This is a genomic window from Paracidovorax cattleyae, from assembly GCF_900104515.1.
GTDB lineage: Bacteria > Pseudomonadota > Gammaproteobacteria > Burkholderiales > Burkholderiaceae_C > Paracidovorax > Paracidovorax cattleyae.
The window spans coordinates 1-113181 of sequence record NZ_FNJL01000001.1 but is presented as its reverse complement, the minus strand read 5'-3'; the positions used below and the strand labels follow the sequence as shown (position 1 = coordinate 113181).

Here is a 113181-nt window from a genome sequence, read left to right as displayed (position 1 = left end):
CGGCCGGCGGCATGTCGTCGATGCCGTCCCACAGCGCCTTGAAGTACAGCATCGTGCCTCCCACCAGCAGCGGCAGGGCGCCGCGCGCCCGGATTTCGCGCACGAGGCGCTGCGCGTCGGCCACGAATTCGGCCGCGCTGTAGGGCTGCAGCGGATCGCGGATGTCGATCAGGTGGTGCGGCACGGCCGCCTGCTCGGCGGCCGTCGGCTTGGCTGTGCCGATGTCCATGCCGCGGTACACCAGCGCCGAATCCACGCTCACGATTTCCACGGGACGATGGGGCGCGAGCGCACGGGCCAGGGCGAGAGCCCCGGCAGTCTTGCCCGACGCGGTGGGGCCCGCCAGCGCGAGGCAGGCAGGAAGCGCGGGTGCGGCCGCTTCGCGGGGCAGGTGGAGTGCCGGCGCACCGGCGGCCGGCAGGGAAGGGGGAGTGGACATGATCCCCCGGAGCGTACCAGCGCGCAGTGCCTGCCCGCGCCGGCAGGTCAGCCCGGCATGGCGGCGCGGACGGCCTCGTCCGCCTGGCCCTGCCAGGGCGTTGTCGGCCGGCCGATGAGCCGTGCCAGCTGGCCGCCGCCGTCGAAAAGCGCTCCCTGCGCCGCCGCGGCATCGGACTGCGCCAGGATGGCTGCGAACGGTGCGGGCAGGCCGGCGCCTTCCAGGATGCTGGCGTACTCCGCTTCGGGCAGGTTGCGGTAGGGAATGGACCGGCCCGACGCGCGGGAGATTTCCGCAGCCAGCTCCGCCAGCGTGTAGGCGCTGTCACCCGCCAGTTCATGCACCTTGCCGGCCTGGTCCGGTGCCTGCAGCACCGCGGCCGCCGCTTCGGCATAGTCCACCCGCGCTGCCGATGCGATGCGGCCATCGCCCGCGCTGCCCAGCAGCACGCCGTGCTGCAGCGCGGTGCCCACCCCGGCCAGGTAGTTCTCGGTGTACCAGCCGTTGCGCAGCAGCACGTGGGGCACGCGGGATTCCCGCAGCAGCGCTTCGGTGTCCCGGTGCTCGCGCGCCAGTTCCAGGGCCGAGGTGTCTGCGCGCAGCACGCTGGTGTAGGCCAGCAGTTCCACGCCCGCGCGCCGCGCGGCATCGACGACGGTGCGGTGCTGCGCCGTCCGTTGCCCCACTTCGCTGCTGGAGACCAGCAGCAGCCGGCGCACGCCCTGCAGGGCCGCATCCCAGCCGGCGGGGGCGGCGTAGTCCGCCTGCCGCACCACGACCCCGCGTTCTGCGAGGTCCTGCACCTTGGCCGGGGTGCGCACCAGCGCCACGATGTTCCGGGCGGGAACCGTGCGCAGCAGGGCGTCGATGACGAGGCGGCCGAGTTGGCCGGAGGCTCCGGTGATGGCGATCATGTCCTGTTCCTTGTGACGGTTGAACGAAGACGCGACAATAACCATCAAGCAAACTTTTCGTAAGTACCTACAAAAAGGTAAGTGATGGACCAGCGCCCCAGCATCCCCGTCCCCGTATCTGCCGACGCAGCTCCGGAGCCGTCGCGCCCGCCGCCTCCGGCCTCCGGTGTCGGGGCGTCCCTCCCCCTGGCCGAACTGATGCGCCGGGGCGATGTGCTGTCGCCGGACTGCCCGGCGCGGGGAATCCTGCAGCATGTCACGAGCCGCTGGGGCGTGCTGGTGCTGGTGGCGCTCGACCGCCGCACGCTGCGGTTCAGCGAACTGCGGCGCAAGGTGGGTGGCGTGAGCGAACGCATGCTGGCGCAGACGCTGCAGGTGCTGGAGCGGGACGGTTTCGTGGATCGCCGGGCCTATCCCGTCGTGCCGCCGCATGTCGAGTATCGCCTGACGCCCCTGGGGTGCGAGGTCGGCCGGCACGTGCAGGCCCTGGCCGACTGGATCGGTGGGCACCTGCCGGAGATCCTGGCGGCACGGGGCGCCGCCGCGGCCTCCGCAGGGGGCTGAATCTACGGGCCCTGGCCCGGTCAGGCCGCGGAACTGGCGGCCGAGGCCCGTTGCACCGGCGCACGCGCAGGCACCGGTCCGGCGGGGATCCGGAACAGGTCCGCCAGCGCCTCGCGGTACTGCGCTTCGCCCACGCTGTTGGTGCTGTGGTGGGTGCCGCCCTCCACCAGGACGAAACGCTTCGGCCCCTGGGCCGCTTCGTACAGCCGCTTGCCCAGGGACGGCGGAATCAGGCTGTCGTCACTGCCATGCACCACGAGCAGCGGCGAGCCGATGTGCGCCACCTTGCGAATCGACTCGAAACGTTGCGTGATGAGGCCCGAGATGGGCAGCCACCCCCACTTGAACGTGGCCACCACCTCGGGAATGTTGGTGAACGTTCCCTCCACGATGGTGCCCTGTTCGTCCGGCACCATGGCGGCCAGGTCGATGGCGATCGCCCCGCCCAGCGAATGGCCGAAGATGTAGCGCGGCGCCCGGGGCTCCCGCGCGGCCAGCCAGTCCCAGGCCGCCCGGGCGTCTTCCAGCGCCGTCGCCTCGGAGGGCAGGGTGGGGCTGCTGCGCCCGAAGCCGCGGTAGTCCACCGCGAGCACCGAGAAGCCCATGTCGTTCATGCGCCGGATGCGGCCGGCGGAGCCGGAGACGTTCCAGCGCGCACCGTGCAGGTACAGCAGCACGGGCGCATTGGCCCGGTCCGAGGGCATCCAGAGCCCGTGCAGTTTCTCCGCCTTGCCCGTGGCACGCGAATCGAACGCGATCCACACGTCCTGCATGTCGTCCGTGGATTGCGCGCCGCCCCAGGCCCGGTCGCTGGGCTGGAAGATCCATTCGCGCTGTTTCGCGTCGAGGGTGGCGCAGCCCGCCGTCACTGCGATGGCGAGCGCGATGGAGGAGAAGAGGGGCCAGCGTTTCATCGAAAGGAACAGAGTCCGGTCGGTAGGGAAAGTTCGTCGGGCCCGTGCGGGCCGCAGGGCTTCCTGCAAGAAACGCACCATGGTTCCCCGGGTTGACGGGCCGAACCCTGGAATTACCCTGTGCGGATGCCGCTGATCCGGGCTTTGCCGCGCGTCCGGCGGGGTGCGCGGCGGTGTCACGGGGCTGTCATGCGTCACCGACAGAGTGCGCGCGGGCGCATACCGTCCATTCACAAGGGAGAAGAGACCCATGACGACGCAACGAATCGCGCGCGGCCCGGCCGCCGCCCTGGTGTTCACCGGCCGGCTGGCCCTGGCTGCCGCCGCATGCGCGGCCCTGTCCGCCTGCGGCGGCAACGGCGGCAGCATCCATTCCACCCTCGACGGCTCCAGGGCCCTGGTGATCGGCCACCGCGGCGCCGCCGGCTACCTGCCCGACCATACGCTCGAAGGCTACCGCCGCGGCATCGAGCTGGGTGCCGACTTCATCGAGCCGGACCTGGTGGCGACCAGGGACGGCGTGCTCATCGTCCGCCATGAGCCCAACATCACCGGCACGACCGACGTGTCGCAGCGCCCCGAGTTCGCCAGCCGCAAGACCCGCAGGATGGTGGACGGTGTGCAGGAAGAGGGCTGGTTCGCCTCCGATTTCACGCTGGCCGAGATCAAGACCCTGCGCGCCATCCAGCCGCTGGCCGATCGCGACCAGTCCTTCAACGGCCGCTTCCAGATCCCGACCCTCACCGAGGTGCTGGACCTCGCCCGCACGGAAGGAGCGAAGGCGGGCCGCACCGTGGGCGTCTATATCGAGACCAAGCATCCCACCTACCACGCCAACCTGAACCTGAAGCTCGAAGACCGGCTGCTCGACACGCTCGCGCAGTACGGCTACACCAGGGCAGCCTCGCCGGTCATGGTGCAGTCCTTCGAGGTGTCCAACCTCAAGTACCTGCGCACGAAGACCCAGGTGCGCCTCGTGCAGCTCGTGGACGGCAACGACGTGAAACCCGACGGCAGCATCGACCTGACCGCACCCTACGACAAGCTCTACGATTTCGCGGTGGCGGGCGACCGCCGCACCTTCGCCAGCCTGCTCACGCCCGAGGGGCTGCGCGAGGTGAAGACCTATGCGGACGGCATCGGCCCCTGGAAGCCCTACCTGATACCGACCCGCATCCAGGACGCCAACAACGACGGCAAGCCTGACGACCTCAACGGCGACGGCGTCATCGACGAGCGCGACCGCATCGTGATGTCGCCCACCCGCGTGGTGGCCGATGCCCATGCGGCCGGCCTGTTCGTGCATCCCTATACGTTCCGCAGCGAGGCCAAGCGGCTCGCCTCCGACTACCAGGGCGATCCCGCGGCCGAATACCGCCAGTTCTTCCGACTCGGCGTGGACGGCGTGTTCTCGGACTTCCCCGACCAGGCCAGGGCCGCCCGCGACAACTGATCCAGGCGCGGGCGGATCAGCGTCCGCGCAGGAACAGCGCGTCGAGCTCGCGCATCGACAGCTGCCGCCACGTGGGCCGGCCGTGGTTGCACTGGTCGGAACGCTCGGTCACTTCCATCTGGCGCAGCAGTGCATTCATCTCGTCCTGCGTCAGCCGCCGGTGCGCGCGCACCGCGCCGTGGCAGGCCATGGTGCCCAGGATCTCGTTGCGGGCCCGCTGCACCACGGTGGTGGCGTCGTGCGCCGCCAGTTCCGCGAGCACGCTGCGCGCCAGTTCCACCGCATCGCCCTGCGCGAGCGAGGTGGGCACCGCGCGCACCGCCAGCGTACGGGGCGAGAAGGGCGACACCTCGAGTCCCAGCATGGCGAGCGTATCGGCGTGGACATCCGCCGTGGCCACCTCTTCGGGCGTGGCGGCGAAGGTGGCGGGAATCAGCAGCGGCTGGCTCGCGATGCGCTCGCTGGCATCCACCTGGGCCTTGAGGCGCTCATACACGATGCGCTCGTGCGCGGCGTGCATGTCCACGATCACCATGCCCTGGGCGTTCTCGGCCAGGATGTAGACGCCGTGGATCTGGGCCACCGCGCGCCCCAGCGGCCAGACCTCCGGGTCGGCGCCGGTGGGTGCCTCGGCCTGCGCAGAGGCGTCGGGTGTTGCCGCGAAAGTGCCTGCGCCGTCCGGGGCGATGCCTGCCTGCGGGACTGCGGGCATGTTCGTAGCCGGGAGCGCACCGGTGGTCTTGGCATAGGCTGTGGGAGCCTCCTGCACGGTGGCAGGTGCCCCCGGAGCCGGGGCAAAAGGCAGCGGCGCATGCGGCCCGGGGGGCTGCGCGAAGGCCGCCGCAGCACCGTCCGACCGTGCGGAAGGCATCGTGTCCTTGCGGCCCCAGAGCGCTTCCAGGTCGGTGACCCGGTGCCCGGGGCGGGCATCGAAATGCATCGCGGCCTGCCGGGGCAGCATGGCGGGCGGCTGCATGCGCACAGCAGGTGCCGTTGGTGAATCTGCGGCGGGTGCGCCCGCTTCGGCGGCACCTTGCGCAGCGGCCGCCAGCGCCTGCGCGCGCGGGGCCGCCAGGGCGTTTTCCACCGCATGCCGCACGGCCTGGTGGACTTCGCGGCTGTCGCGGAAACGCACCTCGATCTTGGTGGGATGCACGTTCACGTCCACCCGCATCGGATCGATCTGCACATAGAGCGCATACACCGGCTGTTTCTGCCCGTGCAGCACATCCTCGTACGCACTGCGGGCCGCATGCGTGAGCACCTTGTCGCGCACGAACCGGCCGTTGACGTAGCAGAACTGCTGGTCGGCGCGCGAGCGCGCGGCGTCGGGCAGCCCGGCCCTGCCGGTGACGGTCACCGGCCCGGAGCGGTGGCGCACGGCGATCGACTCGGCCAGGAAGTCCTCGCCCAGCACGTCGGACAGCCGGCGCGCCAGCGCATCCTCCAGCGCCGCATCGTCCACGGCGCCATCCGCCGAGGCCGCAGGGGCGGCCAGCGTCGCGCGCCATTGCTCGACCAGCTTGCCTTCGTGCCAGATCGCGAATCCGACATCCGGCCGGGCCAGCGCATGGCGGCGCACGGCCTCGATGCAATGCGCCAGTTCCGTGGCGTCGGTCTTCAGGAACTTGCGTCTCGCGGGCGTGGAGAAGAACAATTCCTTCACTTCCACGGTGGTACCGCGGCTGCGCGCCGCAGGGCGCAGTTCGCCGCTGCGCGCATCGAGCAGGAACGCCGTGGACTGCTCCTCCGTCCGCGAGAGCAGGGCCATTTCCGAGACCGATGCGATGGCGGCCAGCGCCTCGCCCCGGAAGCCCATGGTCGCCACCGACTCCAGGTCGTGCAGGTTGGTGATCTTGCTTGTTGCGTGGCGGCGCAGTGCCACCGGCAGTTCCTCCGGCGGGATGCCGCAGCCATCGTCTTCCACTGCGATCAGGCGAACGCCGCCCGCCAGCAGACGCACCGTGACCTGCCGGGCGCCGGCATCCAGCGCGTTGTCCACGAGCTCGCGGACGGCCGACGCGGGCCTTTCCACCACCTCGCCCGCGGCGATCTGGCTGATCAGTTCGTCCGGAAGGTCGCGGATCGGGCGGCGCGGGGAGGCAGGCTCTGGGGTCATCGGGCGGCATTGTAGGCAGTGCGGTTAGAGTTACGCGCCGCGCCGCCGGGGTGTCCGCTCTGCCCGCAGGGACGAAAGACCCGCCCGCGCGCACCACCCATTTTTTCGCTCCGCCGCTCCTGAAGGACCCGCCTTGGAAGCCATCCAGTTCCTCATCGATTTCATCCTGCACGTGGACAAGCACATCGCGACCTTCGTGGCCGCATACGGCCCCTGGGTCTATGCACTGCTGTTCGCCATCGTGTTCGTGGAAACGGGCGTCGTCGTCATGCCCTTCCTGCCAGGGGATTCCCTGCTCTTCATCGTGGGCGCGCTGTGCGGCGCCGGCCTGATGAGCTTTCCCATCGCCTGCGCCGTGCTGCTGGTGGCGGCCGTGCTCGGGGACCAATGCAACTACACCATAGGCCGGTACTTCGGGCCCAAGGTGTTCCAGTGGCCGGACTCGCGGTGGTTCAACCGCAGGGCCTTCGAGCAGGCCCACGCGTTCTACGGGCGCTATGGCGGCATCACCATCGTGCTGGCGCGCTTCATGCCGTTCATCCGCACTTTCGCCCCGTTCGTGGCGGGCGTGGCAGAAATGCACCGCGGCAAATTCACCGCCTACAACGTGGGCGGCGCCCTGCTGTGGGTGCTGGGCATCTGCACGGCGGGCTACTTCTTCGGCAACTTCCCCTGGGTGCAGGCGAACCTGGACAAGATCATCTGGGCGCTGATCCTGGTGCCAGGGCTGATCGCGATCTTCGGCGCCTGGCGCGCCGGCCGCCGGCAGGCCGCCTGATACGAAAGGGCCCGGGGCTGCCACGGCCCCGCCCGGCTGTCAGCGCAGCGTGCGCTCCAGCCACCGCAGCAGGTGGTGGTTGACGGCCTCGGGGTTGTCCAGGTTCGAAAGGTGGCCTGCGGCCGGCACCAGCACGGCATCGCAGCCGAGCGATGCCGCAAGATCCTGCATGCCGCGGGGCGGGCATGCGGTATCGCTGTCGCCGCACATCATCAGCGTGGTGGCCGGATCCAGCGCCGCCAGCCGGCCCGGCGCCCCGCCCCGCGCCAGCAGGAGCCTTCCCAGGGGGATGACCGAATCGCGCAGCCGGTCGGCGGGCATCGACGCCAGGCCGTGGGCAAATGCTGCCGGATGCGGTGCATCCAGATCGGTGCCAACCCGGAAGAAGAGCGGGACGATGGCCTGCACCAGGGATGGGGTGATGCGTCCTGCGGCCTCGATCGCGTCGAGCAGGTCCGAGTAGTGGCGGTGCGTCGCTTCAGGTTCCGCGCCGAGGTGGGCGCCCATGAGCGCCAGGCTGCGGACGCGCCCGGGAGCCAGCCGAGCCAGCTCGGCTCCCCACAGGCCCCCGGCCGACAGGCCGATAACCGCGAACTCGTCGATCTGCAGTGCATCGAGCACGGACAACATGTGCCCTGCGAGCGCCTGGAGATCATGCGTGCCGCGCGGCAGGGGGCCCGACGCCCCATGGCCCCAGAGATCTGGCGCGATCACGCGGTAGCAGCGCGAGAGTGCCCGGATCTGGGGCTCCCACATCGTGGAGTTCCCGAGATGGCTGTGGCCGAGCAGCACGGCGGGCCCCCTGCCGCGGTCCTGGTAGCAGAGATGGCCGCCTTCTGCCGTGGGCATGCGCAGGATCTGCTCCTCGGCGAATGCGCTGAAGTCGTCACCGGCCGGCGGAAAGGCCTCTGCCATCGCCGGGCCCGGCCCCAGCAGCCGCAGGGCCGACCTGCGGGGCTGTCCGCCCTCGGCACAGGGCGGCATTCCGGTGCGCGGCGGATGGGGAAAAGGAGCCATGGACAGCGACCTTCCTCTGCAAAAATGGAAGATGAATGCTAGCCGCTGCTAGCTTTATCGGTTATTCGTTAATTCATGGGTGAGGATAAATATTTTTTATCCATTACGGGGTTGGGCAACCTGCTCGCCCCGGGCACAGGGCCCACGTAAAAGCCGCTCGCGTGGCAACTGCCATGCGAGCGGCTCGTGGTGCGAAGCTGCGCAAGCCGCTTCGCAAAAGGGTCGGAACGAGGCGCGGAGGATCAGCGGCGGCGCTGGTCGCGGTCTTCGCCGAGTTCGTGGCCGATGAGTGCACCAGCTGCGGCGCCACCCACCGTGGCGGCAGTTCCACCGACGGCGCTGCCCAGCACGCCACCAGCCACGGCGCCGACACCGGTGCCAATCTGTGCGTTGGACGGATTGGAAGAGCATCCTGCCAGGCCCAGTGCGGCGACGCAGGCGGCGGCGGAGAGGAGGTGGCGGTAGTTCATGGTGTGCTCCTTGTGTGGAATTGCAGGCTCAGGGAATGTCCTTCTACCCATGTGCCCACTATCGCCTTACTCGCTCCAGGCGTGTGTAAGCAGCTCCAACCGCCGGTTGTAGGACGTTACTGTCCCGCTCGCCGCCTCATTCGGGAACGAGGCAGAGCGTCAGCAGCAGCGAGGCATCGGTCAATCCGCGCAGCGAATGGACCGCATGTGCCTGCAGGTGGACGAGGTCGCCTGTGCGCAACAGGCTGGCGCCCGACGCGGTGTGCAGCTCCGCCTCCCCTTCGATGCACTGGATCGTGAGTTCCCCGGGCGTCTCGTGCTGGCGAAGCTCCCTGCCTGCAGGCAAGACGGCCCGTATCACTTCGAGCTGCGCGGCCTTGATGATGGCCGAGGTGGCGGTGCCCGCCAGCGCGGCACCCAGGGGCCGGACGCTGACGACTTCGGCGGAATGGGCATGCTGCAAAGCCATGGAAAACTCCTCGGGCCCCGCGGGGCGTTTCGTCGTGGGATGTGTGGAACTGTGGCCCGGCCGGCGCCGCAAGGCAATGCCTGCGCGTGCACCGGCGGCCCGCCGGCATCGGCCGGGCGATGCCACGGATTTCAGACGGACCGGCTGCGCGCGAGCGGCGGATTCTTGGCGAAATAGCGGGTGATGCCACGCATCAGTGCATCCGCCAGTTGCTGCTGGTAGGCCGCCGTGCGGAGCTTGGCCTCTTCCTCCGGGTTGCTGATGAAGGCCGTTTCCACCAGCACGCTGGGGATGTCCGGTGCCTTCAGCACGGCGAACCCGGCCTGTTCCACCCGCGGCTTGTGGAGCCTGGCCATGTTGCCGATCTCGCCCAGCAGCACACTGCCGAGCTTGAGGCTGTCGTTGATCTGCGCCGTGGTGCTCATGTCGAGCAGGGCGCTCTGCACGTGTCTGTCCTGGCTGCGCACGTTCAGCCCGCCGACAAGGTCGGACTGGTTTTCCTTGTTGGCCAGCCACCGCGCGGCAGTGCTGGACGCCCCGCTCTGGCTGAGCGCAAAGACGCTCGCGCCGCGCGCGGCCGGCGTCGTGAAGGCGTCTGCGTGGATGCTGACGAACAGGTCCGCCTGCACGCGCCGGGCCTTTTCCACACGCACTCCCAGCGGCACGAAGAAATCCGCGTCGCGGGTCATGAAGGCGCGCATCGGGTTGCCCCCGACGGTGGTGGCATTGATCCGGTCGCGCAGCAGGAAAGCGACCTTGAGGACCACGTCCTTCTCGCGCGTTCCTCCCGGACCGGTGGCGCCCGGGTCCTCTCCACCATGGCCCGGATCGAGGGCGACGATGATGAGCCGGTCGGTCGCCCGGGCAATGGCCGGGGCGGCTGGCGCCGCGCCGCTGCCCGCATGCGGCGGCGCGGGCACGGCAGCCACTGCCGGGGGCGCGGCCGCCGGTGCACCGGACGGTGTGGCCACCGGCGCCGTGGGACCGGGCGATGCCGCGGGCAGGCCGCCCGGCGCCGGGGGAGCGCCTTTTCCCGGTGGCGCGTTGTGCTGGGCGATCAGGTCGCCGAGCGGGTCGCCGGCCGTGCCCGGCCTGGCCGCGGCGATGTTGGGCAATGGGGCCGGCGCGGCGGCGGTGCCCGCGGAGGCAGTGCCCGGTCCCGCATCCCGCAGGCGGTCGGCGATCAGCGTCTCCAGCGGATCCTCGGGTTCGGCGGGGTAGAGGTCGAAGACCAGCCGGTGCCGGTAGGCGGCGATCGGCGGCAGGGTGAAGACCTGGGGCAGCGCGGCGCGCTTGAGGTCCACCACCAGCCGCACGACGCCCGGGGCGTTCTGGCCCACGCGGATGCCGGCGATGTTGGGGTCGTCCGGTTTCACCTTCGCGACCAGTTCGCGCAGCTCGGGATTCAGGTCGATGCCCTCGATGTCCACCGCCAGCCGCGGCGGCGTCGCCACGAAGAACTGCTTGGCGGAGAGCTGCTGGTCCGATTCGATGGTCACGCGGGAATAGTCCTGCGCCGGCCATACGCGCACCGCGACGATGCCCGCGCCGCGCGCGATCTGCGCGCCCCCGAGCAGGAGCACCAGGGATCCGGCGCGCAGTAGCCTGCGCCGCGACGGGCCATGCGCCGGAGGCGAGGGGGCGGCGGGAGGAGGGGAAAGGGGGGGGGCGTCTTCGCTCATGCTGCGGGAAGTGCTTGCACCAGGGTGCGGCCGAGGGGCGTGCCGGCGCGCAGCAGGACCAGCCGGGCCATGCCGTGCCCATCGTACGCGCCATTGGCGGGAGGGGATGCTTCGATCTGTAGGACGAGGTCGGCGGTGGGGAGCAATCCCGCGGCCTTATCGGGCCATTCGGCGAGCTTCAGCCCGGGGCCCGCGAAGATGTCGCGAAAGCCTGCGTCCTCCCACTCGCGGGGATCTCCGAAGCGGTAGAAGTCGAAATGCCACGCCGGCCCGGTGGAGGTGTCGTGCGGTTCGACCACTGCATAGGTGGGGCTCTTGATCCGGCCCTGCACGCCCAGGGCACGCAGCAGGTGCCGCACGAAGGTGGTCTTGCCCGCACCCAGGTCGCCGTGCAGCGTGATGAAGGCATTCGCCAGCGCAGGCTGCGCAGCGAGCGCGCGCGCGAAGGCCGCAGTGTCGTCCTCGCTCCGCCATACCCTTTGCAGGGTGTCGGTTCCGGAGGGGCTTTCTACAATCCCGGGGTGATGTCGTGCAGCAGTCAACTCGTTCCTCAAATGCAAGGCTGGGCCCGCGAACTGGGATTTTCCCAAATCGGCGTCGCCGGCGTGGATTTGTCATCGGCGGAGCCGGGGTTGATGCAATGGCTGGCCCAAGGGTTCCATGGAGAAATGCACTACATGCAATCCCACGGGCTCAGGCGCGCCCGGCCGGCGGAGCTGGTTCCCGGCACCGTGAGCGTGATCACCGTGCGCATGGACTACCTGCCGCGGCAGACCCTGGAGCGCACCGCGGAGCGCGAGGGCTCGCCGACGGGCTGGCAGGCGGCGGAGCTGTCGCGCCTGGACAGGCCCCGCGAAGGCATCGTGTCCGTCTATGCCCGGGGGCGGGATTACCACAAGGTGCTGCGCGCCCGGCTGCAGAAGCTCGCGGACCGCATCGCGGGCGCCGTGGGGCCGTTCGGGCACCGCGTGTTCACCGACTCCGCGCCGGTGCTGGAGGCCGAGCTCGCCCGCCGCAGCGGGCAGGGCTGGCGCGGCAAGCACACGCTGGTGCTGCACCGCGAAGCCGGCTCCATGTTCTTCCTGGGCGAGATCTACGTCGATCTGCCCCTGGCGCCCAGCGAGCCCGTGAGCGCGCATTGCGGCTCCTGCCAGGCCTGCATCGACGTCTGCCCGACCCGCGCCATCGTCGCACCGCAGCGCGTGGATGCGCGGCGCTGCATCTCCTACCTCACCATCGAGCATTCCGGGCCGATTCCGGAAGCGCTCCGGCCGCTCGTGGGCAACCGCGTCTATGGCTGCGACGACTGCCAGCTCGCCTGCCCGTGGAACAAGTTCGCGCAGCCTGCGCAGGTGCCCGATTTCGACGAGCGCCCCGGGCTCTCCGGTCGCCCGCTGGCCGAATGGTTCGCCTGGGACGAGCCCACGTTCCTGCGCATGACCGAAGGCGGGCCGATCCGCCGCATCGGGCACGAGCGCTGGCTGCGCAACGTGGCCGTGGCGCTGGGCAATGCGCTGCGTGCCACGGGCGACCCGGCCCTGCGGGCCGCACTGGCGTCGCGCCTGGACGATCCGAGCCCCCTGGTGCGCGAACACGTGGCGTGGGGCCTGGCGCAGGCAGGCGCCGGGATGCCGGAGCCGCCGGCCGCATGAGCGGGCCGCGCGCGGCGCTCAGGGCGCGAGCCAGCCCAGCGCCAGCGGCAGGCTGAGCACGCCCAGCACGGTGGACAGCGTCACCAGGCCCGCCACATAGGGCCCGTTGTAGCCCATGCGTGCGGCCAGCACGTAGCAGGTGGACGCGGTGGGCAGCGCCGAGAAGGCCATCAGCACCGTGGTCTGCACGGCGTCGAGCCGGAACCAGCGCGCCAGCAGGCAGGCGGCCACCGGCTGCACGAGGTGCCGTATGGCGAGCACCGAGGCCGACAGCAGCTTGCTGCGCGTCAGGAGCCCGAGCTGCATGCCCGCGCCCGCCGACATCAGCCCCAGCGCGATCGACGCGGCGCCGACACGGTTCACGGAGGGCTCCATCCATCCGGGAATGCGCAGGCCCAGCAGGTTCGCGGCCAGACCGGAAGCCGTCGCCAGGATCAGCGGGTTGCGCACCAGTTCCTTCAGGAAGCCCTGGCTGCCTGCGCGCGCCATGGGCCACACGGCCGCCACATTGAAGATCGGCACGCAGACCCCGATGAGCACCGAGATGAGCTGCAGGCCCTGCGCGCCCGCCAGCCGCTCGGCCAGCGCCAGCCCGATGAACGAATTGAAACGGAACGCCACCTGCGCGCTGGCGGCATGGTCGCGTGCATCGATGCGGCCCGACAGCCCCGGAATGTTCGGCAGCGCGTAGGCCAGGCCGATGCCGCAGAGTCCCGTGAGCACGCCCGCGCCGATCAGGCCCGAGGTCTCGCCCACGTGGATCGGGGTCCGCACGATCGACTGGAAAAGCAGCACCGGAAAGAGCAGGTAATACACCAGGCTTTCGACGGGCTGCCAGACAGACCGGTTGAGCGCCGTATGGCGGCAGATCAGGTATCCGAAGAGGATGAGGGAGAAATCCGGAAAGAGGAGCTGCGCATAATTCACCGCCCGCAGGATACCCGGCGCCCGCGCCGGCGGGTGCCGTAGCGTGGAAATGCCGGCACGCCGGTGCCCCGCCCCGGGATGGGCGCGTCTCAGTCCTTGGACTTGAACACGCGGGCGCCGTCCGCGATGGCTTCCAGCACCTTTTTGAGGCCCCGGTTCACCGGCTTGTCCTGGCGCAGGATGAAGGCGAGCGTGCGCCGCAGCTTCGGTTCGAGCGGGCGCATCTCCAGGTCCTTGTGCCGGCCCGGGCCGGTCACCGCCATGCGGGGCAGCACGGCGCAGCCCAGGCCCGCCGCGACCATGGCCTTGATGGCCTCGACGCTGTCGAACTCCATCGCCGGCGGGCGCAGCGGCCCGGTGCCCTGGCGCAGCCATTCGTCCACGAGCGTGCGCGTCGTGGTTCCGGTGCCGAGCTTCACCATCGGCTGTTCGCTCAGCATTCCCGCGGTCACGGCATCGGGCCACTGGCAGGTGCCGCGGCGGCAGATGGCCACGAAATCGTCCTCCAGCACCGGCGTCGCGGCGATCGCGCGGGAGTTGACGGGCAGGGTGACGAGGGCGACATCGACGATGTTGCCTTCGACCTGGCGCACGTAATCTTCCGTATTGCCGGTGCTCACGACGATCTGCAGCGACGGATAGCGCTTGCGCAGATCGCGCAGCACCGCCGGCAGGAAGTAGAGGCACGGCGTGAGGCCCGTCCCCAGGCGCACGGTGCCTGACACCCCGACGGCATGGAAGGTCGCCGCGCTCACCGCGTTGGCCACCGCGGTCGCGACGTGCGGGACCTGGGCGAGCAGATCGCTGCCGGCAGGCGTGGCGCTCACGCGCCGTCCCACGCGTTCGACCAGCCGCACGGACAGTGCACGCTCCAATTTCTTGACCTGGACACTGACGGCGGGCTGGGTGAGACCCAGGCGTTCCGCCGCCGCAGAAAAACTCCCCAGCTCGAGCACCAGGGCGAAGGTGCGGAGCTGCTCTAGATCGATGGTTGTTTCCAAAATGATTTTTATGTTTCGTATAAGAAAGAAAAACTTCTCTTATGGAAGCCCCGGAAAGAAGATTGAAGCAGAAAGTCAGCTCATCCGCACAACAAGATTGTTTCCAGTGTCGCAGTGCCCCCGTCCTCTGCCCGCCGATGGGCATCCACGTACCCCTGGCCCCAGGGCCGCGCGCCAGAACCTCGTATCGATCGACGACTGGTCGCGCGGCGACATCGAGAACCTGCTGGACGTGACGGAGGACATCCGCCGCCATCCGGGCGAGTTCGCATACAGCCTCGCGGGCTCGCTGGTCTGCACCGCGTTCTTCGAGCCCAGCACCCGCACCCGCCTGAGCTTCGAGGCGGCCGCGCACCGGCTGGGCGCTAAGGTGCTGAGCATGGGCGACATGCAGAACACCCGCATGGGCCTGGGGGAGAGCGCGTCCGACACCCTGCGCATGGCGGGCTACTACGCAGACCTGGTCGTGGCACGGCATGCGCAGGACGGCATGGTGGAGCGCATGGCGCAGGAGCTCGACGTGCCCGTGGTGAACGCAGGTGAAGGCCTGCACCGCCATCCGACACAGACCCTGATCGATCTCTTCACCCTGCGCAAGCACTTCGGCACCCTGGATGGCCTGCGCGTGGGCATCTGCGGAGGGCTGCGGTATTCCCGGGCGGCCAAGTCGCTGCTGGCCGGACTGCGCGCCTTCCGCGACGTGCGGGTGCATGTGGTGGATGCGGTGGGCGACGCCGACGCGGTGCAGGCGCAGCACGTGCCGCTGGCGCAGGTCGCCGGCGCGGGCGTCCAGGAGCACGCCTGCGCTGCCGACCTGCTGGGCCAGGTGGACGTGGTCTATGTCGTGCGCGTGCAGCGCGAGCAGTACCGCGACGCGGCCTCCCATGGCGTGCAACTGGAGCGCTGCCGCGTCGACCGCCGGCTGTTGCAGGGCCTGCGGGGCGGCATGGTGGTGATGCACTGCCTGCCCCGCGGCGCGGAGCTTCCGGAGGACGTGGACGACACGCCCTTCAACCACTATTTCCGGCAGGCGGCCAATGGCGTGGCCGTGCGCATGGCAGTGCTCCAGCGCTACCTGGGCCGGTTCCGCCTGACGACGGCCGCCCTGATGGGCGACCGGCTGCACCTGGACATCGCTCCCCCGTCTTCCCCCAACCGGTCCGTCGCATGGTGATGCTCTGGAGCGCCGCCCTCGCGGGCGTGGGAGGCATCGTGGGCATCGTCGCCGTCACGGTGGGCGGGGGCGTCACGCTCGGCGTGCCGCTGCTGCTGCTGCTCGGGCATCCGGCCGCCACCGCCATCGCCACCGTCAAGTTCGCGCTGATCGGCTCCTTCGCCACGGGAGCGCTGGTGCACCGCCAGGACCAGCGCTCCGAGGTGGCCGTGCCCTGGCTGCTCTGGCCGCTGTGCGTGGCGGGCTCCGTGGCGGGCTCCCTGCTGGCCACCGGAATGGACGAGCGCCTGCTCAAGATCCTCGTCGTCGTGCTCATGGCGTGCGTGCTGTGGATCACCTACCGCACCGACCTCTCGGCCAAAGGCGTCGCACCGGGGGCAGGGGGGGGGCGCATGTCGGCCGGGGGCGTGGCTACGGTGTTCGCGCTGTGCGTGTATTCCGGGTTCTTCGGCGCGGGCTTCGGTACCTTCCTCATCTTCGCGCTCATGCATTTCTTCGGGCTCAGCTTCGTGCAGAGCGCCTCGGTCATGACACGCATCAACCTGCTGGTCGTGGGGGCCTCGGTGAGCACCTTCGCCAGCAAGGGTGTGATCGACTTCCAGCTGGGCATTCCGCTGCTGCTGGGATGTGCCGTGGGCGGAATGATGGGCGCCTGGACCGCCAAGACCCTGTCGCCGCACCGCATGAAGGCGATGTTCCTCGTCTTCTCCATGCTGCTGGGCTCCAAACTTCTCTGGGACGCCATGGTTCCTGCCTGAAACCGGGCAACGCCCGAGACTGTCGCGTTCCGCTTCTCGGGGGAGCGCGCCATCCACCACCGATGCGGCAAAGATCACGATGGTGAGGGTAATTCCTCACCAGGGGTGATGCTGCGTGCAACGATGCTCATGCCTTCCCCATGCGGGGCTGTACATCGTTTTCATGCAGTTACAAAAGGGATTGCCATGCATCGTCGAAACTGGTTCGGATTCGTCCTTCTTGCTGTCGCGGGCGGTGCCTGGGCCCAGGCCTATCCTTCCAAGCCCATCCGCCTGGTCGTGCCTTTCGCGCCCGGAGGCACCACCGACATCATCGCGCGCGTGATAGCGGATCCGTTGTCGCGTGCGCTGGGCCAGCCGGTGGTGGTGGAAAACAAGGCTGGCGGTGGCGGCATCGTCGGCGCGTCCGACACGGCCAAGGCGGTGCCGGACGGCTATGCGCTGGGCATCGCCACCGTGTCCACGACAGCCGCCAACCCCGCGATCAATCCGCGCACGCCGTACAACCCGCTGACGGATTTCACGCCGATCATCAACATCGCCGCCACGCCCAACATCATCGCGGTGAACCCCAACTTCCCCGCCAAGGACTACCAGGGCTTCGTCGCGGAGGTCAAGAAGGTGCCGGGCAGGTACTCGTACTCCTCCTCCGGCACCGGCGGCATCGGCCATCTGCAGATGGAGCTCTACAAGAGCCTGACGCAGATCTTCGTCACGCACATTCCCTACCGCGGCGCCGGACCGGCGCTGAACGATACCGTGGCCGGCCAAGTGCCCATCATCTTCGACAACCTGCCGTCCACGCTGCCCTTCATCAAGGAGAACCGCCTGGTGCCCATCGTCGTGGCCGCGCCGCAGCGCGTCGCCGCGCTGCCGAATGTCCCGACCTTCAAGGAGATCGGCCTGGAGCCGGTGAACCGCATGGCGTACTACGGCATCCTCGGCCCGAAGGGACTGCCGCGGGATGTGGTGGACAAGGTCAACGCGGGCGTGCGCAAGGCGCTGGAAGATCCGGCCGTGCGCAAGCGCATCGAGGACACCGGTTCGCTGATCGTCGGCAACACGCCCGAGCAGTTCGCCGAGCAGATCAAGGCCGAGTTCGAGGTGTACAAGACGGTGGTGCAGAAGCAGAAGCTCTCGCTCGAGTGACCTGCGGGCCGTCCGCCCGGCCGGGCGGCATCGGGGCCCGGGGCGCGTGTTAACTTCGCGCCCCATGACCCTTTCGCCCGGCAGCCAGGCTGCCATCGACGCGTTCATCGACGCCCTCTGGCTCGAGGACGGCCTCTCGCGCAACACGCTGGCGGCCTACCGCCGCGACCTCGCCCTGTATGCGCAGTGGCTCGGGCAGCACATGCCCGATACCGCGGGCGTGCTGGATGCCACGGCCGAGCACCATCTGAAGGCTTATTTCGCGGCGCGCCACGCCCAGACGCGCGCCACTTCCGCCAACCGCCGGCTGACCGTGCTGCGGCGGTATTTCCAGTGGGCGCTGCGCGAGCGCCGCATCGCCACCGACCCCACCGTGCGCCTGCAGGCGGCGCGCCAGCCGCTGCGGGTGCCCAAGACCCTGTCGGCCGCGCAGGTGGAGGCTCTCCTGCAGGCGCCCGATACGTCCACCTCCCTGGGGCTGCGCGATCGCGCGATGCTGGAGCTCATGTATGCCAGCGGCCTGCGCGTGACCGAACTCGTCACCTTGAAGACCTACCACGCCGGCCTGGCCGAGGGGGTGCTGCGGGTGATGGGCAAGGGCAGCAAGGAGCGCCTCGTGCCCTTCGGGGAAGTCGCGGCGCAATGGATGCAGCAGTACCTGGACCAGGCCCGCCGGGACATCCTGGCAGGGCAGCAGACCGATGACCTGTTCGTGACCCGGCGCGGCGCCGGCATGACGCGCGCCATGTTCTGGGTGGTCGTGAAAAAGCATGCCCAGGCGGCCGGGATCACCGTGCCGCTGTCGCCGCACACGCTGCGCCATGCCTTCGCAACGCACCTGCTCAACCACGGCGCGGACCTGCGGGTGGTCCAGCTGCTGCTGGGGCATGCGGACATCTCGACCACCACCATCTACACCCACGTGGCACGGGAGCGGCTCAAGGCGCTGCATGCCGAGCACCATCCCAGGGGCTGAAGCGCGGGGCTGCCCCGGCGGGCACAATCGCCGCTTTATCCCCTTTCGCTGGTTTGTTTTTTCCGTGTTTCCTGAAACGGTGGTCCCGATGATCGATTCGTTGTCGCGCAGGCGCGCGCTCCTTCTCTCTGCCTCGGCCTCGCTGGCCGCGGCTGCCATCGCCCCGGCCCATGTGGTGGCGCAGGGCGCCGCGGCCCACTGGCCGGGCTCCCGCCCCCTCCGCATCGTCGTGGCCTATCCGGCCGGCGGCGTGAGCGACGTCATGGCGCGGGCGCTCGGAGACCGGCTCTCGGTGCAGCTGGGTACGCCCGTCATCGTGGAAAACAAGGCGGGTGCGGGCGGTGCCATCGCCATGGATGCGGTGGCCAAGGCGCCCGCGGACGGCTATACGCTGGGCTTTTCGTCGATCAGTCCGCTGGTGCTGAGTCCGCACCTGGGCCGGCTGCCGTTCGACCCCGTGCGCGACATCGCCCCCGTGGCCAGCGTCATGGTGTCCCCGGTGCTGCTGCTGGCGACGCCCGCCTGCACGGCCCGGGATTTCCCCGCCCTGGTGGCGCAGGCCAAGGCCCGGCCCGGGGAGGTGCGCTGGGCGACCTCGGGGCTGGCTTCCCTCGGGCACATCATGCTCGAACAGATCATGCAGGCGTCGGGCGCGAAGATCACGCACGTGCCCTACAAGGGCGGCGGCCAGCAGCTCAACGATGCGCTGAGCGGGCAGTTCGAGATCCTCTCCACCAATGCAGGCCCGGCGGTCGCCCAGCACATCCAGGGCGGCAGGCTGCGCGCCCTCGCCGTGGGCGCGCCGCAGCGCGTGGACGGCCTGCCGGGCACCCCCACGCTGGCCGAGCTGGGGATGCCGGCGGCCAACCTGAGTTCGCAATTCGGCATCTTCGCGCCGGGCAAGACCCCGGCCGGGATCCTGGAACGGCTCAATGCCGAGATCAACAAGGCCCTGGCATGGCCGGAACTGCGTGCCAAGCTGCTGGCGACAGGCAATGTGCCGACGGGCGGTGCGTCCGCGGATTTCGCGCGCGAGATCGCCCGGGAATCCCAGGGCAATGCCGCCATCATCCGCGCGGCCCATATCCAACTGGATTGAGAGCGGCCAACACGACCCTTCTGGCTTCGTTGCCGCATCTTGTCGTGCCGTGTGTACTGCCTGCGATGCGGCGCCTCGCCAGAACCGCTTCGCTGGGTCGTGTCAGCCGTTCCAGGACCGCGCCGGGTCAGTCTTCGCCCAGGCTTTCGGCCCAGGTGAGGGCCTGCAGGTGGGCCCAGTTGACCTGGCGGTTCGAGAGGTGCAGTGCCTCGGCGGCGTTGGCGAACGCCACTTCGTCGCCGCTTTCGCAGGCCTTGGTGAGTTCGAGGAACGGCGCGAACACGCCGGTGTTGTGCAGCAGGGCATCGATCACCGGCTGCGGCAGGGCCACCGACGCGAGGGCCTTGTCCAGCGGCACCCCGAGCATGGTGTCCAGCAGGGAGAACACGCCCACCACGAAGGCGTTGTCGCATTCCTCGGGGGGCAGCAGTTCGGCCGCCAGCAGTTCCATCAGGCGTCCGCGCACGACAGCCGTCTGGCCCACCGCCGGGGGGGAGCCTCCCGCGCGCGACGTGGTCATCAGCAGCGCCGCCCAGCGGAAGAGCTTCTTGAGGCCGAGGATCATCACCGCGTGGCGGAACGACGTGACTTCGCAGGACAGCCCGAAGCCCGAGGAGTTGATGAAGCGCAGCAGGTTGAAGGACAGCGTGGGATCCTTCTTGAGCAGGTCTTCGATCTCCGCGGTGCTGGCCTGCTTGCGCACCAGGTTGATGAGCTGGATGATCGTGGCCTGCGAGGGCCGGATGGTCTGGGCCTTCACGAGCGCGGGCTTGGCGAACCAGAACCCCTGGAACAGCTTCACGCCCAGTGCCGCCATGCGCTCGTGCTGCTCGGCGGTCTCCACCTTTTCCGCGACCAGCGTGGCCTGGCTGTTGGCGCGCGCGAATTTCACGAGCGGCTCGGCCAGTTCGGGCCGGAAGGCCTGCATGTCGAGCTTCACGAACGAGGCCATCCGCAGCCAGCTGCCGTAGTTGCGGCGCAGCACGTTCTGGCTGAAGGCGAGGCGGAAGCCCCGGGTCCGCAGGCCTTCGAGGGTGGACAGGCGGCCCTCGATCTCCTCCACGCTGGCCGTGTCCGCCAGGGTGGGAACTTCCAGCACGACCTTCTCGGGATGGATGAGCTCCAGATGGCCGCCCGCGAGGCTCTCGTGCGTGCAGTTGATGAACACCGTCTTCTTGCCCACCAGGGCCTCGGTGCCCGCGTACGACAGGGCATTGAAGAGCAGGGCCGCGTCGCTGGCGGCCGTATGCGCGTCGGAGGCGGTGGAGCGGTCGAAGAGCTCGTAGCCGAAGACGGCGCGGTGCTCGTCCACGATGGCCTGGCGGGCGATGATGGCCAGGTTGCCATCGTCCGTCGCCGCGCCTTCCTGGGGCTGGGTGGGCTCGAAAGCGGGTGCGTTTTCGTTATTGCTCGACATGGGCGTGAAGAGTATGGATGACCGGGCGGGCGGACCCTCGGCAGGCTGCCACCTTAACACCAAGCGGGGGCCTGCAAGCCTGTTTCCCTGCCGTCCGGCATGTGGGCATCGGCTCAGGCCGTCATCTGGTCGGCCCAGGCCAGGGCCTGCAGGTGGGCCCAGTTGATCTGCTGGCTGGTGAGGTGCAGCGTGGTGGCCGCCTGGTCGAAGAGGACGTCGTCGTTCGCTTCGCAGGCTTCGGCGAGGCGCAGCAGCTCTCCGAGGACGCCTTCGCGGCGCAGCAGGGCGCCGGCCACGGCATCGGGAACGTGCAGCAGCCCGACCGCAGACTCCATGGACATGCTGAGCATGGCATCCAGCATCGAGAAGATGCCCACCACGAAGGCCTGGTCGGCCTCTTCCTGCGACAGCGTTTCCAGGGCGACCAGTTCCATCAGCCGCCCGCGGACCACGGCGGTCTGGCCCACGGCCGCGGGAATGCCGCCGATCCGCGATGCGGTCAGCAGCAGCGCCGCCCAGCGGAAGAGCTTCTTCAGGCCCATCAGCATGACCGCCTGGCGGAACGAGGTGATTTCGCGGGCCAGTCCGAAGCCGGACGAATTGATGAGCCGCATCAGGTTGAAGGCCAGGCCCGCGTCCTTCTTGAGTACTTCCTCGATCTCGTCGGTGCTGGCCTGCTGGCGCACGAGGTTGATGAGGTGGAGGATGTTGGTCTGCGACGGCGTCAGCAGCTTGGCCTCGACCACCGAGGGGCGCGAGAACCAGAAGCCCTGGAAAAGCTGCACGCCCATGCTGGACGCCATGTCGTACTGCTGCGCGGTCTCCACCTTTTCCGCGATGAGCTCGGCGCGCGAATGCCGGCCGGCGTACTTGACGAGCACGGCCAGCTGGTCGGGCGCCAGCAGCGAGAGATCGAGCTTGATGTAGTCGGCCAGCGGCAGCCAGGGGGCGTAGGCGGACTCCAGCACCGTGTGGTTGAAAGCCAGGTGGAAGCCGCGTTCGCGCAGCGCCTGCAGGATCGGCAGCCGCGTGCCCACCTCGGCGGCGGCTGCGTGGCCCAGAGGGGGAATCTCCAGCACCACCTTGTCCGGGTCCACCAGTTCGAGGTGGCCGCCCGCCAGGCTTTCGTGCGTGCAATTGACGAAGATGAGCTTCTTGCCCACCAGCTCTTCGGTGCCTGCGTGCGACAGGGCCGTGAAAACCAGGAAGACGTCGGTCGCCGCGGTGTGCTCCACCCCCGCGCGCGAACGGTTGAACAGCTCGTAGCCGATCACGGAGTGCTGGCCATTGACGATCGCCTGCCGGGCGATCATGGCGCCCGGCGCGGTGCCGGCCGGTCCCTGGGGGGTCATGGTGGGTGGGTTGGGGTGCATGCCGGATGCGTGGACGAAGAGCCGCCCCGCGGCGTGCGGTGCGGGCTGGGTCATTGTAGAAAATTCCCCTTGTCCCCGGTTGTTACCCGTCATTCGGACTGCAGCCAGAGCAGTTCGGCTTCGCTGAAGCCTGCCTGGCGGCGCGCTGCCTCGTTGAACGGGGGCTTCAGGCGCGGCGCCTCGTAGCGCCGCACGAGTTCGCCGTAGTGGCTTTCCGGGTCGAGCCCGTCGCGCGCGCACAGCCATCGGTACCAGTGGTTGCCGATGGCCACGTGGCCGACTTCCTCGCGCAGGATGACGTCCAGGATGGCGACGGCAGCCAGCGCGTCGGGCGTGCCCACCTGCGTGAGCTTGCGCTGGATCAGCGGCGTGGCGTCCAGCCCCCGGGCTTCCAGCGTGCGGGGCACCAGTGCCATCCGCGCCACGATGTCGTGCGCGGTCTTCTCGCACATGGTCCACAGCCCCTGGTGGGCGGGAAAGTCGCCGTAGTCGTGGCCCATGTCCCGCAGGTGGGCGTGCAGCATCCGGAAGTGGGACGCTTCCTCCGCGGCCACGCGCAGCCAGTCCCGGTAATAGTCCGGCGGCATGCCGCCGAAGCGCCAGACCGCGTCCAGCGCCAGGTTGATGGCGTTGAACTCGATGTGGGCGATGGCGTGCAGCAGCACCGCGCGGCCGAGCGGCGTGGCGGGGGAGCGCCTGGCGACCTCCGTGTGGTGCCGCAGCTCCGGGCGGGCGGGGCGGCCGGGCAGGCCCTCCGGCGCCGGCGGCGCGGAGGCGTGCGCGTCCACGGGGTGGTCCGCGGCCGAGGCGTGCAGTTCCAGCGCCCGGGCCGCCTTGTCCTCGGGATCGGTCAGGCACAGGACCTGCAGTGCGCGGTGGCGAAGCTCCATACCTACAATTCTAGGTTTCCGCCCCCACATGGAGGACCTGGGCGGTACAGAACGACACACAGGAGACGAAACGATGGCACTCTATGAACTCGACGGCATGACTCCCCGCGTGGCCGAATCGGCCTGGGTGGCCGGCAGCGCGGAGGTGATGGGCAACGTGGTGCTCGGCGAGGACGCCAGCATCTGGTTCGGCGCGGTGCTGCGCGGCGACAACGAGACCCTTGCCATCGGCGCGGGCAGCAACGTGCAGGACGGCAGCGTGCTGCACTCCGACCCGGGCCAGCCGCTGACGCTGGGGGAACGCGTGACGGTGGGCCACAAGGTCGTGCTGCACGGCTGCACCGTGGGAGACGAATCGCTCATCGGCATCGGCGCCGTGGTGCTCAATGGTGCGAAGATTGGCCGCAACTGCCTCGTCGGCGCGGGCGCGCTGGTCACGGAAGGCAAGGAATTCCCGGACGGCTCGATGATACTGGGCAGTCCGGCCAAGGCCGTGAGGCAGCTCACGCCGGAACAGATCGAAGGCCTGCGCAGGAGCGCGCAGGTCTATATCGCCAATGCCCGGCGTTTCCGGGCGGGCCTGCACCGCACGGGTTGAACCCCGGCATCCGCAGCCCATTTGACAGCAGATGCAGAAAGACTCCAGGGTGTCAGAACTCCACAAGTTTCTCTTCGATGGCCTGCCGGTGCGCGGCATGATCGTCCGGCTCACGGACGCCTGGACCGAGATCCTCGCGCGCCGCTCCGGCAACAGCGCCACGGGCGCCTACCCGCCTGAAGTGCGCGAACTGCTGGGCGAGATGGCGGCGGCCGGCGTGCTCATGCAGTCCAACATCAAGTTCAACGGTGCGCTGGTCCTGCAGGTCTTCGGCGACGGCCCGGTCAAGCTGGCCGTGGCCGAGGTGCAATCCGATCTCGGGCTGCGTGCCACCGCGTCCATCCAGGGCGAGGTGCCCGTGGGCGCCAGGCTGTCCGACATGGTGAATGCCGGGGGCGGCGGGCGCTGCGCGATCACGCTCGATCCGAAGGACCGGCTGCCGGGCCAGCAGCCCTACCAGGGCGTGGTACCGCTGCATGGCGACCGGCACGAAAAGCTGGAAAAGCTCAGCGACGTGCTGCAGCACTACATGCTGCAGTCCGAGCAGCTCGACACCACGCTGGTGCTCGCGGCGGACGACAAGGTGGCGGCCGGCCTGCTGATCCAGCGCATGCCCATCAAGGGCGAAGGCAACCTCGCCGGTACGGAGCTGAGCCACAGCGAGAACGAGGACCAGATCGGCCGCAACGAGGACTACAACCGCATCGCCACGCTGGCGGCGAGCCTCACGCGCGAGGAATTGCTGTCGCTGGACGTGGACACCGTGCTGCGCCGCCTCTTCTGGGAGGAAAAGCTGCTGCGCTTCGTGCCGAAGGAAGGCGTGGACGGACCGCGCTTCGCCTGCACCTGCAGCCGGGACCGCGTCAGTTCCATGCTGCGCAGCCTGGGCCCGGAGGAGGCCGAGAGCATCCTGGCCGAGCGCGGGGAGATCGAGGTGGCCTGCGAATACTGCGGCCAGCAGTACCGGTTCGACGCGGTGGATGCCGCGCAGATCTTCACCAGTGCCGCGGAACTGGCCCCGGGAACGAAGGCGGTGCAGTAGTCGTGACGGCGGGCCCTCCGCCCGCCGCCTGCGGGGCGAGCAGGCGCTGGAACAGCCTGTGCTCGCATTCCGGGTCGCTGCATTTCTCGCAGGACCCGACGAGAACGGCCCGCGTGGCGCCCTGAGACCGGGGGCGCTGTGGCATGTCCGCGCCTCCCAGCAGGAGGGCATGCCGCAGCCGCGCATCCGCATCGCCGTAGAAGACATGGTGGCCCCAGCCCAGGGCCTGCAGCAGGCCCCGCAGGGCCGCGTCATGGCCTTCCTGACGAAGGGCTTCGCCGGGAGGCAGCGCATCCAGCCCCATGAGCCAAGCCTGCGTGCAGCCAGTCTCGCGCAGTGCCTTCAAGGCTCCGGGTGCGTCGTCGGTATCCGGCCCCACCGGCACGAGGTGCAGGTGCGCGGCAGGCCATGCCGCATGCCGGTGCACCGCAGCCACCAATGCCGCGGCGCCCGTGCCGGGCGCACCCAGCACGGCGATGCGCGTGGCGGGCTCCGCCGCAGTCGTGGGGGCAGGGGCAGGCATGGGGCGGCGGGAATGGCTTCAAGGGGCCGAGCCCGGAGGCCGGGCGCGGGATCCAGGGGAGCGAGCGGCGTTCAGCGCGGCGCCACGTGCACATAGACCTCGTTGGGCTTGACCATGCCCAGCTCGCTGCGCGCCTTTTCCTCGACCATGTCGAGTCCGTCGCGCAGGTCGCTCACTTCCGAGGACAGCCGCTCGTTTTCCAGGCGGGCGCGTTCGTTGGCCTGTTTCTGGGCAGCGATCCGTTCCTTCATTTCATGCACATGCCCGATGCTGCCGCGGCCCGTCCAGAGCTGCGTCTGGACGGCCACGAGCAGGAGCAGCAGCACCAGGGGAACGATACGGGGATTCATGGTGCGCAGGCGCTGCGGGAACGTGGATCGGAAGGGGGCGGGGCCGGTACGGAACCGGGTTCAGCCCGGGTCAGCGCAGGTTGTAGAACGCGGCGCGGCCGGGGTATTGGGCGATGTCACCCAGATCTTCCTCGATGCGCAGCAGCTGGTTGTACTTGGCGATGCGGTCGGAACGGCTCAGCGAACCGGTCTTGATCTGGCCCGCGTTGGTGCCCACGGCGATGTCGGCGATGGTGGAGTCTTCCGTCTCGCCCGAGCGGTGCGAGATCACGGCCGTGTAGCCGGCGCGCTTGGCCATCTCGATGGCGGCGAAGGTTTCGGTCAGCGTGCCGATCTGGTTGATCTTGATGAGGATCGAGTTGCCGATGCCCTTGTCGATGCCTTCCTTCAGGATTTTGGTGTTGGTGACGAACAGGTCGTCGCCCACCAGCTGCACGTTCTTGCCCAGGCGCACGGTCAGGTGCTTCCAGCCGTCCCAGTCGCCCTCGGCCATGCCGTCCTCGATGGAAATGATCGGGTACTTATCCACCCAGGTGGCCAGCATGTCGGTCCATTGCTGGGCCGTCAGGCGGATGCCGCCTTCGCCTTCCAGCACATAGTGGCCGTCCTTGTAGAACTCGCTGGCGGCGCAGTCCAGGCCCAGGGCGATCTGTTCGCCGGCCGTGTAGCCTGCGGCGTCGATGGCCTGCAGGATCAGCTGGATGGCGGCCTCGTGGTTCTCGACGCTGGGGGCGAAACCGCCCTCGTCGCCCACGGCGGTGCTCATGCCCTTGTCGTTGATGATCTTCTTCAGGGCGTGGAACACCTCCGCGCCCCAGCGCACGGCCTCGCGGAAGCTCGGCGCGCCCACGGGGATGATCATGAATTCCTGCAGGTCCAGGCTGTTGTTGGCATGTGCACCGCCGTTGATGACGTTCATCATCGGCACGGGCAGCTGCACGCCACCCATGCCGCCCAGGTAGCGGTACAGCGGCAGGCCGGACTCCTCGGCGGCGGCGCGGGCCACGGCCATGGAGACGGCCAGCATGGCGTTCGCGCCCAGGCGGCTCTTGTTGTCGGTGCCGTCCAGGTCGATCAGCGTCTTGTCCAGGAAGGCCTGCTCGGAGGCATCCAGGCCCAGCACGGCCTCGGAGATCTCGGTGTTGATGTGCTCGACGGCCTTCAGCACGCCCTTGCCCAGGTAGCGGCTCTTGTCGCCGTCGCGCAGCTCGATGGCTTCGCGGCTGCCGGTGGAGGCGCCGGAGGGCACGGCCGCGCGGCCCATCACGCCCGATTCCAGCAGCACGTCGCACTCGACGGTGGGGTTGCCGCGGCTGTCCAGCACTTCGCGGCCGACGATATCAACGATGGCACTCATGGGTTTCCTTTGAGGAGTTTGATGACTGGGGAGGCGCAGGCACGGGCAGGGCGCCGAAGGCCGGCGCGCCGCGCGTGCGGCTGCAACATCGGGATGGCAGGCGGGCAATGGCGCGGGGCCGGGGCGGAAGGCCTCACACCCCTTCGACGCACACCATGCGCATGACGGCCGCGCCCAGGCGCGCGGATTTCGCCTGCTGGTACTCGGCGGATTCGTAGAAGGCGCGGGCGGCCTCCATGGTGGGAAACTTCAGGACCACGGTGCGGCCCGGGTTCCAGTCACCCTCCAGCACTTCCACACGGCCGCCGCGCACGCACACTTCGGCGCCATGCACCTGCATGGCCTGCGTGCTGAGGCGGCGGTACTCGTCGTACTGCTCGGGGTTGGTGACGGTGACGGACGCGATGATGTAGGCGCTGCTCATGGGTTGTCTCAAGCTCCGAAATCGTTTTCGAGAAAGCCGTTCCGCTTGGTGACGGAATCCAGGGCGACCAGGGTTTCCAGCAGCGCCTTCATGTGCTTGAGCGGCACCGCGTTGGGGCCATCGGACAGGGCGTTGCTGGGATCGGGGTGCGTTTCCATGAAGAGGCCGGCCACGCCCACGGCCACGGCCGCGCGCGCCAGCACCGGCACCATCTCGCGCTGGCCGCCGCTGCTCGTGCCCTGGCCGCCCGGCAATTGCACGCTGTGCGTGGCGTCGAACACCACGGGGGCGCCCGTCTCGCGCATGATGGCCAGGCCGCGCATGTCGGAGACGAGGTTGTTGTAGCCGAAGCTCGCGCCGCGCTCGCAGGCCATGAAGCTGTCTTCCGGCAGGCCTTTCTCGCGCGCAGCGGCACGGGCCTTGTCGATGACGTTCTTCATGTCGTGGGGCGCGAGAAACTGCCCCTTCTTGATGTTCACCGGCTTGCCCGACTGCGCCACGGCGCGGATGAAATCGGTCTGGCGGCAGAGGAACGCGGGCGTCTGCAGCACGTCCACCACCTTGGCGGCCTCGGTGATGTCGTCCTCGGTGTGGACATCGGTCAGCACGGGCACCTCCAGTTCGCGGCGGATCCTGGCCAGGATCTCCAGGCCCTTCTCGCGGCCGGGGCCGCGGAAGCTCGTGCCCGAGGACCGGTTGGCCTTGTCGAAGCTGCTCTTGAAGATGAACGGAATGCCCAGCGCTGCCGTGGTTTCCTTCAGGCGGCCGGCCACGTCCATCTGCAACTGCTCGGACTCGATGACGCAGGGACCTGCGATGAGGAAGAAAGGCCGGTCGAGGCCGGCGTCGAAGCCGCAGAGTTTCATGGAAGGTGCCTTGTGGGGATGTGCCGGCGCTTCAGGAGGCGGCGGTGGATGCAGCCGGCAGTGCGGGCTGGCGGCTCTTCTGGTGCTCGACCGCCGCCTTGATGAAGGCGTTGAAGAGCGGATGGCCGTCCCACGGGGTGGACTTGAACTCGGGGTGGAACTGCACGCCGATGAACCACGGATGCACGTCGCGCGGCAGCTCGACGATCTCGGTGAGCTGCTCGCGCTGGGTCAGCGCGGAGATCACCAGGCCTGCCTTGCGGAGCTGGTCGAGGTAGTTCACGTTCGCCTCGTACCGGTGGCGGTGGCGCTCGGTGACGATGTTGCCGTAGATCTCGTGCGCCAGCGTGCCGGCGGCGACGTCGGAGCTCTGCGCGCCCAGGCGCATGGTGCCGCCCAGGTCGGAGCTTTCGCTGCGCGTCTGGATGGTGCCGTCGGCGTCCTTCCACTCGGTGATGAGGGCGATGACGGGGTGCGGCGTGGCGGCGTCGAACTCGGTGCTGTTGGCGTTCGCGAGGCCCGCCACGTGGCGCGCGTATTCGATGGTGGCCACCTGCATGCCCAGGCAGATGCCGAGGTAGGGCACTTGTTGCTCGCGGGCATAGCGCGCCGTGCAGATCTTGCCCTCCACGCCGCGCGCGCCAAAGCCGCCGGGCACCAGGATGGCGTCGTACCTGGCGAGCTTCTCCGTGGCGTCACCCGGGGCGATGGTCTCGGAATCGACGTGCTCGATCTTCACGCGCACGTGGTTCTTCATGCCGGCGTGGCGCAGCGCTTCGTTCACCGACTTGTAGCTGTCGGACAGATCGACGTACTTGCCCACCATGGCGATGGTGACCTCGCCCTGCGGATGCTCGGTCTCATACACGAGCTGGTCCCAGCGCTTCAGGCTGGTGGGGGGCGTGTTCAGGCGCAGCTTGTCGCAGATCAGGCCGTCCAGACCCTGTTCGTGCAGCATGCGGGGCACCTTGTAGATGGTGTCCACGTCCCACATGCTGATCACGCCCCATTCGGCCACGTTGGTGAACAGCGAAATCTTGCCGCGCTCCTCTTCCGGGATGCGGCGGTCGGCGCGGCAGAGCAGGGCGTCGGGCTGGATGCCGATCTCGCGCAGCTTCTGCACCGTGTGCTGGGTGGGCTTGGTCTTGAGCTCGCCGGCCGCCGCGATGTAGGGCAGGTAGGTGAGGTGCACGAAGGCGGAATTGTTCGGTCCCATGCGCAGGCTCATCTGGCGCACGGCTTCGAGGAAGGGCAGGGATTCGATGTCGCCCACCGTGCCGCCGATCTCGACGATGGCCACGTCCACCGCGTCGTCGGTGCCGATGCCCGCGCCGCGCTTGACGTATTCCTGGATCTCGTTGGTGACGTGCGGGATCACCTGCACCGTCTTGCCGAGGTAGTCGCCGCGGCGCTCCTTCTCCAGCACGGACTGGTAGATCCGGCCCGTGGTGAAGTTGTTGGTCTTCTTCATGCGCGTTTCGATGAAACGCTCGTAGTGGCCGAGGTCGAGGTCGGTCTCGGCGCCGTCATCGGTGACGAACACTTCGCCGTGCTGGAACGGGGACATGGTGCCCGGATCCACGTTGATGTACGGGTCGAGCTTGATGAGGGTGACTTTGAGGCCGCGCGATTCGAGGATCGCAGCAAGGGAGGCTGAGGCGATTCCCTTGCCCAGGGAAGACACCACACCGCCGGTGACGAAGACAAATTTGGTCATGTCTTTTATGGTGGTGGGAAATCGGGATTATAGAGGCCGGCCCATCCGCGCCCGGCCGTGCGGGCGCCTTCCCCCTGCGCTACGGCGGGGCGTCTGCTAAATTGCTCGCCCATGAACGAACTGGCGGGCAAACACATTCTCCTGGGTCTTTCGGGCGGCGTCGCCTGCTACAAATCGGCCGAGCTGGCGCGCCTGCTCGCCAAGGCCGGCGCCACCGTGCAGGTGGTGATGACCGAGGCGGCGGAGCGGTTCATCACGCCCGTCACGATGCAGGCGCTCACCGGCCGCGCGGTCTATACCTCGCAGTGGGACGCGCGCGAGCCCAACAACATGCCGCACATCAACCTGGGCCGCGAGGCGGATGCGATCCTGGTCGCCCCCTGCAGCGCCGATTTCGTCGCCCGGCTGGCGCAGGGCCGGTCCGACGAGCTGCTCAGCCTGCTGTGCCTGGCGCGGCCCGCGCAGCGCGTGCCGCTGCTGCTGGCGCCCGCGATGAACCGCGAGATGTGGGCCCATCCCGCCACGCAGCGCAACCTGGCCCAGGTGGCCGCCGACGGCGCCGTGGTGCTGGGCGTGGGCTCGGGCGAGCAGGCCTGCGGCGAAACGGGCGACGGCCGCATGCTGGAGCCCGCGGAACTGCTGGAGGAACTGACGGCCTGCTTCGCACCCAAACTGCTGGCGGGCCAGCGTGTGCTGGTCACCGCCGGCCCGACCTTCGAGGCGATCGATCCGGTGCGCGGCATCACCAACCTCTCGAGCGGCAAGATGGGATTCGCCATCGCGCGTGCGGCCCGCGAGGCGGGAGCGGAAGTCCATCTGGTGGCCGGGCCCGTGCACCTTCCCACGCCGCGTGGCGTGCGCCGCATGGACGTGCGCTCCGCCCAGGACATGCTGCAGGCCTGCACCGCACTCGCCCCGGAGGCATCCATCTTCGTGGCGACCGCGGCCGTCGCAGACTGGCGTCCCGCGGAAACCGCCACGCGCAAGATCAAGAAAGACGGCTCGGGAGCCGTCCCGGCGCTCGCCTTCGTGGAAAACCCCGACATCCTGGCGACCATCGCGGCCTCCGGGCGCGCGCGCGATGGCGCACTCTACTGCGTGGGCTTCGCGGCCGAGAGCGACCGCCTGCTGGAGCACGCCACGGCCAAGCGCGCGCGCAAGGGCGTGCCCCTGCTGGTCGGCAACATCGGACCGGAGACCTTCGGACAGGACGACAATGCCTTGTTGCTGGTGGACGCCGAAGGCCACCGCACGCTGCCCCGCGCCACCAAGCGCGAACTGGCGCAGCAGCTCGTGGCGGACATCGCCCGCCGGCTGTCCGCCGCCTGAGGGCCCACCGCAGGCGCACTCCGGAGCTTTCGCTCCCTGCGTGTTGCGCCAGTGCATCATCCATTGAAAGCAATTGTGAAAATCGACGTCAAGATCCTCGACGCGCGCATGGCGGAGCAGTTGCCCGCCTACGCCACGCCCGGCAGCGCCGGCCTCGACCTGCGGGCCTGCCTCGATGCGCCCCTGACCCTGGAGCCCAACGCCTGGCAGCTCGTGCCCACGGGCATCGCCATCTACCTGAAGGACCCGGGCTACGCGGCGCTGATCCTGCCGCGCTCGGGCCTGGGCCACAAGCACGGCATCGTGCTGGGCAACCTGGTCGGCCTCATCGACAGCGACTACCAGGGGCAGCTGATGGTCAGCGCCTGGAACCGCAGCGATACCGCCTTCACCCTGCAGCCGATGGAGCGGCTGGCGCAGCTCGTGATCGTGCCGGTGGTGCAGGCGCAGTTCAACGTCGTGCAGGAATTTCCGGCCACGGAACGCGGCGAGAACGGTTACGGATCCACCGGCAAGGTGTAGGTATCGTCCTATCCGTCCGGGGCGATGGTGCCTACGGCGGCCGCGGCCATCGCCCGTCGCGTGCCGCGGCCGGCCCCATGCTCCAATGGGTTGACCGGCGGGGCCAGAGCCTTGTCCATTTCCGCAAGAAGGAGTCGAACATGCTGAAGTTTTCCCGCACCACCGCAGCGATTGCCACCGTGGCCCTCGCCGGCGCCCTGGGCGCCTGCGCCGAGCAGCCACGCTACGGCTCGCAGCACCCCGGCCAGCCCACGTATTCGAGCTACCCGTCTTCCGCGCCGGCCGGCATGGAATACGGCACGGTGACGAACATCGAGATGCTGCAGGGCCGCAGCGGCAGCAGCGGCGTGGGTGTCGGCACCGTGGCTGGCGCCGTGATCGGCGGCGTGCTGGGCAACCAGGTGGGCAAGGGCACCGGCCGTGCGGCGGCCACCGTGCTCGGCGCCGTCGGCGGCGGCGTGGTGGGCAACCAGATCGAGAACCGCAATGGCAACAACGACGGGCGTGCCGAGGGCTACCGCATCACGGTGCAGCTCGACCAGGGCGGCCAGCGCGCCTACGACGTGGGCTCTCCTGGCGACCTGCGTCCCGGCGACCGCGTGCGCCTGAACGGCGGGCAGATTTCCCGCATGTGATCCATCAGCACCGTCAGGCCTGGCGCCCTGGTACCCGGCCATCCATCGAAAAAAGGACCCCCGGGTCCTTTTTTCATGGGCGCGCGCCTGCGGTTCAGTGCAGCAGCGGTGCGTCCGTGTCGGGCGGCTGGATGCGGAAGAACCCGGTGCCGGCAGTGCCGCGCCCGATCTCTTCCTCCGTCGCCTCCCGCACGCCCTGCACCGTGAGGTGAAGGCGCAGCGCGATACCGGCCAGGGGGTGGTTGCCGTCGAGCACCACGTGCTCCGGGTAGAGCTGGGCCACGGTGTAGAGGGCGTCGCGCGGGGCCGCCGGGTTGGAGCCCTCGGGCAGGGCGCTGCCCTCGATGGTCATGCCTTCCTCGATGTCCTCGGGGAACAGGGTGCGGGGTTCGAGGAACAGCAGCTTGTCCTGGTAGTCGCCGAAGGCCTCCTCGGGTTCCAGGTGCAGTGCCAGGGTGTCGCCCGCGGAGTGGCCTTGCAGCGCTTCCTCGATGCGGGCGAGCAGGTCGTCGCCGCCGACGAGGAATTCCACCGGGTCGTCGAGCACGTCCAGCTCCTCGCCCAATGTGTCTTTCAGGATCCAGGTCAAGGCGACCACGCATTGTTGGTTGATTTCCATAGGAGAATTGTCGCAGTTCGTCCACCGGCCGCGCCACCGGCGCGTGCGCCTTCCGCTTTCCCCCATGGATACCCATACCCCCCTCGCCCTGCTGGGTGGAATCACCCCCGCGCAATTCATGCGCCGCCACTGGCAGAAAAAGCCCCTGCTGGTGCGCCAGGCCATCGCGCCGTTCACCCCGCCCTTGGGCCGCGCGGAACTGTTCGCGCTGGCCGCTGACGAGACCGTGGAGTCGCGCCTCGTGCAGCAGAAGAAGGACGCCTGGAGCCTGCGCCACGGCCCCTTTCTGCGCCGCGCGCTGCCCCCCCTGGCCACGCCGGACTGGACGCTGCTGGTGCAGGGCGTGGACCTGCACGACGATGCCGTGCACGCGCTCCTGCAGCAGTTCCGCTTCGTGCCGCAGGCCCGGCTCGACGACCTGATGATCAGCTACGCCACCGACGGCGGCGGCGTGGGGCCGCACTTCGACAGCTACGACGTGTTCCTGCTGCAGGCCCATGGCCGGCGGCGCTGGCGCATCGGGCGGCAGAAAGACCTGGCGCTCAAGGACGGCATCCCGCTCAAGATATTGGAGAACTTCGAGCCCGAGCAGGAGTTCGTGCTCGAGCCCGGCGACATGCTCTACCTGCCGCCGCGCTGGGCCCACGACGGCATCGCCGAGGGCGAGTGCATGACCTACTCCATCGGCTTCCGTTCGCCATCGCGCACGGGACTGGCGCAGGACCTGCTCACCCGCCTGTCGGACGGCCCGGACGAGGAGGGGGCTCTATCCCCGCACCTGTACCGCGATCCCGCGCAGGGTGCGGCGGACCGTCCCGGGGAGATTCCCGCCGCGCTGCTGGACTTCGCGCGCGATGCCCTGGCGCGGGCCCTGGCCGAGCCGCTGGCGGTGGAGCGCGCGCTGGGCGAGAGCCTGACCGAGCCCAAGCCCAACGTGTGGTTCGAGCCCGGGGATCCGGAGGCGGACGTGGCGCAGGGCGTGCGCCTGGACCGCCGCACGCGCATGATGTACGACGCGCACCACGTCTTCATCAACGGCGAGAGCTATCTGGCCGGCGGCCGGGACGCCACGCTCATGCGGCGCCTGGCCGACCAGCGCGAACTCACCGCGCGCGATCTGGCGCGGGCCGGCGAGGACGCGCTCGAGCTGCTGGCCTCGTGGTGCGACGCCGGCTGGGTGCACACGGCAGAGGGCGTGTAGTCCGCGGAGCCTTTCGCGCGGACTTCTGCGCGGTTCGGACAAGGAGGTCGTCCATGGATTTTTCCCGAGCACTGGCCGGCGAAGCGCCGCTGCCGTCCGGCCGCTTCGAGGGGCGGCGCGACTTCGATGCGGGGGTGCGCGCCGCCCTGGCGTGCGCGGTCCGCGAGGGCTGGCAGGAACTGGTGCTGTGCGATTTCGATTTCCATGACTGGCCCCTGGGGGACCGCGAGGTCGAGGTGCTGCTGCATGCCTGGGCGGGCCGGGGGCGCCGGCTGACGCTGCTGGCCGCGGGCTACGACGAGGTGGTGCGGCGCCATGCGCGCTTCGTGCGCTGGCGGTCCACCTGGGACCACATCGTGGAGTGCCGCAAGGCGCCCGCCAGGCAGCACCAGGAACTGCCCGGCGTGCTGTGGTCGGGGCACTGGGTGCTGCAGCGCCTGGATCCGGAGCGCTGCACCGGCGTGGCCGGCGGCGAGCCCGAGCGCCGCGTGCAGGTACGGCAGGTGCTCGACGAATGGCTGCGGCGCAGCACCCCTGCCTTTCCCGCCACAACGCTCGGACTGTGACATCGCTCAGCCCGCGCCGTCGGTGTTATTCGGGATTGACGCAATCTCCCTATAATTTGCGGTTGATGTCTGGGAGTGCATAGCGCACTTCAAGCGCCACGGGGTGCACTGCGCCCGGCCAAAGCGCATCGCTGAAAGAGGGCGGCGTGGCGGCAAATTCCAAGATCCGTCTGTCCCATAGGAAAAAACCGAAATGAAGAACTCTCTCGTTCTGGCTGCCCTGGTCGCGTCCGTCGCTCTCGCCGCCTGCGGCAAGAAGGAAGAAGCCCCGGCTCCGGCCCCGGCCCCCGTCGAAGCTCCCGCCCCGGCTCCCGCTCCCGTGCCCGCACCGGCAGAAGCCCCCGCTTCCGACGCTTCGGCTCCTGCCGCATCTGCTGCCGCCGAAGCCTCCGCTCCCGCCAGCGACGCCGCCAAGGCCGCTGCAGACGCCGCAGCAGCAGCTGCAGCAGGTGGTGCTTCCGCCGCCAAGTAAGCTGCCATCGCCGTCTTTCGCCGCAGGGCCACCAGCCTGCGGCGAAGGCACCCGGCACAAGAGCCCCGTACCGCAAGGTCGGGGCTTTTTTTGCGCCCACGCATCCCGCGCACGCGGCGCAGCCGCTCAGGGCGTTGAATTCAGTCACCTATCCAGCCGGTGCCGCAGCGCTGGTCCGCCACCTCGATCTGCGCCGGCTCCCAGCCGATGGCCCCGGCCAGTGCGGCGCGGGCGAGGTCCGGGCGGTTGTTCTGGGCGCTGAGGTGGGCCGCAGCCACGCTGCGCAGGCCTTCGTGCCGCACCGCGCGCAGGATCTCCGCCGCCACGTGGTTGCCCAGGTGTCCGTAGGCGCCGCCGATGCGCCGCTTCAGGAAGGCGGGATAGCTGGAGACGGACAGCATCTCGCGGTCGTGGTTGCTCTCCAGCAGCAGCGCATGGCAGCCGCGCAGGTGGGCCAGCACGTGCTCGGTCGCATGGCCCAGGTCCGTGAGCAGCCCGATGTGGGTGGCGCCGTCGCTGCAGCGCAGGTGCAGCGGTTCGCGTGCATCGTGCGGCACGGTGAACGGCCGTGCCTCGAAGGCGCCCAGGTCGATGGATTCGCCGTCCGCGGTGAGGCGCAGCAGCCCGTCCATGTCCGGCGCGCCGATGGCCTCGTGGGTGCCGTGGCTCATCCAGGCCGGAATGCGGTGGCGCAGGGCGATCTTCTGCAGGCCGCCCACATGGTCGGAATGCTCGTGGGTGATGAAGATCGCGTCGATGTCGTCGATCGCGAGGCCGGCCTCGCCGAGGCGGCTGGCCAGCTGGCGCGGCCCCAGCCCGCAATCGACGAGCAGGCGTCGTACCTGCGTGCCGCAGCGCCCTTCGACGAGGGTGGCGTTGCCCGAGCTGCCGCTGCCCAGGTTCTTGAAGCGCAGCACGCGGTCCGTGGCTCCTCAGCGGGCGGCAGCGCCGGTCACTTCAGGTCGTCGGCGAGCACGCGGACGATGCGGTCCGCATTGGCCGAACTCTCGGGTGCGCCCGCGGCATTGAGCACCGCGACCGTGCTCTTGCCGCCTTCGGTGCGCACCTGGATGCGGTACTTGACGGGCGGAGCGGCATCGGCCGAGCGGCCCAGCAGCTTGGCGAAGAAGCCGGGGTCCTTCTTCTCGGTGGGCTCGACGTAGCGCACCGAGTACACGCCCTGGGCGCGGTCGCGCTCCTCGACGGTGAAGCCCGTGCGGTCGAGCGCCAGCCCGACGCGGCGCCATGCGCGGTCGAAGCTTTCGTCGAGTTCCACCACGGGGGCGTTGCCGATGCGGCCGATGCGCGCGGTCGGCGGCGGCTGGATGGGGGCGGCCGCCACGGCGCGGGATTCCTCCTGGCTCACGCCGAGCTTGACCATCAGGCGGCGCAGGAATTCGGTCTCCAGTTCCGGATCGACCGGGCGGGGCTGCCAGATGGTGCTGTCCTTCTGGGAGGTGGTGTAGACCTCGACCATGCCGCGGTGGCTGATGTAGATCTCGGTGGAGCCGTCGGCACCGCGCTCCAGGCGGGTGCGGAACTTGTCGCGCTCGCCGGTGGAATAGACGGAATCGAAGATCTTGCCGATGGTGGAGCGGATGATGTCCTGCGGCAGCTTGGCGCGGTTCTCGGCCCAGTCGGTTTCCATGATGCCGATGTTGGGCTGGTCGATCGTGAGCACGAAACCGTTTTCGTTCCAGAAGTCGCGCACGGGCTCCCAGAGCGCGTCGGCGGGGCGCTTGACCACCAGCCAGCGCTGGTTGCCGTCGCGCTCGATGCGCACGTCGCCCAGCGACTTGGCGGCGGCGTTCACCGTGCCGGGCTGCCTCTGCGCCTGGCCCGCCTCGAAGGCTGCGGCCGATACCGTGCCGCCAGGAACCGTGTAGCGCGAATCGCGCGACAGCTGTGTCAGGTCGGGCGGCACTTCGAGCGTCGAGCCCTTGGTGGCGCTCTTGTAGTCGATCTTGTCGTTGTCCAGGATGGACGTGGAGCAGGCGGACAAGGCCATGGCAAGGCCCAGGAGGCCCAGGCGGTTGATAGCGTTCACGCAAAAATCCTTTGAGGGAGTCTCAGAGCAGGCCGGCGGAGCGCAGCGCGGTTTCCACCACGGATTCGCTGCCTTGGGAAAGGGGTGTCATGGGCAGGCGCATGGTGCCGCCGCACAGGCCCATGCGCTGCATGGCCCACTTCACGGGGATGGGGTTGGCCTCGACGAAGAGCTGCTTGTGGACCGGCAGCAGCCGGAACTGGATCTCCATGGCCCGGCGCACGTCGCCGGCCAGGGCGGCCACGCAGAGTTCGTGCATCAGGCGGGGCGCCACGTTGGCGGTGACGCTGATGTTGCCCTGGCCGCCGCAGAGCATGAGGGCCACGGCGGTGGGGTCGTCGCCCGAATAGACGGCGAAGCCTTCGGGCACCTCGCGGATCAGCCACTGCGCGCGCTCGATGTTGCCGGTGGCCTCCTTGATGCCGATGATGCCCGGCACCTCGGTCAGGCGCAGCACCGTGTCGTGCTGCATATCGGCGACGGAGCGGCCGGGAACGTTGTAGAGGACGGTGGGCAGGTCGCCCACGGCTTCGGCGATGGCCCGGAAGTGCCGGTACTGGCCCTCTTGCGTGGGCTTGTTGTAGTAGGGAACGACCTGCAACTGCGTGTCGGCACCCACCTTCTTGGCGAAGCGGGCGAGTTCGATGGCCTCGGCCGTGGAGTTGGCGCCGCAGCCGGCCATGATGGGCACGCGCCCGGCAGCCTGCTCGACGGCCACGCGGATGATCTCGCAGTGCTCCTCGACGTTGACGGTGGGCGATTCGCCAGTGGTGCCCACCACGCCGATGCAGTCGGTGCCTTCTGCGACATGCCAGTCGATCAGCTTGCGCAGGGTGGGATAGTCCACGCTCCCGTCCTCGTGCATGGGGGTGACGAGGGCGACGATGCTGCCGGTGAGGGTGGCGCTGGAAGAGGTCATGTCCACGAAGGAAAACGGTAAAAGAGCATTCTAACGAGTGTGTAACCGGCCCGGCCGGGGGGTTAACCGGAGGCGGGAGGCACGAGGGGGTGGCGGGGTGGCCCGCCGCCGGGCGCTTCCCGGACGGCCGCGAGGCGCTGCACGAACCGCTCCGGAGACGGCAGGAATCCGTCCTCGTAGGCGATCACCCTCAGACCGGGGAAGGCCCCCAGCAGTTCCCCGGGCTCGAGCAGGAATTCCGGCCGCGACGGCCGGCCCACGGTCCCGTTGCCGTGCGCGAAGGTTTCGTACAGCAGCACTCCGCCGGGCGCGACGCTGGCCGCGATGGCGGGCAGCAGGGGACGCCAGAGGTAGTTGGTCACCACCACGGCATCGAAGCGGCGCCCGGCGAAGGGCCAGCGGCCCTGTTCGATGTCTGCATGGACCATTTCTCCCAGCGGTGCCAGGGGAGCGATCGCCTCGGCGGAACGGTCCACGCCGGTCACGGCATGGCCGCGTGCATGGAGCCAGCGCAGGTGCCGGCCGCTGCCGCAGGCCACGTCCAGTACGTGGCCGCGCGGCGGCAGCAGGTGGGCCCAGCGCACCACCCACGCGGAGGGCGCGGCGTGGCCGGGCGTGCCGGTGTGCGGGAGCGGGCTGGAGGGCTGCATGGCGTGGAGGCTGCCGGGCTGCATGCCCGGGACGGGCGCGCGGTGGCCGGTCAGAAGCAGGACCAGACCTGGTCCGCCATCATGACCACGAAGCCGGGCTCCGCGTAGAGCGCGAAGGCGGCGGACAGGGCCGCGGCGGCCGCGATGGTCCAGGGCAGCCAGCGCCTCCAGCCGGGGCGCCGGGGAGGGGGGACGGCAAGGGGAGCGGAGGCCACGTGCATGCCCTGTCTCAGGCGGCGGCGCCCGTCCGGACCGGCGCGCGCGCGATGGGCGATTCGCGCACCGGCAGGTTGATGAGGCCGGCCGCGATGCCCAGGCCGATGGCGAGGTACCAGACCACGTCGTAGCTGCCGGTGCGGTCGTAGAGGTAGCCGCCCAGCCAGACGCCCAGGAAACTGCCGATCTGGTGGCTGAAGAACACGAACCCGCCCAGCATCGAGAGGTGCTGCACACCGAAGATCTGCGCCACCGTGGCGTTGGTGGGCGGCACGGTGGACAGCCACAGGAACCCGATCACCGCGGAGAACACGTACACCGAGACGGGCGTGAGCGGTGCGAGCAGGAACACGGTGATGGCCACCGCGCGGGCGAAATAGATGAAGGCCAGGATGTGCCGGCGCGCCATGCGCTGGCCCAGGGTGCCCGCGATGTAGGTGCCGAAGACGTTGAAGAGGCCGATCAGGGCCAGCGCGTAGCTCGCCACCTGGGGCGAGAGGCCGTGGTCCTTGAGGTAGCTGGGCATGTGCACGCCGATGAACACCACCTGGAAGCCGCACACGAAATACCCTGCCGTGAGCAGCAGGAAGCTCGGGTAGCGCAGCGCCTCGGACAGGGCCTCGCCCACGGTCTGCCCGCGCGGCGCGGCGGGAGCGCCTGGCGCCCGGCGGCCGAAGCCCGGCTCGCGCAGGCCGAAGGCCAGCGGCACGATGAGCAGCACCATGGCCGAGAGGGCGAGCAGCGATTCCTGCCAGCCCAGGCGGGCGATCAACTGGCCCTCCACGGGCACCATCAGGAACTGTCCGAACGAACCGGCGGCCGCGGCCACGCCCATGGCCCAGGAGCGCTTCTCCGGCGCGATCTGGCGTCCCAGCACGCCGTAGATCACGGCATAGGTGGTGCCCGCCTGGGCCGCGCCGATCAGCACGCCTGCCGTGAGGGCGAACAGCAGGGGCGTGGGCGATAGCGCCATGCCGGCCAGCCCGAAGGCGTAGAGCACCGCTCCCGCGATGAGCACGCGGAAGGCCCCGAAGCGGTCGGCCGCCATGCCCGCGAAGATGCCGAATACGCCCCAGGCGATGTTCTGCACGGCGATCGCCAGAGCGAACGTCTGGCGGGTCCAGCCCATGTCCTGCGTGATGGGCTGCAGCCACAGGCCGAAGCCGTGCCGGATGCCCATGGAGAGCGTGACGACGGCCGCGCCGCAGGCCAGGACCTGCGCCATGGAGAGCTTGGGGTTTTCGGAGGACATCCGGCGAATGTAGCCAAAAGTGCCCGCCGGCGCTGGTGCAGGAATGCGGGTTAACCCGCGCGGCAGATGGGTGGCTGTCTTTTCATCCAGTGCCGCCGGGCACGCCGCACTACAATCCGCGCCCATGGCAGCCAAACCCTCTTCCGTTTCGCCCAGCGACTATTCCGAAGGTTCGATCCGCGTGCTCAAGGGCCTGGAGCCCGTGAAGCAGCGGCCGGGCATGTACACGCGCACGGACAACCCGCTGCACATCATCCAGGAAGTGCTCGACAACGCGGCCGACGAGGCCCTGGCCGGGCACGGCAAGCGCATCAAGGTCACCCTGCACTCCGACGGCTCCGTGGGCATCGAGGACGACGGGCGCGGCATTCCGTTCGGCCTGCACCCCGAGGAGAAGGCCCCCGTGATCGAGCTGGTCTTCACGCGGCTGCACGCGGGCGGCAAGTTCGACAAGGGCAAGGGCGGTGCCTACAGTTTCTCGGGCGGCCTGCACGGCGTGGGCGTCTCGGTCACCAACGCCCTGGCGCTGCGGCTGGAGGCCACGACGCACCGCGACGGGCAGATCGCGCGCCTCGTGTTCGAGGGCGGCGATGTCACCGAGCCGCTCACGGCCCGGCCGCTGGCCGCGGGCGAGCGCCGCCAGGGCACCACGGTGCGCGTCTGGCCGGACGGGAGGTATTTCGAATCGACCGTGCTGCCGATGCACGAACTGGTGCACCTGCTGCGCAGCAAGGCCGTGCTGATGCCGGGCGTGACGGTGTCGCTGGTCAACGAGAAGACGAAGGAAACGCAGACCTGGCAATACAAGGGCGGCCTGCGCGACTACCTGGGCCAGAGCCTGTCGGCCGACCCGGTGATCCCGCTCTTCGAGGGCGAGGGCTATGCCGACCGCCACAACGAGAGCTTCGCCGAAGGCGAGGGCGCCGCATGGTGCGTGGGCTTCACCGATGAAGGCGCGCCGGTGCGCGAGAGTTATGTCAACCTGATTCCCACCAGCGCGGGCGGCACGCACGACGCGGGCCTGCGCGACGGCCTGTTCCAGGCCGTGAAGAGCTTCATCGAGCTGCATTCCCTGCTGCCCAAGGGCGTGAAGCTGCTGCCCGAGGACGTGTTCGCGCGCGCCTCGTACGTGCTGTCGGCCAAGGTGCTGGACCCGCAGTTCCAGGGCCAGGTGAAGGAGAAGCTGAACTCCCGCGACGCGGTGCGGCTGGTGTCCAACTTCGTGCGGCCCGCCCTCGAGCTGTGGCTGCACCAGCATGTGGACTACGGCCGCAAGCTCGCCGAGCTCGCCATCAAGGCCGCTCAGACCCGCCAGAAGGCTGGCCAGAAGGTCGAGAAGAAAAAGGGCTCCGGCGTGGCCGTGCTGCCCGGCAAGCTCACCGACTGTGAAAGCCGCGACCTGTCGCACAACGAGGTGTTTCTGGTGGAGGGCGACTCCGCCGGCGGCAGCGCCAAGATGGGCCGCGACAAGGAGTGCCAGGCCGTGCTGCCGCTGCGCGGCAAGGTGCTCAACACCTGGGAGGTGGACCGCGACCGGCTGTTCGCCAACACCGAAATCCACGACATTTCCGTGGCGCTGGGCGTGGACCCGCACGGCCCCAACGACACGCCGGACCTCTCCGGCCTGCGCTACGGCAAGGTCTGCATCCTGTCGGATGCCGACGTGGACGGCTCGCACATCCAGGTGCTCCTGCTCACGCTGTTCTTCCGCCATTTCCCCAAGCTGATCGAGACCGGCCACATCTACGTGGCGCGCCCGCCGCTCTACCGCGTGGACGTGCCGGCGCGCGGCAAGAAGCCGGCCTCCAAGGTGTATGCGCTGGACGACGGCGAACTGGAGGCCATTCTGGACAAGTGCGCCAAGGATGGCGTGGCGCGCGAGAAGTGCCAGATCAGCCGCTTCAAGGGCCTGGGCGAAATGAACGCCGAGCAGCTCTGGGAAACCACGCTCAACCCCGACACCCGCCGCCTGCTGCCCGTGCAGCTGGGCGACCTGGGCTTCGCCGAGACCGAGGGCCTCATCACCAAGCTCATGGGCAAGGGCGAGGCGGCCGCGCGGCGCGAGCTCATGGAACTGCACGGCGACGCCGTGGAAGTGGACATCTGAGCCATGGCCGCGCGGCGCTCCATGGGTGGCATGGCGGCAGGTCTGCGGCGGCAGCTGGCCGCGTGCGCGCGGACGACCGCGCTGGGGCTGGCGCTGTGGCTGCCGGTGCAGTCCGCCCATGCGGACCTGTGGGCCTACGTGGACGAGCGCGGCGTGACGCATTTCGCGGCCGAGCGCATCGACGAGCGCTACAGCCTGTTCTTCCGTGGCGACGTGTTCGATTCCACCAGGGACGGGCGCTCGACGGGCATAGGCCTCGTGCCGCCCGGCGTGGCGCCGGGGGCCACGCCGGAGAGTGCGCGGCGCCTGGCCTATTTCGACATCGCGCCCGAGGTCAAGCGCGTGAAGCATTTCCTGCGTGCCTCGGCGAACCAGCACGGGCTCGACTACGAACTGCTGCAGGCCGTGATCGCCACCGAATCGGGATTCGATCCGCAGGCGGTGTCGCCGCGCGGCGCGGTAGGACTCATGCAGGTGATGCCGGCCACGGCAGAACGCTTCGGCGTCTCGCGCGAGGCGAAGCGTTCGGTGGAGCAGAAGCTCACCGACCCGGGCACGAACATCGCGGCCGGCGCGCGCTACCTGCGCCACCTGATCGACCTCTTCGAGGGCCGGCTGGACCTGGCGCTGGCCGCCTACAACGCGGGCGAGGGCGCCGTGCAGCGCGCCGGCCGCCGCATTCCCGCCTACCGGGAAACGCAGAACTACGTGAAGAGCGTGCTGGGGCTCTACGCCCTGCTCAAGCCCGCGGCGGCGGCTCCGGCGCCCGTGGCAGAGGGGCGCGGTGCCGCGGCCGGCCGGGTGCGCATGGAGCTCGCGGCGCCCGTGGCCCGGGGCACGCCCTGATCTTCCGAACGACACCGCGGCGCACCGTCCGCCGCGTTCCTCTTTCCATCCTTCACGACGCATGAGCGACAACGACCAACCCACCCTCGACTTCTCCCAGCCCGAGTCCGGCGACCACCTGGGCCTGGCCGGCTACGCGCAGCGCGCCTACCTGGAGTACGCGCTCTCCGTGGTGAAGGGCCGCGCGCTGCCGGACGTGTGCGACGGCATGAAGCCGGTGCAGCGCCGCATCCTCTTCGCGATGGAGCGCATGGGCCTGGCCTACGGCGGACCCACCCGCAACGTGCCGGCCAAGCCGGTGAAGAGCGCCCGCGTGGTGGGCGACGTGCTGGGCCGCTTCCATCCGCACGGCGACCAGTCGGCCTACGACGCGCTGGTGCGGCTGGCGCAGGATTTCAGCCAGCGCTATCCGCTCATCGACGGCCAGGGCAACTTCGGCAGCCGCGATGGCGACGGCGCCGCGGCCATGCGCTACACCGAGGCGCGGCTCACGCGCATCGCCAGCCTGCTGCTCGACGAGATCGACCAGGGGACGGTCGATTTCGTGCCCAACTACGACGGCTCCACCGAAGAGCCGCGGCAGTTGCCCGCGCGCCTGCCGTTCGCGCTGCTCAACGGTGCGAGCGGCATCGCCGTGGGCCTGGCCACCGAGATCCCCAGCCACAACCTGCGCGAGGTCGCCGATGCGTGCGTGGCGCTGGTGAAGAACCCGAAGCTCGCCGACGAGGAGCTCGCCGCGATGGTGCCGGGCCCGGACTATCCGGGCGGCGGCCAGATCATCAGCAGCCCCGGCGACATCCAGGACGCCTACCGCACGGGGCGCGGCAGCCTCAAGGTGCGGGCGCGCTGGAAGATCGAGGACCTGGCCCGCGGCCAGTGGCAGATGGTGGTCACCGAGTTGCCGCCCGGCGTTTCCGCGCAGAAGGTGCTGGAGGAGATCGAGGAGCTCACCAATCCCAAGGTCAAGGCCGGCAAGAAGGCGCTCTCGCAGGAGCAGACGCAGCTCAAGGCCACGGTGCTGGGCGTGCTGGACGTGGTGCGCGACGAATCGAGCAAGGATGCACCCGTGCGCATCGTGTTCGAGCCCAAGACGGGCAAGGTGCCGCAGCAGGAACTGATCACCACGCTGCTGGCGCACACCAGCCTGGAAACCTCCGCGCCCATCAACCTGACCATGGTGGGCCTGGACGGCAAGCCCGTGCAGAAGTCGCTGCGGCGCATGCTGGAGGAGTGGATCGCCTTCCGCCAGCAGACCATCGCGCGGCGCAGCCAGCACCGCCTCGCCAAGGTGCTGGACCGCATCCACATCCTCGAGGGGCGGCAGACCGTGCTGCTCAACATCGACGAGGTGATCGCCATCATCCGCGCCAGCGACGAGCCCAAGGCCGCGCTGATGGCGCGCTTCCACCTGTCGGACCGGCAGGCCGAGGACATCCTGGAAATCCGCCTGCGCCAGCTCGCGCGGCTCGAAGCCATCAAGATCGAGCAGGAGCTCAAGGAACTGCGCGAGGAGCAGGGCAAGCTCGAGGACATCCTCGCCAACCTCGCGTCGCTGCGCCGCCTGATGGTCAAGGAGATCGAGGCGGACGCGAAGCAGTTCGCCGACGCGCGCCGCACGCTCATCCAGGCCGACAAGCGCGCCACGGCCGAAGTGAAAGTGGTCGACGAGCCCGTGACGGTGGTCGTCTCGCAGAAGGGCTGGGTGCGCGCGCGCCAGGGCCACGGCCATGATGCAGGCACCTTCGCCTTCAAGTCCGGCGACGCGCTCTACGGCACCTTCGAGTGCCGCACCGTCGATACGCTCATCGCCTTCGGCAGCAACGGCCGCGTGTATTCCGTGGCCGTCTCCCAACTGCCCGGCGCGCGCGGCGACGGCCAGCCCATCACCACGCTGATCGACCTGGAGGCCGGCACGCAGCCGGTGCACTATTTCGCGGGCCCCGCGAACGCGGCCCTGCTGCTGGCGGGCTCGGGCGGCTACGGCTTCATCGCCGCCGTGGAGCACATGACGGCGCGCAACCGCGGCGGCAAGGCCTTCGTCTCGCTGGGCGAGGGCGAGCAACTGTGCCGGCCGTCGCACGCGGCTTTCACCAGCGGCAGCCAGGCGCTCGCCCCTGCGACGCATGTGTGCTGCGCCTCGACGGGCGGGCGCATCCTGACTTTCGAGATCACCGAACTCAAGCAGATGGCCAACGGCGGCCGCGGCCTGATGCTCATCGACCTCGAGCCCAAGGACACGCTGGCGGGCGCTGCGGCCTACACGCGCAGCGTGCGCATCGCGGGCGTGGGCCGCGGAGGCAAGGAGCGCGACGAGACGCTGGAGATCCGCAGCCTCAACAATGCGCGCTTCCCCCGCGGGCGCAAGGGCAAGGCGGCGGACCTGGGATTCAAGCCCAACGCCGTGCAGCGCGTCGAGTAAAGCCTCGCGAACATAGCTTTCGGAGGGCCGCCAGGTATTGGCGGCCCTTTTTGTTGCGCCGCCGCATCGCGACAGGAGCACGGTGTTAATGCGGAGTGGTGTTTCTGCTTGTATCAATGCACTATCTGTTCGCACGGCCACCGGAGGCGGCGGCTGCCGGGCCGTGCATCGTCAAAATGCGCGCCAGGAGCAGCCTCACCGTGAAAGATCTGAAAATCGCCACCCGCCTCGCGCTGGGATTCGCTCTCATCCTGCTCGTCATGTTCGTGATGAACATGCTGGGTCTGACCAATATGGGGGCGATGGTCCATGCCGTGAAGGGCGTCGCTTCGGAGTCGCTCGTCAAGGAACGGCTGATCAGTGACTGGGCCCGCAACATCCACACGAGCGTCCAGCGGACCAAAGCCGTGGCCCGAAGCAGCGATACCTCCCTGAACGACGCGTTCGCGGAGGAGGCCGCTGTCTCTTCGCGGCAGTCTGCGGACATGCTCAAGCGCCTCGAGGCGCTCCTGACAGCCGAGGAGGAGAAGGCCCTGATGGCTGACATCCAGAAGGCGCGCACGAACTTCCTGGCAAGTCGCGACGAGATCTACAAGGCCAAGCGCGAAGGGCGGATGGAAGACGCGCAGCGCATGTTCGCACAGGAGTTTCAGTCCATCACGGCGCAGTTCCTCGAAACGGTTCAGAAGCTGTTGAACAAGCAGAGGGAGAACATTGATGCCGCCCTGGGGCAGGTGGAATCCGGCTACGCGGAGACCCGCATTGGCGTGGCGGTCGCCACCGTGCTGGCCCTGATCCTGGGCTCGGGCCTGGGCTGGTGGATCACGCGCGGCATCACGCGCCCGCTTGGCGAGGCGGTGCGTGTCGCGCGCGCCGTGGCGGACAACGACCTCACGAGTTCCGTCGCCCCCGGCGGACGCGACGAGACCGGGCAGGTGCTGGATGCCCTGCGGCAGATGAACGACAACCTGGCCCAGGTCACGGGCCGCGTGCGCCAGGGCGCCGACAGCATCGCCATCGCCGCGCGGGAAATCGATGCGGGCAACCAGGACCTGTCCGCGCGCACCGAGCGGCAGGCGAGCGCCCTGCAGCAGACGGCCGCCTCCATCGAACAGCTCACCAGCGCCGTGCGGCAGAACGCCGACAGCGCCCGGCACGCCAACCAGCTGGCGGCCCACGCTTCGCAGGTGGCCGGCGAGGGCGGGCAGGTAGTGGCCGGCGTGGTGCAGACCATGGGCGCCATCGATGCCTCCTCCCGCCGCATCGCGGACATCATCGGGGTGATCGACGGCATCGCGTTCCAGACCAACATCCTGGCGCTGAATGCGGCCGTGGAGGCGGCGCGGGCCGGCGAGCAGGGCCGCGGCTTCGCGGTCGTGGCCAGCGAAGTGCGCGCGCTCGCGGGACGCAGCGCCGAGGCCGCCAAGGACATCAAGGCGCTGATTGGCGATTCCGTGGCCAGGGTGGACGAGGGCTCCCAGCAGGTCGCGCAGGCCGGGCGCACCATGGAAACCGTGGTGGACAGCATCCGGCGCGTGGCGGACATCATGGGCGAGATCAGCGCCGCGAGCGCCGAGCAGAGCACGGGCATCGAACAGGTGAGCCAGGCCATCGGCCAGATGGACCAGGTGACGCAGCAGAACGCAGCCCTGGTCGAGGAGGCCGCGGCCGCGGCCGGCTCGCTCAAGACGCAGGCGGCCATGCTGGCCGATGTGGTGTCCGCATTCCGGCTGCGCGACGGCGGCATGGCAGGCATTCCCCCCGCTTCCGCGCCCGTCCCGCCGCCTGCCGCCAAGGCCATGTCTGCGCCCGTGTTCCCTCCGGCATCCACGCGCCCTGCCGTCGCCGCCCCCGCCCGGCCGCGCACGCCGGCCGTCGCCAGGCCGGCTGCCGGCAAGGCGCCCGCGCTGCCCGCCCGCCCGGCACCGGCGGCATCCGTGGCCCAGGCGCCCGCGCCGCAGCCCCCTGCGGCGCCGCGCAAGGCCAGCCAGAGCGACGACGACTGGGAAACCTTCTGAACCTGGCGGGCGGTTCCGCCTGGCTCTGGTGTAAACACCGAGCGCTCCGGACGCCGCTTCATGCACGATGGCTTCAGCCGACGGGGCGGGTGGCCGGCCCGGTATGAAGAAAAGGAGTCCGCCATGCAACGATCACTGCGGGTCATCCACAAGCTCTGGATCGCCGTCGCCCTGCTGGTGGCCATGCTGTCCACGGTGCTCGGCGTTGCCGCCGTGCGCTACCAGCGCGAGCAGGCCCTGGCCGAAGCTGCGCGCGACGAGATGGAAAAGCGCTCCCAGGCGGCCCTGCGCTGGGCCGGTCTCACGGAGACCAACGCGGCCCGCACCCTGGCTGTCGCGCTCACCGCCGACCCCCTGCTGGAGGCGCAGTTCAAGGAAACGGTCGCCGCCACGTCCGCGCGCATTTCCGAAACCCAGAAGATGCTGTCCGGCATGGATCTCTCCGCGCGGGACCGGGAGCAGATGGCGAGGATCGCGGCGGCGCGCCAGGCCACGCTGGACCTGCGCGGCGAGGCCGGCAGGCTGGCTGCCGCCGGGCAGCGGGACGAAGCCCGTGCCCTGGTGCTGCAGCGCTACCAGCCCACCGTGGCCACCTACCTGCAGCTCCTGCGGGATTTCGCGCAGTCGCAGGCCGAAGCCGCCGATGCGCTGCGTGACCGGACGATCGCATCGCTACAGCGCATCCTGCTGGGCGCGGTCGCGGGACTGGTGCTCCTGCTGGCGGGCATCGTGGCGGGCAGCGTGGTGCTGATCCGCAGCATCCAGAGGCCGCTGGCCGAGGCCAATGCCGTGGCGGCGCGCATTGCCAGCGGCGACCTGGCCTCGCCCGTGCCGCAGGGCGGCGGCGACGAGTTCGGCGAGCTGCTGCAATCGCTCGGTGCGATGGGCGAAGCGCTCTCGGGCGTGGTGCGGCAGGTGCGCCAGAGCACCGACAGCATCGCCATCGCCAGTGCCGAGATCGCCACCGGCAACCATGACCTGTCCGTGCGCACCGAGCAGGCCTCCAGCAGCCTGCAGGAGACGGCTGCGGCCATGGAGCAGCTCACCAGCACCCTGCAGCAGAGCGCGGGCAGCGCGCAGCAGGCCAGCGGACTCGCGGCCAACGCCCGCAGCGTGGCGCAGCGCGGCGGCGACGTGGTCACGCAGGTGGTCTCCACCATGGAGGACATCCACCAGAGCAGCCGCCGGATCGCCGACATCATCGGCGTGATCGACGGCATCGCCTTCCAGACCAACATCCTGGCCCTGAACGCCGCCGTGGAGGCGGCGCGCGCGGGGGAGCAGGGCCGCGGCTTCGCCGTGGTGGCGGCGGAGGTGCGCGCCTTGGCGCAGCGCAGCGCCACCGCCGCACGGGAGATCAAGCAGCTGATCGGGACTTCGGTGGAGCGCGTGGAGGCCGGGAGCCGGCTGGTGCAGGATGCCGGCGCCACCATGCAGGACGTCGTGCGCTCGGTGCAGCACGTCAGCGACATGATCGGCGAGATCACTGCCGCGGCGACCGAGCAGAGCGCCGGCATCGGGCAGGTGAACGAATCCGTGGGAGGGCTGGACCAGACGACGCAGCAGAACGCCGCGCTGGTGGAGGAAAGCGCTGCCGCCGCCCAGAGCCTGCGCGAGCAGGCCGAGCAACTGGCGCGCACGGTGTCGGTGTTCAAGCTGCGCGCCCTGCCGGGCGCTGCCGGCGCGGCACTGCCGCAGCCTGTGCGGAGCGGGCCGCGCAGGCTGGCGGCCTGATCCGGCGCGGGGCCGGGGCCTCGCCTCAGGACTGCGCCGGGGTGCCCACCGCCTCGGCGGCGAAACGCTCCGACGGCTGCGCGATCTGATCGCGGAAGGTCACCAGGGGCAGGTCGCGCTGGCCCGGCGCGGTGCGCGACACCAGCGCATACAGACTGCTGACCGCGCCGGACACCGCATCCGGCGTGGACGCGCCGCGCAGCAGGTGGCCCAGCAGCACGGCCGAGAACACATCGCCCATGCCGTTGGGCAGAGGCTGCAGGTCGATGAACGGCGTGCGCACCAGCCAGGCGGCTTCCGCCGTCACGGCCAGCGTGGCCAGCCGGTCGTCCGGCAGGTCGGGCGTGCGCAGGCTGGTCACGGCGATGAGCGAAGGGCCCGTGCCGGCCGCGTCGCCCAGCAGCGCGCGCGCGGCGGCCACCGCCTCGTCCACCGAAGACAGCGGCGCGCCGTGCAGCAGTTCGAATTCGTACTGGTTGGGCGTGATGATGCTGGCCTGCGCCAGCGCGCGGCGGCGCAGGAATTCCGGGATGCCCGGCCGCACGAACACGCCCCGGCCCACGTCGCCCATCACCGGGTCGCACAGGTAGCGCAGGCCCGGGCGCACGGCCCGGATCTCCTGCACCGCGGCCAGGATGGCCTCGCCCACGCCGGCATCGCCCAGGTAGCCCGAGAGCACTGCCGTGCAGCGCGCGAGCACGCCACGCGCGCGCAGGCCGTCGAGCACGTCGGCGATGTGCGCGGGCGGGAACACCTGCCCCTTGAACTCGCCGTAGCCCGTGTGGTTGGAGAACTGCACCGTGTGCACCGCCACCGGCTGGATGCCCAGCAGTTGCAGCGGCAGCATGGCCGCGTCGTTGCCCACGTGCCCGAAGGCCACATGCGACTGGATGGAGAGCACCAGGGGCGCTTCCCCGGCCGGGGCCGGCCCGGCGGGCGTGATGGTGGGCGGGGCGGTGGGGGCGCTCACGGCAACACCGCGCTCAGACCAGCTCGGCGATCAGCTCGATCTCCACGCAGGCGCCCATGGGGATCTGCGCCACGCCGAAGGCGCTGCGTGCGTGCTTGCCCTTGTCGCCGAACACTTCGCCCAGCAGTTCGCTGGCGCCGTTGGTCACCAGGTGCTGCTCGGTGAAGTCGCCCGTGGAATTCACCAGGCTCATCACCTTCACGATGCGCTGCACGCGGTTCAGGTCGCCGCCCGTGGCCGCATGCAGCGTGCCCAGCAGGTCGATCGCCACGGCCCGTGCCGCGGCCTTGCCGTCTTCCGTCGCGATGTCGCGGCCGAATTGCCCCACCCATGGTTTGCCGTCCTTGCGTGCGATGTGGCCGCTCAGGAAGACGAGGTTGCCCGTCTGCACGTAGGGCACATAGGCCGCGGCCGGCGTGGCGACGGGGGGCAGGGTGATGTTCAGGGCGGCGAGTTTGTCGTAGATGCTCATGGTGTCGGGGAGGAAGGTGGCTGGATGGAAAAATGGGCGCAGGCCTGCGTCGGACGGGATGGTACAGCGCCGCGGCGGCGCGTCTCAGGGCTGCCCGTCGAAGCTCTCCGCCCCGTCGGGAGACTTTACCCATGCAAGGCGGCGGCGGGTCCAGATCTGTCTTTTCGGGGTGCCCAGCTCGTGCCGCTGGCGGATCGCGCCGATGCGCAGCGAATAGGCCGTCGGGGCTTCCTCCGCGCAGGCGTACAGCGGCGTGCCGCATTGTTCGCAGAACGCGAGCAGCCGCCTCGCACCGCTGGCGGCGGTTTTCACGTAGGTGCGCGGCGCGCCCCGGGTCAGCCGGAAGCCGGATGCCGGCGCGGGAATGTTGGCGCGGAACGCGGAGCCCGAGTGGGTCTGGCAGTCGTTGCAGTGGCAGACCGTGATGCTGCCCGGCTGGACCTCGGCTTCGTAGGCCACCGCGCCGCAGTGGCATTGGCCTTCAATCTTCACGTGAATTCTCCTGGATGATGCGAGAGGGCGGGGTGCCCTCCCGTGGTCCATTCTGCGCCGGGCGGCCGGCCGGAACATGGGTTTCCAGGCCACCCTGATAGACTTGCAGCGGCGCGTTTTGCCGTACTTTCCCATGTCATCCCACACCCAGCGAACCATTCCGACCGAACGGGGAATGCAGATCGCCGAGCGACGCATTCCCGAGATGGCCGCCAAGGCGGGCCACGAGGCCTACCGGGCCGCGCTCAGGTCGACGGGGGCGGCCACCGTGAAGACCGCCTCGGGCCAGGTCGTCGAGCGCCGCAGCGACGGCAGCGTCACCGTCATCAAAGACCTTCCGGTGGGCAAGCGCGTCAAGCCCGGCACCGTGCTGAAGCGTGTCGCGCGGGGCAGCTGACGCCGGGCAGGCGTCGCGGCCTGCGCCATCGTTCCCCGCCCGGCCGGCCCAGCCGCGCCTGCGCGTCCTCGCGGGGCCGAACGGATCGGGCAAGAGCACCCTCCAGTCCGAACTCAAGCCCCAGTGGATCGGCGCCTTCGTGAATGCCGACGAGATCGAGAAGGCCCTCCGCGCTACCGGCGGATGCCTGGGGCTCCGGGAACTCGGCGTGAAGGGCGAGCCCCCGGCGGTGCTGGAACGGATCCGCGGCAGCTTCCAGACGTTCGGCCTGGGGCGCCGCCTGGACATGCCGGCCCTGCTGGCCGGGATCACGCTGGACAGTGAGCTGACCCTCCATGTGCCGGGGCCCTGGAACTCCTACCTGGCCGCCACGCTGGCCGAAGCCGTGCGCCGGGAGCTGCGGGACGAAGGCCGCACCTTCACGTTCGAGACCGTGATGTCGCACCGCTCGAAGATCGACTTCATGCGGGAAACCCGCGCGCGGGGCTACCGGGTCTATCTGTACTTCGTGGCCACCGACGACCCCGCCATCAACATCGACCGGGTGCGGCGGCGCGTGCTGCAGGGCGGCCATCCGGTACCCGAGGACAAGGTGATCGACCGGTACCACAAGTCCATCGCGCTGATGGCCGAGGCCTGCGAGGCGGCGCACCGTGCCTACATCTTCGACAACTCGGGCGCCAGGCACAGGCTGCTCGCGGAGGTGACGGATTTCGATACCCTCCGGCTGGAGTCCAGCGTGCTCAATCCGTGGTTTCTGGGGACCGGGCTGTGGAGGGCGTTTTCCTGAGGCAGGGCAGTGGCGCGCGGTGAAACAGTTTGTGTCGCCGACTTGCCAGGCAAAGTGTTCCTACATGAAATCCTCAGCGTTATCAACGATGGGGAGATGGAGCAGTCGATTCGCAATGAAATCCTGGAGGTGCAGCGCTTGCGCTCCAGCGACATAGGTCGGGCGAAGGCGATCCAGTTGAAGAAGGTCGGTTTGAGTCTTGAAGCTCTCACCGAAAAATATGCGAAAGACAAGTTCGGCAAGCCCTTTGCGCGACTGGCGATCAATGAGCGCAATCTTGTCTATCTGGAAATCATTGATAGTTCCGGTCGTCCCAGGCCCTCGGTCAATGCGGCGGCACGGCACTATACCACTCTGGGCCGCGGCCTGGTTTTCGTATCCTTGGGGGCAGCGGTCTATAACGTTGCCATGGCGGACGACAAGGCCCGTGCGGTGGCAAGGGAGGGAGTCGTGATCGGAGGCGGTTTTGCCGGTGCTGCTGCTGGTGGCGCTCTTGCCGGGCTGGCCTGCGGCCCTGGTGCACCTGTCTGCGTCACGCTCGGTGTGTTTGTGGGAGGCGCTCTAGGCGCATTGGGAGCAGATGTGTCTTTTGATTGGGTGTTCTGATGCAGGCACTTCAGCCATCGTCTGCGTTCTCCGTGGAATGCAATGCCAGCAGCGATGCAGTTCCTCCCCGGCTCCGCCTGCGGCATCGCGACGGCGAAGGAGTTGTCCTCGAACTGCCGGGCGCCGTGCTGGAAGCCCAATTCGAGGCTGCTGACGGCTATCTCGTCTTCACCACGGAAAATACGCCTCATGAAGAGGCGCTGCATGTCCATTGGATCGCGCGGGACTGGCGGGTGCTGGACGCTGTCGAACTGTCCGCGCCCTACACGCCGGCCATCTTTGCGAACGCCGTGCTGGCGGCTTCCCGGACGGTGCGTTTCACCTTCTTCGATGACGGACGTCTGTGGAGCGTCGAGGTGGCCCTGGCGCCCCGGATGCAATGGCGTGGGCCTCCGTATCCTGCGCGGCGCAGGGCGCGGTGGTGGCGGTCGGGGTGGCTGCTGATCGCAGTGCAATAACGGTAACGGGCCCGCAGGTCGGCGCACTCGCCTCACGGATCGGCATGCCTTGCATGCCTTTTTCTTGCGGTGTCCGACACGTTGCCGGCCCTAGCATCAGGGCCCCATGAGCCGGCCCGCTTCCTCCGCCACGCCGCCAGTCCCTCCATCTCTTCCCGCCCCGCCATCCAGTCCTGTAGCCCAGCCCAGTGGCTGGCTCTGGCCCGCCCTGCTGCTGGGCAGCATTGCCGGTGCGTTGCTTCAGCTCATGCAGCCCGCGCTCTGGCCGGCGCGCGTGTATGCGGCACTGCTGCTGGCGGGCCTGGCCGTGTGGGTGCCGGCCCGGCGCCTGGGCCGGCGGCGGCGCGGCCCGGCGGCTGGTGCCCTGCGGGTTGCTGCACCGCAATGGCTGGCCTTCTGTGCCACGGCGCTGGCGGCGTTCGCGGTCTGCGGCCTGCGCGCGGGGGCCTGTCTGTCGGATGCGCTGGACCCGGCACTGGAGGGGCGCGACCTGCGCATCGTCGCCGTAGTAGCGGCGATGCCGCAGCCCACCGACGCGGGCATGCGGCTGCGGCTGGAGGTGGAGTCGGCCTGGTTCGCGGAGCAGGGCGGCGGGCGGTCGCGTTCCAGCGGGTTGCGCCCGCAGCGCAGCGGCCGGAAGGACCGCCCCGAGGCGGAGGGCGGTGCCGGCGCGCGCAATGCGCCCGGCCGGCCCGTGCGGTTGCCGCCGCGGGTCGATGTGTCGTGGTCTTCAGGGGCACCCTGGTTCGCACGCCAGTCCGGAGGTGCGCGAGGAAAGGCCGGGACTGCACTCCCGTCCGGGGACACACGGGGTGCCGTACCAGTCCCGCCTTCCTCGCCGGCACCTGCTTCCGCTCCCGTGCCCAACATCCGCGTGGGTGAGCGGTGGGAGATGACGGTGCGCCTCAACGCCCCGCACGGCCTGCGCAATCCGGGCGGCTTCGATGCCGAGCTGTGGCTGTGGGAGCAGGGCGTGCAGGCCACGGGCTCCGTGCAGGCGGGCGCCCGCGCAGAGCGGCCGGTGCGACTGGAGGCCGCGCCCTGGTGGCGGCACCCGGTGGAGCAGGCGCGGCAGCGGGTGCGCGATGCCATCCTGGCCCGGCTGGCACCGCAGCCCGCAGGCAGGGCGGACACCGATCCGCAGGACCTGGCCCGGGGGCGTGCCGCGGGCGTGGTGGCGGCCCTGGTGACGGGCGACCAGCGTGCGATCGACCGGGCCGACTGGGATGTGTTCCGCGCTACGGGCGTAGCGCATCTGGTGAGCATTTCCGGGCTGCACATCACGTTGTTCGCCTGGGTGGCCGCGGCGGTGGTGGGCTGGCTGTGGCGGCGCTCGGCGCTGCTGTGCCTGGCCGTGCCGGCGCCCTGGGCAGGGCTGGCGGGAGGGGTGCTGCTGGCGGCGGCGTATGCGCTGTTCAGCGGCTGGGCGGTGCCTGCGCAGCGCACGGTGTGCATGCTGGCGGTGGTCGGCGCGCTGCGGCTCTCGGGGCGGCGCTGGCCCTGGCCGCAGGTCTGGCTGCTGGCCTGCGCGGCGGTGGTGGCCGCCGATCCGTGGGCGCTGCTGCAGGCGGGCTTCTGGCTCAGCTTCGTGGCGGTGGGCGTGCTGTTCGCGTCCGACGCGGCCACGCCGCCCGAGGCGGTACCGGCCGCCCGCGCGGTCGGGCGCCTGCGCGCACGCGTGCTGGCCCTGCTGCGCGAGCAGTGGGTGGTGACGCTGGCGCTGACGCCGCTTACGGTGCTGCTGTTCGGGCAGGTATCGCTGGTGGGCTTCGTGGCAAACCTGGCGGCGATCCCTTGGATGACGCTGGTCGTCACGCCGCTGGCGCTGCTGGGCGTGCTGTGGGCGCCGCTGTGGTCGGCGGCGGCGGCCTGCGTGCGGCCGTTCGCGGAAGGATTGCAGTGGCTGGCGGCCTGGCCCTGGGCCACGGTTTCGCTGCCGGCGGCGCCGCTGTGGGCGGGCGTGGCCGGCATGGCGGGCGGCGTGCTGCTGGTGATGCGCCTGCCCTGGGCGCTGCGCCTGATGGGCCTGCCGCTGCTGCTGCCCGTGCTGTGGTGGCATCCGGCGCGGCCCGCGGCCGGGCAGTTCGAGCTGCTGGCCCCGGATGTGGGCCAGGGCAGCGCGGTGCTGGTGCGCACGGCCGGCCACGCGCTGCTCTACGACGCGGGGCCGCGCTACGGTCCGCAGAGCGATGCCGGGGAGAGGGTGCTGGTGCCGATGCTGCGCGCGGGCGGCGTCCGCCTGGACCGGGTGATGCTCAGCCACCGAGATACCGACCACACGGGCGGTGCCGCGGCGGTGCTGGCTGCACACCCCGGCACGGACCTGTGGGGATCGCTGGAGCCGGGCCATGCGCTGGAGGCGCAAGGGGCGCGCGCCGTCACCCGCTGCGAGGCCGGCCAGCAGTGGACGTGGGACGGGGTGCGCTTCGAGGTGCTGCACCCGCCGCCAGGCGCGCTGGATGGCGGCGGGGCGGGAACGGGCATATCGGGCGCATCGGCCGACCGCGCGGGCCGGACCAATGCGGTGAGCTGCGTGCTGCGCATCTCGGCGCCCGGCGCGTCGGCGCTGCTGGCGGGCGACATCGGCCGGGTGGAAGAGGCCGCCCTGGCCGCCAGTGGCGGGCTGGCGCCGGCCGACGTGCTGCTGGTGCCCCACCACGGCAGCCGCTCGTCTTCCAGCCCGGCGCTGCTGGATGCCGTGCGGCCGCGCACTGCCGTGGTGCAGGCGGGCCACCGCAACCGCTACGGGCACCCGGCGCCCGACGTGCTGGCACGCTATGCGGAGCGTGGGGCGCTGCTGGTGGATTCGCCGTCCTGCGGGGCGTGGTCCTGGCTGTCCGCGCGGCCGTTGCGCTGGCGCTGCGAGCGCGACGGCGCGCGGCGCTACTGGCACCATGCGCCGCCATCCGCGGCCTCTGCCGCTGCCGCCGTGGAGGAGGCCGAGCCGTTCTGACCTCGGAATACGGTGGTGCCCGGCATGCCGCGGGCGCGTCCAGCGGCCGAGCAGGCTTGCAACTTGCTATGCTGGCTGCAGGAGGCACCACTGATGCAGAAGTTCGACGAGATGTACGAGATGCTGCCCTTCGATGGCAGCGATGTGCGCCCCCATTACCAGCGCTACGGCCAGTGGCTGTCGCGCCAGCCGGCCGAGGCGATGCAGGCGCGCCGCGCCGAGGCCGAGATGATCTTCCGCCGCGTGGGCATCACCTTCGCGGTCTATGGCGCCAAGGACGAAGACGGGGCCGGCACCGAGCGGCTCATCCCCTTCGACCTGATCCCCCGCATCATTCCCGCCCACGAGTGGGCGCGCATGCAGCAGGGGCTCGTGCAGCGGGTGACGGCGCTCAACCGCTTCATCCACGACATCTACCATGGGCAGGACATCCTGCGCGCCGGCATCGTGCCGTCCGACCTGATCGTGGGCAATGCGCAGTTCCGCCCCGAAATGGCGGGCGTGGACGTGCCGCGCGACGTGTACGCCCACATCGCCGGCATCGACATCGTGCGCGCGCCGGACGGGCAGGGCAACGGCATCTACTATGTGCTGGAGGACAACCTGCGCGTGCCCTCGGGCGTGTCGTACATGCTGGAGAACCGCAAGATGATGATGCGGCTCTTCCCCGAGCTGTTCCGCAGCCACCGCGTGGCGCCCGTGGCCCACTACCCCGACCTGCTGCTGGACACGCTGCGCGCCAGCGCACCGGCCGGCGCGGCCGAGCCCACGGTGGTGGTGCTCACCCCGGGCATGTACAACAGCGCGTACTTCGAGCACGCCTTCCTCGCGCAGCAGATGGGCGTGGAGCTGGTCGAGGGGCAGGACCTGGTTGTGAAAGACAACTTCGTCTACATGCGCACCACGCGCGGGCTGCAGCGCGTGGACGTCATCTACCGCCGCGTGGACGACGACTTCCTCGATTCGCAGGTCTTCCGCCCCACGTCCACGCTGGGCTGCGCCGGCCTCATGGCGGCGTACCGCGCGGGCAACGTGGCGATCTGCAACGCCGTGGGCACGGGCATCGCGGACGACAAGTCCGTCTATCCGTACGTGCCGGAGATGATCCGCTTCTACCTGGACGAGGAGCCCATCCTGGCGAACGTGCCCACCTGGATGTGCCGCAAGCAGGACGACCTGAAGTACGTGCTGGACCACCTGCACGAACTGGTGGTGAAGGAAGTGCACGGCGCAGGAGGCTACGGCATGCTGATCGGCCCCGCCGCGACCAAGGCGGAAATCGAGGAGTTCCGCGGCGCGCTGCTGGCCAACCCGGCGGGCTACATCGCGCAGCCCACGCTCTCGCTCTCCAGCTGCCCCACCTATGTGGAATCGGGCATCGCCCCTCGCCACATCGACCTGCGGCCGTTCGTGCTTTCCGGCCAGAAGGTGCAGATGGTGGCCGGCGGCCTCACGCGCGTGGCGCTGAAGGAGGGCTCGCTGGTCGTCAATTCATCGCAGGGAGGGGGCACCAAGGACACCTGGGTGCTGGGCGACGGCGATGCCAACGGTACACCCGCCACGGGCCAGTCGCAGTCCATGGGCGCCATGGCCATGTCGCAGTCGATGGGAGGGAACTGACATGCTGAGCCGTACTGCAGATCATCTGTTCTGGATGTCCCGCTACACCGAGCGGGCTGAGAACACCGCACGCATGCTGAACGTCAGCTATGAGACCTCGCTGCTGCCGCAATCGGCCGACGTGGCGCAGGAGAGCTGGCTGGGGCTGCTGTCGATCAGCGAGCTGATCCCGGCCTATACCGCGCGCCATGGCGAGGTCACGCGCGAAGGGGTGCTGGAGTTCATGGTGCGCGATGGGAACAACCCGTCGTCCATCCTCTCGTGCCTGCGCGCGGCCCGCGAGAATGCGCGTGCCGTGCGCGGCGCGCTGACCACCGAGATCTGGGAAACGCAGAACCAGACCTGGCTGGAGCTGCACCGGCAGCTGCAGGGCCGGGATTTCGAGCGCGATCCGGGGGCGTTCTTCGAATGGGTGAAGTACCGCTCGCACCTCTCGCGCGGCGTGACGCTGGGCACCATGCTGCAGGACGAAGCCTTCCACTTCCTGCGCCTGGGCACCTTCCTGGAGCGGTCCGACAACACGGCGCGGCTGCTGGACGTGAAGTTCCATGCCGTGCAGAGCGACTTCCACGGCTCGGCGATGCGCGAGCGCGGCAGGGCGTCACCGCAGGAGTTCGATTTCTACCACTGGAGCGCGATCCTGCGCAGCGTGTCGGCGTTCGAGGTGTACCGCAAGGTGTACCGCGACGTGATCACGCCCGAGCGCGTGGCCGACCTGCTCATGCTGCGGGCCGACATGCCCCGTTCGCTGCACGCCAGCCTGCGCGAGGTGGTGGACAACCTCGCCGTGGTCTCCAACGACCAGTCCGCGGAAACGCAGCGCAAGGCCGGTCGCCTGCTGGCCGACCTGCGCTACGGCCGCATCGACGAGATCCTGGCCACCGGCCTGCATGCCTATCTCACGCAGTTCCTGGACCGCGTGAACGACCTGGGCGCGGGCATCAGCCGGGATTTCCTGGTGCCGGTGCCGGCCTGAAGCAGCCCGCCGGCCCGGCCTGCACGCGACGCTCCGCTGGGCGGGTCAGCGGGTGGGGGCGGGTCAGCGGGGCAGCGCCGTATCTCCCGAGGCGAGCACGCGCTGCTGCGCGCATTCGGGAACGCTGCGGTCGATGGGCCGGCTCTCGACGCCATAGCCCTGCAACGCCATGGCATCCAGTTCGCCCGAAGCCCGGGCGCAGGCCAGTTCCGCGACCACTTCGGCACGCGTGCGGCCGTGCTGCCCGCCCGAAGAGTCCATGCCCGCCTGTGCCGGGTTCCCCGCGCCGTAGGACACCGGGGTGGCCGTCTGAGCGGTGGCGAGCGTGGCGGCCAGCAGGGTGCCGGCGCAGAAGGTGAGGGCGCGCGACAGCGTGCGCGCAGTGGGGGAAAGGGGATGTGCCATGGTTCCGTGCTCCTGCGGAGAATGCGACGTGCTCTCCATGCCTCCAATGTGCGCGGCCCCCTTCGCACGGGCCAGCAGAACGCGACGGAATGCCTCCGCCGCGGAGTGAATGGCCCGGATGGCGGAGCCGGAAGCCGGGACGCGGCATGCCCTGGCGCCCTCCCTGCACGCATTGCCGCCGCCGGATGGGGGCATTTTCATAAATTTTGTTTACCGGGGATATGAATGGCTGCCGGCTGCCCCGGCGCTGCAGCCTGCTAAATTGCAGGGCTGCTCGAATGCTTATTATTATTCGTGCATCGGTTCACCAGGCCGATGCATTTTCTTTCAATGAAAAATGGTCTGCCAATGAACGAGAGGCTGGAAAACGATCGTCGCCATGGCGTGCCTTCGGATCTGGGATATATCGTCGATGAATATCTGCGGGAATATCCATCGGAATCCGGTGCGCTGGCTCCGCTGACGGAGCAATTGGGCAGGGGTGGGGACATCACCCGGCGCAGCGCATCGCCCGGCCACGTGACCGCCAGCGGCATCGTCCTCTCGCGCGACGCCGTGCTGCTCGTGTTCCATCCCTACCTGAAGCGGTGGCTTCAGCCCGGTGGCCATGTCGAATCCACGGAGGCGCCCCTCGACGCCGCCATCCGGGAGGTGCAGGAAGAAACCGGCATCTCCACCTTTCCCCATCCATGGCATCTCCAGGCGGGAATTCCACTGGATATCGACGTACATGCCATTCCCGAAAATCCTGCCAGGGAAGAGCCGGCGCACATGCATTACGACTTCAGGTACCTGCTGGTGAGGGACGGAGCAAAGCCCATTCTCCGCAGCGCGGAAAATCACCAATGCCAGTGGACGGATATTTCCGCCATATCCGGCGGAGGCTTGTCCCGCATCGGGCAGAAGATTTTCCGGCAGGGCCTTGGCGCCTGAGCGACATGGATTCAAAAGCGTTCTTCCAGGCGATCCTGGACCGCAGCATTCCCCTGCGGGCAGGCAGGCTGGTTATCGTGACGCACATCGTTCCCGGAAGCGAGAATTTCGTTCTCGGTATCCACGAACGCCTGCCCCTGGCAGCGGTGATTCCCAAGCCCAGTTCGCTGCACGGGCCCACCTGCCGCGTGATCCAGGAGCAGGTACCGGTGATCCACTACACGCGGGACAGGATCCGGCAGAACGCGCCCGGCTTCATTGCCCACCTGCGCAGCCTGATCGGGGAGGAGTCTTTCGCGGCGATCGATACCGGGGGCTATTTCTCGAGCATCCTGGCCGCGCTGAAGAAGGCGTTTCCTTCACAGCTGGTGGGCATCATCGAGGACACCGAGAACGGACACCAGAAGTACGATGCCGCATTGCGCAGCATTCGGGCGGGCGGGGGAGAGACGTTTCCCTGTCCCGTCATGTCCGTGGCCAGGAGCAAGCTCAAGGAGCCGGAGGATTTCCTCGTGGGCCAGGCCATCACGTTTTCCGCCGAGGCCCTGCTGCGGGAGCTCGGCAACATCCTGACCGGCCGCAGGGCCCTGGTACTGGGCTACGGGAAGATCGGATCGAGCATTGCCCGGCACCTGCATGCCAAAGGCGTCCGCGTCGACGTGTACGACACGAACCCGATCCGCCAGGTGCTGGCGCTGGCACACGGTTACCACACCGGGCAGAAGCACGAACTTTTGAGGTCGTCGGAACTCATTTTCTGCGCGACCGGCAACCGGTCCATCGGAGTGTCCGACCTGGGCGCCATCCGGCGCAATGCCTACATCTTCACCGCCACTTCGGCCGACGACGAGATCGAGAACCACCAGGACATGATCGCCAGCGCGAGTCCCGGCAGGCACAGGCACGTGCTGCAGGTGAATGCACAGGGCAACCGGTTCTTCCTCTGCAACGAGGGCAAGTCGGCCAATTTCATGCACGGAGGCGTGGTCGGGCCGTTCATCGATCTCGTGCAGGCCGAGCTGCTCTTCGCACTCTCCAGGATCGGTGATGCGCCGCGGGACCGGGTGGTGGAACTGGGCGACGACGCGAAACAATTCATTTCCGCCCTGTGGATCACGCGCTTCTCGCGCCAGGGCATGGCCCATTGAACGCGTTGTCCGCGCAGGAGGTCATGGTGGTGGCGTGGGCCTCTGCCCTGTGCCGGGCCGGCCTGAATCTGATAGACCGCCAGCAGATCGGACGCAAGGGCCTGTCGATCGTCCGGGTCAATTTCCTCAACAACGCGATACCCGCGCTCCTGCTGCTGTGCGCGGCGTCGATGTACCTGCGTTCCTGGGGGGAGCCGCTCGGCTGGTTGCTGGACTGGAAGGCGGTCGTCTTCAGCGGCCTGGTCCAGCTCGTCGCGTATGCCTATTCCCATGCGTTCCGTTCACTGACGGTGAACCAGGTCACCGTGTCCGGCAAGCTGTCCGATCTCTTCATCCCCCTGGGCATCCTGTGCATCACCGGGGAATGGAACGCCGAGACCTATGCGTTCGCCGTGGCGACCACCGTGGCCTGCGTGCCCCTGCTGTGGCGGCACGGCGCCGTGGAGCGGCGGCACGGGTTCATCGCGAGAGCGGCGATCGTCTGCGCGGCGTTGACGCTGCAGGCGACCGTGTCCCCGTGGCTGTTCTCGCCAGGGCAGGGCCCGTCGGCCCGGTCGTCCGGCAACCTGCTGGCATTCGCGGTGGCCGTGATGGCGTGGCGTGCGCTGTGGTCTTCCATGCCGCTGCTCGTGCTGGCGCACGCACGGGCTCCTTCGGGGCCCTCGCAACCGATGGGCCTGCTGTTCGGCGTGCGGGCCCTCCTCACGGTGGCCACCCAGGTGACTTTCATCTACGCCATCACCAGTGCCGCATCCGCAGTGGCGTGGCCCATCCTGAACACGACGGGGTTGATGGCCATGGCGCTGTCCGCCCTGCTGCTGCGGGAAAAGCCCAGCCGCCTGGAAGCCTTCGTCATCGTCACGATCACGCTGCTGGCGCTGGCCCGGTACCTGACCTTGCCGTAGGCCTTCAGCGGCCTTTCCCGGGCGCGTTGCCACGCCTGCGGTCCCGCAGCATGAAGAGGTAGAGGCTTTCCACTTTCTCGCGCGCCCAGGGCGTCTTGCGCAGGAATTTCAGGCTGGACGCCACGCTGGGCTCGCTCTGGAAGCAGCGCACGGGAACGCGCTCTGCCAGGCCCTTCCAGCCGTATTCCTGCTGCAGGGCGACCACGATGGCCTCCAGCGTGAGTCCGTGCAGCGGATTGCGGGGCTGCGCCGGTGCGGATGGGGCATGCGCGTGGTCCGCCGCCGGGGGGGTGGGCGGCGGGACAGGGGAGTCCGGGAGGTCGGGGGAGTCTGCGGTCATGGCGCCGAGCATATCGGGCCTGTCTGCGATCGGGGGGGCTCAGCCCTGCAGGTGGCGTTCCCGCGCGAACAGTTCCGCGGCCCAGTCCACGAAGGCGCGCACGCGGGCACTCAGGTGGCGGTTGGGTGGGTACACCACATAGACGGGCATCAGTGGATGCGACCATTCGGGCAGCAGGCGCACCAGTTCGCCCCGCTCCAGGGGGCCCTGGGCCTGCAGGGTGGTGATCTGCCCCACGCCCCGGCCGGCGAGCAGCGCGGCCAGGTAGGCATTGCTTTCGTTCACCGCCAGCTGGGAGGGGCCGCCGATCTCGATCGCCTCGCCGTCGCGGTGGAATTCCAGCGGATAGCGGCGCGAGGTGCGCGGCGAGAAATAGATCACGCTGCGGTGCCCGTTCTCGAGGTCCAGCGGCCGGGCCGGCGTGCCATGGCGCGCGAGATAGGAGGGGGCAGCCACGGTGATGAACGCCAGCATGCCGATGCGGCGCGCCACGAGCGACTGGTCGGTGAGTTCGCCGCCGCGGATCACGCAGTCCACGTTGTCGCTGAGCAGGTCCACGAGGCGGTCGCTCACGCCCAGGTCGAGCTGGATGTCGGGGTAGCGGGCGTGGAATTCCTCCAGGTGGGGAATGATGAGCAGCCGTGCCATGGCCGTGCCCACGTCCACGCGCAGCCTTCCGCTGGGCGTGGCGCGGGCATGGGTCATGCTGGCCTCGATGTCGTCGAAATCGGCCAGCAGGCGCACGGCGCGGTCGTAGTAGGCCGCGCCATCGGCCGTGACGGTCACGCGCCGCGTGGTACGGTTGAGCAGGCGCACGCGCAGGCGCGCCTCCAGGGCCTGGATGTGCTTGGTGACAGTGGCTTTGGGCAGTTGCAGGGAGTCTGCGGCGCGCGTGAACGTGCCGGCTTCCACCACCCGCGCGTAGATGCGCATGGCCTGGATCTGGTCCATGGCGTTCCTTCCTCGGTGCCTCTTCGGGCTGGCAAATTCTCACATGTGCCGCGGGGTTCGATTGTTCGGACTTTGGAAACAGTGAGGCCCGCATCGGCTGGTTTATCGTCGCTGTCCGCACGCCTACATTTGCATCACCGGAGTGTTTCCGGCCACACCACCATGCCCACCACCGCATCTTCCCGTTCCACGTCCGACGGCGCCCGTTCCGAATCCACCATTGCGGTGGCGCCGGGGCAGGACGTCGCCGTGCGGATGTACGGCCGCAGGAAGGCCGGCGAGACGTCGCCGCTGGTCGTGCATTTCCATGGGGGGGCCTTCGTGTCCGGCGACCTGGACAGCGGCTGCACGATCGCCGGCCTGTTGCAGGAAGCCGGGGCGCTGGTGGTGTCTGTGGCCTATCCGCTGGCGCCCGAGCATCCGTTCCCGCAGCCGCTGGAGACGGGCTATGCCGTGCTGCAGTGGGTCTATCGCTACCGCACCCGGCTGGCCGGCGCGGGCGCGCCGGTCTATGTGGCCGGGGAGGAAGCCGGCGGGAACCTCGCGGCGGGCGTGTGCCTGATGGCGCGCGACCAGTCCCATCCGCCGCTGGCGGGGCAGATCCTGGTGTCGCCCATGCTCGATCCCTGCGCCGGCACGCCGTCGCTGCGGGCCGCCACGGAAGGCGCCGAGGCCTGCCGATGGGCGCAGGGCTGGGAGAAGTTCCTGCGGTGCGCACGCGATGCGGAGCATCCGTATGCCGTGCCCGGCACCGCACAGCGCCTGGCGGGCCTGCCGCCCACGCTGCTGCTGGTCGGCGACACCGACCCCATGCACGACGAGACGCTGGCCTATGCGTCTCGGCTGAAGGCCGCCGGCCAGCTGGTGGAGCTGCATGTGCTGCGCAAGGCCGAACGCTGGCCCGATGCGCTGCTGGATTCCGGCACCCAGGCCTGCCCGTGCGCGGGCGACGCGCGCGATCGCTTCCGCAGCTTCATGGATGCCGGCCGATGTCCGGCGCCGCGCTGACCCCCTCTTTGAAAAAACTTCCTTCCATCACCAGGGAAGGTATTGACCTCAATGATGGTTGAGGTTTGAGAATCCGGCCCCGTTGCCTTATCCGCGCCCGGGCGCGGCTTATCCCCTTCGATGCATTTTTTCCGGCCTGCGGGCCGGAGGGGAAGGCTTTGCCCGGCCGGTGCCGGCCCCGCTTTTTCTTGCTTGCGATTGCACCGTTTTCAGACACACCCGAAGGATCTGCCATGCCGTCATCCCCAACCGTTTCCCTCTTCTCACCCGCGCGCCGCTGGTGGACCGCTGCCGGCGCCGCAGCTGCCATCGCGGCCGGTGGCGGCGCCCTGTTCGGGCTCTCCGCCTCGCACGCCGAGGCGCCTGCCGCCGACGCCGCGCCGCCGGCCGTGCCGGTGTCCGTCGCGGCCGTGGTGCAGCAGGACGTCGCGCTATGGGACGAGTTCTCCGGCCGACTCGAGGCGGTGCAGCGCGTGGACATCCGCCCGCGGGTGGCTGGCGCCGTGCAGGCCGTGCACTTCCGCGAAGGAGTGCTCGTGAAGCAGGGCGACCTGCTCTTCACCGTGGACCCTGCCCCCTATGCGGCCGAGGTGGACCGGGCCGATGCGCAGGTGGTGGCCGCCCAGGCCCGCATGTCCTACACCCGCAGCGAGATGGAGCGCGCCAGCCGCCTGTGGGAGGAGCACGCCATCGCCCAGCGCGAGCGCGACGAGCGCGTGAACGCCCAGCGCGAGGCGGAGGCCAATCTGCGCGCCGCCCAGGCCGCATTGCAGACGGCGCGCCTGAACCTGGGCTACACCCAGGTGCGTGCGCCGGTCGCGGGCCGTGTGGGCCGCATCGAGGTCACCGTGGGCAACCTCGTGGGCTCCGGGGCCGGCGCGCCGGTGCTCACGACGCTGGTGTCGGTCAGCCCGATCTACGCCAGCTTCGACACCGACGAGCAGATCGTGACCCGCGCGCTGGAAGGGCTGCGCTCCGGCCAGAGCGCCCGCACGCTCATCGAGCGCATTCCCGTGCAGATGGGCACGGGCACCACCGGCAGCACGCCGCACACCGGGCATCTGCAGCTCATCGACAACCAGGTGGATGCGCGCAGCGGCACGGTGCGCGTGCGCGCGGTGTTCGACAACGAAGGCGGCGTCCTCATGCCGGGCCAGTTCGCCCGCATCCGCATGGGCCAGGCGAAGAGCACCCAGGCCGTGCTGATCAACGAGCGTGCCGTGGGCACGGACCAGAGCAAGAAGTTCGTGATGGTGGTGGGCGAGGGCAACAAGGCCGAGTACCGCGAGGTGCAGCTGGGCGCGCCGGTCGATGGCCTGCGCGTCGTCACCGCGGGCCTGAAGGCGGGCGAGCGCATCGTCGTCAACGGCCTGCAGCGCGTGCGTCCCGGCGCCGTGGTCGCTCCGCAGGAGGTGCCCATGGCCGCCAAGTCCGAAGTGGGCAGCGAGGGCGCGCAGGCGCGTGCCGCCGCCCGGCAGCCCGCGGCCTGAGCGCCGGGCTTCAGAGAGCAGAGAACGACACCATGAACCTCTCCCGTTTCTTCATCGACCGCCCCATCTTCGCCGGGGTGCTGTCGGTGCTCATTTTCCTGGCGGGGCTGATCGCCCTGCGGGCGCTGCCGATCTCGGAATACCCCGAGGTGGCGCCGCCCTCCGTGGTGGTGCGCGCCACCTACCCCGGCGCCAATCCCAAGGTGATCGCCGAGACCGTGGCCACGCCGCTGGAGGAGTCCATCAACGGCGTGGAAGGCATGCTCTACATGGGCAGCCAGGCCACGACCGACGGCGTGATGACGCTCACCGTGACCTTCGCGCTGGGCACCGACCCGGACAAGGCGCAGCAGCTGGTGCAGAACCGCGTCTCGCAGGCCGAGCCGCGCCTGCCCGAGGAAGTGCGCCGCCTGGGCGTCACCACGGTGAAGAGCGCGCCGGACCTGACCATGGTCGTGCACATGGTCTCGCCCAACGGCCGCTACGACATCGACTACCTGCGCAATTACGCCGTGCTCAACGTCAAGGACCGGCTGGCCCGCATCCCCGGCGTCGGGCAGGTGCAGATCTTCGGCGGCGGCGACTATTCCATGCGCGCCTGGCTGGATCCGCAGAAGGTGGCGCAGCGCGGCCTGTCCGCGGGCGACGTGGTGGCCGCCATCCGCGGGCAGAACGTGCAGGCGGCCGCCGGCGTGGTGGGCCAGTCGCCCGGCCTGCCGGGCGTGGACATGCAACTGTCGATCAACGCCCGGGGCCGCCTGGCCACGGTGGAAGAGTTCGGCGACATCATCGTCAAGACCGGCGCCGACGGCGCGGTGACGCGCCTGCGCGACGTGGCCCGGCTGGAACTGGGCGCGGCCGACTACTCGCTGCGTTCCCTGCTCAACAACGATCCGGCCGTGGGCATGGGCGTGTTCCAGGCGCCCGGCTCCAATGCGCTCGACATCTCGGCCAACGTGCGCGCCACCATGGCCGAGCTGCAAAGGCGCATGCCCGAGGGCGTGGAGTTTCGCATCGCCTACGACCCCACGCAGTTCGTGCGCGCCTCCATCCACTCGGTCATCCAGACACTGCTGGAGGCCATCGCGCTGGTGGTGATCGTGGTGATCCTGTTCCTGCAGACCTGGCGCGCGTCCATCATCCCGCTGCTGGCCGTGCCGGTGTCGGTGGTGGGCACCTTCGCAGTGCTGCACCTGCTGGGCTTCTCGATCAACGCGCTGTCGCTGTTCGGGCTGGTGCTGGCCATCGGCATCGTGGTGGACGACGCGATCGTGGTGGTGGAGAACGTCGAGCGCAACATCGAGGCGGGCCTCTCCCCGCGCGAGGCCACCTACCGCGCCATGCGCGAGGTGAGCGGGCCCATCATCGCCATCGCGCTGGTGCTGGTGGCCGTGTTCGTGCCGCTGGCCTTCATCAGCGGCCTCACGGGGCAGTTCTACCGCCAGTTCGCGGTGACCATCGCCATCTCCACGGTGATCTCGGCGATCAATTCGCTCACGCTGTCGCCCGCGCTCAGCGCCCTGCTGCTCAAGGGCCACCACGAGCCCAAGGATGCGCTCACCCGCGGCATGGACCGCGTGCTCGGCGGCTTCTTCCGCCGCTTCAACCGCGTGTTCCACCGCGGCTCCGAGGCCTATAGCGGCGGCGTGCGCCGCGTGATCGGCCGCAAGGCGCTGATGCTGGCTGTCTATGTGGTGCTGGTCGGCGCGACCTGGGGCCTCTTCAAGGCGGTGCCCGGCGGCTTCGTGCCCGCGCAGGACAAGCAGTACCTGGTGGGCTTCGCGCAACTGCCCGACGGTGCCACGCTGGACCGCACGGAAGACGTCATCCGCCGCATGGGCGAGATCGTCAAGAAGAACCCCAACGTCGAGGACGCCATCGCCTTCCCGGGCCTGTCGATCAACGGCTTCACCAACAGCTCCAACGCGGGCATCGTGTTCGTCACGCTCAAGCCCTTCGCCGAGCGCAGGCGGGCCGACCAGAGCGGCGGCGCCGTCGCCGGCCAGCTCAACCAGGCCTTCGGCAGCATCCAGGATGCGTTCATCGCCATGTTCCCGCCGCCGCCGGTGGCGGGGCTGGGCACGACGGGCGGCTTCAAGCTGCAGATCGAGGACCGCGCCTCGCTGGGCTATGGCGCCATGGACGCGGCCGTGAAAGCCTTCATGGCCAAGGCCTACCAGACGCCGGAACTGGCGGGGCTGTTCACCAGCTGGCAGGTCAACGTGCCGCAGCTGTACGCCGACATCGACCGCACCAAGGCCCGCCAGCTCGGCGTGCCGGTGACGGACATCTTCGAGACGCTGCAGATCTACCTGGGCAGCCTGTACGCCAACGACTTCAACCAGTTCGGCCGAACCTACAGCGTGCGCGTGCAGGCCGATGCACCCTACCGGGCGCGGGCGGAGGACGTGGGCCTGCTCAAGGTGCGCTCGGCCACGGGCGAGATGGTTCCGCTGTCGGCGCTGATGAAGGTCGAGAACAGCTTCGGCCCCGAGCGCGCCATGCGCTACAACGGCTTCCTCTCGGCCGACGTGAACGGCGGGCCCGCGCCCGGCTTCTCGTCGGGCCAGGCACAGGCCGCGGTGGAACGCATCGCCGCCGAGACGCTGCCGCCGGGCATCAGCTTCGAGTGGACGGAGCTGACCTACCAGGAAATCCTGGCCGGCAACTCCGCCGTTCTGGTGTTCCCGCTGGCCATCCTGCTGGTGTTCCTGGTGCTGGCTGCGCAGTACGAGAGCCTGACGCTGCCCATCGCCATCATCCTGATCGTGCCCATGGGCCTGATGGCCGCCATGGCGGGCGTGTGGCTCACCCGCGGCGACAACAACGTGTTCACCCAGATCGGGCTGATCGTGCTGGTGGGGCTGTCGGCCAAGAACGCGATCCTGATCGTGGAGTTCGCGCGGGAGCTGGAGTTCGCCGGCCGCACGCCGGTGCAGGCCGCCATCGAGGCCAGCCGCCTGCGGCTGCGCCCCATCCTGATGACCTCGCTGGCCTTCGTGATGGGCGTGCTGCCCCTGGTGCTGTCCACCGGCGCCGGCTCGGAGATGCGCAGCGCCATGGGCGTTGCGGTGTTCGCCGGAATGATCGGCGTCACGGCCTTCGGCCTGTTCCTCACGCCGGTCTTCTACGTCGCCCTGCGCCGCCTGGCGGGCAACCGGCCGCTGCAGCAGCACGGCAGCCACGTGGCGCCGATCACCGACGCCGGCCAGGGCACGCCGGGCCACGGGGCCTCGGCGCACCCCGTGATCGCCGCGCCGCGCGGCCTGCACGAATGAGACGGAGCTTTGCCATGACGATGTTTTCTCCCTTTGTTTCCCTCTCGCGGCTGGCGCCGCTGGCTGCGGCCCTGGTGCTGGCGGGCTGCATGAGCACCCCGGCGGTGCCGGAACATGCCGGCGTGGCCGTGCCCGCCGCCTTCAGCGAGCCCGCCGGCACCGCATCGTGGACCACCGCCCCGCCCGCCGAGACGCAGCCCCGCGGCACGTGGTGGCTGGGCTTCCGCGATCCGGTGCTGGACGATCTGGTGCAGCGCGCCGGCAGCGGCAATACCAACGTGCAGGAGGCCGCCGCCCGCCTGGCCGAAGCGCGCGCGCTGCTGCGCTCCGCCGATGCCAGCCGCGCGCCGCAACTGGGCGCCTCGGCCGGCGTGGCGCGGCAGGCCGGTGCCAATACGGCCACGGGCGGCCCCGTGCCCGCCACCCTGGCCACGGCGGGACTGAATGTGTCCTATGAACTGGACCTGTTCGGCCGCCTCTCGCAGGCCAGCGATGCCGCGCGGCTCGATGCCCGCTCGCGCGAGGCGCTGCTGCAAAGCGCGCGCCTGATGGCCCGGGCGGATACCGCCCAGGCCTACCTGCAGCTGCGCTCGGTGCAGGCCGAGCAGGCGCTGGTGCAGGAGAGCCTGGCCGCCTACCGGGACACCTTGCGCCTGACCGAGCGCCGCTACCAGGCCGGCGACGTGGCCGAGCTGGACGTGGCGCGCGTGCAGACCGAGGTGGCCGCCACCGAGTCCGACGCGCTCGCGCTGGAGCGCCAGCAGGCGGTGCTGACCCATGCGCTGGCCCTGCTGGTCGGGGAGGTGGCCACCGGTTTCACCGTGCCCCCCGCGGCTGGCGAGGCGGCGCTGCCCGTCATTCCCGCCGGGGTGCCGGGCACCGTGCTGGCGCGCCGCCCGGACGTCTCTGCGGCACAGGCGGCCGTGCTGGCGGCGCAGGCCCGCGTGGGCGTGGCCCAGGCGGCGTGGTTCCCGGCGGTCACGCTCACGGGCAATGGCGGCTATGCCTCGCCGGAGCTGGGCGACCTCTTCAAGTGGTCGGCCCGCTCCTGGGGCATCGGCGCACTGCTGTCGCTGCCGCTCTTCGACGGCGGCCAGCGCCAGGCGCAGGAAGACGGCGCCCGCGCCCGGCTGGAGGGTGCGCTGGCGGCCCACCGCGGCCAGGTCCTCACCGCTTTCCGCGAGGTCGAGGACCAGCTCAGCGCACTGCGCCTGCTGGCAGGGCAGGCCGAGGCCCAGGGCCGCGCCGTGCAGTCTGCCGTGCGCGCCACGCAGCTGTCGGACTCGCGCTACCGCAACGGCATGGTGAGCCAACTGGAGCTCCTCGACGCACGGCGCAGCGAACTGCGCAACCGCCGCCAGGCCCTGCAGGTGCGCACCGCGCAGTACACCGCCACGGTCGGGCTGATCCGCGCACTGGGAGGTGGCTGGGGGGGCGATGCGGCGCAGATGCGGGACGGAAACCCTCCGGTGGCACGGAATGGGTGAAAAATCCCGCAACTTGGGTAACTCGGCGTAGCAAAGTGATTTCGCCCGGACACCGCGGCGCCAACCGGCCTATAGTGCTTCTTTTTGTTGCCGGGCCGTGCCATAGGTCCCGGCTAGGATATGGTGTTGCTGCCGCCACGCCCGTGGCACGACCGGCCGCCTCCCGTCCCCCATCCTCTTATCAGCTACCGCAGGAGCACATGCATGACGTATCCGAGCACACGCCTTTTCATTGCCGGTGAATGGCAGGATGCCGCCGATGGCAGGACCATCGCCGTGCACAACCCGGCCACGGGCAAGGAAATCGGTCGCGTAGCCCATGCAGGCCGGGCCGACCTGGACCGCGCCCTGGAAGCGGCCCAGAAGGGTTTCGAGGCCTGGCGCGACATCCCCGCCGTGGAGCGGGCCCGCACCATGCGCCGCGCCGCCGCGCTGATGCGCGAGCGCGCCGACGCCATCGCCCGCATCCTCACCCAGGAGCAGGGCAAGCCGCTGGCCGAGGCGAAAGTCGAGGCCATGGCCGCCGCCGACATCATCGAATGGTTCGCCGACGAGGGCCAGCGCATCTACGGCCGCATCGTGCCCGCGCGCGGCAGCCTCGCCGTGCGGCAGCTCGTCCTGAAGGACCCCGTCGGCCCCGTGGCCGCGTTCACGCCCTGGAACTTCCCGATCAACCAGGTGGTGCGCAAGCTGGCCGCCGCCCTGGCGTCCGGCTGCTCCATCCTCGTGAAAGCCCCCGAGGAAACGCCCGCCAGCCCTGCCGAACTCATCCGTGCCTTCGCCGATGCCGGCGTCCCTTCCGGCACCGTGGGCCTGGTCTATGGCAATCCGGCGGAGATTTCCAGCTACCTGATTCCGCATCCGGTCATCCGCAAGGTCACGTTCACCGGCTCGACCCCCGTCGGCAAGCAGCTGGCGGCGCTGGCCGGCCAGCACATGAAGCGCGTGACCATGGAACTGGGCGGCCACGCCCCGGTGATCGTCGCCGACGACGCCGACGTGGAACTCGCCATCAAGGCTGCGGGCGGCGCGAAGTTCCGCAACGCCGGCCAGGTCTGCATCTCGCCCACCCGCTTCCTGGTGCACGAGAGCATCCGCAAGGACTTCGTGGCCGCGCTGGCGCGCCACGCCCAGGGCCTGAAGGTGGGCGACGGCCTGGCCGACGGCACCCAGATGGGCCCGCTGGCCAACCCCCGCCGCATCGCGGCCATGGCCGAGCTGATGCAGGATGCCGTGCAGCACGGCGCCCAGGTGGCGGCCGGCGGCGAGCGCATCGGCGGCGACGGCAATTTCTTCCAGCCCACGGTGCTGGACGAGGTGCCCGTGTCCGCACGCATCTTCAATGAGGAGCCCTTCGGCCCCGTGGCCGCGGTGCGAGGCTTCGAGAAGATCGAGGATGCCATCGCCGAGGCGAACCGCCTGCCCTACGGCCTGGCCGGCTACGCCTTCACGCGCTCCCTCAAGCATGCCCACCTGCTGTCGCAGCGGCTCGAAGTGGGGATGCTGTGGATCAACCAGCCCGCGTCTCCGTCCGCCGAACTGCCGTTCGGCGGCCTGAAGGACTCCGGCTACGGTTCCGAGGGAGGTCCGGAAGCGATCGAGGCGCACCTGAACACACGCGCGGTGTCCATCACCAACGTGTAACCGGACCGACCACCGGTCCCCGGGCAGCCATGTCCCGGACAGCCCCCGCGGACACCATCCCGGGGGCTTTGTCACATGGCGGGTCGGCCGGAATGGCAGGCGGCGGCGCTGCCAAAAACGTTCCACGCTCCGGATTTTTCGGGGCGAGAACCAGGCGATACCTTGAAGACCGGCGGCCTCTCATGCACATTGGGCCACTGTCACTCAGAATTTCAGGCGGGAGAACATGTCAAACCACGGCGACGCAGACGATGTGCTGCACGTGGCCATCGTCGGCGGCGGGGCCCTGGGCCTCGCGTCCGCATACCACCTCATGCAGCGGGCGCGGCGCCTGGGTGCGTTCCTGGACGTGCACGTCTTCGATGGCCGGGAGGCCGCGGATGCGCACGGCCATGTCTTCGCGACCGGTCTGGCGGCCGCCGGCCAGCCGCCGGCCGCCAGGAATGAGACCGCCCATGCGCCAATGAATGGCAGCGGGCTCGCCGTGCCGCTGATCCGCACCGTGCACCGCGCCGCCATGGCCCTGCGCGGACGCATCCGGCTCGACTACACCTGCGGGCGCTTCTTCGACGACTGCCTGCGCGACCCGGAAGCGCTGCTCGACGAGGCGGCGCGCGCCCTGTCGCTGTCCATCGACTGGCGCGACGCGCGCGTGCTCGACGCCCTGGTGCAGGTGCGCGACGGCTACTACTACCCGCTCATCTCGACCATGTTCCTCTGCGATCCCTCGGGCCCGCAGAACACGCCGGTGCAGGCCGCCCTGGAGTACATCCGCTGGAAGGAGGATGGCCGCTCCCTGGCCGAGAACGATTTCACCGACGACGCTTCCCGCAAGTGGGCGGAATCGCTGGCTGCCCACCTCGAGGAGCGGTCGGACGAGCAGGTGTCCGTCACCATCCGCTCCGGCGGCCGGCTGCTGGTGCGCGTGATGAGCGACATGGTGGAAGTGCTGCGCGAGGGCCAGTCCCGGATCTTCGACATCTGCGTCATGGCCAATTCGCCGGGCGATGCCCTGCGCGTGCTGGCCTTCGACGCCGCCACCGCCGCCTTCGGCGTGCGGGTTGGCGGCATCCTGGACAGCGTCTGCGAGACGGACGACGAATCCGCCTGGTACGGCGGGGACGGCATGCCGGGGGCTTCCCCCACGGACACGCCCCCGGGAGGCGGTGCCGGCTGGCGGCCCGGTGTGTGGGACAACGAGGCGCCCGGGAGCCCGTCCGCACGGCCCCCGCCTCCGTCCACCCGCTACGCGCCGGAAGACAAGGCCTGGGCCGCCTTCCGGCACCACGTATTCGACGTGTCCGTGAAGGCCCGGGCCGATATCCGGGCGCTGAACGAAACCTTCGTCGAGGGGTGGCGCGAGGGGATGGGGCGTGTCCCCTGTGCCGAGATACCTCCGCTGCTGTTCGTGGGCGGCTGGCCCTACGGCGCCGTGCTGCAGGAACAGTGCATGGAGCAGGCCGAGGAACTGGGCAACTGGCTGCTGCCCGAGTGAGGACTCCCGCGGGGCGCGCCCCGGGGAGGAAGTCCCGTCAGAAGCGGTAGGTCGAAGTCAGCGTGTAGGTGCGACGCTGGCCGTAGAAGCAGTCGCCGCGCGCCAGGCACTGCGTGATCTGCACCTTGTCCGTCAGGTTCACCACGTTGAAGGCCAGCCGCCAGTCGCCTGCATCGTACGCCACCATGGCATCGGCGATGGTGGAGGCCGGCGTGGTGATGGCGGTCGTGCCGGTCCACTGCGATCCCGTGTAGCGCAGCCCGCCGCCCACCGTCCACTGCCCGCGGCCGCCGGTGCCGAAGCGGTGCGACAGCCAGGCGGAGGCCGTGTGCTTCGGCACGCCGGCCACCGGCTGCCCCTGGTCGCCCGCGTTGCTGCGCGAGATTTCGGCGTCGGTGTAGGCGTAGGCCAGCGTGGCGTCCCAGCTGCGCGCGATGCTGGCCGTGAGTTCGGCTTCCAGTCCGCGGGCCTTGGTTTCACCGATCTGCAGATTGTTGCGCGGGTTGGCGGGATCGGTGGTCTTGCGGTTCTTCTCGCGCACCTGGTAGATGGCCGCATAGGCCGAGATGCCCCGGCCCTCTGGCTGCCATTTCACGCCGGCTTCCCACTGCTGGCCGCGCTGGGGCTTGAACGGCGTGCCGTAGAAGTCCACGCCGCCCAGGGGCTGGAACGACTCCGAGTAGCTCAGGTAGGGGGCCCATCCGCCATCCATCTGGTAGGTTGCACCCAGGCGCTTGGTCCAGGCGCTGTCGTCCACGGCGGCAGCGGGGCGGCCTTCGGTATCGGTCCTGGCCCGGTCGTGGCGCAGGCCGAGCGTGGCCGTCCAGCGGTCCCAGCGGATCTGGTCCTGTGCATAGAAGCCGACCTGCCGCTGCCGGACGCCGGGCTGGCGCACCAGCGCGGATTCGGACGGCGGCGTGAAATTGCCATAGACCGGCGCATAGACATCGATGCCGCTGACGGTCTTGAACCACGAGGACTGGCTGGTGGTGTTGCGCTGCGCGTCCATGCCGAACAGCAGCGTGTGTTCGGTGGCTCCGGCGCGCAGCTTGCCTTCGAGCTGGGTATCTACCATCAGCAGGCGGCTGGCGTTGCGCTGCCAGGAGGCATCGCGCAGCAGCGTGCGGTTGTCCGCCTCGAACACCGGGCGCGCAGGCCGGCCCGTGGCGCTATTGGCGGTGAAGCTGGTGTACATGCTGCGGTAATCGACGTCGCTCACCGTGCGGCGCAGGTTCTGGCGCAGCGTCCAGGCGCTGTTCAACTGGTGGCTGAAGAGGTAGCCCCAGGAATTGTTCTCGCTGTCGTAGGCGTCCCAGCCGGGCTCGCTGATGAACGCCGAGGTCGGGATCTGGCCATACGGGCTGGGCAGTTGCGTGCCTTGCCACGGGAAGAAGCCGATCAGCGAGCCGCTCTTGTCCTTCTGGTGCGTGAACTGCAGCGTCAGCGACGTGGCGGCGCTGGGTTTCCAGGTCAGCGCAGGGGCGAACACCTGGCGGTCGTCGCTCACGTGGTCCACCTGGGAGTCGCTGTCGCGGCCCACGGCCACCAGGCGGTAGAGCCATTGCCCGTCCTGTGTGAGCGGGCCGGTCAGGTCGGTCGCGATCTGCTTGCGGGCGTGGTTGCCCAGCTGCACCTGCACCTCGCGCAACGGCTCGGCCTGGGGGCGCTTGCTCGTGAGGTTGAGCACGCCGCCCACGCTGCCCTGGCCGTACAGCACGGACGAAGGCCCGCGCAGGAATTCCACGCGTTCGAGCAGGTAGGGCTCGGCCTTGATGTTGTTGTAGGTGCCGTAGGTGCGCAGCAGGCCGTCCAGGTACTGCGTCACGTCACCGCCGCGGGCCTTGAAGCTGTCCACGCGGCTGTCGAAGTAGTTGGACACCATGCCCGCGGTATAGGCCGTGGTCTGGCGCAGCGTCTGCGCGCCCTGCGCCTCCATCTGGTCGCGGGTGACGACGCTGATGGCCTGGGGCGTCTCGATCAGCGGGGTATCGGTCTTGGTGGCCGACAGGGCTCGGCGGGCCACGAAGCCGGCGACGGGGTTCACGGGATTTTCCTGCTGGCCGTCGGCACTCACCGTCACCGGGGCGAGCGTGGCTTCCCCAGCCGGGACAGCGCCCGCAGCGGGGGCCTGCTGGGCATGCGCGGCGGGTGCAGCGCCCAGGGCGCAGAGCGCGGCGGCAGCCGCGGACAGGGCCTGTACGAGCGCGCGCGGCGCAGCGTCGGGGCGCGAAGCCGGCCGGCGGGGGAGCGGAGGAGAGTCGAAGGAATGGGTCATGTCAGGCAGGGAAGGGGGCACCCGCGCCGCTGCGGGCGGCGTACGGGTGGTGTGTGGGCGCAAGAGGAGAGCGGGTGCCGCACAGGGCTGCGTGGCGCCCGGTGCGGCGGGGAATCAGCGCGCAGGGGTGGGCGGCAGGGCGGGGGATTCCATGCCCTCGGGCTGGGCGAAGGTGAGCGTGGTGAGGTAGGCCGTCTCGCCGTACTTCTCTCCATTGCGCTCGCCGTCCGCTACCTCGGAGTGCTTCACCTCGGCCACGTACTGGCCCTTCCACGGCAGGGCGAAGCGCACAGTGCCGTCCGCGCCGGTCACGGCCTCGCGGGCCCAGCCTGAGGGCGCGGCCAGCGTCACCTGGGTCTTGGGCAGCGGCTGGCCGTTGAACACCACGCGCAACTCGCCCGCGCGGCCCGTGGGCACCACATCCAGCGGCGCCGTGGCCGCGACGGGGCGCGACAGGTCCGCGACCCAGCGCGCGGCGGGCCGCCAGAGCAGCGCGGGCTTGCCGCCCTTGCTGCGGTCGATCACCGGGTAGGGGGCTTCCGCGAACAGCGTCTCGGCGGCCGCAGGCAATGCGTAGGCGAAGGCGGTCGCGGTGCGCCGGCCTTCCACGCGCGTGGCCGCGGCGGCACCCACCGCATGGGACTGCAGCACCGGCACGCCCTGGAACTTGTCCAGCGCGCCGGGCGATTTTTCGAGCAGGTTGTCGGCGTACTCGCCGAACTGCAGCCGCGCCTGGCCGTTGCCGGCTTCGAGCCACACCTGGTGGGCCTGGGCACCGGCAGCGGCGCAGGCGGCGAAGAGGGTGGCAGCCCAGAGGCGGAAGGTCGATGGCATCGGTTGGCTCCTTGAAGTGGATGGTCGATAAATAGCAATGCAGCGCCCAGCCTGCCGGTCGTGCGAGAGAGCGGAGGGCAGGGACGGACCGCGGCGGTGAGGCGCCGGTCAGCCCGTGGCGTGCGGCCCCAGGGCGGCTGTCAGCGCCGCCCACAGCACCGCCAGCGCCAGGGCCGCGATCCGCAGCCGTGGCAGGCGCCGCGGCCACCAGGTGGCTGCGGCGGTGGCGCCCAGCGCGGATACCGAGAGCGCCACGGCCCACCAGGTGACCGACAGCGGCACGCTGGCCATGCGCGGCCACGCGACCGCCAGGGCCAGCGACAGTGCCAGTACGGCCCATCCCGCGCGGCGCAAGGCGCGCAGCCGCGCCTGGGCGCCTTCGCGGCCCCAGGCATCCTCATGGTGCCGGTCCATGCCCAGCGCGATGCCGGCCCAGCCGGCGAAACACAGCAGCAGCTCGAGCATCGCGTTCAGGCTCCTTGCGCGGGCGTGGTGCCGTCCCGGGACGCAGGCGGCGGAGTGCGGGCCGCTTTCGGCGCGGCGGGCGCGCGGCGGCGCAGCAGATGGCGCGCCATTGCGCAGAACACCAGGCCGGCGGCCAGGAACGACAGGTCCATGCCCGCCCAGGCCCATTCGCCCGCAGGCAGCGTGACCCCCAGGTGCGCCGAGGTGGTGGCCGCGTTGATCGCAGGCAGCGCGGCGAACAGCGCGCCTGCGGCGCCGAGCAGCAGGGCCCAGCCGCGCCGGTCGGGCCGCAGCACACCGATGGCCAGGCCCAGGCCCCAGGTGCCGAAGAACCAGGCGAGCTCCGCGTCGGCGCGCGCGGGCGTGGACACGGGCAGCAGCCGGTTGGCTGCGAGGAACGCGGCGACGGCCAGGGGCAGCCCGCCCATCAGGCCCACGTTCAGGCTGGCCACCAGCCGCTCGCCGAAGGGCAGGCCCGCATCGGCCGACCTGCGCTGCGACTGCGCCCGCCGTTTCACGGACCAAAGCACCAGTCCGGACGCGATCATCAGGCTGCCGAGCACGCCGAAGCCGAACAGCGCCCAGCGCATCCCGGGGCCCGCGAAACGGGCGAGGTGCAGGCCATAGATCACGCGGTAGGTCTTGATCGCGGGCGTCTGCGGATCGATGAGCGCGAGCTGCCGGGCGGTGGCGCCGTCGAAGCGCAGCCGCGCGGGGCCGTACTGCAGGCGGTCGCCGTCGTGCCGCGTGACCTCCACCACCGTGCCGTCGGCATCGCGGCGCGCGGAGATGTTGCCGATGCGGGCGTCGCCCCAGGTGCGGTGGGCGCCGGCCACCATCGTGGCCAGGTCCAGCGGCGGCAGGGGCGCGGCAGCCTCCGACGCCGCGCCGCGCGCCCGCCGTGCGCTGCGGGCGCCGGGCTCGTCGCCCTGCATCTCCGCGAAGTAGGCCTGCGAGTCGGTGCCCTTGGGCGTCGCATAGGCGGCCGCGATGCCGGCAGGCATGTAGAGCGTGTGGAAGATCATCAGCCCGCTGAAGGTGATGACGAGATAGAAAGGCAGCGCCAGCACGCCGGAGACGTTGTGCGCGTCCAGCCAGGCGCGCTGGCCGCCCTTGGTCGGTCGGAAGGTGAAGAAGTCCTTGAAGATGCGCCGGTGCGTCACCACGCCCGTGAGCAGCGCGATGAACATCAGCAGCGTCGCCACCCCCACGATCCAGCGCCCCTCCAGGGCCCAGCGGCTCTGGTTGGCCGTGCGCAGCTCGAAATGGAAGCGGTAGAAGAATTCACCGCCCATGGTGTCCCGGGTGCCGATCGACTCGCCCGTGGCGGGGTCCATGAGCAGGGTCTGGAAGCGCCCCTTCGCGCTGTCGCGCCAGAGCACGGTGACGGCCGGCAGGCGCTCGTCGGGCAGGCGCATGATCCACTGCGTCACGCCCGGCGCGTGGCGGTGCAGCGCCGCCTGCGCCCGGTCCGCCACGTTGGCGCTCGCGGGGGCCAGCCCGTGCATCTCGGGGCGCATCCAGAGATTGAATTCGCTCTTGAAGAAGCTCAGCGTACCCGTGGCAAAGATGGCGAAGAGCAGCCATCCCAGCACCAGGCCCGCCCAGGTGTGCACCCAGGACATCGCCTGCCGGAAGCCCTCGCGCTCGGGTGCCGCCTTGGTCCGTGCGGTGTCTTTCGCCGGGGCCGTCATGCCGCGCCTCCCCACAGGTGCGGCGCGAGCACGCACGCCCCCAGCAGCAGCGCGGGCACGCCCACCCCGGCCCAGGCGGACCATGCGGTGCGCGCGTAGAACACCCAGGCCACCGCGCCGGCATAGACCAGCCAGGAGAACATCGTCGCGGCCAGCACCGCCTCCACGCGCGGCATCGCGAGCGCGAGGGCCAGCGCGCCGGCCGCCGTGGCGGCGGCCGCGAGCGCATAGCCGCCGGCCGTGGCGGCCAGCGCGCGCGACGCGATGGCCAGGCGGTATTTCCAGAGGGGGCGGGTGGCTTTCATGCAGTGGATTTCCCGGCGGTCAGAAGGCGTAGTCGAGCGTGACCTGCAGCGCGCGCGGCTCGCCCGGCGTGACCGAGGTGAAGCCCGCGGCATTGCTGGTGCCGTCGAGGTAGTAGCGCTTGTCCGCGGCGTTCTTCAGGTTGGCCTGCAGGCGCATGCCGCCGGCCATCTCGTAGCCCACGGCGAGGTCGGCCACCGTGTAGCCCGGCAGGCGCCGCCGGTTGTCGTTGGCCAGGAACTTGTCGCCCTGGTGCGTGAGGCCGCCGCCCACCCACAGGCCAGGCACGGCGGCGATGCGGTACTGCGTCCAGAGCGATGCGGTGCGCTTGGTCGCCAGCGCCACGCGGTTGCCCACGTTGGCGCCCGTCACCGTGTCGGCCAGCACCTTCGGGTCCATGAAGGTGGCCTGGGCCGAGACCGTCCAGCCCGGCGCGATGCGGCCTTTGGCCTCCAGTTCCAGGCCGCGGATGCGCTGGCGGCCCGTGAGCACCGAATAGCCGGGGTTGGCGGGGTCGCTGGCGGGGCTGTTGGTGAGCTCGAGCTCGAACAGCGAGGCGGTGGTCAGCAGCCGGCGGGACAGCCATTCCTGCTTCACCCCCACCTCGATCTGCTTGCCTTCGGACGGCGGCGCCGCCACGTTCCCCGCGAGCAGGGTGCCCACGTTCGCCTGGAACGAGCGCGCATGGCTCACGTAGAGCATGCTCTCCGGCGTGGCCTCCCAGCTCAGGGCGATGGAGGGCTGGGTCTTGCTCGCGTCCAGTTGCGGCTTGACGTAGCGGTCCTTCAGCCGGTCGTGGCGCAGGCCGGCGGTGAGCGCCCAGGGTCCCCAGGCCATGCGGTCCTGCACGTAGATGCCCGGGTTGCGCGTATCGCTGGCGACCGCCGGCCCACCCGTGGAAGCCACGGGCGGCGCGATGCCGGTCACGGGCTGCGACAGATCGACGGCGGGCAGGGTGCCCGTGCCGCTCGCGCCGTACCGGCTCTCCATCGCGCGCCAGTCCACGCCGGCGAGCACGCGGTGTTCCACCGCGCCGGTGCGCCAGCCGCCGCGCAGCTCGGCCAGCACCGTATCCGAGGTGTAGCTCTGCCCCGGCGCCAGCCAGTAGCCGCGCGCCACCCGGCCGGCGGACACTCCCGACAGCATCGACAGCAGCACGTCGCGTTCCGTCTCGTTGCGCGAGACGTACAGGCGCGCATCCAGCGCATCGGTGAAGCGGTGCGTCAGCTCGCTGGCGTAAAAGCGCATGCGGCCTTTGGTAGTAAGCCACGGCTCGCCGTAGAAGTTGCCCTTGTCCAGCGCGTCGGCGCTGCGCGGGTCGGATGGCACCGGCACCGGCAGGCCGGGGTAGGAGGTGGTCTCCAGGCGGTAGGTCTCGGCCTGTACCCGCCAGCGCGTCTGCGGCGAGATGCGCCATTCCAGCGCCCCGCCCAGGCCGCGCTTTTCCGGCGTGATGCCGTCCACCGCGTTGCCGCCGCGGCTGGCCCCGCCGGTCAGGCGGTAGAGCAGTGTGCCTTCGGAGTCGATCGGCCCGGTCAGGTCGAATTCTCCGGAACGCCAGCCATAGCTGCCGGCGCCCAGGCGCACCGAGCGCAGCGCCTCGGCCTGCGGCTGCTTGCTCACGTACTGGATCAGCCCGCCCGGCGCGACCTGGCCGTACTCCAGCGCAGCGGGCCCCTTGATCACTTCCACCCGGTCGATATTGAACAGCGGCGGATCGATCAGGTGCATGAACTTGGCGCCGTCCCGCAGGTAGTTGTAGGTGTTGTTGGCCCACAGGCCGCGCACCGAGAACTGGGAATAGGAGCCGTAATACTCGCTGCGCGAGGCCACGCCCGAGGCGTTGCGCAGCACCTCGCGCTCGGTGGTGGCGCCCTGCTGCTCCAGCGTTTCGCGCTCCACCACGCTCACGGAGCGCGGCGTCTCGCGCACCGACAGGCCCAGCCGCGAGGCGCTCTGCACGCGGCGCGCGGGCGCTGCAGCCTCGCCGGAACGGTCCGCGCTCACCTGCACTTCGCCGAGCGTCGCGGAACGCTCGCCCTCGGCCTGCGCCTGCGCGCGCGCGGCCAGGGGCACCGCCGTGAGCAGCACGGCACCGCAGTACAGGCCCGCGCGGGCCAGGGCCGTGCCGGAGGGACCGCCCCAGCACGTGGCGCGGCGGGGCAAGGGAGGGACGCAGACAGGGGAGGACAGCATGGCGGCAGACTTCGGGACGACAAAAAAGCTGAGCGCTGGCTGCCGGGGCGGAAAGGCCGGTGTCCGGACTGGCTTGCGATGGGGCGCCGGTCAACGCCTGCGGCGAAGGCCCGGACAGGGTGCGCGGGCGGCGGCTCCCAAGGCGATGGATTCTAATTATTTTTGATACGCATTCTCATTTGTGTTCGTGGAATTCTCCGAATTTCCACCATGGGCATGCAACTTTTCCCGCGGTCTCCGCACCGCTGCGCATCTGCCTGGATGCCGCACGCAAAAAAAATGGGCCCGCAGGCCCATAGCTGTCGGCATCGCCGGCCAATGCGCCGGCGCTGCAGGCGTCAGTCCGCCTCGCCCATCTGCGACTGCAGATAGTTCTGCACGCCCACCTGCTCCACGAGGCCCAGTTGCGTCTCCAGGAAGTCGATGTGCTCCTCGGTGTCCTCGAGGATTTCCTGCAGCAGGTCGCGCGAGACGTAGTCGCGCACCGCCTCGCAGTGGGCGATGCCCTCCTTGATGGTGGCCTGCGCGCCGCGCTCGGAGCGCAGGTCGCATTCGAGGATCTCCGGCACATCCTCGCCGACCTGCAGCTTGCCCAGGTCCTGCAGGTTGGGCAGGCCGTCCAGCATGAAGATGCGGTCCATGATGCGGTCGGCGTGCTTCATCTCGCCGATGGACTCTTCGTACTCCTTCTTCGCCAGGCGGTCGAAGCCCCAGTGCTTGAGCATCCGGTAATGCAGGAAGTATTGGTTGATGGCCGTCAGCTCGTTCTTGAGCTGGGCCTGCAGATGGGAAATGACCTGGGCGTCGCCTTGCATGGGGCTCTCCTCGTAATAATGGAATGGTGCGGTGTCGGCGCGATTGTCGTGATGCCCGCCCGCCACGGCAAGGCGAAGCCCCCACGCGCCCGGTCTGCCTGCGTGTGACATTGAGTTGTGTTCTCATTGGAGCGCCCCGCGGGCGGGGCCCGTGGGCATGGCGATGGCCCCGCAGCAGCCAGGGTCGGCAGTCAATAGCTCGATCCAATCGATCGGATGGAATCAATTAATTGGATTGATTGGTTGAGCGCCCCTAAACTTCGTCTTGTCATTCAGCAACCCACCAACCGAGGAAACAGCAATGTCCCTGATCAATACCCAAGTCCAGCCTTTCAAGACCGAAGCGTTCGTGAACCGCAATGGCAAGGGTGAGTTCATTACCGTGACTGAAGAGAACCTGAAGGGCAAGTGGTCCGTCCTGATCTTCATGCCGGCCGCCTTCACGTTCAACTGCCCCACCGAGATCGAGGACGCCGCCGACAACTACGCCGAGTTCCAGAAGGCCGGTGCCGAGGTGTACATCGTGACCACCGACACGCACTTCTCGCACAAGGTGTGGCACGAAACCTCCGACGCCGTCGGCAAGGCCAAGTTCCCCCTGGTCGGCGACCCGACGCACCAGCTGACCAACGCCTTCGGCGTGCACATCCCCGAAGAAGGCCTGGCACTGCGCGGCACTTTCGTGATCAATCCCGACGGCATCATCAAGACGATGGAGATCCATTCCAACGAGATCGCCCGCGACGTGTCGGAAACCCTGCGCAAGCTCAAGGCCGCCCAGTTCACCGCCGCCAACCCCGGCCAGGTGTGCCCCGCCAAGTGGAAGGAAGGCGCCAAGACCCTAACGCCTTCGCTGGACCTGGTCGGCAAGATCTAACCGCCCGCGCGATCCGGAAGCGCCCCGCGCGCTTTCCCTGCCGGACCCCCGCATGGCGCTCGCGCGCCGTGCCGTCCGGCTTTTTTTCGCCCGTTTTCCGGCTCCCGGGCTCCCCGCATAACTCGAAACATCCGAAGGACACCCATGCTCGACGACCAACTCAAATCCCAACTTTCCGCCTATCTGGAGCGCGTGACGCAGTCGTTCGAGATCGTGGCGTCGCTCGACGGCAGCGAGACCTCCGTGCAGATGCGCGACCTGCTGGAAACCATCCAGTCCCTGCGCAGCGACAGGATCAGCCTGCGCACCGACGGCAGCGATGCCCGCAAGCCGTCCTTCACGCTGCAGCGTGCCGGCACGCAGACGAGCCTGCGCTTCGCCGGCCTGCCGCTGGGCCATGAATTCACCTCGCTCGTGCTGGCACTGCTGTGGACCGGCGGCCATCCGCCGAAGGTGGAGCAGAACGTGATCGAGCAGGTCCAGGCGCTCGACGGCGACTTCGATTTCGAGGTCTACATGAGCCTGACCTGCCACAACTGCCCGGACGTGGTGCAGGCCCTGTCGCTGATGGCCGTCCTCAACCCCAGCATCCGTACCACCGTGATCGAGGGCGGCGCCTTCCAGCAGGAAGTGACCGACCGCGAGATCATGGCCGTGCCCATGGTCTTCCTCAACGGCCAGGTGTTCGGCTCCGGCCGCATGACCATCGAGGAGATCGTCGGCAAGCTCGACACCGGCGCCGCGAAGCGCGAAGCCGCCAGGCTGTCCGCCAAGGAGGCGTTCGACGTGCTGATCGTCGGCGGCGGCCCGGCAGGTGCCGCGGCGGCCGTCTATGCCGCCCGCAAGGGCATCCGCACCGGCATCGCGGCCGAGCGCTTCGGCGGCCAGGTGAACGACACGCTGGACATCGAGAACTACATCTCGGTCAGCAAGACCGATGGCCCGAAGTTCGCCGCCGCGCTGGAGCAGCATGTGCGCGACTACGAGGTGGACCTGATGAACCTGCAGCGCGCCCGTGCGCTCCGGCCCGCTGCCTCCGAAGGCGGCCTGATCGAGATCGAACTGGAGAACGGCGGCACGCTCTCGTCCCGCACCGTGATCATTTCCACCGGCGCGCGCTGGCGCAACATGAACGTGCCGGGCGAGGAACAGTACCGCACCAGGGGCGTGACCTACTGCCCGCACTGCGACGGCCCGCTCTTCAAGGGCAAGCGCGTGGCGGTGATCGGCGGCGGCAACTCCGGCGTGGAGGCTGCGATCGACCTGGCCGGCGTGGTGGCCCACGTCACCGTGCTGGAGTTCGCGGGCGAGCTGAAGGCCGACGCCGTGCTGCAGCGCAAGCTGCGCAGCCTGCCGAACGTGGACGTGATCCTCAACGCGCAGACCACCGAAGTGAAGGGCGACGGCAACCGCGTGACCGGCCTGAGCTACAAGGACCGCACGAACGACGAGCACCATGTGCTGGCCCTGGAAGGCATCTTCGTGCAGATCGGCCTGCTGCCCAACACCGACTGGCTCAAGGGCACGGTGGACCTGTCGCGCTTCGGCGAGATCGTGGTGGACTCCCACGGCCGCACCAGCGTGCCCGGCGTGTTCGCGGCCGGCGACTGCACCACGGTGCCCTACAAGCAGATCATCATCGCAGCCGGAGAGGGTGCGAAGGCGGCGCTGGGCGCGTTCGACCACCTGATCCGCACGACGGCCCCGGCCTGACGCGGCGATTCACCCCCACGGCAAAAGGGAGCGGCATGGCCGCTCCCTTTTTCATTGGGGCCGCACGGCTCGCAGTGCGGGGTTGCAGTTGGCAACGACGATGACGGCGCACGTCATGGGGCTGACACGCACGGGACGGATCATCGCGTTGCAGATTTGTGCATTTGTGTGCTTTTTTTGCAAATCATGGTCCGGCGCGCACCACATTCGCCGGGCAGGTTTCCACGATCTCCACGAGGCCCCCGATGACGACCTTCGATGCCCACCCCTCGCGCGCCCGGTGGGCGCGGCGCCTGCTCTCCCTCCTGGCCGCCCCGGCCATCGCCCTGGCCCTGGCCGGCTGCGGCGGAGGGGACGGTAGCGGCAGCGGCCACCCGCTCGGCGCCGAAAAGCCCGCCATGCGCTGCGCGCCCTGAGCGGGCCGCGCTCCCCGTCCGTCCCGTCCTCCCCCTTCCCGCGCCCACCATGACCCTCGATCCTTCCAAACGCAAGTTTCTGCAGGCCGCCGCCGGCACCACGGCCGGTGCCGCCGCGCTGGGCCTGTTCCCGCCCAGCATCCGGCGCGCCCTGGCCATTCCCGCCCACCAGCGCACCGGCACGATCATGGACGTCGAGCACGTCGTCATCGTCATGCAGGAAAACCGCTCGTTCGACCATTACTTCGGCACGCTGGCCGGCGTGCGCGGCTTCGGCGACCGCTTCACCATTCCCCTGCCGGGCGGGCGCAGCGTCTGGCAGCAGTCCGACCAGAACGGCCAGCCCGTGCTGCCCTACCACCTGGACCAGGCCACCGGCAACGCCCAGCGCGTGCGCGGCACGCCCCACAGCTGGGTCGATGCGCGCAATGCCTGGGACCGCGGCCGCATGGCCGAATGGCCGCGCTACAAGCAGCCCCAGTCCATGGGCTACTACATGCAGACCGAGGCCTCGTTCCAGTTCGCGCTGGCCAATGCCTTCACCGTGTGCGATGCATATTTCTGCTCGCTGCACGGCGGCACCAATTCCAACCGCCTCTTCCACTGGACCGGCACGAACGGCCCCACGGGGCCGGCTGGCCAGGCGGTGGTGAACAACGTGTGGGACGAGCTGGATTCGGACACCGACATCCGCACGGGCGGCTACGACTGGACCACCTATCCCGAGCGCCTGCAGCAGGCCGGCGTGTCGTGGATGGTGTACCAGAACATGCCCGACAACTTCACCGACAACCCGCTCATCGGCTTCAGGCAGTACCGCCAGGCCAACCTGGCCTCGGGCAAGCCGGTGTACAGCGACCGCGACGTGAATCCGGCCTACGACCCCGCCAGCGACCATGCCGGCAACCCGCTCTACAAGGGCATCGCCAACACCATGCCCGACGGCGGCTTCCTCGGCACCTTCCGCCAGGCCGTGCAGACCGGCACGCTGCCGCAGGTGTCGTGGATCATCCCGCCCGCCACCTACTCCGAGCACCCCGGCCCCTCCAGCCCCGTGCAGGGCGGCTGGTATGTGCAGGAAGTGCTGGACGCGCTCACCGCCAACCCGGACGTGTGGAGCAAGACGGCGCTGCTCATCAACTTCGACGAGAACGACGGCTATTTCGACCACCTGCCGCCGCCATGCGCGCCGTCGCTGGACGGGCAGGGCGGCACGCTCGGCAAGTCCACGCTGGCCGCGGGCGACATGGCCTATGAGTACTACACCCACACCCCCTATGCCGGCACCAACATGCCGCCACCCGACGGCGATTGCTACGGCCCGGGGCCGCGCGTGCCCATGTGGGTGATCTCCCCCTGGAGCCGCGGCGGCTGGGTAAACTCGCAGAACTTCGACCACACCTCGGTGCTGCGCTTCCTCGAAGCCCGCTTCGGCGTGAAGGAGCCGCAGATCAGCCCCTACCGCCGCGCCGTCTTCGGCGACCTCACCAGCGCCTTCAACTTCGCCACGCCCAACGACGCGCCCCTGGCCACGCTGTCCGGCCGGCGCAGCAAGGTCGATGCCGATGCGCTGCGCGCCGCCCAGGGGGCCCTGCCGCAGATCGCCGTGCCCTCGCCGCAGGCCCTGCCGCGGCAGGACACCGGCACGCGGCCTTCCCGCGCCTTGCCCTATGAGCTGCACACGAGCGCGCGCACCGACGCGGCCGGCGGCACGGTGCAGCTGCTGTTCTCCAACACCGGCACCGCGGCGGCCGTGTTCCACGTCTATGACCGCCTGCACCTGGACCGCGCCCCGCGCCGCTACGCGGTCGAGGCCGGCAAGCAGCTCGACGACCGCTGGAGCACGGGCGCCGACGGCGGCGCCTACGACCTCTGGGTGCTGGGCCCCAACGGTTTCCACCGCGGCTTCGCCGGCAACCTGACCGCGCTGCGCGGGGCCGTGCCCAACCCGGAGGTGCGCGTGTGCTATGACATCGCCAACGGCAATGCCTATCTCACGCTCATGAACCAGGGCACCGCCAGTGCGACGCTGCAGGTGAAGGCCAATGCCTACCGCGGCGACGGGCCCTGGACCGCCACGGTGGCGCCCGGCCAGTCGCAGGACCTGCAGTGGGACCTCTCGGGCAGCGGGCACTGGTACGACTTCACGCTCACCTGCGACGCGCTGCCGGGCTTTTCCCGGCGCTTCGCCGGGCGCGTCGAGACCGGCCGCGACGGGCTGAGCGACCCGGCCATGGGCCTGGCCGGCTGATTTTGCGCGGCCGGGTGCCGGCCGTGGCACCATCGATCCACTCATTCATCCATCCATCCGTCCCCGGCGCTCCGGTACCTCCGGACGCCGGGGCGGTCGTTCTTCCGCATTCCCCCTACGCCATGCTGCAAGAGGAGCGCCTGCTGCGCATCGAATCCCTGCTGGCCACCGTCGTGCGCGTGAGCACCGAACGGATCGCCCAGGAACTGGACATCTCCCGCGAGACCGCGCGCCGCGACATCCTCGCGCTGGAGGCGCGCGGCACGCTGCGCCGCGTGCACGGCGGTGCGGTGGCGCTGCGTCCGGTGGCGCCCGAGGCCCCCTATGCCGAGCGCCAGCGGCTGCGCGCGCGCGAGAAGCGCGCCATCGCCAAGGCCGCGCTGCGGCTGGTGCAGCCGGGGCAGACGCTGTTCATGGACGCGGGCAGCACCATGGCCTGCTTCGCCGACGAGCTGCGCTCCATGGCGGGCCTCACCGTCGTGACCAACTCCATCGCCGTCGCGCTGGCCCTGGCGCTTGCGGGAGAGCGCGCCGGCCACCGCGTGGTGCTGCTGGGCGGCACGCCCCGCGCCGACATGCAGGCCACCTTCGGCGACGCCACGGTGAACGAGATCCACCGCCACCGCGCCGACGTCGCGCTGCTCTCGCCCGTGGGGCTGGACGCGCAGCAGGGCGCCACCAGCTACGAACACCACGAGGCCGCCGTGGCGCAGGCCATGGTCCGGCAGGCCGGCCAGGTCGTGCTGCTGGCCGACCACGGCAAGATCGGCGCAGCCAGCCGCATGGCCTACTGCGCCGCGCAGGACGTGGACGTGCTGGTCACCGACCGCCACGCCGGCACGCAGGCCGCGCTGGCGCCGCTGCGCCGGGCCGTGGGGCGCCTCGTGCTGGCCTGACACCTGCCCATCCGCATCGCGTCCTTGCCGGCACCAGGGTTTGTGCTTCATTCTTTGAGATTGAGAACCATTCTCATAAAATGCCGGCAAGCAAGCCAGGAGGTTTTTTTCCATGTCCGATGCGTCCCGTCCGTCCCTCAACCCGTTGCTCCATCCTTCCGAGGCCGAGCCGGGCCTGCCGTGTGCCGAAGCCCTGCTGGCCGGCACCCTCGCGCTCATGACCGGCTACGCGCACAGCGACCGCGCGGGCGACCGGGACGCCATGGGCCGCAAGATCGCCGCCCACCTGGAGAGCCTCGCGCGCATGGACGGGCTGTCCCCGCACTTCCGCACCATGGCGGGCAACCTGAACAACCGCTGGTCGCGGCGGCTGGGTATCGCCGGCGGGGAGGGCACGCCGCCGCCGGCCGGCCCGGGCGCCGCGGAGCTGCAGCGGCGGCTGTGGCATACGGCGCCGGCGTCACTGCAGTGAGCCTTGTTGCAAGCGCTATGGCCGCCTGCAATTTTGTTGGATCGATGTCCGTTGAGCAGGGAGAATTAGCGTATGCGTGAGTCGGAACATCGCGGCCTTAGCCTGCGAAGATAGCCGGGCCGCCATAGACGGCTTACTTTCCGGGGGAGCCTGTCGGTGCAGCCACATTGCTGGGCAAAGGCCATTCAGCAATCAACGGAATGTCCACGCTTGTGGGCGACCAGCGAATCTGTTCGACCAATTGCACGGCTTCGATGTCCTGCTCTTGCAGCACCTTTCCTTCCCATGTCTGAAGCCGTACGAAACCCGGTGCGTCCCCTGCAGAGCCCGGAAACATGGGCAAGGGCATGCTTGTGCGAAATACCTCTATTTGAAAGCGTTGATCGGGGCTGACGAAGGTCTGGTAAATACTTGAGCAGCACAGCTTGCGTCCGCTGGGTGTGAGCCCCAGCCATGCGCAAACTCCTAATATTATGAAAACCAGTAACGCTATGAGTCGATGGCGAGTTGAATTGTGGATGTGCATTTAGTCAGCGTTTGATGTGAATGTATTATTCGTGTTTTGCTTTAAAGTGCGCATGTCAGAATAAACGATATAATCTCCGCCTCTGCCGTTGGATGAGCGCCAATTTCTGAAATCTGAATTATGAACATTGAAGCCACCATTCATGCTGGTGCGGCCTACGCTATTGGTTTCAAAATTCCGGTTGCCGAGATCTTGATCTCCTCCAGGAGGATCGTTGAAATCATAAGAGTCTCTTGCGTATATTCCTACTTCCTCGATTGTCACCATATATTTTCCGGTGGGAATTTTAATTGGCGGTCCTGATTTCACTTCTTTTTCTGCCAGCTCGGCTTCTACTGCGCCTCCCACCACCAGGCGGAATGTAAAATTCCCCAATGATGCCCGAAGATCATCCATAGGGCCTATCAACATATCCATGTTGCCACCGACGACGCGGAATTGGATGGATTCATCGTCCATTGCTTGCGGCATCCTGGGTAAGAGAAAACGTTGACTTCCGTTGCCCAGTGCATTTTTTCTTACGAGCAATTTGACGATTTCTCGACGCGCTGCTTCATTCAGCCATATGCGCTCTGCGATCAGAGTGTCGTAGACTTGGCGAGCACGAGAAAAGCTGAGCACCCAATCCATGGTAACTATATCTGTCGATGGTAATCCTCTGGCGGGTACATTGTTTGCTGCGCCTGCAAATCATTTCTCCATCAGCTTTGCTCCACGCTGCCAATTGTTTGCAAGCATTACGCTGGGTATTTTTGCGATGTCCAGCGTAGGTGTGGGCTTCGGCGATTGAGTTTTGGGGTTTTGCATCTCTATTGCGGAAAATGAAAATGGTTTCCGATTTGAGCATGCTTTCAGGCTTCAGATAGTGATTTTGCGCGGGTGAAGAAATAAAGTAGATTTTGTGGTTGAATAAATTCTCGTTATCTTTGGACCATAATCGCAGTGCGGATTCGGGCAAGGTTCATGTTCGAGTAATTGCTTGGGCTATAGAGGCCGCGTACCCCGGCAGCGCGGATAGCCCGAGCATCCCCAGAACCCATGCCCCGCCGATGCCCCGCGCCGGGCGACCCGGCGCACCATCGGCTGCGCGCAGACAGGACAACTGGGCGGCGCCTCGGTCCCGGAGGCTGGATCGGGTGTGGGATCGGGCGTGGGGCCGTTGCCTGCCGGCTGCTCCGCGGGCTGGGCCTGCGTATTGGCCTGCGCATGGGCCTGCGCCCGTGCCAGGGGCTCTGGCGCGGACCGCCCCTGACGTATCAGTCGCAGCAGCGCGGGCCCGTCGATCAGATGGATATTGCGTCCGCTGGCGAATGCCGTGGCTTCCTGCGTGAAGCTGCCCGAGGTCACGACGAAGCCGCCCGCGGCGCCGCGGGCGGCCATCACGCCGTACAGCTCGCGCACCACGGTGACGCCGACCTTGAACGCCTTCCATTGCTTGCACTGCACGAGGAATTTCTCGCCGGCCTTGCCGAGCACGAGATCGACACCCCCGTCCGCGCCGCCGCCACCCGTCTCTGCCACCAGGTACCCCTGCCGCCGGAAGCCTTCGCCCACGAGCCGTTCGAATTCCTGCCAGTCCATGCCGTGCAGCGCGTCGGCTGCCGTGCTGCGGCATGCCGTGTCGATCAGCCGGCGCCGCTCGCGCCGGCGCACGGCGGATGCCAGGGCGCCCATGGCGCAAATGAGCGGCACGATGAACTGCCCGGCGTAGGCCAACCCTCGCCAGATACCGTGGGTGGCCATGTGCGCGATGTCCTGCGGCGCGCTCGCCACCGGCAACGGGGCGTTGGCCAGGCGATTGAGCACCACGTAGCCCGCGATGGCGAGCAGCACGCCCACCCACCAGGGCAGCCATGCCACCAGTTCCATCAGGTCGTCGAGGACGGATGTCTTCCCTCTTCTTCTTGCCATGGCGGCTTCCTCCCTTATTCTCTCTTTTGCGGAGATTCTGCAATATTTCCGTCGGGCGCCAGCCCGGCCGCGTGTGCCGCCCGCTGGCGCCTCGCGGCGTCTCTTTTCCCTTCCACCTGGCTCCTGGCGGAGTACGCCGCGGAAGGCGCCAGCTTCTTCACCAATGGACGCTGTGACCTGTATCACGACGGAGGAGGCCTCTCCGGCGCCTTCTCGCCGCTCACCTCAGCGACGTTCAGCGCGGCGGTCCTGGTGGTGTGCCCCGCCTCGGCCACCTGCCTGCTGGTGGAGGACGAGGACTGACGGCGGGGATCAGTACACCAGCCGCTCCGGCCGCACCTCCTGCAGGATCGTCGTCGCGATCTCCTCGATGCTCTTCGTGGTGGTCGAGAGCCACCGGATGCCCGAGCGCCGCATCATCGCCTCGGCCTCGGCCACCTCGTGGCGGCAGTTGGCCAGGTCGGCGTATTTCGAGCCCGGCCGGCGCTCGTTGCGGATCTGCGAGAGCCGCTCGGGCAGGATGGTCAGGCCGAAGATCTTCTTGCGGTACGGCTCCAGCGCGGGCGGCAACTGCCTGCGCTCGAAGTCCTCGGGAATGAGCGGATAGTTGGCCACCTTCAGGCCGCACTGCATGGCCAGGTAGAGGCTGGTCGGGGTCTTGCCGCTGCGCGAGACGCCCACCAGGATCACGTCGGCGCCGTTCAGGTCGCGGTGGCTCTGGCCGTCGTCGTGGTCCAGGCTGAAGTTGATGGCCTCGATGCGGTCGGTGTATTCCTTGCTCAGGCTCACGTCTGCGAAGCGGCCCACGCGGTGCAGCGACTTGATGCCCAGCTCGCCCTCCAGCGGGCGGATGAAGGTGCCGAACATGTCCAGCAGCATGCCCTGGCAGTTCTCCTGGATGATGCGCAGCACGCTCATGTTGACCAGGGTGGTGAAGACGATGGGCTTCTTGCCCTCCAGCTCGGCCGTGTGGTTGATGCGCCGCACGGCCTGATGGGCCTTGTCCTCGGTGTCGACGAAGGGCAGGCGCACGTGGCGCGGCTTGATGTCGAACTGCGCCAGGATGGCGTTGCCGAAGGTCTCGGCGGTGATGCCGGTGCCGTCGGAGATGAAGAATACGGTGCGCGTGTGCATGGATGGGTCGGGGCCTTCCGCGGTAATCGTTCGCTGGGTTGCTGCTTGCTGGACCGGGGGCCGGCCGTGTCCCACAAGCGCCTTGCGGCCGGCCGCCCTACAATCGCGCCCATTATTCCCATTTCCACCATGCACGCGCCCGGCCCACAACCAGAACAGCCAAGCCACAGCGTGTCGTGCATGCGTGAAGACGGCGCCCCCGCCAGCCCGCCCCCGCGCGCGGGCGGCCTCCCGGGGCGCGCAGACCCGGTTTCAACTTCTGGAGCTTTCCCATGTCTGCACTGTTCGAGTCGACCGCCCTGGTCGTTCCGTTTGAGAACCTGAGAATGACCGACGTCGAGTCGGTGGGCGGCAAGAACGCCTCCCTCGGCGAGATGATCTCCCAATTGCCCGACGGCGTGCGCGTGCCCACCGGCTTCGCGACCACCGCCCACGCCTTCCGCCAGTTCCTCGCCCACGACGGCCTGGCGCAAAAGATCAGCGACCGCCTCAAGACCCTCGACACCGAGGACGTGCGCGCCCTGGCCGCGGCCGGCGCCGAGATCCGCGCCATGGTCGAGGCCCAGCCTTTCCCGGCCGATCTCGAGAAGGCCATCCGCGGCGCCTTCGCCACCCTCAGCGGCGGCAATGCCGAGGCCTGCTTCGCCGTGCGCTCCTCCGCCACCGCGGAAGACCTGCCCGACGCCTCCTTCGCCGGCCAGCAGGAAACCTTTCTGAACGTGGTGGGCGTCGAGGACGTGCTGCACAAGATGAAGGAGGTGTTCGCCTCCCTCTACAACGACCGCGCCATCAGCTACCGCGTGCACAAGGGTTTCGCGCACGACGTAGTGGCCCTCTCGGCCGGCGTGCAGCGCATGGTGCGCTCCGACAAGGGCGCCGCGGGCGTGATGTTCACGATCGACACCGAATCCGGATTCGACCAGGTGGTGTTCATCACCTCCAGCTACGGCCTGGGCGAGACGGTGGTGCAGGGCGCCGTGAACCCCGACGAGTTCTACGTGCACAAGCCCATGCTGGCCGCCGGCAACCGGGCCGTGATCCGACGCAACCTGGGCAGCAAGCTCATCCAGATGGTGTTCGCCTCGCCCGAGGAGAAGAAGGCCGCCGGCAAGCTCGTGAAGACCATCGACGTGCCCACCGAGCAGCGCAACCGCTACTCCCTGACGGACGCCGAGGTGGAACAGCTGGCGCGCTACGCGCTGCTCATCGAGAAGCACTACGGCCGACCGATGGACATCGAGTGGGGCAAGGACGGCACCGACGGCCAGCTCTACATCCTGCAGGCCCGCCCGGAGACGGTGAAGAGCCAGCAGCAGGGCCAGGCCGAGCAGAAGTTCAAGCTCAAGGGCACGGGCCCGGTGCTGGCCGAGGGCCGCGCCATCGGCCAGAAGATCGGCACGGGCCCGGTGCGCCTCGTGAGCGACATCGCCGAGATGGACAGGGTGCAGCCCGGCGACGTGCTGGTCACCGACATGACCGACCCCAACTGGGAGCCCGTGATGAAGCGCGCCAGCGCCATCGTCACCAACCGCGGCGGCCGCACCTGCCACGCGGCCATCATCGCGCGCGAACTCGGCATCCCGGCCGTGGTCGGTTGCGGCGACGCCACCAGCCTGCTCAAGGACGGCACGCTGGTGACGGTGAGCTGCGCCGAGGGCGACACCGGCCGGATCTACGACGGCCTGCTGGAGACCGAGGTGACCGAGGTGCAGCGCGGCGAAATGCCGAAGATCTCCACCAAGATCATGATGAACGTGGGCAACCCCCAACTGGCCTTCGACTTCTGCCAGCTGCCCAACGAGGGCGTGGGCCTGGCGCGTCTGGAGTTCATCATCAACAACAACATCGGCGTGCACCCCAAGGCCATCCTGGACTACCCCGCCGTCGATGCCGACCTGAAGAAGGCTGTCGAATCGGTAGCGCGCGGCCATGCGAGCCCCCGTGCCTTCTACGTGGACAAGGTGGCCGAAGGCGTGGCGACCATCGCCGCGGCGTTCTGGCCCAAGCCCGTCATCGTGCGCCTGTCGGACTTCAAGTCCAACGAATACCGCAAGCTGATCGGCGGCAGCCGCTACGAGCCCGAGGAAGAGAACCCGATGCTGGGCTTCCGCGGCGCGGCGCGCTACATCAGCCAGGACTTCGGCGAGGCCTTCGCCATGGAATGCGAAGCCCTGAAGCGGGTGCGCAACGACATGGGCCTGACCAACGTGCAGGTGATGGTGCCCTTCGTGCGCACCCTCGGCCAGGCCGACCGCGTGACGAAACTGCTGGGCGAGCACGGCCTGAAGCGCGGCGAGAACGAGCTCAAGCTCATCATGATGTGCGAGGTGCCGTCCAATGCCGTGCTGGCCGACGAGTTCCTGCAGTTCTTCGACGGCTTCTCGGTGGGTTCCAACGACCTGACCCAGCTCACCCTGGGCCTGGACCGCGATTCCGGCCTGGAGCTGCTGGCCGCCGACTTCGACGAGCGCGACCCGGCCGTGCAGGCGCTGCTCTCGCGCGCCATCGAGGCCTGCAAGCGCCAGGGCAAGTACGTGGGCATCTGCGGCCAGGGCCCCAGCGACCATCCGGACTTCGCGCTGTGGCTGGCGGAGCAGGGCATCTCGTCGATCTCGCTCAACCCCGACAGCGTGATCTCCACCTGGCAGAAGCTCGCCGGCTGACGGCGCACGCCGGCCCATGCCCGCGTCGCCGCCACCCCCTGCGCCGCGGGTCGCGGACGGCCGCGAGCGCGCCACCCCCGACCCGTACGGCGAAGCCGGAGGGGCCGCGGCGCCGTTCGCGCCCGACCTGCACGACGCGCGCCACCTCTGGCTGAAGGCGGTGCTGCTGGTGGCCTGGGCGGCGGTGTCCTTCGGGGCGTGCTACTTCGTGCGGGACCTGACCTGGCGGGTGGGCGACTGGCCGCTGGGCTACTGGATCGCCTCGCAGGGCGCGGTACTGGCCTTCATCGCCATCGTGGTGGTCTATTGCGTGGCGATGGACCGCTTCGAGCGAGCGGATGCGCGGGCGCAGGACGCCGCGCCGCGCTCCGATGGCTGACGGGCGCCCCGGCGCCACCGGGGCCGCAGGAAACCGGCGACTGCACCGCCTGCTCGCGCTCTACACCGCGGGCGTGCTCGCCTTCCTGGCCCTCATGGCCTGGGCGGAGCACCGGGGCCTGTCGCGGCAGTGGATCGGGCCGATCTTCCTCTTCCTCTCGGTGATGGTCTATGCGGCCATCGGCGTCTATGGCCGCACCACCGACCCGGAGGAGTACTACGTCGCCGGCCGGCGCATCCCGCCGTTCTACAACGGCATGGCGGCGGCGGCCGACTGGATGAGCGCGGCCTCGTTCATCAGCCTCTCGGGTGCGCTCTACCTGCAGGGCTTCTCGGGCGGGCCGGGGCAGGCCGGGGGCCTGGCCTACCTGCTGGGCTGGACGGGGGGCTTCTGCCTCGTCGCGCTGCTGATCGCGCCGCACCTGCGCGCGATGAACCTCTACACCATTCCCGAATTCTTCCAGGTGCGCTTCGGCGGGCGCTGGCCGCGCGTGATCGCGGCGCTCGCGGCGATGCTGTGCTCCTTCACCTATGTGGTGGCGCAGATCTACGGCGTGGGCCTGATCGCCTCGCGGCTCACGGGAGTGCAGTTCGAGATCGGCATCATGCTGGGCCTGGGCGGCGTGCTGCTGTGCTCGTTCCTCGGGGGCATGCGCGCGATCACCTGGACGCAGGTGGCGCAGTACGTGGTCATCCTGCTGGCCTTTCTCATTCCCGTGTCGTGGCTGGCGTACAAGCAATTGGGCAATCCGCTCGCGGCCGCGGTCTATGGCGGGCAGATCGGCAAGATCGCCGCGCTGGAATCGCAATTGCTGCAGTCGCCCGCCGAGCGCGAGGTGGTCGCCGCGCACGAGCGCCGCGCCCGCGAACTGCAGGAGCGGCTGCGCGACGTGACCGCGGCCCTGGAGCGGGAGCGCGAGGCGGCGCGCGAGCGCGTGCACGGGCTGCGCGATGCGCATGCCGACGTCGCCCTCGTGGTGGCCGCCAGCCGCGAACTGGCCCTGCTGCCGCGCGACGCCGAGGCCGCGCGCGAGCTCTGGACGCGCGAGATGCGCGAGGCCCGGGAGCGTGCCCGTCCGCTCGGCGGACTGCCGCCCCACGGCCTGGCCTACGCGGGCGACCCCGAAGGCACGCCCGCGGAGCGCGAGGCCTACGAGGTATCGCGCCGCAACTTCCTGGCGCTGATGTTCTGCCTGATGGTCGGCACCGCGGGGCTGCCGCACCTGCTCACGCGCTACTACACCGTGCCCACGCCCTCGGCCGCGCGCGCTTCGGTCGCGTGGTCGCTGTTCTTCATCGCGCTGCTCTATCTGAGCGCACCGGCCCTCGCCGTGCTGGTCAAGTTCGAGGTGATGCAGAACCTCGTGGGCAGCCGATTCGATGCGCTCCCGGGCTGGATCGGGCAGTGGTCGCGGGTCGATCCTTCGCTGCTGTCCGTGCAGGACGTCAACGGCGACGGCATCGTGCAGTTCGGCGAGATCCGGCTCGGCGCCGACCTCATCATGCTGGCCACGCCGGAGCTGGGCGGCCTGCCCTACGTGATCTCCGGGCTGGTGGCCGCGGGCGGGCTGGCGGCGGCCCTGTCCACCGCCGACGGGCTGCTGCTCACCATCAGCAATGCACTGGTGCGCGACCTCTACCTGCACGGCAGCCGCCGCAGCCGGCCGTTATCGCCCGAGCACCGCGTGATCCTCACCAAGTTCGCGCTGCTGGCGGTGGCGCTGTGCGCGGCCTTCGTCGCTGCGCTCAAGCGCTCGGAGATCCTGCCCATGGTGTCGGCATCGTTCTCCATCGCTGCCTCGGCCTTCGTGCCCACCATGGTGCTGGGTATCTTCTGGCGGGGTGCCACGCGCCAGGGCGCCGTGGCGGGCATGCTCTGCGGCCTGGGCACGGCGCTCTACTACCTCGCCGCGCCCACCGAGGCCGTGCAGGCCGTGGTGCCGGCCTGGCTGCTGCCGGACGGCCTGTGGTTCGGCATCGACCCGGTCTCCGCGGGCGTGTTCGGCGTACCTGCGGGGCTGGCGGCGGCGTGGACGGTCAGCCTGGCGACGCGCCGGGCGGACGTGGCCTCCCGGCCAGCCGGCTGACGGCACGCGCGTCGCGATGGGGGTGGGCGCCGGCCCGTGCGCGCCCCGTGCACAGAAGAAACCCGGATTCACAAACCCGGGGGCGCGTGCGACTCTGCACCGCACTTCGCCACTCGCGGCCGTGTGCCGGATCCACCGTGCTCCTCGTCAAAACCCCCGCCGGCCAGTTGGCTCTCAAGGATCGCCATGGCGGCCTCACGCCGCGCCAGCGATCCGCGTTCATCCTCTTCGACGGCCGGCGCACCGTGGGGCAGGTGCTGGCCGCCACGGCGGCCATGGGCATCACCATGGACGACGTGCAGGCCATGATCGACCAGGGGCTGCTGGAGAGCCCGGACGGGCGGCCCCTGGCGCGTCCGCAGCCCGCGCCGGCCGCCGCGGAGCCGGCCCCGGTACCGGCCGCCACGGCGATGGCGGACCGCTACCAGGGCGCCTACCGGGTCGCCACCGAACTCACCTCCGGCGCCGGCCTGCGCGGCTTCCGCCTGAACCTGGCGGTGGAGGGGGCGCGCAACGTCGAGGAACTCGCCGCGCTGGCCCCGAAGATCCGCGAACTGGTCGGCGAGGAAAAGTACCGCCGGCTGCAGGACGCGCTGTTCGGTTGAAGGCCGGCGCCCGGCCCCCGCGGTTTGGGCCGGATCAGTTCTGCGGGTCCACCCGGCCGTAGGCGCCGTTGGCACCCTGGTTCGGGCCGGCGATGTAGAACAGCGTGTTGAGCGGCTGCTGGTTCAGTCCGTTGCCGAATGCGATGCCGCGCAGCCCGTCCACGCGCAGCACGGTGCCGTCGCCCTGGGCCAGCACGCCCTTCGTCACGCCGGTGGCCATGTCGAAGGCGCCGATGGTGCCGTCGCCCTCGTTGGCGATCAGCAACTGGCCGGAAGCGCCGCCGAAGTTCGCGGGTGCCAGGGCCACGCCCCAGGGCGCGTTCAGCGGGGCGCCGGGCTGCAGCAGGCGCTGGGCCAGCGTGCCGTCGGTATTGAACAGGTTCACGGCGCCCGTGGCGCTGGCGTGCACGGCGTTGCGGCCGCTGGCGTCCTGGCGCGCATAGGTCACCACTATGCGCGAGCCGATGGCCTGGATGCCGTAAGGGGCGTAGTCGGCGGGCAGTTGCGGGTCGGAGAAGTCGCTGGCCAGACGGACCTTGCGGAAGCTGCCGTCGAACACGTCCACCTTGCGGTTGCGGAAGTCGGTGGCGTAGAGGAAGTTGGCATTGCCGTTGGCGGCGATCGCCAGGCCCTTGTACACCGCGCCGCCCGCACCGTCGCTGTAGGTGACGATGGCGTTGCTCAGGTCCGCGGCGGGGCTCCAGCCGGCGATGCTGCCGTCTTCGCTGGAGAAGATGAAGCGGCTCGGGCCGGTCACGCCGCCCTTGGTGACCTGAAAGTCGCTGCTGCCGCTGAACACGATGCCGGTGGGGTTGGCCGGCACGCTGCCCGCGGGCGGCACCGTGACCACCAGCGACTGCGGTACGCCGTTGCCGTCGTAGAGCGTGGATTTCTGGGTGGCGGTGGCCGTCACCCACACGAAGCCCTGGGGATTGAAGGCGATGCCCCAGCCGTTCTTGAGGTTGGGGTCCGTCTGCGTGGACGGGACGCTGCCGTCGGACACCACGGTGCGCGCGGTGAACGCGGTGGCGACGGACGGGGTCGGGCTGCTGCCGCCTCCGCAGGCGGCCAGGAAGAGGGCGGCTGCGGGCGCCAGGCCCAGCAGGTGGCGGGAAATTTTCACGGGACGAGACTCCACGGGTTGCGGCAGGATGTTCTGCGCGTCGTGGGTGCCCGTGGGCGGGGGAAAGGTTGCCGTGCTGCGGAACGTGCGGCACGGCGGCCGTGGACCGGCGCTGTGGCCGGCCCCGGAAAAGCGGCTCAGCGGCCGACGCCGAGCAGTTCCACGTCGAACTTCAGCGTGGCATTCGGGGGGATCACGCCGCCCGCGCCGCGCGCGCCGTAGCCCAGGGCGGCGGGGATGATGAGCGTGCGCTGGCCGCCGATCTTCATGCCCTGCACGCCTTCGTCCCAGCCCTTGATCACCATGCCTGCGCCGAGGTGGAACTCGAACGGGGCATTGCGGTCGCGGCTGGAGTCGAACTTCGCGCCCTGCTGGCCATCGTTGTAGAGCCAGCCGGTGTAGTGCACGCGGACCGGCTGGCCGCTGGTGGCCTCGTTGCCTTCGCCGACGGTGGTGTCTTCGTACTGCAGGCCGGACGGGGTGGTGGTGAATGCCATGGGGAAAACTCCTGGGGTGGGTAAAGGGAAGGGGGAAGGGCCGCGGGGGCCGCTGCCCGCCTGTCAGCTGCGGGTGGCTGCGGACGCCGCGGCGGCTTTGGCGGAGCGGGCGGCGACCCAGCGGGTGGCGAAAGCCTGCACGTCGCTCAGGCGCTTGAGCAGGTCCACCCCCGAGGGGGTGACCGTGTAGCCGTCGCTGCCGTGGTCCAGCAGGCCGGCCTCGCGCAGCTCCTTGATGCGGGTGTTGAGGGTGTTGGGCGTGATGCCGCCCACGCTGTCCTGCAGCAGCCGGAACGTCTGCGGGTGGCCGTCGCGCAGGGCCCAGAGCACGCGCAGCGCATAACGGCATTCGAGCTTCTCGAACAGCTGGTTGATGGCGGCGTTTTCCTTGGAACTCATGGCGGGTTCTCCTTGCGCATGGGAGGGCGCGGCTGGCGGGACGGATGGGCACCCGGGCACCGCGAAAATATAGCGTGGAAATCCGTTTGCTACAAGTTTAATAGCTCAAAATTCATGTCTGGCAGGCGCCTCGCCCAAATAACTCAGGTGTTACGCGCCGGTTGCACTCGCGCTTCGGCCCCATTGCCCCCGCGGCGGGCCAGGTAATCGGCCAGCAGCGCCGCGGCGGCGGGCAGGCCTTCGCCCGCCCGGGCGCACAGGGCGAAGCGCCGGCGGGCCCAGGGATCGGCCAGCGGCACCACGCGCACGCCGCTGGCGGCGGCGAACGGCTCCGCCACCTCGCGCGGCACCACGCTGATGGCGAGGTTGGCGCGCACCACGCGCAGCGCGGCGTCGAAATTCGACACGAACACCCGGTGCAGCAGGCTGCGGCCCTCCAGCGCGGCCGCGCGCGCCAGCAGCACCTGCACCGCGCTCAGGGCGGGCATGCTGACGAACTCGTAGCCCAGCACGTCGGCGAAGCGCACGGTCTCCAGGGCCGCCACGGGATGGGACGGGTGCGCCGCGATGGCGAGGTGGTCGCTGCGGTAGGACCGCGTGTGCAACCCCTGCAGGTCGGCCGCGTCCCAGCAGATGCCCAGCGACGCGCTGCCCTCGCGCACGCCACGCACCACCTCCGGGCTCACGCGCTCTTCCATGCTCACCTGGATGTCGCGGTGCGCGGGCTCCTGCAGGAAGGCGGCCACGTCTTCGGCCAGCGATTCGGCCATGACCGAGGCGGTGACCAGCATGCGCACGTGGCCGCGCACGCCGGTGGCGAAGCCGGCCATGTCGCGCTCGATGCGGCCTGCGGTGGCCAGCATCTCGCGCGCGTGCTCCAGCAGCGTCTCCCCGGCGGGCGTCGGGGCCACGCCGTGGCGCCTGCGCACCAGCAGCCGGGTGCCCAGGGTGTCCTCGAGCTGCGCCAGGCGCTTGCTGACCGCCGAGCCCACGATGGACTCGCGCTCCGCGGCGCGCGCGATGTTGCGCTGTTCGCAGACGGCCACGAACAGCCGCAGGGTCTGGAGATCGAGGGAGCGCATGTTGAGATGTTCCTTTCGGGAAATTCTGGGCTTCCAGAATTGAGATCATGGAGTGTGCGGGAATTTCTAGAATGGGGCACACGGCCGCCGACGGCCGGGCACGAGGAGACATCCATGACCCCATCCACCGAAGCGTCCGCCCCGGAGCGCGGCCCCGCGCCGCGCGCACAGGTGCGCGAGGTCGGCCTGCGCGACGGCCTGCAGAGCATCGCCGCCGTCCTTCCCACGGAGCGCAAGATCGCCTGGGTCGCCGCGGCCCACGCTGCCGGGCAGCGGGAGATCGAGGTGGGCTCCTTCGTGCCCGCGCGCCTGCTGCCGCAGCTGGCGGACACGGCCGAGGTGCTGGCATTCGCCCGGACGCTGCCGGGTCTCGTGGCCTCGGTGCTGGTGCCCAACCTGAAGGGCGCCGAGCGCGCCCTGGAGTGCGGCGCCCACCTGATGGTCGTGCCGCTCTCGGCCAGCCATGCGCACAGCCTGGCCAACCTGCGCAAGACCCCCGACGAGGTCGTGGCCGAGGTGGCGCGCATCCGCGCGGCGCGCGATGCCTCCGGCAGCCGCACCCTCATCGAGGGCGGCGTGGGCACGGCCTTCGGCTGCACGCTGCAGGGCGACGTGGACGAAGCCGAGGTGCTGCGCCTCCTGCAGGCGCTGCTGGACGCCGGGGCCGACCGCGTGAGCCTGGCCGACACCGTGGGCTATGCGGACCCGGCCTCGGTCGCCCGGCTCTTCGGCAAGGCCCGCGACCGGGTGGGCGACCGGCTCGCCTGCGCGCACTTCCACGACACCCGCGGCATGGGCCTGGCCAATGCCTGCGCGGCCTGGCAGGCCGGCGTCACGCGGTTCGACGCGAGCCTGGCCGGCATCGGCGGCTGCCCGCATGCGCCCGGCGCCAGCGGCAACGTGGCCACGGAAGACCTCGCCTTCATGCTGGAGCGCATGGGCATCGCCACCGGCCTGGACCTGCCGGCCCTGCTGGCCCTGCGCGGTCGCGTGCCGGAGTGGCTGGCGGGCGAGACCCTGCATGGGACACTGTGGCGCGCCGGCCTGCCCCGGGGCGGCCTCGTGGCGCGGCCCGAGCCGTTGCCCGCCTGAAGCGGGCCCGGCCCGCACGCCCTGCGTGTCTGGCTGCGCGTTCGCGGTGCCCCGTCTGTCTGCCATTGGTCCTTTGTCCCGCCCGTTCCTTCATTTCCGCCGTCCATGACTTCCCTGACTGCTTCTCCGGCCCCGTCCCCGCAATCCTCCCTGCCGCTGGCGGGCCTGCGCGTGGTGGAGTTCACCCACATGGTCATGGGGCCGACCTGCGGCATGGTGCTGGCCGACCTCGGCGCCGAGGTCATCAAGGTCGAGCCCGTGGACGGCGACCGCACGCGCCACCTGCTGGGCGCGGGCGCTGGCTTCTTCCCCATGTTCAACCGCAACAAGAAGAGCATCGCCATCGACCTGCGCAGCCCCCGGGGCCTGGAGGTGGCGATCCGCCTCGCGTCCTCCGCGGACGTCGTGGCGCAGAACTTCAAGCCCGGCGTGATGGCCAAGTACGGCCTGGACTACGCCGCGCTCTCGCGCCTGAACGAGCGGCTGGTGTACGTGAACCACACCGGCTTCCTGCCGGGGCCCTACGAGCACCGCACGGCGCTCGACGAGGTGGTGCAGATGATGGGCGGGCTCGCCTACATGACGGGCCGCCCTGGCGACCCGCTGCGTGCCGGCACCAGCGTGAACGACATCATGGGCGGCATGTTCGGCGCCATCGGCGCCATGGCGGCGCTGATGCAGCGCGCGCACACCGGCCGCGGCCAGGAGGTGGATTCCGCGCTGTTCGAGAACAACGTGTTCCTGGTAGGCCAGCACATGATGCAGTACGCCGTCACCGGCCAGCCCGCGGCGCCCATGCCGGACCGCATCTCCTCCTGGGCCGTGTACGACGTGTTCAGCGTGAAGGACGGCGGCCAGATCTTCCTGGCGGCGGTAAGCGATGCGCAGTGGCTCGCCTTCTGCGGCGCCATGGGCTACGACGACCTGAAGGCCGACCCGGCCCTGGCCACCAACAACGACCGCGTGCGGGCCCGCGGCACCCTGCTGCCGGAGCTGCGGCGGCGGCTGGCGGAGCACACGGCCGAAGCGCTGGCCGCCATCTTCGAGCGCCACGGCCTGCCGTTCGCACCCATCCTGCGGCCGGAGCAGCTCTTCGAAGATCCCCACCTGAACGCCACCGGCGGCCTGGCCGAGATCACGCTGCCCGACGGCGATCGCGCCGGCGAACGCACGCGCGTCACGCTCATGCCGCTGCGCATGGACGGCGAACGCCTGCCCGTGCGCGCCGACCCGCCGCGCCTGGGCGAGCACACGCGCGAACTGCTCGAAGGGCTGGGCTACGGACCCGGCGCCATCGATGCGCTGCGCGAGGCCCGCGCCGTGGCCTGACCGGCCGACCTAGTTCCCCCCGGGGCCTTGACGAGCGCGGCGCCAGTCCGCGCGGCCCCATCACAACGATGGAGACATGCGCATGCCGAACCCGCACCCCCAGACGGCGGCCCCCAGCCGCTGCCGCCCCGACGCCGCGCCCGCGGCACCTGCCGCCGGCCCCGCCGGCGCAATGACCCGCCGCGCGGCGGCCGCATGGGGCGCCGCTGCCCTGGCCGCCGCCTGGAGCGGCCTGCGGCCCGCACGCGCGCAAGGCCATCCGGACAGGCCGCTGCGCGTCATCCTGCCGCTCTCGGCCGGCTCCGGGGCCGACGGTGCCATCCGCGCCATCAGCGCCAGCCTCGCGAAGGCGCTCGGCCAGCCGGTGGTGATCGAGAACCTGCCCGGAGCGGGCGGCATCACCGGCACCGCGCAGATCGTGCGCGCGCCGAAGGACGGCTCGGTCATCGGCGTGGTCTCCAACAACCACGTGGTGAACCCCAGCGTGTACCGGAACATCCCGTTCGACTCGCTGGCCGACATCGTGCCCATCACCATCCTGGGCGCGACCCCCTTCGTGCTCGTCGCCCATCCGGCCGTGCCGGCCGCGAACGTGCGCGAGCTGATCGCCTATGCGAAGGCGAAACCCGGCGTGCTGAACTACGGCTCCTCCGGCAACGGCACCATCCTGCACCTGGGCGCGGCCATGTTCGTGGACCGGGCCGGGCTGGACATCAGGCACATCCCGTACAAGGGCATGGGACCGCTGATGAACGACGTGATCGGCGGCCAGGTGCAGCTCGCCGTGGTGGCGGCCGCTCCCGCGGCGCCGCACATCCAGTCCGGTGCGCTGCGGGCGCTGGGCGTGACCACCGCGGCGCGCGTGCCCACGCTGCCGGGCGTGCCCACCATCGCGGAGCAGGGCCTGCCGGGCTTCGCGCTCGACGGCTGGATCGCGCCCGTGGGACCGGCCGGCCTGCCGAAGGTGGAGATCGCGCGCCTCTACGGCGGCTTCCAGGCCGCGATGGACATGCCCGCGGCGCGCGACGCGCTCGTTGCCCAGGGCTACGAGATCAAGCTCACCCCGCCCGAGCAGACCGCGGCCTTTTTCCGCAGCGAGGCCGCGCGCATGGCACAGGTGGTGAAGAACGCGCACCTGACCATGGACTGATCCGTCCGCCCTGTGCCGCGCGCGCGGCCGTCAGCCGGCCCCCGGCCCGGGCGCCCGCGGCCGGCCGCGGGTCGCGAGCCAGCACAGCATCGCGCCGCCACACACCATGCCGGCGCCCGCCCAGAAGGCGGCCGACAGCGGAACGCGCAGCAGCAGCGCGGCCAGCGCCGCCGACAGCACCGGCGTGACATACGACGCCCCGGCCAGCACCGTGACGTTGCCGTGCAGGATGCCGACGTTCCACGCCGCGTACCCGAAACCCATCGCCGCCGCCGCGAACGCCAGCTGCACCGCCGTGGGCACGCTCCAGTGCATCGCGGGCGCGCCACGGGCCAGGTACTGGGCCCACAGCACCAGCGCCGTGAGCAGGAAGAACAGCGTGATCCCGTTCGTGCCGCGGGCCAGGCGCGCCGTCACCGTGCAGTAGGCGGCCCAGACCACGGCCCCCGCGAAGGCCAGGCGGTAGCTCAGCGGGTTGTCCTGGATGTTGGCGGCCATGCCGGACAGGCTCACGCCATTGCCGCCGCCCAGCACCATGCAGATGCCCGCCAGCGACACGGCCAGCCCCGACACCACCAGCCAGCTGGCACGCTGGCCGTTGAATGCGATCGCGGCGAGCATGGTGAAGGTCGGCCAGAGGTAGTTCACCATGCCCACCTCGATCGCCTGCTGGCGGCTGCGCGCCTGGCCGATGGACAGTGCCAGGCACAGCTCGTAGCCCACGAACAGCACGCTGCCCCATGCCAGGTAGCTGCGCGGGAACGCGCGCAGCGGCGTGAAACCCACCGTCGCCCACAGCAGCGCGGCGGCGGCGCTGTAGATCATCGCCGCGCCGCCCGCCGCCCGCCGCCCCCAGCCCCTCGCTCACGCCGCGGATCAGGCCCACGATCGAGGCCCACAGAACGATGGCGACCAGCCCGATGCCGGTGGCGCGGTGTCTTTTTTCCATCACGGGATTATCGAAGCGGCCTGGCTGGCGTCCCGCTGAAAGCTAATGCAGTGGATGAAGTTCCTCAATGTTGCGCCATCCGGCGGGGGCTGCCTGGCTGGCGCCGATCGGCGCGCAGGCCTTGCGGGGCAAGGGTTTGCCCGTGCACGGGGTGCTTTGCCAGCGCCGCCGTGCCTGCGCGCACGCACCGTGGCCGCTGTCACGGGTGGGGGTGTCACGGCCGCGACAGTTGCCTACCATGGGCGCGCTTTTGCCTTCCACCACCCTGCATCGAAAGGTTCGCACCCATGGTCCGACTGCTGCCCTACCGCACCTACTGCCTGCTGCTCGCGCCCGCCCTCTGGCTGGCCGCCACCCCCGCCGCCCATGCCGGCGACGTCCTTCCCACCCATGCCGCCATCCAGCAGGCGCTGGACCAGGGCGAGAGCGTCTCCGTCGCCATCGATCTCTCCCAGTGCGTGCCCCAGGGCAATGCCTCGCCCTCGCAGACGCGCGGCGGCCGCCGCATCGATGCCTACCGCATCGTGCAGGACGGCACCGTCTCCTTCAGCGATTCGCACTTCACCGTGGCCGGCGACGGCCAGCCCATCGTCCAGTTCATGCGCTACCAGGTGCGCCCGGACCAGTCCGTGGACTTCACCACCTGGATGTTCAACCTGCCGGGCTACGACCTGCGCACGCCGTCCGTGGCCTACCGCTGCACCATCGGCCAGGGCACGCGCTTCCACAAGGACTGACCATCCGCCGCCGGCCGGCGGCGCGTCAGGGCAGGGCGATGCCCGTAGCCTGCCTGGCCGCGGCGAGGCGCCAGAGCGTCTCCGCCGCGTCCGACATCTCCGTGCGCTGACGGTACAGGCGGATCTCCACCGGCACGTTCCAGCCGTCCGGCCCGGCGGGCACCAGCGCACCCGTGCGCAATTCCTCCGCGATCAGGCTGCGTGGCAGCCAGGCCATCCCGCGGCCTTCGAGCGCCATCGTTTTGAGCAGCGCCGCATGGTGGGCGGTGAACACCACCTCCACTTCGCCGGGCATGCCGGCCGCGCCTCCCGCGTCGAACACTCCCTTGCGCAGCGCGCGCATGATCCGCCCCAGGCCCGAGGCGTCGCTGTACGCCAGCACCGGCAGCGGCGGCCGCGCTCCGCCGGCAGCGTCCGGGCCCGCGATGGCATGCAGCGGCGTGCCGTCCCCCTGCGGCGCCGACACGGGCTGCAGCACGTCGTCCGCCAGGCGCGCCGCCGGGTAGCCGGCCTCGTCCAGCCGCCCCGGCACGGCCGCATGGCCATGGCACAGCACGAATTGCACGCGCCGCTGCATGGCCAGGTCCTCGCAGGCCTGGTAGCTGTCGGAAATCGTCTGGATCGGCCCCAGCCGCAGCTGCGACTCCAGGCCCCCGAGCCAGCGCGGAAAGAACGTGAGCGACAGCACGTGCGTCGCCGCGAAGCGCAGGCTGGCCGCCGCCTGGGCCTGCGCCGCGCAGGCCTTGATGCGCGCCGCCTCCAGCCGCGCGAGCACGTCTTCCAGCAGCGGCTGGAAGCGCTGGCCCGCCGCCGTGAGGGTGGCCGGGTGCGCGCTGCGGTCGAACAGCTCGGCGCCCACCCACTCCTCCAGCGCGCGGATATGGCGGCTGAAGGCAGGCTGCGCGATGGCGCGGGCCTCGGCTGCGCGCGAGAAATTGCCGCTCTCGGCGAGGGCGAGGAAATCCTCCAGCCACTCCAGATCCAGCGGTCGGTTGCCGGGGCCCATGGGTCTCCTGGCGCGTGGCGGCACGCGCGGATAGTTGTATGCGATTCGGGTATTGGACGGCCGCGGGCGGGGCGGGAATCATCCGCTGCGTTCCCCTTCTTTCCACCCAACGATCCCACAACGGGACCATCCCGGAACCACGGAGACAGCCCACATGCCTTCCATCGCGAATTATCGCGGCATCATCCCCGCCATTTCGTGCCCCTTCACGCCCGACCACCGCATCGACGAGCCCGCCCTGCGCAAGCTCGCCTCCTGGCTGGCCGGCCACGACGGCGTGGTCGCCATCATGACCAACGGCCACACGGGCGAAGTGTTTTCCCTCACCCCGGCCGAGCGCGCCGAAGTCACCCGCATCGTCGCCGACGAGCTCCAGGGCCGCTGCCCTGTCATCTCCTCCATCGTCTGCGAAGGCCTGAAGGACGCCGCCGACCATGCCCGCGCCGCCGTGGCGGCCGGCGCCGTCGCGCTCGACGTGATGCCCCCGCACCACTGGCTGCGCTTCGGCTTCACCTCCGGCCATGCGCTGCAGTACTTCGAGGCCATCCACCAGGCCGCGCCGGAGGCCGACCTCGTCTGCCACGTCTATCCCGCCTGGACGCGCGCCTCCTACTCGTCGCAACTGCTCGCCGACCTCGCGAAGCTGCCCTATCTGCAGGCGTTCAAGGTGGGCCAGCGCGACATGAACAAATACGCCCGCGACATCCAGGCCATCCGCGAGGCCGATGCCTCCAAGGCCATCCTCACCTGCCACGACGAATACCTGCTCGCCTCCATGGTGCAGGGCGTCGATGGCGCGCTGGTCGGCTTCGCCACCTTCATCCCGCAGCTCATCATCGACCTGTGGAACGCCGTCAAGGCGGGTGATTTGAAAAAGGCCATGGAAGTGCAGGCCGTCATCACCCCGCTCAAGGACGCCGTCTATGGCGGCGGCGAGCCCACGGGCGAGGCCCATGCCCGCATGAAGGGCGGCATGTACCTGGCCGGCGTGATCGACGATGCCACCGTGCGCCCGCCCACCGAAGCGCCGAGCGCGAAGGAAATGGAAGCCCTGCGCGCTGCCGTCAAGCAGGCCGGCCTGCTCCAGCGCTGAGCGGCCGCACTTCCAGAACCAGAAAAAAGCGGGGGATTTTGAGTCCCCTGCGCCCGGGTGGCCTCACAAGAAACAACGACGGAGACAAGACACCATGCAACGCAACCATTTCCTGCGCGCCGCCCTGGCTGCCGCTGCCCTCGCGGCGGCGGCCGGCGCCGTGGCACAGCCGCAGACCTATCCGAACAAGCCCGTGCGGATGGTCATTCCCTTCCCGCCGGGCGGCACGCTCGACGCCGTCGGCCGCATGCTCGCGCAGAAGCTCGGCGAGCAGATGGGCCAGTCCTTCGTGGTGGACAACAAGCCCGGCGGCAGCGGCGTGATCGGCGGCGACACCGTCGCCAAGGCGGCGGCCGACGGCTACACGCTGCTGTTCAGCGCCTCCACGCACACCACGGCGCCGATGACGCTCAAGTCCGTGCCCTACAACGTCACGCAGGATTTCATCCCCGTGGCTCTGGTCGCGAAGGCGCCGCTCTCGGTCGCGATCAACAAGGACCTGCCCATCACCGACATCAAGAGCCTGATCGCCTACGCCCAGGCGCGCCCCGGCAAGATGACCTTCGCCGTCGGCTCCATCGGCTCCGCCGGCCACCTCTCCACCGAACTGCTCAAGCGCGCCGGCAGGATCGACTACCTGATCGTTCCCTACAAGGGCACGGCGCCGGCCTTCCAGGACCTGATCGGCGGGCAGATCGACGGCTTCATCGATCCGATCCTCGGCTCGCTCCAGTACCACAAGAGCGGCATGCTGCGCGTGGTGGCCGTCACCTCGGCCCAGCGCGTGCCCAGCCTGCCGGACGTGCCCACCGTGGCCGAAACCATCCCCGGCTACGAGTTCTACAGCTGGTACGGCCTCTGGGCCCCGGCCAAGACGCCGCCCGCGCTCGTGCAGCGCCTCAACGCCGAAGTGAACAAGGCCCTCGCCGAGATCGGCCCCAAGCTCAGGGAGCAGGGCCTGCTCGTCACGCCCGGCAGCGCGGAAGATTTCGCCAAGTTCCAGCGCGAGGACATGGAGCGCTCCCAGAAGATCGTGACCGAGGGCCGCATCCGTGCCGAGTGACGCCATCGCCGCCGCAGCGTCCGCTTCCGTTTCCGCCTCCGCGCCCGCTTCGGTGGCGTACGCAGGAGGCCCCGCACCGCACGCCGCCGTCACCGGCAGCAGCAGCGGCATCGGCCGCGCGATCGCCGAATCCCTGCTGGCCACCGGCTGGCGCGTGACGGGGCTCGACGTGGCACCGCCCGCCATCGCGCACCCGGCGTTCGTGCACCTGTTGGTGGACCTGGCCGACGGCGAGGTCATCGCCCGCGCCGCAGCGGCGCTGCTGGGGTCGGGGCCGCGCGACACCACGGCGCCGAACGCATCGGGCCACGCCAGCTCCCACGCGCCGGACCCGTCGCCCGCACCCCAGGCCCCCTATGCCCCCGATGCCCTCATCCACGCCGCAGGCGTACTGCGCGTCGGCCCGCTCGGCCAGCTCGACCATGCCGGCGGCGAACTCATGTGGCGCCTGCACGTCGATGCCGCCACGCGGCTGGCCGACGCCCTCGTGCCCGCCATGGCCGCGCGCGGGCGGGGCCGCGTGGTCTTCATCGGCAGCCGCGTGGCCCAGGGCATGCCGGGCCGCGGCCAGTACGCCGCCACCAAGGCCGCGCTCATCGCGCTCGCGCGCAGCTGGGCGGCAGAAGTGGCGGGGCAGGGCGTTACCCTGAACGTCGTCTCGCCCGCCGCCACCGCCACCGGCATGCTCGCCGACCCGGCCCGCGCCGGCAGCGCGCCGCGCCTGCCACCCATCGGCCGCCTCATCGAACCCGCGGAAATCGCCGCGCTCACGGGCTACCTGCTCTCGCCCGCGGCCGCCGCCATCACCGGGCAGGACATCGCCATCTGCGGCGGCTCCTCGCTCGCCCGCTGAACCGCTTTCTTCGCATTCCACTCCCTTCCATCCCTCACGGCCCGCGCCTTTGACCACCATGCGAATCGTCGACATCCTCGAATCCACGCGCCCCATCAAGTCGGACATCCGCAACGCCTATATCGACTTCTCGAAGATGACGCTGAGCCTCGTCGCCGTCGTCACCGACGTCATCCGCGACGGCCAACCCGTGATCGGCTACGGCTTCAACTCCAACGGCCGCTACGGCCAGGGCGCGCTCATGCGCGACCGCTTCATCCCGCGCGTGCTGGAGGCCGACCCCGCCTCCCTGGTCGATGACACCGGCGACAACCTGTGCCCCCACAAGGTCTGGGCGCGCATGATGACCAACGAAAAACCCGGCGGCCACGGCGAACGCTCCGTCGCCGTCGGCACCATCGACATGGCCGTGTGGGACGCCGTGGCAAAGATAGCCAACAAACCCCTCTACCAGCTGCTCGCCGAACGCTACGGCAACGGCACGCCCGCCAACCCGCGCGTGTTCGTCTACGCGGCCGGCGGCTACTACTACCCCGGCAAGGGCCTGGACGGCCTGAAGCAAGAGATGGAGAGCTACCTCGCGCGCGGCTACTCCGTCGTCAAGATGAAGATCGGCGGCGCCACGCTGGCCGACGACTGCGAACGCATCGAATCCGTCCTGAAAATCCTCGGCCCCGGCCAGCAGCTCGCCGTGGACGCCAACGGCCGCTTCGACCTGCAAACCGCCATCGACTACGGCAAGGCCCTCTCGCAATACCCCCTGTTCTGGTACGAAGAAGCCGGCGACCCGCTCGACTACGAACTGCAGGCCCAACTCGGCGAGGTGTATCAGGGCCCCCTGGCCACGGGCGAAAACCTGTTTTCCATGCAGGACGCTCGCAACCTCATCCGCCACGGCGGCATGCGCCCCGACCGCGACTGGCTGCAGTTCGACTGCGCCCTCAGCTACGGCCTCGTCGAGTACCTGCGCACGCTCGACATGCTGAAAGACAACGGCTGGTCCCCCAGCCGCTGCATTCCCCACGGCGGCCACCAGATGTCCCTCGCCATCGCCGCCGGCCTGGGCCTGGGCGGCAACGAGAGCTATCCGGATTTGTTCCAGCCGTATGGCGGGTTCCCGGACGGGGTGAAGGTGGAGAACGGGTATGTGACGCTGCCGGCGTTGCCGGGGATTGGGTTTGAGGGGAAATCGGACCTGATTGCGGAGATGCGGGCGTTGGCAGTTTGAGAGCGGAACATGGCACGGCGCTGTGTGTTGAGCGCTGGTCGTTATGCAGTTTTGAAATGGCCGCGTTGCTGCCGTTGTTTGACCAGGTGATTTCGTTGCACGCTGCTTGCGCGGTACGACATACCGCTATGCAACGCATGCGCCCTTTAATGAGTAAGTTGCGCGCGGCGGCTTTTTGGTGGATAGCTGTCAGTGGCGGGACCTGTTGCGAACGGTAGCAGTCATCCTAAGGAAGGTCTGCAAAACCCCATCACGGACTGGCGGGTGCAGTGAGCAGCAGGCAAGATGGCGGGCATGACGCAAGAGCAGCAGATGCTGGGGTTCGATCCCCTGCCCAAGAAGACCCGCAAGGAGATCTTCCTTGAAGAGATGAACCGGGTGGTGCCGTGGGCGGCGCTGGTGGCACTGATCCAGCCGCATGCGCGCGGAGCGCACCAGGCACTGGGTGGACGCCCGCCGTTCGCCGTGGAGACGATGCTGCGCATCCACTGCCTGCAACTGTGGTGGAACCTGAGCGACCCGGCCATGGAGGAGGAACTGCACGAACGCCCGCTGTACCGGGAGTTCGCGGGGCTCTCGGGGCGGGC

General features: G+C 69.6%; 105 protein-coding genes and 1 pseudogene (1 of these 106 only partly in view). 57 read left to right on the top strand and 49 right to left on the bottom strand.

What is annotated here, in order from left to right; genetic code table 11:
• Together miaA and BLR05_RS00515 are read right to left on the bottom strand one after the other, a co-directional pair.
• Positions 1–439: the start of a tRNA (adenosine(37)-N6)-dimethylallyltransferase MiaA gene (gene miaA, locus BLR05_RS00520; RefSeq protein ID WP_092831758.1), read on the bottom strand. The gene continues 614 nt to the left of window position 1, outside the view; 439 of the gene's 1053 nt are visible here — the first part of the coding sequence; it begins with the start codon at positions 437–439; its stop codon lies off the left edge, out of view.
• Positions 440–486: 47 nt separating this feature from the next.
• A complete protein-coding gene (locus BLR05_RS00515) occupies positions 487–1353 on the bottom strand; it encodes an SDR family oxidoreductase (protein WP_092831757.1) in 867 nt (288 codons plus the stop codon).
• Positions 1354–1437: 84 nt separating this feature from the next.
• Here BLR05_RS00515 and BLR05_RS00510 point away from each other — a divergent pair, with 84 nt between their 5' ends.
• Complete coding sequence (locus BLR05_RS00510) at positions 1438–1917, top strand: winged helix-turn-helix transcriptional regulator (protein WP_092831756.1); 480 nt, start codon at positions 1438–1440, stop codon at positions 1915–1917.
• 20 nt (positions 1918–1937) lie between these two features.
• Here BLR05_RS00510 and BLR05_RS00505 read toward each other — a convergent pair whose 3' ends face one another.
• Positions 1938–2831 (bottom strand): alpha/beta hydrolase, encoded by an 894-nt coding sequence (locus BLR05_RS00505; protein WP_092831755.1) that lies wholly within the window; start codon positions 2829–2831, stop codon positions 1938–1940.
• 250 nt (positions 2832–3081) lie between these two features.
• Between BLR05_RS00505 and BLR05_RS00500 the strand changes: the two genes are divergently transcribed.
• Positions 3082–4284: a glycerophosphodiester phosphodiesterase gene (locus BLR05_RS00500; protein WP_192883874.1), complete on the top strand. Its 1203-nt coding sequence runs from the start codon at positions 3082–3084 to the stop codon at positions 4282–4284.
• 16 nt (positions 4285–4300) lie between these two features.
• Here BLR05_RS00500 and mutL read toward each other — a convergent pair whose 3' ends face one another.
• A complete protein-coding gene (gene mutL / locus BLR05_RS00495; protein WP_092831754.1) occupies positions 4301–6403 on the bottom strand; it encodes a DNA mismatch repair endonuclease MutL in 2103 nt (700 codons plus the stop codon).
• A gap of 133 nt (positions 6404–6536) precedes the next feature.
• Here mutL and BLR05_RS00490 point away from each other — a divergent pair, with 133 nt between their 5' ends.
• Positions 6537–7181 carry a DedA family protein gene (locus tag BLR05_RS00490; protein ID WP_092831753.1) on the top strand — a complete coding sequence of 215 codons (645 nt, stop codon included), beginning with the start codon at positions 6537–6539 and terminating at the stop codon, positions 7179–7181.
• A 39-nt stretch (positions 7182–7220) separates the two neighbouring features.
• Here the strand turns inward: BLR05_RS00490 and BLR05_RS00485 are convergent, their stop codons facing one another.
• The 5 genes from BLR05_RS00485 to tsaE all read right to left on the bottom strand — a co-directional run bounded on the left by BLR05_RS00485 (position 7221) and on the right by tsaE (position 11361).
• The gene (locus BLR05_RS00485; protein WP_192883929.1) at positions 7221–8030 is read right to left on the bottom strand and encodes an alpha/beta fold hydrolase; all 810 of its coding nucleotides are present in this window, start codon (positions 8028–8030) and stop codon (positions 7221–7223) included.
• A 410-nt stretch (positions 8031–8440) separates the two neighbouring features.
• Entirely contained in the window at positions 8441–8668 is a 228-nt protein-coding gene (locus BLR05_RS00480) for a YMGG-like glycine zipper-containing protein (RefSeq protein ID WP_013593771.1), read from the bottom strand.
• A gap of 136 nt (positions 8669–8804) precedes the next feature.
• The gene (locus BLR05_RS00475) at positions 8805–9137 is read right to left on the bottom strand and encodes a cupin domain-containing protein (protein ID WP_092831752.1); all 333 of its coding nucleotides are present in this window, start codon (positions 9135–9137) and stop codon (positions 8805–8807) included.
• A gap of 131 nt (positions 9138–9268) precedes the next feature.
• Positions 9269–10819 carry an N-acetylmuramoyl-L-alanine amidase gene (locus tag BLR05_RS00470; RefSeq protein WP_092831751.1) on the bottom strand — a complete coding sequence of 517 codons (1551 nt, stop codon included), beginning with the start codon at positions 10817–10819 and terminating at the stop codon, positions 9269–9271.
• Positions 10816–11361: a tRNA (adenosine(37)-N6)-threonylcarbamoyltransferase complex ATPase subunit type 1 TsaE gene (gene tsaE, locus BLR05_RS00465; protein WP_092831750.1), complete on the bottom strand. Its 546-nt coding sequence runs from the start codon at positions 11359–11361 to the stop codon at positions 10816–10818. The genes BLR05_RS00470 and tsaE overlap by 4 nt, the downstream gene beginning before the upstream one ends.
• A 12-nt stretch (positions 11362–11373) precedes the next feature.
• Here tsaE and queG point away from each other — a divergent pair, with 12 nt between their 5' ends.
• A complete protein-coding gene (gene queG, locus BLR05_RS00460; RefSeq protein WP_092831749.1) occupies positions 11374–12471 on the top strand; it encodes a tRNA epoxyqueuosine(34) reductase QueG in 1098 nt (365 codons plus the stop codon).
• A gap of 18 nt (positions 12472–12489) precedes the next feature.
• Here queG and BLR05_RS00455 read toward each other — a convergent pair whose 3' ends face one another.
• Together BLR05_RS00455 and BLR05_RS00450 are read right to left on the bottom strand one after the other, a co-directional pair.
• On the bottom strand, positions 12490–13398 hold the full coding sequence (locus BLR05_RS00455) for an AEC family transporter (protein ID WP_092831748.1): 909 nt from the start codon (positions 13396–13398) through the stop codon (positions 12490–12492).
• A gap of 89 nt (positions 13399–13487) precedes the next feature.
• Entirely contained in the window at positions 13488–14399 is a 912-nt protein-coding gene (locus BLR05_RS00450; RefSeq protein WP_092831747.1) for a LysR family transcriptional regulator, read from the bottom strand.
• A gap of 106 nt (positions 14400–14505) precedes the next feature.
• On the opposite strand from BLR05_RS00450, the gene pyrB reads away from it, so the two are divergent.
• From pyrB to BLR05_RS00425, 5 genes are all read left to right on the top strand, one after another.
• Positions 14506–15573: an aspartate carbamoyltransferase gene (pyrB, locus tag BLR05_RS00445; protein WP_092831746.1), complete on the top strand. Its 1068-nt coding sequence runs from the start codon at positions 14506–14508 to the stop codon at positions 15571–15573.
• A complete protein-coding gene (locus tag BLR05_RS00440) occupies positions 15567–16331 on the top strand; it encodes a sulfite exporter TauE/SafE family protein (RefSeq protein WP_092831745.1) in 765 nt (254 codons plus the stop codon). Before pyrB ends, BLR05_RS00440 begins: the two co-directional genes overlap by 7 nt.
• 186 nt (positions 16332–16517) lie before the next feature.
• Positions 16518–17480 carry a tripartite tricarboxylate transporter substrate binding protein BugE gene (locus tag BLR05_RS00435; RefSeq protein ID WP_092831744.1) on the top strand — a complete coding sequence of 321 codons (963 nt, stop codon included), beginning with the start codon at positions 16518–16520 and terminating at the stop codon, positions 17478–17480.
• Positions 17481–17544: 64 nt separating this feature from the next.
• Positions 17545–18456, top strand: a complete 912-nt coding sequence (gene xerD / locus BLR05_RS00430) for a site-specific tyrosine recombinase XerD (RefSeq protein WP_092831743.1) — start codon at positions 17545–17547, stop codon at positions 18454–18456.
• A gap of 88 nt (positions 18457–18544) precedes the next feature.
• Positions 18545–19555 (top strand): Bug family tripartite tricarboxylate transporter substrate binding protein, encoded by a 1011-nt coding sequence (locus BLR05_RS00425; protein WP_092831742.1) that lies wholly within the window; start codon positions 18545–18547, stop codon positions 19553–19555.
• A 127-nt stretch (positions 19556–19682) separates the two neighbouring features.
• Here the strand turns inward: BLR05_RS00425 and BLR05_RS00420 are convergent, their stop codons facing one another.
• The 3 genes from BLR05_RS00420 to BLR05_RS00410 form a co-directional block, all read right to left on the bottom strand.
• Positions 19683–20972, bottom strand: a complete 1290-nt coding sequence (locus tag BLR05_RS00420; RefSeq protein ID WP_092831741.1) for an EAL and HDOD domain-containing protein — start codon at positions 20970–20972, stop codon at positions 19683–19685.
• Positions 20973–21085: 113 nt separating this feature from the next.
• Positions 21086–22324 carry an EAL and HDOD domain-containing protein gene (locus tag BLR05_RS00415; RefSeq protein WP_208605965.1) on the bottom strand — a complete coding sequence of 413 codons (1239 nt, stop codon included), beginning with the start codon at positions 22322–22324 and terminating at the stop codon, positions 21086–21088.
• Positions 22325–22434: 110 nt separating this feature from the next.
• Positions 22435–23235, bottom strand: coding sequence for a ferritin-like domain-containing protein (locus tag BLR05_RS00410; RefSeq protein ID WP_092831740.1), 801 nt, complete (start codon positions 23233–23235; stop codon positions 22435–22437).
• Positions 23236–23308: 73 nt separating this feature from the next.
• Between BLR05_RS00410 and BLR05_RS00405 the strand changes: the two genes are divergently transcribed.
• On the top strand, positions 23309–23833 hold the full coding sequence (locus tag BLR05_RS00405; RefSeq protein WP_013593786.1) for a gamma carbonic anhydrase family protein: 525 nt from the start codon (positions 23309–23311) through the stop codon (positions 23831–23833).
• A 31-nt stretch (positions 23834–23864) separates the two neighbouring features.
• Entirely contained in the window at positions 23865–24875 is a 1011-nt protein-coding gene (gene hslO, locus BLR05_RS00400) for an Hsp33 family molecular chaperone HslO (RefSeq protein WP_011794462.1), read from the top strand.
• Here hslO and BLR05_RS00395 read toward each other — a convergent pair.
• The 6 genes from BLR05_RS00395 to pyrG form a co-directional block, all read right to left on the bottom strand.
• The gene (locus BLR05_RS00395) at positions 24829–25398 is read right to left on the bottom strand and encodes a hypothetical protein (RefSeq protein ID WP_225979171.1); all 570 of its coding nucleotides are present in this window, start codon (positions 25396–25398) and stop codon (positions 24829–24831) included. The two genes, hslO and BLR05_RS00395, sit on opposite strands and share 47 nt — an antisense overlap.
• 71 nt (positions 25399–25469) lie before the next feature.
• Positions 25470–25748 (bottom strand): septum formation initiator family protein, encoded by a 279-nt coding sequence (locus BLR05_RS00390; protein WP_092831739.1) that lies wholly within the window; start codon positions 25746–25748, stop codon positions 25470–25472.
• A 70-nt stretch (positions 25749–25818) separates the two neighbouring features.
• Positions 25819–27105 carry a phosphopyruvate hydratase gene (eno, locus tag BLR05_RS00385; RefSeq protein WP_092831738.1) on the bottom strand — a complete coding sequence of 429 codons (1287 nt, stop codon included), beginning with the start codon at positions 27103–27105 and terminating at the stop codon, positions 25819–25821.
• Positions 27106–27238: 133 nt separating this feature from the next.
• Positions 27239–27529: a DUF1330 domain-containing protein gene (locus BLR05_RS00380; RefSeq protein ID WP_092831737.1), complete on the bottom strand. Its 291-nt coding sequence runs from the start codon at positions 27527–27529 to the stop codon at positions 27239–27241.
• Positions 27530–27537: 8 nt separating this feature from the next.
• Positions 27538–28395, bottom strand: coding sequence for a 3-deoxy-8-phosphooctulonate synthase (gene kdsA, locus BLR05_RS00375; protein ID WP_092831736.1), 858 nt, complete (start codon positions 28393–28395; stop codon positions 27538–27540).
• Between the two features lie 31 nt (positions 28396–28426).
• Positions 28427–30112, bottom strand: coding sequence for a CTP synthase (gene pyrG, locus BLR05_RS00370; protein ID WP_092831735.1), 1686 nt, complete (start codon positions 30110–30112; stop codon positions 28427–28429).
• A gap of 111 nt (positions 30113–30223) precedes the next feature.
• Here pyrG and coaBC point away from each other — a divergent pair, with 111 nt between their 5' ends.
• The 3 genes from coaBC to BLR05_RS00355 all read left to right on the top strand — a co-directional run bounded on the left by coaBC (position 30224) and on the right by BLR05_RS00355 (position 32598).
• Positions 30224–31441, top strand: coding sequence for a bifunctional phosphopantothenoylcysteine decarboxylase/phosphopantothenate--cysteine ligase CoaBC (coaBC, locus tag BLR05_RS00365; RefSeq protein ID WP_092831734.1), 1218 nt, complete (start codon positions 30224–30226; stop codon positions 31439–31441).
• A 75-nt stretch (positions 31442–31516) separates the two neighbouring features.
• On the top strand, positions 31517–31963 hold the full coding sequence (gene dut, locus BLR05_RS00360) for a dUTP diphosphatase (RefSeq protein WP_019700757.1): 447 nt from the start codon (positions 31517–31519) through the stop codon (positions 31961–31963).
• 140 nt (positions 31964–32103) lie between these two features.
• Entirely contained in the window at positions 32104–32598 is a 495-nt protein-coding gene (locus BLR05_RS00355) for an outer membrane lipoprotein (protein WP_092831733.1), read from the top strand.
• Positions 32599–32692: 94 nt separating this feature from the next.
• Here BLR05_RS00355 and BLR05_RS00350 read toward each other — a convergent pair whose 3' ends face one another.
• Positions 32693–33217 carry an FKBP-type peptidyl-prolyl cis-trans isomerase gene (locus tag BLR05_RS00350; RefSeq protein ID WP_092831732.1) on the bottom strand — a complete coding sequence of 175 codons (525 nt, stop codon included), beginning with the start codon at positions 33215–33217 and terminating at the stop codon, positions 32693–32695.
• Between the two features lie 64 nt (positions 33218–33281).
• Between BLR05_RS00350 and BLR05_RS00345 the strand changes: the two genes are divergently transcribed.
• The 3 genes from BLR05_RS00345 (at position 33282) to BLR05_RS00335 (ending at position 35456) form a co-directional block, all read left to right on the top strand.
• On the top strand, positions 33282–34418 hold the full coding sequence (locus tag BLR05_RS00345) for a JmjC domain-containing protein (protein WP_092831731.1): 1137 nt from the start codon (positions 33282–33284) through the stop codon (positions 34416–34418).
• Positions 34419–34471: 53 nt separating this feature from the next.
• Positions 34472–34984 (top strand): hypothetical protein, encoded by a 513-nt coding sequence (locus BLR05_RS00340; RefSeq protein WP_092831730.1) that lies wholly within the window; start codon positions 34472–34474, stop codon positions 34982–34984.
• 193 nt (positions 34985–35177) lie between these two features.
• Positions 35178–35456, top strand: a complete 279-nt coding sequence (locus tag BLR05_RS00335; RefSeq protein ID WP_092831729.1) for a hypothetical protein — start codon at positions 35178–35180, stop codon at positions 35454–35456.
• A 140-nt stretch (positions 35457–35596) separates the two neighbouring features.
• Here the strand turns inward: BLR05_RS00335 and BLR05_RS00330 are convergent, their stop codons facing one another.
• From BLR05_RS00330 to BLR05_RS00310, 6 genes are all read right to left on the bottom strand, one after another.
• On the bottom strand, positions 35597–36373 hold the full coding sequence (locus BLR05_RS00330; RefSeq protein ID WP_092831728.1) for an MBL fold metallo-hydrolase: 777 nt from the start codon (positions 36371–36373) through the stop codon (positions 35597–35599).
• A gap of 35 nt (positions 36374–36408) precedes the next feature.
• Complete coding sequence (gene bamC / locus BLR05_RS00325) at positions 36409–37503, bottom strand: NlpB/DapX family lipoprotein (RefSeq protein ID WP_092831727.1); 1095 nt, start codon at positions 37501–37503, stop codon at positions 36409–36411.
• Positions 37504–37525: 22 nt separating this feature from the next.
• Entirely contained in the window at positions 37526–38422 is an 897-nt protein-coding gene (gene dapA / locus BLR05_RS00320) for a 4-hydroxy-tetrahydrodipicolinate synthase (protein WP_092831726.1), read from the bottom strand.
• 62 nt (positions 38423–38484) lie between these two features.
• Positions 38485–39072: a class I SAM-dependent methyltransferase gene (locus BLR05_RS00315; RefSeq protein ID WP_092831943.1), complete on the bottom strand. Its 588-nt coding sequence runs from the start codon at positions 39070–39072 to the stop codon at positions 38485–38487.
• Between the two features lie 50 nt (positions 39073–39122).
• A complete protein-coding gene (locus BLR05_RS26420) occupies positions 39123–39293 on the bottom strand; it encodes a hypothetical protein (protein ID WP_167361159.1) in 171 nt (56 codons plus the stop codon).
• An 8-nt stretch (positions 39294–39301) separates the two neighbouring features.
• On the bottom strand, positions 39302–40540 hold the full coding sequence (locus tag BLR05_RS00310; RefSeq protein ID WP_092831725.1) for an MFS transporter: 1239 nt from the start codon (positions 40538–40540) through the stop codon (positions 39302–39304).
• A gap of 124 nt (positions 40541–40664) precedes the next feature.
• Here BLR05_RS00310 and BLR05_RS00305 point away from each other — a divergent pair, with 124 nt between their 5' ends.
• The 5 genes from BLR05_RS00305 (at position 40665) to BLR05_RS00285 (ending at position 49664) form a co-directional block, all read left to right on the top strand.
• Complete coding sequence (locus BLR05_RS00305; protein ID WP_092831724.1) at positions 40665–42647, top strand: DNA topoisomerase IV subunit B; 1983 nt, start codon at positions 40665–40667, stop codon at positions 42645–42647.
• Positions 42648–42650: 3 nt separating this feature from the next.
• Positions 42651–43493 (top strand): lytic transglycosylase domain-containing protein, encoded by an 843-nt coding sequence (locus BLR05_RS00300; protein WP_092831723.1) that lies wholly within the window; start codon positions 42651–42653, stop codon positions 43491–43493.
• A 61-nt stretch (positions 43494–43554) separates the two neighbouring features.
• A complete protein-coding gene (gene parC, locus BLR05_RS00295; RefSeq protein ID WP_092831722.1) occupies positions 43555–45912 on the top strand; it encodes a DNA topoisomerase IV subunit A in 2358 nt (785 codons plus the stop codon).
• A gap of 176 nt (positions 45913–46088) precedes the next feature.
• A complete protein-coding gene (locus BLR05_RS00290) occupies positions 46089–47930 on the top strand; it encodes a methyl-accepting chemotaxis protein (protein WP_092831942.1) in 1842 nt (613 codons plus the stop codon).
• Between the two features lie 123 nt (positions 47931–48053).
• A complete protein-coding gene (locus BLR05_RS00285; protein WP_092831941.1) occupies positions 48054–49664 on the top strand; it encodes a methyl-accepting chemotaxis protein in 1611 nt (536 codons plus the stop codon).
• A gap of 25 nt (positions 49665–49689) precedes the next feature.
• On the opposite strand, the gene pdxY is transcribed toward BLR05_RS00285, so the two are convergent.
• The 3 genes from pdxY to BLR05_RS00270 all read right to left on the bottom strand — a co-directional run bounded on the left by pdxY (position 49690) and on the right by BLR05_RS00270 (position 51598).
• A complete protein-coding gene (pdxY, locus tag BLR05_RS00280; protein ID WP_092831940.1) occupies positions 49690–50607 on the bottom strand; it encodes a pyridoxal kinase PdxY in 918 nt (305 codons plus the stop codon).
• 40 nt (positions 50608–50647) lie between these two features.
• Complete coding sequence (locus tag BLR05_RS00275; protein WP_092831721.1) at positions 50648–51106, bottom strand: RidA family protein; 459 nt, start codon at positions 51104–51106, stop codon at positions 50648–50650.
• Positions 51107–51190: 84 nt separating this feature from the next.
• Entirely contained in the window at positions 51191–51598 is a 408-nt protein-coding gene (locus tag BLR05_RS00270; RefSeq protein ID WP_092831720.1) for a GFA family protein, read from the bottom strand.
• Between the two features lie 133 nt (positions 51599–51731).
• On the opposite strand from BLR05_RS00270, the gene BLR05_RS00265 reads away from it, so the two are divergent.
• From BLR05_RS00265 to BLR05_RS00235, 7 genes are all read left to right on the top strand, one after another.
• Complete coding sequence (locus tag BLR05_RS00265) at positions 51732–51995, top strand: hypothetical protein (protein ID WP_225979173.1); 264 nt, start codon at positions 51732–51734, stop codon at positions 51993–51995.
• Positions 51976–52785 carry an ATPase gene (locus BLR05_RS00260; protein WP_092831718.1) on the top strand — a complete coding sequence of 270 codons (810 nt, stop codon included), beginning with the start codon at positions 51976–51978 and terminating at the stop codon, positions 52783–52785. Before BLR05_RS00265 ends, BLR05_RS00260 begins: the two co-directional genes overlap by 20 nt.
• A gap of 9 nt (positions 52786–52794) precedes the next feature.
• A complete protein-coding gene (locus BLR05_RS00255) occupies positions 52795–53391 on the top strand; it encodes a hypothetical protein (protein ID WP_225979174.1) in 597 nt (198 codons plus the stop codon).
• Complete coding sequence (locus tag BLR05_RS00250) at positions 53391–53849, top strand: hypothetical protein (RefSeq protein ID WP_225979175.1); 459 nt, start codon at positions 53391–53393, stop codon at positions 53847–53849. Before BLR05_RS00255 ends, BLR05_RS00250 begins: the two co-directional genes overlap by 1 nt.
• 106 nt (positions 53850–53955) lie before the next feature.
• A complete protein-coding gene (locus BLR05_RS00245; protein ID WP_092831717.1) occupies positions 53956–56802 on the top strand; it encodes a DNA internalization-related competence protein ComEC/Rec2 in 2847 nt (948 codons plus the stop codon).
• 93 nt (positions 56803–56895) lie between these two features.
• Positions 56896–58422 (top strand): circularly permuted type 2 ATP-grasp protein, encoded by a 1527-nt coding sequence (locus BLR05_RS00240; protein ID WP_092831716.1) that lies wholly within the window; start codon positions 56896–56898, stop codon positions 58420–58422.
• A 1-nt stretch (position 58423) separates the two neighbouring features.
• Positions 58424–59398 (top strand): alpha-E domain-containing protein, encoded by a 975-nt coding sequence (locus BLR05_RS00235; protein WP_092831715.1) that lies wholly within the window; start codon positions 58424–58426, stop codon positions 59396–59398.
• 63 nt (positions 59399–59461) lie between these two features.
• Here the strand turns inward: BLR05_RS00235 and BLR05_RS00230 are convergent, their stop codons facing one another.
• Positions 59462–59803, bottom strand: a complete 342-nt coding sequence (locus BLR05_RS00230; RefSeq protein ID WP_092831938.1) for a DUF4148 domain-containing protein — start codon at positions 59801–59803, stop codon at positions 59462–59464.
• A gap of 315 nt (positions 59804–60118) precedes the next feature.
• On the opposite strand from BLR05_RS00230, the gene BLR05_RS00225 reads away from it, so the two are divergent.
• Genes BLR05_RS00225 through BLR05_RS00215 form a run of 3 tightly spaced genes read left to right on the top strand, consistent with a single transcriptional unit; the run spans position 60119 to position 62789 of the window.
• Positions 60119–60736 (top strand): NUDIX hydrolase, encoded by a 618-nt coding sequence (locus BLR05_RS00225; protein ID WP_225979178.1) that lies wholly within the window; start codon positions 60119–60121, stop codon positions 60734–60736.
• A gap of 5 nt (positions 60737–60741) precedes the next feature.
• Positions 60742–61884: an adenosylhomocysteinase gene (locus BLR05_RS00220; protein WP_092831713.1), complete on the top strand. Its 1143-nt coding sequence runs from the start codon at positions 60742–60744 to the stop codon at positions 61882–61884.
• On the top strand, positions 61881–62789 hold the full coding sequence (locus BLR05_RS00215) for an EamA family transporter (RefSeq protein ID WP_225979180.1): 909 nt from the start codon (positions 61881–61883) through the stop codon (positions 62787–62789). The genes BLR05_RS00220 and BLR05_RS00215 overlap by 4 nt, the downstream gene beginning before the upstream one ends.
• A 4-nt stretch (positions 62790–62793) precedes the next feature.
• Here the strand turns inward: BLR05_RS00215 and BLR05_RS00210 are convergent, their stop codons facing one another.
• Together BLR05_RS00210 and BLR05_RS00205 are read right to left on the bottom strand one after the other, a co-directional pair.
• Positions 62794–63129, bottom strand: a complete 336-nt coding sequence (locus BLR05_RS00210; RefSeq protein ID WP_192883876.1) for a VF530 family protein — start codon at positions 63127–63129, stop codon at positions 62794–62796.
• A 39-nt stretch (positions 63130–63168) separates the two neighbouring features.
• Positions 63169–64080, bottom strand: a complete 912-nt coding sequence (locus BLR05_RS00205) for a LysR family transcriptional regulator (protein WP_092831711.1) — start codon at positions 64078–64080, stop codon at positions 63169–63171.
• Positions 64081–64242: 162 nt separating this feature from the next.
• Here BLR05_RS00205 and BLR05_RS00200 point away from each other — a divergent pair, with 162 nt between their 5' ends.
• The 6 genes from BLR05_RS00200 to BLR05_RS00175 all read left to right on the top strand — a co-directional run bounded on the left by BLR05_RS00200 (position 64243) and on the right by BLR05_RS00175 (position 74482).
• The gene (locus tag BLR05_RS00200) at positions 64243–65088 is read left to right on the top strand and encodes an alpha/beta hydrolase (RefSeq protein ID WP_092831710.1); all 846 of its coding nucleotides are present in this window, start codon (positions 64243–64245) and stop codon (positions 65086–65088) included.
• Positions 65089–65321: 233 nt separating this feature from the next.
• A complete protein-coding gene (locus BLR05_RS00195; protein ID WP_092831709.1) occupies positions 65322–66578 on the top strand; it encodes an efflux RND transporter periplasmic adaptor subunit in 1257 nt (418 codons plus the stop codon).
• A gap of 32 nt (positions 66579–66610) precedes the next feature.
• Positions 66611–69856: an efflux RND transporter permease subunit gene (locus BLR05_RS00190; RefSeq protein ID WP_092831708.1), complete on the top strand. Its 3246-nt coding sequence runs from the start codon at positions 66611–66613 to the stop codon at positions 69854–69856.
• A 14-nt stretch (positions 69857–69870) separates the two neighbouring features.
• The gene (locus BLR05_RS00185) at positions 69871–71343 is read left to right on the top strand and encodes an efflux transporter outer membrane subunit (RefSeq protein ID WP_092831707.1); all 1473 of its coding nucleotides are present in this window, start codon (positions 69871–69873) and stop codon (positions 71341–71343) included.
• Between the two features lie 204 nt (positions 71344–71547).
• A complete protein-coding gene (locus BLR05_RS00180; RefSeq protein WP_092831706.1) occupies positions 71548–72987 on the top strand; it encodes an NAD-dependent succinate-semialdehyde dehydrogenase in 1440 nt (479 codons plus the stop codon).
• Positions 72988–73213: 226 nt separating this feature from the next.
• Positions 73214–74482 carry an FAD-dependent oxidoreductase gene (locus tag BLR05_RS00175; protein WP_092831705.1) on the top strand — a complete coding sequence of 423 codons (1269 nt, stop codon included), beginning with the start codon at positions 73214–73216 and terminating at the stop codon, positions 74480–74482.
• Between the two features lie 37 nt (positions 74483–74519).
• Here the strand turns inward: BLR05_RS00175 and BLR05_RS00170 are convergent, their stop codons facing one another.
• From BLR05_RS00170 to bfr, 7 genes are all read right to left on the bottom strand, one after another.
• Positions 74520–76757, bottom strand: a complete 2238-nt coding sequence (locus BLR05_RS00170; RefSeq protein ID WP_192883878.1) for a TonB-dependent siderophore receptor — start codon at positions 76755–76757, stop codon at positions 74520–74522.
• A 114-nt stretch (positions 76758–76871) separates the two neighbouring features.
• Positions 76872–77591 carry a DUF4198 domain-containing protein gene (locus tag BLR05_RS00165; protein WP_092831704.1) on the bottom strand — a complete coding sequence of 240 codons (720 nt, stop codon included), beginning with the start codon at positions 77589–77591 and terminating at the stop codon, positions 76872–76874.
• Positions 77592–77699: 108 nt separating this feature from the next.
• On the bottom strand, positions 77700–78056 hold the full coding sequence (locus BLR05_RS00160) for a DUF3325 domain-containing protein (protein ID WP_092831703.1): 357 nt from the start codon (positions 78054–78056) through the stop codon (positions 77700–77702).
• A 5-nt stretch (positions 78057–78061) separates the two neighbouring features.
• Positions 78062–79750 carry a PepSY-associated TM helix domain-containing protein gene (locus tag BLR05_RS00155; RefSeq protein WP_092831702.1) on the bottom strand — a complete coding sequence of 563 codons (1689 nt, stop codon included), beginning with the start codon at positions 79748–79750 and terminating at the stop codon, positions 78062–78064.
• Positions 79747–80055 carry a DUF3649 domain-containing protein gene (locus BLR05_RS00150; RefSeq protein WP_092831701.1) on the bottom strand — a complete coding sequence of 103 codons (309 nt, stop codon included), beginning with the start codon at positions 80053–80055 and terminating at the stop codon, positions 79747–79749. The genes BLR05_RS00155 and BLR05_RS00150 overlap by 4 nt, the downstream gene beginning before the upstream one ends.
• A 19-nt stretch (positions 80056–80074) precedes the next feature.
• The gene (locus BLR05_RS00145) at positions 80075–82249 is read right to left on the bottom strand and encodes a TonB-dependent siderophore receptor (RefSeq protein ID WP_092831700.1); all 2175 of its coding nucleotides are present in this window, start codon (positions 82247–82249) and stop codon (positions 80075–80077) included.
• 338 nt (positions 82250–82587) lie between these two features.
• A complete protein-coding gene (gene bfr / locus BLR05_RS00140; RefSeq protein ID WP_011794517.1) occupies positions 82588–83064 on the bottom strand; it encodes a bacterioferritin in 477 nt (158 codons plus the stop codon).
• 301 nt (positions 83065–83365) lie between these two features.
• On the opposite strand from bfr, the gene ahpC reads away from it, so the two are divergent.
• The 6 genes from ahpC to BLR05_RS00115 all read left to right on the top strand — a co-directional run bounded on the left by ahpC (position 83366) and on the right by BLR05_RS00115 (position 89689).
• Positions 83366–83941, top strand: coding sequence for an alkyl hydroperoxide reductase subunit C (gene ahpC / locus BLR05_RS00135; protein WP_013593858.1), 576 nt, complete (start codon positions 83366–83368; stop codon positions 83939–83941).
• Between the two features lie 144 nt (positions 83942–84085).
• A complete protein-coding gene (ahpF, locus tag BLR05_RS00130; RefSeq protein ID WP_092831699.1) occupies positions 84086–85654 on the top strand; it encodes an alkyl hydroperoxide reductase subunit F in 1569 nt (522 codons plus the stop codon).
• A 245-nt stretch (positions 85655–85899) separates the two neighbouring features.
• Complete coding sequence (locus BLR05_RS26415) at positions 85900–86070, top strand: hypothetical protein (protein ID WP_167361162.1); 171 nt, start codon at positions 85900–85902, stop codon at positions 86068–86070.
• A gap of 49 nt (positions 86071–86119) precedes the next feature.
• Complete coding sequence (locus BLR05_RS00125) at positions 86120–88321, top strand: phosphocholine-specific phospholipase C (RefSeq protein ID WP_092831698.1); 2202 nt, start codon at positions 86120–86122, stop codon at positions 88319–88321.
• A gap of 122 nt (positions 88322–88443) precedes the next feature.
• Positions 88444–89217 carry a DeoR/GlpR family DNA-binding transcription regulator gene (locus BLR05_RS00120; RefSeq protein ID WP_092831697.1) on the top strand — a complete coding sequence of 258 codons (774 nt, stop codon included), beginning with the start codon at positions 88444–88446 and terminating at the stop codon, positions 89215–89217.
• Positions 89218–89329: 112 nt separating this feature from the next.
• Complete coding sequence (locus BLR05_RS00115; RefSeq protein ID WP_092831696.1) at positions 89330–89689, top strand: hypothetical protein; 360 nt, start codon at positions 89330–89332, stop codon at positions 89687–89689.
• 526 nt (positions 89690–90215) lie between these two features.
• On the opposite strand, the gene BLR05_RS25620 is transcribed toward BLR05_RS00115, so the two are convergent.
• From BLR05_RS25620 to ppsR, 3 genes are all read right to left on the bottom strand, one after another.
• Complete coding sequence (locus BLR05_RS25620; RefSeq protein ID WP_225979338.1) at positions 90216–90854, bottom strand: DUF6402 family protein; 639 nt, start codon at positions 90852–90854, stop codon at positions 90216–90218.
• 345 nt (positions 90855–91199) lie between these two features.
• Entirely contained in the window at positions 91200–92126 is a 927-nt protein-coding gene (locus tag BLR05_RS00110; protein ID WP_092831695.1) for a restriction endonuclease, read from the bottom strand.
• Positions 92127–92438: 312 nt separating this feature from the next.
• Positions 92439–93260, bottom strand: a complete 822-nt coding sequence (gene ppsR, locus BLR05_RS00100) for a posphoenolpyruvate synthetase regulatory kinase/phosphorylase PpsR (RefSeq protein WP_092831694.1) — start codon at positions 93258–93260, stop codon at positions 92439–92441.
• A 272-nt stretch (positions 93261–93532) separates the two neighbouring features.
• Between ppsR and ppsA the strand changes: the two genes are divergently transcribed.
• The 4 genes from ppsA to BLR05_RS00080 all read left to right on the top strand — a co-directional run bounded on the left by ppsA (position 93533) and on the right by BLR05_RS00080 (position 98993).
• Positions 93533–95923, top strand: coding sequence for a phosphoenolpyruvate synthase (gene ppsA / locus BLR05_RS00095; protein WP_092831693.1), 2391 nt, complete (start codon positions 93533–93535; stop codon positions 95921–95923).
• Between the two features lie 16 nt (positions 95924–95939).
• Entirely contained in the window at positions 95940–96302 is a 363-nt protein-coding gene (locus BLR05_RS00090; protein WP_192883881.1) for a DUF4212 domain-containing protein, read from the top strand.
• The gene (locus BLR05_RS00085; protein WP_092831934.1) at positions 96295–98388 is read left to right on the top strand and encodes a VC_2705 family sodium/solute symporter; all 2094 of its coding nucleotides are present in this window, start codon (positions 96295–96297) and stop codon (positions 98386–98388) included. The genes BLR05_RS00090 and BLR05_RS00085 overlap by 8 nt, the downstream gene beginning before the upstream one ends.
• 137 nt (positions 98389–98525) lie before the next feature.
• Positions 98526–98993 (top strand): hypothetical protein, encoded by a 468-nt coding sequence (locus tag BLR05_RS00080; protein WP_244160022.1) that lies wholly within the window; start codon positions 98526–98528, stop codon positions 98991–98993.
• Between the two features lie 34 nt (positions 98994–99027).
• Here the strand turns inward: BLR05_RS00080 and BLR05_RS00075 are convergent, their stop codons facing one another.
• From BLR05_RS00075 to BLR05_RS00060, 4 genes are all read right to left on the bottom strand, one after another.
• Complete coding sequence (locus BLR05_RS00075) at positions 99028–100116, bottom strand: TIGR03118 family protein (RefSeq protein WP_092831691.1); 1089 nt, start codon at positions 100114–100116, stop codon at positions 99028–99030.
• Between the two features lie 137 nt (positions 100117–100253).
• On the bottom strand, positions 100254–100613 hold the full coding sequence (locus BLR05_RS00070; protein WP_092831690.1) for an FKBP-type peptidyl-prolyl cis-trans isomerase: 360 nt from the start codon (positions 100611–100613) through the stop codon (positions 100254–100256).
• Between the two features lie 63 nt (positions 100614–100676).
• Positions 100677–101012, bottom strand: a complete 336-nt coding sequence (locus tag BLR05_RS00065) for a winged helix-turn-helix transcriptional regulator (protein WP_092831689.1) — start codon at positions 101010–101012, stop codon at positions 100677–100679.
• A 143-nt stretch (positions 101013–101155) separates the two neighbouring features.
• Complete coding sequence (locus tag BLR05_RS00060) at positions 101156–102094, bottom strand: LysR family transcriptional regulator (protein WP_092831688.1); 939 nt, start codon at positions 102092–102094, stop codon at positions 101156–101158.
• A gap of 114 nt (positions 102095–102208) precedes the next feature.
• On the opposite strand from BLR05_RS00060, the gene BLR05_RS00055 reads away from it, so the two are divergent.
• The 3 genes from BLR05_RS00055 to BLR05_RS00045 all read left to right on the top strand — a co-directional run bounded on the left by BLR05_RS00055 (position 102209) and on the right by BLR05_RS00045 (position 105665).
• On the top strand, positions 102209–103186 hold the full coding sequence (locus BLR05_RS00055) for a hydroxymethylglutaryl-CoA lyase (protein WP_092831687.1): 978 nt from the start codon (positions 102209–102211) through the stop codon (positions 103184–103186).
• Between the two features lie 105 nt (positions 103187–103291).
• Entirely contained in the window at positions 103292–104515 is a 1224-nt protein-coding gene (locus BLR05_RS00050; RefSeq protein ID WP_092831686.1) for a CaiB/BaiF CoA transferase family protein, read from the top strand.
• Positions 104516–104687: 172 nt separating this feature from the next.
• Positions 104688–105665 carry a tripartite tricarboxylate transporter substrate binding protein gene (locus BLR05_RS00045; protein ID WP_092831933.1) on the top strand — a complete coding sequence of 326 codons (978 nt, stop codon included), beginning with the start codon at positions 104688–104690 and terminating at the stop codon, positions 105663–105665.
• Positions 105666–105695: 30 nt separating this feature from the next.
• Here BLR05_RS00045 and yddG read toward each other — a convergent pair.
• Positions 105696–106614: pseudogene (yddG, locus tag BLR05_RS00040) on the bottom strand (aromatic amino acid DMT transporter YddG).
• A 287-nt stretch (positions 106615–106901) separates the two neighbouring features.
• Between yddG and BLR05_RS00035 the strand changes: the two are divergent.
• Positions 106902–107351 carry a VirK family protein gene (locus tag BLR05_RS00035; protein ID WP_092831685.1) on the top strand — a complete coding sequence of 150 codons (450 nt, stop codon included), beginning with the start codon at positions 106902–106904 and terminating at the stop codon, positions 107349–107351.
• A 25-nt stretch (positions 107352–107376) separates the two neighbouring features.
• On the opposite strand, the gene BLR05_RS00030 is transcribed toward BLR05_RS00035, so the two are convergent.
• The gene (locus BLR05_RS00030; protein WP_092831684.1) at positions 107377–108357 is read right to left on the bottom strand and encodes a LysR family transcriptional regulator; all 981 of its coding nucleotides are present in this window, start codon (positions 108355–108357) and stop codon (positions 107377–107379) included.
• Between the two features lie 154 nt (positions 108358–108511).
• On the opposite strand from BLR05_RS00030, the gene BLR05_RS00025 reads away from it, so the two are divergent.
• The 5 genes from BLR05_RS00025 to BLR05_RS00005 form a co-directional block, all read left to right on the top strand.
• A complete protein-coding gene (locus BLR05_RS00025) occupies positions 108512–109450 on the top strand; it encodes a dihydrodipicolinate synthase family protein (RefSeq protein WP_092831683.1) in 939 nt (312 codons plus the stop codon).
• Between the two features lie 94 nt (positions 109451–109544).
• The gene (locus tag BLR05_RS00020) at positions 109545–110513 is read left to right on the top strand and encodes a Bug family tripartite tricarboxylate transporter substrate binding protein (RefSeq protein ID WP_092831682.1); all 969 of its coding nucleotides are present in this window, start codon (positions 109545–109547) and stop codon (positions 110511–110513) included.
• 52 nt (positions 110514–110565) lie between these two features.
• The gene (locus tag BLR05_RS00015; RefSeq protein ID WP_092831932.1) at positions 110566–111366 is read left to right on the top strand and encodes an SDR family NAD(P)-dependent oxidoreductase; all 801 of its coding nucleotides are present in this window, start codon (positions 110566–110568) and stop codon (positions 111364–111366) included.
• Positions 111367–111424: 58 nt separating this feature from the next.
• Positions 111425–112594: a mandelate racemase/muconate lactonizing enzyme family protein gene (locus tag BLR05_RS00010; protein WP_092831931.1), complete on the top strand. Its 1170-nt coding sequence runs from the start codon at positions 111425–111427 to the stop codon at positions 112592–112594.
• 294 nt (positions 112595–112888) lie between these two features.
• Positions 112889–113181 (top strand): transposase (locus BLR05_RS00005; RefSeq protein ID WP_167361160.1); only part of this gene is annotated, 293 nt, incomplete at its 3' end.

Coding starts and splice junctions, on each gene's coding strand:
- BLR05_RS00515 (WP_092831757.1), bottom strand. CDS start 1,353: ATGATCGCCATCACCGGAGCCTCCGGCCAACTCGGCCGCCTCGTCATC.
- BLR05_RS00510 (WP_092831756.1), top strand. CDS start 1,438: ATGGACCAGCGCCCCAGCATCCCCGTCCCCGTATCTGCCGACGCAGCT.
- BLR05_RS00505 (WP_092831755.1), bottom strand. CDS start 2,831: ATGAAACGCTGGCCCCTCTTCTCCTCCATCGCGCTCGCCATCGCAGTG.
- BLR05_RS00500 (WP_192883874.1), top strand. CDS start 3,082: ATGACGACGCAACGAATCGCGCGCGGCCCGGCCGCCGCCCTGGTGTTC.
- mutL (WP_092831754.1), bottom strand. CDS start 6,403: ATGACCCCAGAGCCTGCCTCCCCGCGCCGCCCGATCCGCGACCTTCCG.
- BLR05_RS00485 (WP_192883929.1), bottom strand. CDS start 8,030: ATGCCCACGGCAGAAGGCGGCCATCTCTGCTACCAGGACCGCGGCAGG.
- BLR05_RS00480 (WP_013593771.1), bottom strand. CDS start 8,668: ATGAACTACCGCCACCTCCTCTCCGCCGCCGCCTGCGTCGCCGCACTG.
- BLR05_RS00475 (WP_092831752.1), bottom strand. CDS start 9,137: ATGGCTTTGCAGCATGCCCATTCCGCCGAAGTCGTCAGCGTCCGGCCC.
- BLR05_RS00470 (WP_092831751.1), bottom strand. CDS start 10,819: ATGAGCGAAGACGCCCCCCCCCTTTCCCCTCCTCCCGCCGCCCCCTCG.
- queG (WP_092831749.1), top strand. CDS start 11,374: ATGCAAGGCTGGGCCCGCGAACTGGGATTTTCCCAAATCGGCGTCGCC.
- BLR05_RS00440 (WP_092831745.1), top strand. CDS start 15,567: ATGGTGATGCTCTGGAGCGCCGCCCTCGCGGGCGTGGGAGGCATCGTG.
- BLR05_RS00435 (WP_092831744.1), top strand. CDS start 16,518: ATGCATCGTCGAAACTGGTTCGGATTCGTCCTTCTTGCTGTCGCGGGC.
- xerD (WP_092831743.1), top strand. CDS start 17,545: ATGACCCTTTCGCCCGGCAGCCAGGCTGCCATCGACGCGTTCATCGAC.
- BLR05_RS00425 (WP_092831742.1), top strand. CDS start 18,545: ATGATCGATTCGTTGTCGCGCAGGCGCGCGCTCCTTCTCTCTGCCTCG.
- BLR05_RS00420 (WP_092831741.1), bottom strand. CDS start 20,972: ATGTCGAGCAATAACGAAAACGCACCCGCTTTCGAGCCCACCCAGCCC.
- BLR05_RS00415 (WP_208605965.1), bottom strand. CDS start 22,324: ATGACCCCCCAGGGACCGGCCGGCACCGCGCCGGGCGCCATGATCGCC.
- BLR05_RS00410 (WP_092831740.1), bottom strand. CDS start 23,235: ATGGAGCTTCGCCACCGCGCACTGCAGGTCCTGTGCCTGACCGATCCC.
- BLR05_RS00405 (WP_013593786.1), top strand. CDS start 23,309: ATGGCACTCTATGAACTCGACGGCATGACTCCCCGCGTGGCCGAATCG.
- hslO (WP_011794462.1), top strand. CDS start 23,865: ATGCAGAAAGACTCCAGGGTGTCAGAACTCCACAAGTTTCTCTTCGAT.
- BLR05_RS00395 (WP_225979171.1), bottom strand. CDS start 25,398: ATGCCTGCCCCTGCCCCCACGACTGCGGCGGAGCCCGCCACGCGCATC.
- BLR05_RS00390 (WP_092831739.1), bottom strand. CDS start 25,748: ATGAATCCCCGTATCGTTCCCCTGGTGCTGCTGCTCCTGCTCGTGGCC.
- eno (WP_092831738.1), bottom strand. CDS start 27,105: ATGAGTGCCATCGTTGATATCGTCGGCCGCGAAGTGCTGGACAGCCGC.
- BLR05_RS00380 (WP_092831737.1), bottom strand. CDS start 27,529: ATGAGCAGCGCCTACATCATCGCGTCCGTCACCGTCACCAACCCCGAG.
- kdsA (WP_092831736.1), bottom strand. CDS start 28,395: ATGAAACTCTGCGGCTTCGACGCCGGCCTCGACCGGCCTTTCTTCCTC.
- pyrG (WP_092831735.1), bottom strand. CDS start 30,112: ATGACCAAATTTGTCTTCGTCACCGGCGGTGTGGTGTCTTCCCTGGGC.
- coaBC (WP_092831734.1), top strand. CDS start 30,224: ATGAACGAACTGGCGGGCAAACACATTCTCCTGGGTCTTTCGGGCGGC.
- BLR05_RS00355 (WP_092831733.1), top strand. CDS start 32,104: ATGCTGAAGTTTTCCCGCACCACCGCAGCGATTGCCACCGTGGCCCTC.
- BLR05_RS00350 (WP_092831732.1), bottom strand. CDS start 33,217: ATGGAAATCAACCAACAATGCGTGGTCGCCTTGACCTGGATCCTGAAA.
- BLR05_RS00345 (WP_092831731.1), top strand. CDS start 33,282: ATGGATACCCATACCCCCCTCGCCCTGCTGGGTGGAATCACCCCCGCG.
- BLR05_RS00340 (WP_092831730.1), top strand. CDS start 34,472: ATGGATTTTTCCCGAGCACTGGCCGGCGAAGCGCCGCTGCCGTCCGGC.
- BLR05_RS00335 (WP_092831729.1), top strand. CDS start 35,178: ATGAAGAACTCTCTCGTTCTGGCTGCCCTGGTCGCGTCCGTCGCTCTC.
- dapA (WP_092831726.1), bottom strand. CDS start 38,422: ATGACCTCTTCCAGCGCCACCCTCACCGGCAGCATCGTCGCCCTCGTC.
- BLR05_RS00315 (WP_092831943.1), bottom strand. CDS start 39,072: ATGCAGCCCTCCAGCCCGCTCCCGCACACCGGCACGCCCGGCCACGCC.
- BLR05_RS26420 (WP_167361159.1), bottom strand. CDS start 39,293: ATGCACGTGGCCTCCGCTCCCCTTGCCGTCCCCCCTCCCCGGCGCCCC.
- BLR05_RS00310 (WP_092831725.1), bottom strand. CDS start 40,540: ATGTCCTCCGAAAACCCCAAGCTCTCCATGGCGCAGGTCCTGGCCTGC.
- BLR05_RS00305 (WP_092831724.1), top strand. CDS start 40,665: ATGGCAGCCAAACCCTCTTCCGTTTCGCCCAGCGACTATTCCGAAGGT.
- BLR05_RS00300 (WP_092831723.1), top strand. CDS start 42,651: ATGGCCGCGCGGCGCTCCATGGGTGGCATGGCGGCAGGTCTGCGGCGG.
- parC (WP_092831722.1), top strand. CDS start 43,555: ATGAGCGACAACGACCAACCCACCCTCGACTTCTCCCAGCCCGAGTCC.
- BLR05_RS00290 (WP_092831942.1), top strand. CDS start 46,089: ATGCGCGCCAGGAGCAGCCTCACCGTGAAAGATCTGAAAATCGCCACC.
- BLR05_RS00285 (WP_092831941.1), top strand. CDS start 48,054: ATGCAACGATCACTGCGGGTCATCCACAAGCTCTGGATCGCCGTCGCC.
- BLR05_RS00275 (WP_092831721.1), bottom strand. CDS start 51,106: ATGAGCATCTACGACAAACTCGCCGCCCTGAACATCACCCTGCCCCCC.
- BLR05_RS00265 (WP_225979173.1), top strand. CDS start 51,732: ATGTCATCCCACACCCAGCGAACCATTCCGACCGAACGGGGAATGCAG.
- BLR05_RS00250 (WP_225979175.1), top strand. CDS start 53,391: ATGCAGGCACTTCAGCCATCGTCTGCGTTCTCCGTGGAATGCAATGCC.
- BLR05_RS00245 (WP_092831717.1), top strand. CDS start 53,956: ATGAGCCGGCCCGCTTCCTCCGCCACGCCGCCAGTCCCTCCATCTCTT.
- BLR05_RS00240 (WP_092831716.1), top strand. CDS start 56,896: ATGCAGAAGTTCGACGAGATGTACGAGATGCTGCCCTTCGATGGCAGC.
- BLR05_RS00235 (WP_092831715.1), top strand. CDS start 58,424: ATGCTGAGCCGTACTGCAGATCATCTGTTCTGGATGTCCCGCTACACC.
- BLR05_RS00230 (WP_092831938.1), bottom strand. CDS start 59,803: ATGGCACATCCCCTTTCCCCCACTGCGCGCACGCTGTCGCGCGCCCTC.
- BLR05_RS00225 (WP_225979178.1), top strand. CDS start 60,119: ATGCATTTTCTTTCAATGAAAAATGGTCTGCCAATGAACGAGAGGCTG.
- BLR05_RS00220 (WP_092831713.1), top strand. CDS start 60,742: ATGGATTCAAAAGCGTTCTTCCAGGCGATCCTGGACCGCAGCATTCCC.
- BLR05_RS00210 (WP_192883876.1), bottom strand. CDS start 63,129: ATGACCGCAGACTCCCCCGACCTCCCGGACTCCCCTGTCCCGCCGCCC.
- BLR05_RS00205 (WP_092831711.1), bottom strand. CDS start 64,080: ATGGACCAGATCCAGGCCATGCGCATCTACGCGCGGGTGGTGGAAGCC.
- BLR05_RS00200 (WP_092831710.1), top strand. CDS start 64,243: ATGCCCACCACCGCATCTTCCCGTTCCACGTCCGACGGCGCCCGTTCC.
- BLR05_RS00195 (WP_092831709.1), top strand. CDS start 65,322: ATGCCGTCATCCCCAACCGTTTCCCTCTTCTCACCCGCGCGCCGCTGG.
- BLR05_RS00190 (WP_092831708.1), top strand. CDS start 66,611: ATGAACCTCTCCCGTTTCTTCATCGACCGCCCCATCTTCGCCGGGGTG.
- BLR05_RS00185 (WP_092831707.1), top strand. CDS start 69,871: ATGACGATGTTTTCTCCCTTTGTTTCCCTCTCGCGGCTGGCGCCGCTG.
- BLR05_RS00180 (WP_092831706.1), top strand. CDS start 71,548: ATGACGTATCCGAGCACACGCCTTTTCATTGCCGGTGAATGGCAGGAT.
- BLR05_RS00175 (WP_092831705.1), top strand. CDS start 73,214: ATGTCAAACCACGGCGACGCAGACGATGTGCTGCACGTGGCCATCGTC.
- BLR05_RS00170 (WP_192883878.1), bottom strand. CDS start 76,757: ATGACCCATTCCTTCGACTCTCCTCCGCTCCCCCGCCGGCCGGCTTCG.
- BLR05_RS00165 (WP_092831704.1), bottom strand. CDS start 77,591: ATGCCATCGACCTTCCGCCTCTGGGCTGCCACCCTCTTCGCCGCCTGC.
- BLR05_RS00160 (WP_092831703.1), bottom strand. CDS start 78,056: ATGCTCGAGCTGCTGCTGTGTTTCGCCGGCTGGGCCGGCATCGCGCTG.
- BLR05_RS00155 (WP_092831702.1), bottom strand. CDS start 79,750: ATGACGGCCCCGGCGAAAGACACCGCACGGACCAAGGCGGCACCCGAG.
- BLR05_RS00150 (WP_092831701.1), bottom strand. CDS start 80,055: ATGAAAGCCACCCGCCCCCTCTGGAAATACCGCCTGGCCATCGCGTCG.
- BLR05_RS00145 (WP_092831700.1), bottom strand. CDS start 82,249: ATGCTGTCCTCCCCTGTCTGCGTCCCTCCCTTGCCCCGCCGCGCCACG.
- bfr (WP_011794517.1), bottom strand. CDS start 83,064: ATGCAAGGCGACGCCCAGGTCATTTCCCATCTGCAGGCCCAGCTCAAG.
- ahpC (WP_013593858.1), top strand. CDS start 83,366: ATGTCCCTGATCAATACCCAAGTCCAGCCTTTCAAGACCGAAGCGTTC.
- ahpF (WP_092831699.1), top strand. CDS start 84,086: ATGCTCGACGACCAACTCAAATCCCAACTTTCCGCCTATCTGGAGCGC.
- BLR05_RS26415 (WP_167361162.1), top strand. CDS start 85,900: ATGACGACCTTCGATGCCCACCCCTCGCGCGCCCGGTGGGCGCGGCGC.
- BLR05_RS00125 (WP_092831698.1), top strand. CDS start 86,120: ATGACCCTCGATCCTTCCAAACGCAAGTTTCTGCAGGCCGCCGCCGGC.
- BLR05_RS00120 (WP_092831697.1), top strand. CDS start 88,444: ATGCTGCAAGAGGAGCGCCTGCTGCGCATCGAATCCCTGCTGGCCACC.
- BLR05_RS00115 (WP_092831696.1), top strand. CDS start 89,330: ATGTCCGATGCGTCCCGTCCGTCCCTCAACCCGTTGCTCCATCCTTCC.
- BLR05_RS00110 (WP_092831695.1), bottom strand. CDS start 92,126: ATGGCAAGAAGAAGAGGGAAGACATCCGTCCTCGACGACCTGATGGAA.
- ppsR (WP_092831694.1), bottom strand. CDS start 93,260: ATGCACACGCGCACCGTATTCTTCATCTCCGACGGCACCGGCATCACC.
- ppsA (WP_092831693.1), top strand. CDS start 93,533: ATGTCTGCACTGTTCGAGTCGACCGCCCTGGTCGTTCCGTTTGAGAAC.
- BLR05_RS00090 (WP_192883881.1), top strand. CDS start 95,940: ATGCCCGCGTCGCCGCCACCCCCTGCGCCGCGGGTCGCGGACGGCCGC.
- BLR05_RS00085 (WP_092831934.1), top strand. CDS start 96,295: ATGGCTGACGGGCGCCCCGGCGCCACCGGGGCCGCAGGAAACCGGCGA.
- BLR05_RS00070 (WP_092831690.1), bottom strand. CDS start 100,613: ATGGCATTCACCACCACCCCGTCCGGCCTGCAGTACGAAGACACCACC.
- BLR05_RS00065 (WP_092831689.1), bottom strand. CDS start 101,012: ATGAGTTCCAAGGAAAACGCCGCCATCAACCAGCTGTTCGAGAAGCTC.
- BLR05_RS00060 (WP_092831688.1), bottom strand. CDS start 102,094: ATGCGCTCCCTCGATCTCCAGACCCTGCGGCTGTTCGTGGCCGTCTGC.
- BLR05_RS00055 (WP_092831687.1), top strand. CDS start 102,209: ATGACCCCATCCACCGAAGCGTCCGCCCCGGAGCGCGGCCCCGCGCCG.
- BLR05_RS00050 (WP_092831686.1), top strand. CDS start 103,292: ATGACTTCCCTGACTGCTTCTCCGGCCCCGTCCCCGCAATCCTCCCTG.
- BLR05_RS00045 (WP_092831933.1), top strand. CDS start 104,688: ATGACCCGCCGCGCGGCGGCCGCATGGGGCGCCGCTGCCCTGGCCGCC.
- BLR05_RS00035 (WP_092831685.1), top strand. CDS start 106,902: ATGGTCCGACTGCTGCCCTACCGCACCTACTGCCTGCTGCTCGCGCCC.
- BLR05_RS00030 (WP_092831684.1), bottom strand. CDS start 108,357: ATGGGCCCCGGCAACCGACCGCTGGATCTGGAGTGGCTGGAGGATTTC.
- BLR05_RS00025 (WP_092831683.1), top strand. CDS start 108,512: ATGCCTTCCATCGCGAATTATCGCGGCATCATCCCCGCCATTTCGTGC.
- BLR05_RS00020 (WP_092831682.1), top strand. CDS start 109,545: ATGCAACGCAACCATTTCCTGCGCGCCGCCCTGGCTGCCGCTGCCCTC.
- BLR05_RS00010 (WP_092831931.1), top strand. CDS start 111,425: ATGCGAATCGTCGACATCCTCGAATCCACGCGCCCCATCAAGTCGGAC.